At 44.2% G+C, this 115,343-nt stretch carries 102 protein-coding genes and 1 tRNA gene (1 of these 103 running past the window's edge); 66 read left to right on the forward strand and 37 right to left on the reverse strand.

The genetic code is table 11. The annotated features are described in order from the left end of the window. The coding region (locus ATB74_RS19735; protein WP_279626309.1) for a flagellin at positions 1 to 461 on the forward strand (461 nt) is incomplete at its 5' end. A 606-nt stretch (positions 462 to 1,067) separates the two neighbouring features. Here the strand turns inward: ATB74_RS19735 and crr are convergent. The 5 genes from crr to cysZ form a co-directional block, all read right to left on the reverse strand. Further along, positions 1,068 to 1,577: a PTS glucose transporter subunit IIA gene (gene crr / locus ATB74_RS19745; protein WP_004737851.1), complete on the reverse strand. Its 510-nt coding sequence runs from the start codon at positions 1,575 to 1,577 to the stop codon at positions 1,068 to 1,070. 106 nt (positions 1,578 to 1,683) lie between these two features. Beyond that, positions 1,684 to 3,408 carry a phosphoenolpyruvate-protein phosphotransferase PtsI gene (gene ptsI / locus ATB74_RS19750; RefSeq protein WP_017061935.1) on the reverse strand — a complete coding sequence of 575 codons (1,725 nt, stop codon included), beginning with the start codon at positions 3,406 to 3,408 and terminating at the stop codon, positions 1,684 to 1,686. 136 nt (positions 3,409 to 3,544) lie between these two features. Then, positions 3,545 to 3,802: an HPr family phosphocarrier protein gene (locus ATB74_RS19755; protein WP_004734263.1), complete on the reverse strand. Its 258-nt coding sequence runs from the start codon at positions 3,800 to 3,802 to the stop codon at positions 3,545 to 3,547. Positions 3,803 to 4,104: 302 nt separating this feature from the next. Next, on the reverse strand, positions 4,105 to 5,073 hold the full coding sequence (cysK, locus tag ATB74_RS19760) for a cysteine synthase A (protein ID WP_060982183.1): 969 nt from the start codon (positions 5,071 to 5,073) through the stop codon (positions 4,105 to 4,107). A gap of 218 nt (positions 5,074 to 5,291) precedes the next feature. After that, the gene (cysZ, locus tag ATB74_RS19765; RefSeq protein ID WP_060982184.1) at positions 5,292 to 6,047 is read right to left on the reverse strand and encodes a sulfate transporter CysZ; all 756 of its coding nucleotides are present in this window, start codon (positions 6,045 to 6,047) and stop codon (positions 5,292 to 5,294) included. Between the two features lie 229 nt (positions 6,048 to 6,276). On the opposite strand from cysZ, the gene zipA reads away from it, so the two are divergent. The 5 genes from zipA to cueR all read left to right on the forward strand — a co-directional run bounded on the left by zipA (position 6,277) and on the right by cueR (position 12,478). Then, positions 6,277 to 7,320 carry a cell division protein ZipA gene (zipA, locus tag ATB74_RS19770; protein WP_061019520.1) on the forward strand — a complete coding sequence of 348 codons (1,044 nt, stop codon included), beginning with the start codon at positions 6,277 to 6,279 and terminating at the stop codon, positions 7,318 to 7,320. A gap of 92 nt (positions 7,321 to 7,412) precedes the next feature. Continuing rightward, positions 7,413 to 9,425 (forward strand): NAD-dependent DNA ligase LigA, encoded by a 2,013-nt coding sequence (gene ligA / locus ATB74_RS19775; protein ID WP_061019521.1) that lies wholly within the window; start codon positions 7,413 to 7,415, stop codon positions 9,423 to 9,425. 525 nt (positions 9,426 to 9,950) lie between these two features. Continuing rightward, on the forward strand, positions 9,951 to 11,090 hold the full coding sequence (locus tag ATB74_RS19780) for a porin (protein ID WP_048660875.1): 1,140 nt from the start codon (positions 9,951 to 9,953) through the stop codon (positions 11,088 to 11,090). A gap of 98 nt (positions 11,091 to 11,188) precedes the next feature. Continuing rightward, entirely contained in the window at positions 11,189 to 11,992 is an 804-nt protein-coding gene (locus ATB74_RS19785; protein WP_048660874.1) for a DUF2057 family protein, read from the forward strand. Between the two features lie 93 nt (positions 11,993 to 12,085). Continuing rightward, positions 12,086 to 12,478: a Cu(I)-responsive transcriptional regulator gene (gene cueR, locus ATB74_RS19790; RefSeq protein ID WP_061019522.1), complete on the forward strand. Its 393-nt coding sequence runs from the start codon at positions 12,086 to 12,088 to the stop codon at positions 12,476 to 12,478. 61 nt (positions 12,479 to 12,539) lie between these two features. Here cueR and ATB74_RS24315 read toward each other — a convergent pair whose 3' ends face one another. The 6 genes from ATB74_RS24315 to ATB74_RS19815 form a co-directional block, all read right to left on the reverse strand. Then, positions 12,540 to 12,719, reverse strand: coding sequence for a hypothetical protein (locus tag ATB74_RS24315; RefSeq protein ID WP_081090150.1), 180 nt, complete (start codon positions 12,717 to 12,719; stop codon positions 12,540 to 12,542). A gap of 319 nt (positions 12,720 to 13,038) precedes the next feature. Beyond that, positions 13,039 to 13,488 (reverse strand): NfeD family protein, encoded by a 450-nt coding sequence (locus ATB74_RS19795; protein ID WP_061019523.1) that lies wholly within the window; start codon positions 13,486 to 13,488, stop codon positions 13,039 to 13,041. A 3-nt stretch (positions 13,489 to 13,491) separates the two neighbouring features. Further along, a complete protein-coding gene (locus ATB74_RS19800; protein WP_060982191.1) occupies positions 13,492 to 14,421 on the reverse strand; it encodes an SPFH domain-containing protein in 930 nt (309 codons plus the stop codon). Positions 14,422 to 14,633: 212 nt separating this feature from the next. Continuing rightward, entirely contained in the window at positions 14,634 to 15,488 is an 855-nt protein-coding gene (locus ATB74_RS19805) for a co-chaperone YbbN (RefSeq protein WP_061019524.1), read from the reverse strand. Between the two features lie 396 nt (positions 15,489 to 15,884). Then, positions 15,885 to 16,712: an SDR family oxidoreductase gene (locus ATB74_RS19810; RefSeq protein WP_060982193.1), complete on the reverse strand. Its 828-nt coding sequence runs from the start codon at positions 16,710 to 16,712 to the stop codon at positions 15,885 to 15,887. A gap of 43 nt (positions 16,713 to 16,755) precedes the next feature. Continuing rightward, positions 16,756 to 17,670, reverse strand: a complete 915-nt coding sequence (locus ATB74_RS19815; protein ID WP_060982194.1) for a TIGR01777 family oxidoreductase — start codon at positions 17,668 to 17,670, stop codon at positions 16,756 to 16,758. A gap of 289 nt (positions 17,671 to 17,959) precedes the next feature. Here ATB74_RS19815 and ATB74_RS19820 point away from each other — a divergent pair, with 289 nt between their 5' ends. The 5 genes from ATB74_RS19820 to yfcE are packed head-to-tail and all read left to right on the forward strand — an operon-like array spanning position 17,960 to position 20,822. Further along, a complete protein-coding gene (locus tag ATB74_RS19820; RefSeq protein ID WP_060982195.1) occupies positions 17,960 to 18,694 on the forward strand; it encodes a DUF1538 domain-containing protein in 735 nt (244 codons plus the stop codon). Continuing rightward, positions 18,691 to 19,485: a DUF1538 domain-containing protein gene (locus ATB74_RS19825; RefSeq protein ID WP_061019525.1), complete on the forward strand. Its 795-nt coding sequence runs from the start codon at positions 18,691 to 18,693 to the stop codon at positions 19,483 to 19,485. The genes ATB74_RS19820 and ATB74_RS19825 overlap by 4 nt, the downstream gene beginning before the upstream one ends. Beyond that, positions 19,475 to 19,825, forward strand: coding sequence for a P-II family nitrogen regulator (locus tag ATB74_RS19830; protein WP_061019526.1), 351 nt, complete (start codon positions 19,475 to 19,477; stop codon positions 19,823 to 19,825). Before ATB74_RS19825 ends, ATB74_RS19830 begins: the two co-directional genes overlap by 11 nt. Further along, positions 19,822 to 20,229 (forward strand): CBS domain-containing protein, encoded by a 408-nt coding sequence (locus tag ATB74_RS19835; protein ID WP_060982197.1) that lies wholly within the window; start codon positions 19,822 to 19,824, stop codon positions 20,227 to 20,229. Before ATB74_RS19830 ends, ATB74_RS19835 begins: the two co-directional genes overlap by 4 nt. A gap of 47 nt (positions 20,230 to 20,276) precedes the next feature. Continuing rightward, complete coding sequence (yfcE, locus tag ATB74_RS19840) at positions 20,277 to 20,822, forward strand: phosphodiesterase (RefSeq protein ID WP_061019527.1); 546 nt, start codon at positions 20,277 to 20,279, stop codon at positions 20,820 to 20,822. A 287-nt stretch (positions 20,823 to 21,109) separates the two neighbouring features. Here the strand turns inward: yfcE and ATB74_RS19845 are convergent, their stop codons facing one another. Together ATB74_RS19845 and ATB74_RS19850 are read right to left on the reverse strand one after the other, a co-directional pair. Continuing rightward, entirely contained in the window at positions 21,110 to 21,625 is a 516-nt protein-coding gene (locus tag ATB74_RS19845; RefSeq protein ID WP_061019528.1) for a regulatory protein ToxS, read from the reverse strand. Position 21,626: 1 nt separating this feature from the next. Further along, positions 21,627 to 22,538 (reverse strand): winged helix-turn-helix domain-containing protein, encoded by a 912-nt coding sequence (locus ATB74_RS19850; RefSeq protein WP_061019529.1) that lies wholly within the window; start codon positions 22,536 to 22,538, stop codon positions 21,627 to 21,629. 270 nt (positions 22,539 to 22,808) lie between these two features. Between ATB74_RS19850 and htpG the strand changes: the two genes are divergently transcribed. From htpG to hemH, 3 genes are all read left to right on the forward strand, one after another. Next, positions 22,809 to 24,713 carry a molecular chaperone HtpG gene (htpG, locus tag ATB74_RS19855; RefSeq protein ID WP_061019530.1) on the forward strand — a complete coding sequence of 635 codons (1,905 nt, stop codon included), beginning with the start codon at positions 22,809 to 22,811 and terminating at the stop codon, positions 24,711 to 24,713. Between the two features lie 388 nt (positions 24,714 to 25,101). Beyond that, positions 25,102 to 25,746 (forward strand): adenylate kinase, encoded by a 645-nt coding sequence (gene adk, locus ATB74_RS19860; protein ID WP_060982203.1) that lies wholly within the window; start codon positions 25,102 to 25,104, stop codon positions 25,744 to 25,746. Positions 25,747 to 26,023: 277 nt separating this feature from the next. Next, positions 26,024 to 26,986: a ferrochelatase gene (hemH, locus tag ATB74_RS19865; RefSeq protein ID WP_061019531.1), complete on the forward strand. Its 963-nt coding sequence runs from the start codon at positions 26,024 to 26,026 to the stop codon at positions 26,984 to 26,986. 123 nt (positions 26,987 to 27,109) lie between these two features. Here the strand turns inward: hemH and ATB74_RS19870 are convergent, their stop codons facing one another. Continuing rightward, positions 27,110 to 28,507, reverse strand: coding sequence for a peptide MFS transporter (locus tag ATB74_RS19870; RefSeq protein ID WP_060982205.1), 1,398 nt, complete (start codon positions 28,505 to 28,507; stop codon positions 27,110 to 27,112). Between the two features lie 502 nt (positions 28,508 to 29,009). On the opposite strand from ATB74_RS19870, the gene rfaH reads away from it, so the two are divergent. Beyond that, complete coding sequence (gene rfaH / locus ATB74_RS19875; protein ID WP_061019532.1) at positions 29,010 to 29,516, forward strand: transcription/translation regulatory transformer protein RfaH; 507 nt, start codon at positions 29,010 to 29,012, stop codon at positions 29,514 to 29,516. A gap of 79 nt (positions 29,517 to 29,595) precedes the next feature. Here the strand turns inward: rfaH and asnB are convergent, their stop codons facing one another. The 4 genes from asnB to nagA all read right to left on the reverse strand — a co-directional run bounded on the left by asnB (position 29,596) and on the right by nagA (position 35,525). After that, complete coding sequence (gene asnB, locus ATB74_RS19880; protein WP_017062196.1) at positions 29,596 to 31,266, reverse strand: asparagine synthase B; 1,671 nt, start codon at positions 31,264 to 31,266, stop codon at positions 29,596 to 29,598. Positions 31,267 to 31,500: 234 nt separating this feature from the next. Next, entirely contained in the window at positions 31,501 to 33,087 is a 1,587-nt protein-coding gene (locus ATB74_RS19885; protein WP_061019533.1) for a cation:proton antiporter family protein, read from the reverse strand. An 84-nt stretch (positions 33,088 to 33,171) separates the two neighbouring features. Continuing rightward, on the reverse strand, positions 33,172 to 34,386 hold the full coding sequence (nagC, locus tag ATB74_RS19890; protein ID WP_061019534.1) for a DNA-binding transcriptional regulator NagC: 1,215 nt from the start codon (positions 34,384 to 34,386) through the stop codon (positions 33,172 to 33,174). 2 nt (positions 34,387 to 34,388) lie between these two features. Next, positions 34,389 to 35,525, reverse strand: coding sequence for an N-acetylglucosamine-6-phosphate deacetylase (gene nagA, locus ATB74_RS19895; RefSeq protein WP_060982209.1), 1,137 nt, complete (start codon positions 35,523 to 35,525; stop codon positions 34,389 to 34,391). 475 nt (positions 35,526 to 36,000) lie between these two features. Here nagA and nagE point away from each other — a divergent pair, with 475 nt between their 5' ends. Next, the gene (gene nagE, locus ATB74_RS19900; RefSeq protein WP_048612171.1) at positions 36,001 to 37,560 is read left to right on the forward strand and encodes an N-acetylglucosamine-specific PTS transporter subunit IIBC; all 1,560 of its coding nucleotides are present in this window, start codon (positions 36,001 to 36,003) and stop codon (positions 37,558 to 37,560) included. Positions 37,561 to 37,862: 302 nt separating this feature from the next. Continuing rightward, positions 37,863 to 39,530 (forward strand): glutamine--tRNA ligase, encoded by a 1,668-nt coding sequence (gene glnS / locus ATB74_RS19905; protein WP_061019535.1) that lies wholly within the window; start codon positions 37,863 to 37,865, stop codon positions 39,528 to 39,530. Between the two features lie 150 nt (positions 39,531 to 39,680). On the opposite strand, the gene fcrX is transcribed toward glnS, so the two are convergent. After that, positions 39,681 to 40,130: a ferric iron uptake transcriptional regulator FcrX gene (fcrX, locus tag ATB74_RS19910; RefSeq protein ID WP_048606469.1), complete on the reverse strand. Its 450-nt coding sequence runs from the start codon at positions 40,128 to 40,130 to the stop codon at positions 39,681 to 39,683. A gap of 207 nt (positions 40,131 to 40,337) precedes the next feature. Between fcrX and ATB74_RS19915 the strand changes: the two genes are divergently transcribed. After that, positions 40,338 to 40,844, forward strand: a complete 507-nt coding sequence (locus ATB74_RS19915; protein WP_060982212.1) for a DUF4442 domain-containing protein — start codon at positions 40,338 to 40,340, stop codon at positions 40,842 to 40,844. A 96-nt stretch (positions 40,845 to 40,940) separates the two neighbouring features. Here ATB74_RS19915 and fldA read toward each other — a convergent pair whose 3' ends face one another. The 3 genes from fldA to ATB74_RS19930 all read right to left on the reverse strand — a co-directional run bounded on the left by fldA (position 40,941) and on the right by ATB74_RS19930 (position 42,620). Continuing rightward, complete coding sequence (gene fldA / locus ATB74_RS19920; RefSeq protein ID WP_010436745.1) at positions 40,941 to 41,474, reverse strand: flavodoxin FldA; 534 nt, start codon at positions 41,472 to 41,474, stop codon at positions 40,941 to 40,943. Positions 41,475 to 41,532: 58 nt separating this feature from the next. After that, positions 41,533 to 41,751, reverse strand: a complete 219-nt coding sequence (locus tag ATB74_RS19925; RefSeq protein ID WP_009847328.1) for a DUF2788 domain-containing protein — start codon at positions 41,749 to 41,751, stop codon at positions 41,533 to 41,535. Positions 41,752 to 41,858: 107 nt separating this feature from the next. After that, the gene (locus tag ATB74_RS19930; protein ID WP_061019536.1) at positions 41,859 to 42,620 is read right to left on the reverse strand and encodes an alpha/beta fold hydrolase; all 762 of its coding nucleotides are present in this window, start codon (positions 42,618 to 42,620) and stop codon (positions 41,859 to 41,861) included. Between the two features lie 93 nt (positions 42,621 to 42,713). Between ATB74_RS19930 and seqA the strand changes: the two genes are divergently transcribed. Both seqA and pgm read left to right on the forward strand, forming a co-directional pair. Further along, complete coding sequence (gene seqA, locus ATB74_RS19935; RefSeq protein ID WP_017061953.1) at positions 42,714 to 43,253, forward strand: replication initiation negative regulator SeqA; 540 nt, start codon at positions 42,714 to 42,716, stop codon at positions 43,251 to 43,253. 92 nt (positions 43,254 to 43,345) lie between these two features. Next, positions 43,346 to 44,992, forward strand: a complete 1,647-nt coding sequence (gene pgm, locus ATB74_RS19940) for a phosphoglucomutase (alpha-D-glucose-1,6-bisphosphate-dependent) (protein ID WP_061019537.1) — start codon at positions 43,346 to 43,348, stop codon at positions 44,990 to 44,992. 121 nt (positions 44,993 to 45,113) lie between these two features. Here the strand turns inward: pgm and ATB74_RS19945 are convergent, their stop codons facing one another. Then, on the reverse strand, positions 45,114 to 45,872 hold the full coding sequence (locus tag ATB74_RS19945) for a DUF1853 family protein (protein ID WP_050620939.1): 759 nt from the start codon (positions 45,870 to 45,872) through the stop codon (positions 45,114 to 45,116). A 90-nt stretch (positions 45,873 to 45,962) separates the two neighbouring features. Here ATB74_RS19945 and ATB74_RS19950 point away from each other — a divergent pair, with 90 nt between their 5' ends. Next, positions 45,963 to 46,721: a Nif3-like dinuclear metal center hexameric protein gene (locus ATB74_RS19950; protein ID WP_061019538.1), complete on the forward strand. Its 759-nt coding sequence runs from the start codon at positions 45,963 to 45,965 to the stop codon at positions 46,719 to 46,721. A 395-nt stretch (positions 46,722 to 47,116) separates the two neighbouring features. Here the strand turns inward: ATB74_RS19950 and ATB74_RS19955 are convergent, their stop codons facing one another. After that, positions 47,117 to 48,406 (reverse strand): citrate synthase, encoded by a 1,290-nt coding sequence (locus ATB74_RS19955; protein ID WP_017630646.1) that lies wholly within the window; start codon positions 48,404 to 48,406, stop codon positions 47,117 to 47,119. A gap of 417 nt (positions 48,407 to 48,823) precedes the next feature. On the opposite strand from ATB74_RS19955, the gene sdhC reads away from it, so the two are divergent. The 8 genes from sdhC (at position 48,824) to sucD (ending at position 58,439) form a co-directional block, all read left to right on the forward strand. Then, positions 48,824 to 49,216 (forward strand): succinate dehydrogenase cytochrome b556 subunit, encoded by a 393-nt coding sequence (gene sdhC / locus ATB74_RS19960; RefSeq protein WP_019820486.1) that lies wholly within the window; start codon positions 48,824 to 48,826, stop codon positions 49,214 to 49,216. Next, positions 49,210 to 49,557 carry a succinate dehydrogenase, hydrophobic membrane anchor protein gene (sdhD, locus tag ATB74_RS19965; protein WP_010436768.1) on the forward strand — a complete coding sequence of 116 codons (348 nt, stop codon included), beginning with the start codon at positions 49,210 to 49,212 and terminating at the stop codon, positions 49,555 to 49,557. Before sdhC ends, sdhD begins: the two co-directional genes overlap by 7 nt. Next, positions 49,558 to 51,324 (forward strand): succinate dehydrogenase flavoprotein subunit, encoded by a 1,767-nt coding sequence (sdhA, locus tag ATB74_RS19970; protein ID WP_048606450.1) that lies wholly within the window; start codon positions 49,558 to 49,560, stop codon positions 51,322 to 51,324. It abuts the gene before it with no gap. A 12-nt stretch (positions 51,325 to 51,336) separates the two neighbouring features. After that, complete coding sequence (locus ATB74_RS19975) at positions 51,337 to 52,050, forward strand: succinate dehydrogenase iron-sulfur subunit (RefSeq protein WP_010436773.1); 714 nt, start codon at positions 51,337 to 51,339, stop codon at positions 52,048 to 52,050. A 97-nt stretch (positions 52,051 to 52,147) separates the two neighbouring features. Next, entirely contained in the window at positions 52,148 to 54,964 is a 2,817-nt protein-coding gene (sucA, locus tag ATB74_RS19980) for a 2-oxoglutarate dehydrogenase E1 component (protein ID WP_061019539.1), read from the forward strand. 21 nt (positions 54,965 to 54,985) lie between these two features. After that, positions 54,986 to 56,194: a 2-oxoglutarate dehydrogenase complex dihydrolipoyllysine-residue succinyltransferase gene (odhB, locus tag ATB74_RS19985; RefSeq protein WP_009847318.1), complete on the forward strand. Its 1,209-nt coding sequence runs from the start codon at positions 54,986 to 54,988 to the stop codon at positions 56,192 to 56,194. A 206-nt stretch (positions 56,195 to 56,400) separates the two neighbouring features. Further along, on the forward strand, positions 56,401 to 57,567 hold the full coding sequence (gene sucC / locus ATB74_RS19990; RefSeq protein WP_010436793.1) for an ADP-forming succinate--CoA ligase subunit beta: 1,167 nt from the start codon (positions 56,401 to 56,403) through the stop codon (positions 57,565 to 57,567). Continuing rightward, a complete protein-coding gene (gene sucD / locus ATB74_RS19995) occupies positions 57,567 to 58,439 on the forward strand; it encodes a succinate--CoA ligase subunit alpha (protein WP_004734209.1) in 873 nt (290 codons plus the stop codon). The genes sucC and sucD overlap by 1 nt, the downstream gene beginning before the upstream one ends. 115 nt (positions 58,440 to 58,554) lie before the next feature. Here the strand turns inward: sucD and znuB are convergent, their stop codons facing one another. Beyond that, a complete protein-coding gene (znuB, locus tag ATB74_RS20000; protein WP_060982218.1) occupies positions 58,555 to 59,340 on the reverse strand; it encodes a zinc ABC transporter permease subunit ZnuB in 786 nt (261 codons plus the stop codon). Further along, positions 59,340 to 60,119 carry a zinc ABC transporter ATP-binding protein ZnuC gene (gene znuC, locus ATB74_RS20005; RefSeq protein WP_061019540.1) on the reverse strand — a complete coding sequence of 260 codons (780 nt, stop codon included), beginning with the start codon at positions 60,117 to 60,119 and terminating at the stop codon, positions 59,340 to 59,342. Before znuC ends, znuB begins: the two co-directional genes overlap by 1 nt. An 83-nt stretch (positions 60,120 to 60,202) precedes the next feature. On the opposite strand from znuC, the gene znuA reads away from it, so the two are divergent. The 5 genes from znuA to ATB74_RS20030 all read left to right on the forward strand — a co-directional run bounded on the left by znuA (position 60,203) and on the right by ATB74_RS20030 (position 68,085). Continuing rightward, a complete protein-coding gene (gene znuA / locus ATB74_RS20010; RefSeq protein WP_061019541.1) occupies positions 60,203 to 61,087 on the forward strand; it encodes a zinc ABC transporter substrate-binding protein ZnuA in 885 nt (294 codons plus the stop codon). A gap of 247 nt (positions 61,088 to 61,334) precedes the next feature. Beyond that, positions 61,335 to 64,718 carry a helix-turn-helix domain-containing protein gene (locus ATB74_RS20015; RefSeq protein ID WP_061019566.1) on the forward strand — a complete coding sequence of 1,128 codons (3,384 nt, stop codon included), beginning with the start codon at positions 61,335 to 61,337 and terminating at the stop codon, positions 64,716 to 64,718. Between the two features lie 644 nt (positions 64,719 to 65,362). Beyond that, the gene (locus tag ATB74_RS20020; protein WP_060982221.1) at positions 65,363 to 65,584 is read left to right on the forward strand and encodes a FeoA family protein; all 222 of its coding nucleotides are present in this window, start codon (positions 65,363 to 65,365) and stop codon (positions 65,582 to 65,584) included. Continuing rightward, positions 65,585 to 67,858, forward strand: a complete 2,274-nt coding sequence (gene feoB / locus ATB74_RS20025; RefSeq protein ID WP_060982222.1) for a Fe(2+) transporter permease subunit FeoB — start codon at positions 65,585 to 65,587, stop codon at positions 67,856 to 67,858. Further along, positions 67,855 to 68,085 carry a FeoC-like transcriptional regulator gene (locus ATB74_RS20030; RefSeq protein ID WP_061019542.1) on the forward strand — a complete coding sequence of 77 codons (231 nt, stop codon included), beginning with the start codon at positions 67,855 to 67,857 and terminating at the stop codon, positions 68,083 to 68,085. Before feoB ends, ATB74_RS20030 begins: the two co-directional genes overlap by 4 nt. A 66-nt stretch (positions 68,086 to 68,151) precedes the next feature. Here the strand turns inward: ATB74_RS20030 and ATB74_RS20035 are convergent, their stop codons facing one another. The 3 genes from ATB74_RS20035 to argS all read right to left on the reverse strand — a co-directional run bounded on the left by ATB74_RS20035 (position 68,152) and on the right by argS (position 71,372). Further along, complete coding sequence (locus ATB74_RS20035; RefSeq protein ID WP_060982224.1) at positions 68,152 to 68,679, reverse strand: YqhA family protein; 528 nt, start codon at positions 68,677 to 68,679, stop codon at positions 68,152 to 68,154. A 137-nt stretch (positions 68,680 to 68,816) separates the two neighbouring features. Continuing rightward, a complete protein-coding gene (locus tag ATB74_RS20040) occupies positions 68,817 to 69,245 on the reverse strand; it encodes an HIT family protein (RefSeq protein WP_060982225.1) in 429 nt (142 codons plus the stop codon). 393 nt (positions 69,246 to 69,638) lie between these two features. Further along, positions 69,639 to 71,372 carry an arginine--tRNA ligase gene (gene argS, locus ATB74_RS20045; protein WP_060982226.1) on the reverse strand — a complete coding sequence of 578 codons (1,734 nt, stop codon included), beginning with the start codon at positions 71,370 to 71,372 and terminating at the stop codon, positions 69,639 to 69,641. Between the two features lie 347 nt (positions 71,373 to 71,719). Here argS and ATB74_RS20050 point away from each other — a divergent pair, with 347 nt between their 5' ends. Then, positions 71,720 to 72,316 (forward strand): VOC family protein, encoded by a 597-nt coding sequence (locus ATB74_RS20050; protein ID WP_061019543.1) that lies wholly within the window; start codon positions 71,720 to 71,722, stop codon positions 72,314 to 72,316. A gap of 485 nt (positions 72,317 to 72,801) precedes the next feature. Here the strand turns inward: ATB74_RS20050 and purU are convergent, their stop codons facing one another. Continuing rightward, positions 72,802 to 73,635: a formyltetrahydrofolate deformylase gene (gene purU / locus ATB74_RS20055; RefSeq protein ID WP_060982490.1), complete on the reverse strand. Its 834-nt coding sequence runs from the start codon at positions 73,633 to 73,635 to the stop codon at positions 72,802 to 72,804. 282 nt (positions 73,636 to 73,917) lie between these two features. Here purU and ATB74_RS20060 point away from each other — a divergent pair, with 282 nt between their 5' ends. From ATB74_RS20060 to rnd, 8 genes are all read left to right on the forward strand, one after another. Continuing rightward, positions 73,918 to 74,118, forward strand: coding sequence for a hypothetical protein (locus tag ATB74_RS20060; protein ID WP_060982228.1), 201 nt, complete (start codon positions 73,918 to 73,920; stop codon positions 74,116 to 74,118). A 160-nt stretch (positions 74,119 to 74,278) separates the two neighbouring features. Beyond that, on the forward strand, positions 74,279 to 76,207 hold the full coding sequence (locus tag ATB74_RS20065) for an ATP-dependent DNA helicase (RefSeq protein ID WP_061019544.1): 1,929 nt from the start codon (positions 74,279 to 74,281) through the stop codon (positions 76,205 to 76,207). Positions 76,208 to 76,266: 59 nt separating this feature from the next. Beyond that, positions 76,267 to 76,968: a tRNA (adenosine(37)-N6)-threonylcarbamoyltransferase complex dimerization subunit type 1 TsaB gene (gene tsaB, locus ATB74_RS20070; protein ID WP_061019545.1), complete on the forward strand. Its 702-nt coding sequence runs from the start codon at positions 76,267 to 76,269 to the stop codon at positions 76,966 to 76,968. 72 nt (positions 76,969 to 77,040) lie between these two features. Then, positions 77,041 to 77,346 carry a hypothetical protein gene (locus tag ATB74_RS20075; protein WP_017062378.1) on the forward strand — a complete coding sequence of 102 codons (306 nt, stop codon included), beginning with the start codon at positions 77,041 to 77,043 and terminating at the stop codon, positions 77,344 to 77,346. A gap of 35 nt (positions 77,347 to 77,381) precedes the next feature. Next, a complete protein-coding gene (locus ATB74_RS20080; RefSeq protein ID WP_050052398.1) occupies positions 77,382 to 77,942 on the forward strand; it encodes a Slp family lipoprotein in 561 nt (186 codons plus the stop codon). A gap of 48 nt (positions 77,943 to 77,990) precedes the next feature. Further along, positions 77,991 to 78,842 (forward strand): alpha/beta fold hydrolase, encoded by an 852-nt coding sequence (locus ATB74_RS20085; protein WP_061019546.1) that lies wholly within the window; start codon positions 77,991 to 77,993, stop codon positions 78,840 to 78,842. 106 nt (positions 78,843 to 78,948) lie between these two features. Further along, positions 78,949 to 80,643, forward strand: a complete 1,695-nt coding sequence (gene fadD / locus ATB74_RS20090; RefSeq protein WP_017062375.1) for a long-chain-fatty-acid--CoA ligase FadD — start codon at positions 78,949 to 78,951, stop codon at positions 80,641 to 80,643. 143 nt (positions 80,644 to 80,786) lie between these two features. Beyond that, entirely contained in the window at positions 80,787 to 81,905 is a 1,119-nt protein-coding gene (rnd, locus tag ATB74_RS20095) for a ribonuclease D (protein ID WP_050620928.1), read from the forward strand. A gap of 129 nt (positions 81,906 to 82,034) precedes the next feature. Here the strand turns inward: rnd and minE are convergent, their stop codons facing one another. The 3 genes from minE to minC are packed head-to-tail and all read right to left on the reverse strand — an operon-like array spanning position 82,035 to position 83,801. Then, positions 82,035 to 82,298: a cell division topological specificity factor MinE gene (gene minE, locus ATB74_RS20100; protein ID WP_050711744.1), complete on the reverse strand. Its 264-nt coding sequence runs from the start codon at positions 82,296 to 82,298 to the stop codon at positions 82,035 to 82,037. A gap of 6 nt (positions 82,299 to 82,304) precedes the next feature. Then, positions 82,305 to 83,117 (reverse strand): septum site-determining protein MinD, encoded by an 813-nt coding sequence (gene minD / locus ATB74_RS20105; protein WP_009848498.1) that lies wholly within the window; start codon positions 83,115 to 83,117, stop codon positions 82,305 to 82,307. 21 nt (positions 83,118 to 83,138) lie between these two features. After that, a complete protein-coding gene (gene minC, locus ATB74_RS20110; RefSeq protein WP_017063419.1) occupies positions 83,139 to 83,801 on the reverse strand; it encodes a septum site-determining protein MinC in 663 nt (220 codons plus the stop codon). 219 nt (positions 83,802 to 84,020) lie between these two features. On the opposite strand from minC, the gene ATB74_RS20115 reads away from it, so the two are divergent. The 5 genes from ATB74_RS20115 to ATB74_RS20135 all read left to right on the forward strand — a co-directional run bounded on the left by ATB74_RS20115 (position 84,021) and on the right by ATB74_RS20135 (position 89,780). Continuing rightward, positions 84,021 to 84,311, forward strand: a complete 291-nt coding sequence (locus ATB74_RS20115) for a YcgL domain-containing protein (RefSeq protein ID WP_017062372.1) — start codon at positions 84,021 to 84,023, stop codon at positions 84,309 to 84,311. A gap of 30 nt (positions 84,312 to 84,341) precedes the next feature. Further along, the gene (locus ATB74_RS20120; protein ID WP_061019547.1) at positions 84,342 to 85,340 is read left to right on the forward strand and encodes a lytic murein transglycosylase; all 999 of its coding nucleotides are present in this window, start codon (positions 84,342 to 84,344) and stop codon (positions 85,338 to 85,340) included. A gap of 135 nt (positions 85,341 to 85,475) precedes the next feature. Continuing rightward, positions 85,476 to 86,396 (forward strand): LysR family transcriptional regulator, encoded by a 921-nt coding sequence (locus tag ATB74_RS20125; RefSeq protein ID WP_081090151.1) that lies wholly within the window; start codon positions 85,476 to 85,478, stop codon positions 86,394 to 86,396. Between the two features lie 205 nt (positions 86,397 to 86,601). After that, a complete protein-coding gene (locus ATB74_RS20130; protein ID WP_019826134.1) occupies positions 86,602 to 87,801 on the forward strand; it encodes a NupC/NupG family nucleoside CNT transporter in 1,200 nt (399 codons plus the stop codon). A 164-nt stretch (positions 87,802 to 87,965) separates the two neighbouring features. Beyond that, positions 87,966 to 89,780, forward strand: a complete 1,815-nt coding sequence (locus ATB74_RS20135) for a cation:proton antiporter (RefSeq protein ID WP_061019548.1) — start codon at positions 87,966 to 87,968, stop codon at positions 89,778 to 89,780. Between the two features lie 117 nt (positions 89,781 to 89,897). Here ATB74_RS20135 and folD read toward each other — a convergent pair whose 3' ends face one another. Then, positions 89,898 to 90,755, reverse strand: coding sequence for a bifunctional methylenetetrahydrofolate dehydrogenase/methenyltetrahydrofolate cyclohydrolase FolD (gene folD, locus ATB74_RS20140; protein ID WP_017629535.1), 858 nt, complete (start codon positions 90,753 to 90,755; stop codon positions 89,898 to 89,900). A 211-nt stretch (positions 90,756 to 90,966) separates the two neighbouring features. Here folD and ATB74_RS20145 point away from each other — a divergent pair. Further along, positions 90,967 to 91,043: transfer RNA gene (locus tag ATB74_RS20145), tRNA-Arg, on the forward strand. 270 nt (positions 91,044 to 91,313) lie between these two features. Continuing rightward, positions 91,314 to 92,399 (forward strand): chorismate synthase, encoded by a 1,086-nt coding sequence (aroC, locus tag ATB74_RS20150; RefSeq protein WP_060982239.1) that lies wholly within the window; start codon positions 91,314 to 91,316, stop codon positions 92,397 to 92,399. Positions 92,400 to 92,511: 112 nt separating this feature from the next. Here the strand turns inward: aroC and ATB74_RS20155 are convergent, their stop codons facing one another. Next, the gene (locus ATB74_RS20155; RefSeq protein WP_004734183.1) at positions 92,512 to 93,135 is read right to left on the reverse strand and encodes a trimeric intracellular cation channel family protein; all 624 of its coding nucleotides are present in this window, start codon (positions 93,133 to 93,135) and stop codon (positions 92,512 to 92,514) included. Between the two features lie 299 nt (positions 93,136 to 93,434). Between ATB74_RS20155 and ATB74_RS20160 the strand changes: the two genes are divergently transcribed. From ATB74_RS20160 to ATB74_RS20170, 3 genes are all read left to right on the forward strand, one after another. Beyond that, the gene (locus ATB74_RS20160) at positions 93,435 to 93,965 is read left to right on the forward strand and encodes an elongation factor P hydroxylase (protein WP_060982240.1); all 531 of its coding nucleotides are present in this window, start codon (positions 93,435 to 93,437) and stop codon (positions 93,963 to 93,965) included. A 9-nt stretch (positions 93,966 to 93,974) separates the two neighbouring features. Further along, on the forward strand, positions 93,975 to 94,238 hold the full coding sequence (locus ATB74_RS20165; protein WP_017632537.1) for a YfcL family protein: 264 nt from the start codon (positions 93,975 to 93,977) through the stop codon (positions 94,236 to 94,238). Between the two features lie 337 nt (positions 94,239 to 94,575). Next, complete coding sequence (locus tag ATB74_RS20170) at positions 94,576 to 95,097, forward strand: NADPH-dependent FMN reductase (protein WP_060982241.1); 522 nt, start codon at positions 94,576 to 94,578, stop codon at positions 95,095 to 95,097. A gap of 147 nt (positions 95,098 to 95,244) precedes the next feature. On the opposite strand, the gene mnmC is transcribed toward ATB74_RS20170, so the two are convergent. Beyond that, on the reverse strand, positions 95,245 to 97,323 hold the full coding sequence (gene mnmC, locus ATB74_RS20175; RefSeq protein ID WP_061019549.1) for a bifunctional tRNA (5-methylaminomethyl-2-thiouridine)(34)-methyltransferase MnmD/FAD-dependent 5-carboxymethylaminomethyl-2-thiouridine(34) oxidoreductase MnmC: 2,079 nt from the start codon (positions 97,321 to 97,323) through the stop codon (positions 95,245 to 95,247). Positions 97,324 to 97,451: 128 nt separating this feature from the next. On the opposite strand from mnmC, the gene fabB reads away from it, so the two are divergent. The 10 genes from fabB to purF all read left to right on the forward strand — a co-directional run bounded on the left by fabB (position 97,452) and on the right by purF (position 112,359). Beyond that, positions 97,452 to 98,663, forward strand: a complete 1,212-nt coding sequence (fabB, locus tag ATB74_RS20180) for a beta-ketoacyl-ACP synthase I (protein WP_048660829.1) — start codon at positions 97,452 to 97,454, stop codon at positions 98,661 to 98,663. A gap of 499 nt (positions 98,664 to 99,162) precedes the next feature. Then, positions 99,163 to 100,296, forward strand: coding sequence for a 4-phosphoerythronate dehydrogenase (locus ATB74_RS20190; RefSeq protein WP_061019550.1), 1,134 nt, complete (start codon positions 99,163 to 99,165; stop codon positions 100,294 to 100,296). A gap of 12 nt (positions 100,297 to 100,308) precedes the next feature. Continuing rightward, entirely contained in the window at positions 100,309 to 101,322 is a 1,014-nt protein-coding gene (locus tag ATB74_RS20195) for an aspartate-semialdehyde dehydrogenase (protein ID WP_017062350.1), read from the forward strand. 207 nt (positions 101,323 to 101,529) lie between these two features. After that, positions 101,530 to 106,284, forward strand: coding sequence for a FimV/HubP family polar landmark protein (locus ATB74_RS20200; protein WP_061019551.1), 4,755 nt, complete (start codon positions 101,530 to 101,532; stop codon positions 106,282 to 106,284). A gap of 194 nt (positions 106,285 to 106,478) precedes the next feature. Next, a complete protein-coding gene (gene truA, locus ATB74_RS20205; RefSeq protein ID WP_004734161.1) occupies positions 106,479 to 107,273 on the forward strand; it encodes a tRNA pseudouridine(38-40) synthase TruA in 795 nt (264 codons plus the stop codon). Positions 107,274 to 107,449: 176 nt separating this feature from the next. Further along, on the forward strand, positions 107,450 to 108,376 hold the full coding sequence (accD, locus tag ATB74_RS20210) for an acetyl-CoA carboxylase, carboxyltransferase subunit beta (protein ID WP_017062348.1): 927 nt from the start codon (positions 107,450 to 107,452) through the stop codon (positions 108,374 to 108,376). Between the two features lie 42 nt (positions 108,377 to 108,418). Further along, a complete protein-coding gene (gene folC, locus ATB74_RS20215) occupies positions 108,419 to 109,681 on the forward strand; it encodes a bifunctional tetrahydrofolate synthase/dihydrofolate synthase (RefSeq protein ID WP_060982246.1) in 1,263 nt (420 codons plus the stop codon). Further along, positions 109,682 to 110,257 (forward strand): SPOR domain-containing protein, encoded by a 576-nt coding sequence (locus tag ATB74_RS20220; RefSeq protein ID WP_052878957.1) that lies wholly within the window; start codon positions 109,682 to 109,684, stop codon positions 110,255 to 110,257. A gap of 61 nt (positions 110,258 to 110,318) precedes the next feature. Next, a complete protein-coding gene (locus ATB74_RS20225) occupies positions 110,319 to 110,810 on the forward strand; it encodes a CvpA family protein (RefSeq protein ID WP_009848678.1) in 492 nt (163 codons plus the stop codon). 34 nt (positions 110,811 to 110,844) lie between these two features. Continuing rightward, positions 110,845 to 112,359, forward strand: coding sequence for an amidophosphoribosyltransferase (gene purF / locus ATB74_RS20230; protein ID WP_060982247.1), 1,515 nt, complete (start codon positions 110,845 to 110,847; stop codon positions 112,357 to 112,359). Between the two features lie 101 nt (positions 112,360 to 112,460). Here the strand turns inward: purF and ATB74_RS20235 are convergent, their stop codons facing one another. Next, positions 112,461 to 113,336 (reverse strand): LysR family transcriptional regulator, encoded by an 876-nt coding sequence (locus ATB74_RS20235; RefSeq protein WP_060982248.1) that lies wholly within the window; start codon positions 113,334 to 113,336, stop codon positions 112,461 to 112,463. 228 nt (positions 113,337 to 113,564) lie between these two features. Between ATB74_RS20235 and ATB74_RS20240 the strand changes: the two genes are divergently transcribed. The 3 genes from ATB74_RS20240 to ATB74_RS20245 all read left to right on the forward strand — a co-directional run. Next, positions 113,565 to 114,668, forward strand: a complete 1,104-nt coding sequence (locus tag ATB74_RS20240) for a response regulator (RefSeq protein ID WP_060982249.1) — start codon at positions 113,565 to 113,567, stop codon at positions 114,666 to 114,668. A gap of 148 nt (positions 114,669 to 114,816) precedes the next feature. Then, positions 114,817 to 114,954, forward strand: a complete 138-nt coding sequence (locus ATB74_RS24320; protein WP_017067606.1) for a hypothetical protein — start codon at positions 114,817 to 114,819, stop codon at positions 114,952 to 114,954. A 74-nt stretch (positions 114,955 to 115,028) separates the two neighbouring features. Further along, on the forward strand, positions 115,029 to 115,343 hold the 5' portion of the coding sequence (locus ATB74_RS20245; protein WP_060982250.1) for a YbaN family protein. Its footprint extends 57 nt past the window's final position; the window shows 315 of its 372 coding nt (coding positions 1-315); it begins with the start codon at positions 115,029 to 115,031; the stop codon falls past the right edge of the window.

Consider the following 115,343-nt stretch of genomic DNA (forward strand, 5'->3'; position numbering starts at 1 on the left):
ACATCAACGGTCAACAAGACTCTGTGAAAGCGTCTGTAACTGAAGATGGTAAGCTACAAATGTTTACTGGTAACAACAAAGTTGAAGGCGAAGTGGCATTCTCTGGCAGCCTTGCTGGCGAACTAGGTATGCAACCTGGCAAAGACGTAACGGTTGATACTATCGACGTAACATCAGTTGGTGGCGCACAAGAGTCTGTAGCCGTTATCGATGCGGCACTTAAGTATGTAGACAGCCACCGTGCTGAGCTAGGTGCTTTCCAAAACCGTTTCGACCATGCTATCAGCAACTTAGACAACATTAACGAGAACGTTAACGCATCTAAGAGCCGTATTAAAGATACCGATTTCGCGAAAGAAACGACTCAGATGACTAAGTCTCAGATCCTTTCTCAAGCTTCAAGCTCGATCCTTGCTCAAGCGAAGCAAGCTCCGAACTCGGCACTTAGCCTACTAGGTTAATCGATTGAAAAGCCACGTTGACTATAAGCATGGTTGATCATAAGCGCGTTAACGTTAGGCTTCCACAAATTAGCTCGTGGTGAGAGATGAGCGCTAAACAGACCCAGCTTCGGCTGGGTTTTTTATTGCCTGCGATTTGGCGAAGGTGTATTTGGAAAAGTTCAATGTTGGTAAGCGGGAGAAAAAACGAGATTCCCTATCACTTTCGTTCCTCACTGTAGGGAATGACGGGAATTGGGAAATGATGATTTCCTCGCTTACTCCATCGAAGCAGTCTTTCGTCATTCCAGAACAGAGTAGAACGAGGTATCAGGAATCTGCTTTTGAGCGAGAAGTAAGTCAGATGTTAGGGTTCTTGTTGTGGTCGAAAGACATACTGCGTGATCTAACGTGTGGGACCTGCGCCAAGGGTGGCGTTTTGTGTGGTTCAATAACAAAGTAGGGTTAATTTAGAATTGGGTATTACTGTGGTTTATTGAGGGATTGTTTACAGCGAGGTGAGGAGTAGTAATCAGAACTGTTGTTTGAGGAACTCGAGCCATATAACAGGCACAAAAAACGCCACCCTTAGGTAGCGTTTTAATTAAAGCAGATAAGTAATCGAGATTACTTAGTTACTTTAAGAACTGGAGTTTCGCCAACAGTTACAGAACCAGAAAGCTTGTTCAGCTCCTTGATTTCGTCCATGTTAGAGATAACAACTGGAGTAAGCGTAGATTTCGCTTTCTCTTCTAGAAGCGCTAGGTCAAAAGTGATGATAGTGTCACCAGCTTTAACAGATTGACCTTCTTCAGCTACGCGAGTGAAGCCTTCGCCTTTAAGTTCAACAGTATCGATACCGAAGTGAACGAAAAGCTCAACACCGTCGTCAGACTCGATAGAGAATGCGTGGTTAGTTTCGAAGATCTTACCGATAGTACCGTTAACTGGAGCTACCATTTTGTCGCCAGCTGGTTTGATAGCGATGCCGTCACCAACGATTTTTTCAGCGAAAACTACATCTGGCACGTCTTCGATGTTTACGATTTCACCAGAAAGAGGTGCGATGATTTCGATTGCACCAGCATCAGCGCTGTCATCAGATACAAGCTTTTTCAGTTTGTCAAACAGACCCATTGTGTCATGCTCCTAACGTTTAGTTTTATTCTGTAGAATATACTATACCAATCTAACAAATTAGACGACTATTTTTAGCCGTCTAACTTTATTAAGCATTTGGCGATTACTGAGTTTTCTCAGCGATGAATTTTTCTACGCAAGCTTCAATTTCTGCAGCTGTAGGTAGAGATAGTGCTTCGTCAGCCATAGCTTTAACTTCAGCGAAGTTAGAGTTACGGATTACTTTCTTAACTTTAGGGATAGAGATGCCGCTCATAGAGAACTCATCTAGACCCATACCAAGAAGAAGTAGCGTTGCACGTTCATCACCAGCAAGCTCACCACACATACCAGTCCACTTACCTTCAGCGTGTGATGCGTCGATCACTTGCTTGATTACTGTAAGAACAGCAGGAGATAGTGGGTTGTATAGGTGAGAAATCATTTCGTTACCACGGTCTACCGCAAGAGTGTATTGCGTTAGGTCGTTAGTACCGATAGAGAAGAAAGATACTTCTTTCGCTAGGTGGTGTGCGATTGCAGCTGCTGCTGGAGTCTCAACCATTACGCCGATTTCGATTTCTTCATCGAAAGCTAGGCCTTCAGCGCGAAGTTCAACTTTGTACTCTTCGATTGCTTTTTTCAGTTCACGGATCTCTTCAACAGAAATGATCATTGGGAACATGATACGTAGTTTACCGTGTGCAGATGCACGTAGGATGCCACGTAGTTGGTCACGTAGGATTTCACGACGATCCAAGCTGATACGTACTGCACGCCAGCCTAGGAAAGGGTTCATCTCTTGTGGAAGGTCCATGTATGGTAGGTCTTTATCGCCACCGATATCCATAGTACGGATAATCACTGACTCGCCTTCCATTGCTTCTGCTACTTCTTTGTAAGCAACGTATTGCTCTTCTTCAGTAGGAAGCGCGTCACGGTCCATAAATAGGAATTCAGTACGGTACAGACCAACGCCTTCACCGCCGTTACGCAGGATACCGTCACAGTCTTTTACTGTACCGATGTTGCCGCAAACTTCTACACGGTGACCGTCTAGAGTTTCAGCATGTAAATCTTTTAGTTTTGCTAGTTCAACCGCTTCTGCTTCGAAATCTTCTTTGATTTTTTTAGCTTCTGCTAATTCAGCATCTGAAGGGTTGATGATGATCTTGTTGTTCATCGCGTCTAGCACAAGCATGTCACCGTTCTTAACTTGCTTAGTGATATCGTTAGTACCAACGATAGCTGGAAGCTCTAGAGAACGTGCCATGATTGAAGTATGAGATGTACGACCGCCGATGTCACAAGCGAAACCAAGAACGTAGTCTAGGTTGATTTGTGCTGTTTCAGATGGCGTTAGGTCGTAAGCTACTAGGATAACTTCTTCATTGATATCTGCTAGAGATACAATGTTGATGCCTAGAGCATTTTTAACGAAACGAGTACCGATATCACGGATATCAGTTGCACGTTCTTTTAGGTACTCATCATCAAGAGACTCTAGTGCAACAGCTTGCTCTTCGATCACAGTGTGGATCGCGTTGTCTGCGTGCATTTTGTCTTTCTTGATGAGTGCTAAAATCTCTTCTTCTAGCTCTTCATCTTCAAGCAGCATGATGTGGCCTTCAAAGATTGCTTCTTTTTCTTCGCCAAAAGTTTCAAGTGCTTTTTGCTTAACAACTTCAAGTTGCTGAGAAGATTTGTTACGAGCGTCAAAGAAACGCTGTACTTCTGCTTCAACTTGGTCGTCAGAGATAGATTGAGTGTTTAGGACAATTTCATCTTCTTGAAGTAGTAGTGCTTTACCGAAAGCAATACCAGGAGATGCTAGGATGCCTGAAATCATAGCCTTACCTTAGTTGTTCAACTGTAAACGGGAGAGTGTGTGACTTTAAGTCGTCGACTAATGTCGCGCTTATTCCTATCTATTTCGAACAAAGCCACTTTGCTATGCAAAATGGCTTTGAAAGAAGGAGACCGTATTAGTGTAGTTGATCCATAAGAGCAACTAGGTGGTCAACTGCTTGCTGAGCTTGAGGACCTTCAGCTGAAATAGTAACGTTAGTACCTTTTACTAGGCCTAAAGTTTGTAGTTTGAACAGGCTTTTCGCGCTAGCGCTTTTGCCGTTAGAAGTCACTGTGATGTCAGCGTCGAAAGATTTTGCTTCTTTAACGAACTGTGCAGCTGGACGAGTGTGAAGACCGTTTTCTGCTGTGATTTCTACTTGCTTCTCGTACATTTTATATACCCCAATTAATTTATTTTTTGTAAGTTTGTAACCAGATTAGCTTAACTGCTTTAGCCCAAATGCGCTAGAGGCTAGTACGCCATGTTCGTGTTAGAACTTAGACTGGTTATAAATTTTTATCCAGCCATGGTCGTCTTTTACTGAGTACTCATGACTTTCAGAATTTGTTTATTGCTTCTTTTATTTTGAAGCGAAAAATAAAACAGACCCGATATTACCAAAGGTGGGGCAGGGATCAACAAAAAAGCCCCTAAACGGGGCTTTTTTGGACGAAAAATTGATTTGACCACATATTATTGTTGGTTCTCTTTTTCCGTAAAGATGCCAGCAAATAGGGCTGTACTTAGGTAACGCTCACCAGAGCTTGGTAGTACGGTAACGATAGTTTTTCCTGCAAATTCAGGTAGTTCTGCGATTCTGTTCGCTGCTACAACTGCCGCGCCAGATGAGATGCCTGCAAGAATACCTTCTTCTTTCATTAGGCGTTGAGCCATCTCAATCGCTTCTTCAGAAGTTACCGATTCAACACGGTCAATAATCTCTAAATCTAGGTTTCCAGGGATGAAACCTGCACCTATACCTTGAATTTTGTGTGGAGCTGGCTTGATTTCTTCGCCTGCAAGCGCTTGTGCAATTACTGGAGACTCAGCCGGTTCAACTGCTACTGAAGTAATAGCTTTGCCTTTTTCACCTTTAATGTAACGACTTGTACCAGTGATAGTACCGCCCGTACCAACACCCGCTACAAACACGTCGATTTCGCCGTCTGTTGCTTCCCAAATTTCAGGTCCAGTCGTCTGCTCGTGAATCTGTGGGTTTGCTGGGTTATTGAATTGTTGTAGTAGTAGGTATTTACTTGGATCTGAAGCAACAATCTCTTCTGCTTTAGCAATCGCGCCGTTCATGCCTTTTGGTGCTTCAGTTAGCACTAGGTTTGCGCCAAGCGCTTTAAGCAGCTTACGACGTTCTAGGCTCATTGACTCAGGCATCGTTAGCGTTAGCTTGTAACCACGCGCTGCAGCTACGAATGCGAGTGCAACACCTGTATTACCACTGGTTGGTTCAACAAGCTCGATGCCTGGCTTAAGGGTACCTGCTTTCTCTGCTTCCCAGATCATGTTCGAACCGATACGACACTTAACACTGAAGCTTGGGTTACGAGCTTCGATCTTAGCTAGGACGTTACCTTTGCTTACTTTGTTTAGGCGGACTAGAGGTGTATTACCAATCGTTAGGGTGTTGTCTTCGTAGATCTTGCTCATGCGATATTCCTTCATTTAATGACAGAACTAAACGTAGTATATCAATCACTTTACCGTCTAGTGTCTTTCGATGTTTGTTCAGCTTGAATTTAGATTAAACAAGTTGAAAAAAAGGTAAAAGGATTAAAAAGTTATATCATATAGATATGTAGCAGAATTCACGCCTATCTTTGTTGAAATCAGAACCTCAAAAAGATAGGCGAATATAGAAGAGAAGACTAGCGAGAGCGCAGAGCTTGGTCTTTAAACTCAGCAACCCACATTGCCGTCGCGCCGCAAACGGCAACGGGCATCACGATCAGGTTTAGAATAGGAATGGTAGTGAAAACAGAAACAAGTGCGCCGAAGCTGTAGCTCTTACCTTGTTTTTGTTTCAAACTGTTTCTCATGTCATCAAACTTGATTTTATGGTTATCGAATGGGTAGTCGGCGTATTGAATCGCTAACATCCATGCTGTGAAAATGAACCATAAAAACGGTGCAACGGTTTGCCCTAGTGCTGGAATTAACAAAAGTAGGAATAAACCTATCGCTTTTGGCAGAACGTAGACAAGCTTGCGCCATTCTCTCGCTAAAATACGTGGTGTATCTTTGAGTACATCCAGTAAACCATCGTCATTGACTTTTTTGCCACTGAGTAGCTCTTCTACCTTTTCAGCGAGCAATCCATTGAAAGGCGCGGCAATGAAGTTCGCGAGGGTGCTAAAGAAATACGAGAAAGTGGCCAATACGGTTAACACAAGTAATGGCCATAAAATGTATGACAACCACGATAAGAAGCTTGGTAATGCACCAATCCAACCCTCAATCCAAGTGTTTAGATTCGAGAAGATATAAAACAAAGCACCACCAACGAGTAACACGTTCGCGATAAGTGGCATGAGTACAAACTTACGAATGCTCGGCGACAAGGCGATTTTTATTCCGAAAATAAAATAGCCAAAGCCGGAGCGGGGAACAGATTCAATAGTCATATTTAAATTGGGTCACATGTGAATTTGATTAAATAGCAAACATGTCTAGTGTACTCGACCGAAATTAAGAAAAAAAGCGTGGTGAAAATCACACCATGTAAGGAACTAATTGTATTAAGTTGTTCTAAAACAGTGGCTACTTTTGATAGAGTAGTGAGATTAGCCAAATTAACCCAACTTAGTGACAGCGTGTTTATAGCTAGTTGACTAAGAAAGCTGAGAGCGAAAAATGCAGGAATTGCGATTTGTACTCATTATTGTTGGCGCATTAGCTATCGCCGCATTATTGTTCCATGGTCTATGGACGAGTAAAAAAGAAGGGAAAGCAAAGTTTGGAGATAAGCCGCTTGGTAAGCTTGATAACGACAGCTTAGATCAAGCAGAAACAATCCCAAACCGTTCATTCGCCCCAGAAGATGATTTTGAGATAATCCGAAAAGAGCGTAAAGAGCCGGATTTTGCTGTTTCACCATCGGCGACTGATCCGCTGATTGACTCTGATCCACTAACAGCGCCAGTAATGAAAGAAGCTCACGAAGACGAAATCGAATTGAATGATCTTCCTTCTTTCAGTGTAGAAGACCCAATTAAGGTTGAAAGTGAACCTGAAGTGATTGAGGAAGAGAAGGTTGTTGAGCCTGAAGTTCCAAGCTTTGAGTTGACTGACGAGCAAAAAGAAAACCATGCAGGCTTTAAAGAGCAGTACGGTTCGTTTGAAGAATCTTCTGAGGCGGTTGATGAGCCACTCGTTCCAAATGAAACGTTCATTCAAAGAGAGCCAGTTGTTGCGAAAGAAGTCGTTACTCCGCAAAGTGCATCTGTTGAAGATGCAAAACCAGATGAAGAACTTGGCTTAGAAGTTATCGTTCTTAACGTTCACTGTGCTGGAGAGATCCCATTTGTGGGTACAGAACTTTTCCGTAGCATGGAGAACAACGGCTTAACTTATGGTGAGATGTCTATCTACCACTGCTTTGCACAATCTAGTGACGAGCCAAAAGTTATCTTCAGTGTCGCAAACATGATGCAGCCAGGAACGCTAGAACATGATGATCCTGCTGACTTCACGACTAAAGGTATTTCGTTCTTTATGACGTTACCTTGTTACGGTCAAGCTGATCAAAACTTCAATGTGATGTTGAGTGCGGCGCAGAAAATTGCCGACGATATGGGCGGAAACGTATTGGATGAGTCACGTAACTTAATGACACCAAACCGTTTATCTGACTACCGCAAGCAAATCAGAGACTTTATGACGGCATCGAATGCCTAGCCGTATTGTTTAGCCTTGTAAATAATCTATATTTATAGAAAAGGGCTCCTAAGGGAGCCCTTTTTGATATTTCAATCACGACAGAGAATGATATGAAAGAATCGATTCAAGTTACCTTAGAGCAGTTAAGAGAAACTCTGCATTATCACGCCGTTCGTTATTACGTAGAAGATAGCCCTGAGATCCCTGATGTCGAGTACGATCGATTAATGCAGCAATTGCTAAAGATCGAAGAAGAGAACCCAGAGCTTGTGACGGTAGATTCGCCAAGCCAACGTGTTGGCGGTCAGCCTTTAGATGGCTTCACTCAAGTGACTCATGAGATCCCAATGCTTTCTCTGGACAATGCTTTCTCTGATGAAGATTTGGATGCGTTCAATAAGCGAATGTCTGATAGAGCGCCAACCGAAAATCTCAAGACTTTCTGTTGTGAACCTAAGCTTGATGGCCTTGCCGTTAGCTTGCTCTATGTGAATGGTACCCTAGTTCAGGCTGCTACACGTGGTGACGGTGCGACGGGTGAAAATATCACTGAAAACGTGCGTACGATCAGCTCTATCCCACTTAAGTTGCAAGGTGAAGGCTGGCCGGAGCGTATAGAAGTTCGTGGTGAAGTGTTTATGCCGAAAGCGGGTTTCGATAAGTTGAATGAGATGGCGTTGAAGAAAGGCGAGAAAGTCTTTGTTAACCCACGTAATGCCGCCGCAGGTAGCCTGCGTCAGCTTGATTCTCGTATTACAGCGAAACGTCCGCTGGCCTTCTACGCATACAGTGTCGGTGTTGTACAAGGCGCTGAGCTATCAAATAGTCACTACCAACGCTTTTTACAGCTTAAAGGTTGGGGCTTACCTATGTGTCCTGAAACTAAGCAACTAAGCTCTCTTGAAGACGTGAAAGCCTATTACCAAAATATTATGACTCGTCGTGATGCTCTGGCTTACGAGATTGATGGCGTTGTTATCAAAGTCGACGACATTGCGGCTCAAGAAGTGCTTGGCTTTGTTGCACGAGCACCGCGTTGGGCGATTGCTTATAAGTTCCCGGCTCAAGAAGAGATTACCCTGCTCAATGACGTTGAGTTTCAGGTAGGCCGTACCGGCGCTATTACGCCTGTGGCTAAACTGGAACCTATCTTTGTGGGTGGTGTGACGGTGAGTAATGCAACGCTACACAACGCTGATGAGATTGCTCGTTTGGGTGTCAAGGTAGGCGACAGCGTTATTATTCGCCGTGCAGGTGATGTTATTCCGCAAATTGTGGCTGTTGTACAAGATCGTCGCCCTGAAACGGCTAAAGACATTGTATTCCCGGACGCCTGCCCTGTATGTAATTCTGCAGTTGAGCGCGTAGAGGGCGAAGCTGTAGCGCGTTGTACTGGTGGTTTGGTATGTCAGGCGCAGCGTAAAGAAGCGCTTAAGCACTTTGTATCGAGAAAGGCTTTGGATGTTGATGGTCTTGGCGTAAAGGTGATAGAGCAGCTTGTAGATCGTGAAATGGTAGAAACGCCAGCTGACCTGTTTAAGCTCAGCGCGGGCGTGATCACGGTTCTTGACCGCATGGGGCCAAAATCGGCACAGAATGTAGTGAGCGCACTTAACAAGGCTAAAGATACGACACTAGCGCGTTTCCTTTATTCACTTGGTATTCGTGAAGTGGGTGAAGCGACAGCGATGAACTTAGCGCAACACTTTAAGACGCTGGAACTGGTTCAAGCAGCTACTCATGAACAATTAGTTGAAGTGTCAGATATTGGTGACATCGTTGCTAGCCATATCACCAGTTTCTTCTCACAAGAGAAAAACAGAGCGGTCGTCGATCAGCTGATAGAGCTAGGTGTGAATTGGCCAATCATCGAAGAAGCTGCCGATGACCAAGAGCTACCATTAGAAGGTAAAGTCGTTGTGTTAACAGGCTCATTGTCGCAATTAGGTCGAAGTGAAGCTAAAGCTGCGTTACAAGCATTAGGTGCGAAAGTGACGGGTAGCGTATCGAAGAAAACGGACATCTTGTTTGCCGGTGAAGCTGCGGGTTCTAAATTAACTAAAGCACAAGATTTAGGTATCGAAATAAGAACAGAAGAAGATCTAATAGCCCTTATTTCGTAAGTAAATACAGATAAAAAAAGCTCAAAGGCACTCCTTTCAAGGGAGTGCCTTTTTTGTTTCTGATATAAAAATGAGGGCTTTTTAATTGTTGAGAATTTTGTTCCTATACGAACTCTAAAATCAGGACAGTGACGCTGCTCAACATTAATGAAATACCATTGTAGTTGTATCAAAAATGCGAGTCACTTCTATTTTTATAAGAGCGAACTACATTCAAGTGGTTGATATTTATTGTTTTTATTGTTTTTGGTTGTGAGCTTTACAATTTATCGATCTGGATCACTAAGTACCTACTAAATTTGCACCAACTCATATTTTTTTAGATGAAAATTAAGTTCTCATTGATCTTTTTGAGGGCGAAGTTAGTCTTAATGCCATGGATGCACACGATGTGTATAACCAGAAAGGAAATAGAGAATTCAGAGTTTAGGGTTCTCAAACAAGAAAAGGTATTTCTCTCTACGGCGGCCAACTTTAGGCGGGGAATATTCAAACAGCTATATCCATTTTTAGGAGTTTTATTCCATGGAAAACAAAATTTTCAAACGTACTCTACTAGGTGCATCTGTTGCACTTTTATCGACAGGCGTAATGGCGAAAGAAGTTGGTATCAACTCTGACTTCAACGTTGACGTTTACGGTGTTGCAGCTATCTCTCTAGTGAACTACAACACAACTGACAACAATGACTCTAGCTCTGGTTACGCAGTAGAGAACGAATCTCGTATCGGCTTCCGTGCTCACAAAGATATGTTTGAAGACGTTACTATCACAATGCAGATCGAATCTGGCTACGTAGATAGCACAGACTGGTCTCACGGTGGCGTTTCAGGTGGTGTTCTAGGTTTCCGTGATACGTTCGTTGGTGCTTCTGGCTCTTGGGGTAACCTTCGTGTGGGTCGTGTTCTTACACCACTATACGAAATCGTCGACTGGCCATTCTCTAACCCTGGTTTAGGTTCTGTATTCGATTGGGGCGGCATCAACGGTCACTACGATCGTCAATCTAACCAAGTACGTTACGATTCAGCTAAATTTGGTGGTTTCTCTTTTGCAGCTTCTGTTGGTCGTGATGATAACGACAACGGTGGCGGTGCAGCGACTCGTGATGCAAACTTTGTTGGTGCAAGTGCTAAGTACAGCTTCGAAAAAGTAACATTCATGGGTGCGGTTGAATCTGGTACTCGTGTAGTAGCGGAGACTGGTGGTGAGTATGTTGTAGCTCAAGAAGACATTAAAGATGCAAACGGCAACGTAACTACGCCTAAAGGTGAAATTTACCTAACTGATACTGTAGCTGGTTACGATGACGATACATTCGCATACATCGTAGGTTTTGAAGCTAGCCTACCAGCTGGTTTCGGTATCGCAGCAGCATATAAAGGCGAAGAGCTAGATAACGGAATCCGTAAAGTGACTCAAGATTCTTACTCAATCATTGGTCAATACTGGAATGGTCCAATCGGTTTCAAACTAGGTTACGCAGCTAACCTTGAGTCTGAAACAAATGGTTCTAAAGATGCTAACTCAGACAGCAACACTATTTCTGGTCAGCTAATGGCTGTTCATAACGGTTTCGTACCTTACCTACGTGTAGCGGGTCGTACTGTTGGTGACGCTGATACAGATATCGTAACTCGCGTTGGTCTTGAGTACGGTTTCTAAGCTAGAATCTTTAGCTTAAACAGTTAGATAAAAATCAAAACGCTGGTAAATTTTGTTTGCCAGCGTTTTTCCATAGTGAACATAAGGAATTAGTCATAATGAATAAAGTTAGTGTAGTTGTATTATCATTATTTTTGGGAGCTTGTAGTTCACTCGATTCACAAAGTAATTTTGCAGACTCAGTTGCAGATGTACAGCCAAAAGGTGGTTACATTCAAGTGACTGGACAATCTTATGTAGCGGAAAGTAAAGCGAACGTCGGTGCTGATATCCTGAAATCGTCACTTTACTTTACATACAACAAAGAAGTAACACAGAACTCGGCTCCAGAATCTTCAATTATCATGGATGTGAGTTACTTCCAGAGCTATAAAGAATACGAAACCGTAAGCTTTTTTGGAAAGACGATAGACCTTGAAGAGAGACAGGTTCCAAGAGAGAGCTGCAGCGAACACTGCACAAAGACTCAATATATTGAATTTCCATTGAGCGAAGCTGACATTCAGCAAGCAAGAGAAAAGAACTTAGAATTTACACTTGATGGACAAAACTCAGTAATGAGTACAACTTTCATTGTGCCGAAAGCGTATATCGACACAATCTATAATGGCGCAAATAATCATACAGCTATCGCTGTTGCTCCAGTAGCGGTGCCTGTTGCGGCTGTAGTTGCTGAAGAGCCAAAAGCATCACAAGCACAAGAGATGGTGAATTACTGGTATGGTGAAGCAACCAAAGAAGAGCAAGCTGCAGTGACAGATTGGGCATTCAAGAATCGTAAGAACGCGAACCCAGCACCACTAGAAGGCTCAAAAGAGATCGAAATGGTTTCATACTGGTTCAACAAGCTAGATAGTGAAGAAAAATCTCAAACTATTATTTGGTTGTTAGAGCAAGAGTAAGCCTTTAACGTTACGCCCTAACTATGTTTTTCAACCGCAGTATTGTATAACAGCAGTACTGCGGTTTTTCATTTTAGGCTTACAGGTAAGATTGTGAATATTGGTGAAGTAGCGAAGCGTGTTGGTACAACAGCGAAATCCATTCGTTTTTACGAAAGTAAAGGCATGATGAGTCCTCCACATCGTTCAGAAAACGGCTATAGGCAATACGGCGAGATTCACATCGAACAGTTGGAGTTTGTACTAAGAGCTAAAATGGTTGGATTTACCCTTGATGAGTGTAAAGCGCTTGTTGAACTGGCAATGAACCCCAACAGACAAAGCTACGAAGTAAAAAAGAAAGCCACGCAGAAGCTAGATGAAATAGAGTTTAAGCTTGCTGAATTAAATAAGATGAAAGCTCAACTGCAATCTTGGGTTCATGACTGCCCTGGTGATGCTTCAACGGAATGTCCTATTTTAAACAACCTTGCTGGCCGCAGTTAGTTTCGAATGTAAATAATAGTCAGGCTGCAAATAGTATTACGAGCCTGACTTTAATTACCAATCACAGTACTGTTCCGCCGTAATGTTTGCAGATTAGAATTGGTACATGAGTGACTGCGTTGCCATCTGAGCACTTAACGATAGGCCCCATGTTTCCATTGCCTGGAGACTGACTGCTCGCTAGAGCGCTTCCGAATGATAAGCTGAAAATAGCCGTTAGAATTATCAAAAAATGTCTCATACAAACTCCATTAGGTTTATCTCTGATTGAGATAAATGAAAGTATGGACAAGGAAAAGAAAATTTCAAAAATCTGACGGACTTAACATTTTTAATAATTATAATTAAGCGAGAGCCAGGCTAATTATTCATAAATATCTTGGGTAAGAAATCTGGCTTTCTTATACCTTTTCAGCTTAATCAAAATTTTTAGCTTTACGAAATAAGAACTTATTTTTTTTTCAATTCAATCTATCGCAATGATAATTCTAATATTATTAAGGTTCAAAAATAGAAAAAGCCTGCATTTATTGAAAATGCAGGCTTCATATAGCTCTTGTTTATAAAGGCTCTATTATTAGAACTATTCCGTCTAAAGCGACAATCCTAATTTCGGTGCCAGATGGGATATCTTGACTAGCCTTTGCTGACCAAGAAGAGTCACCGAACTTAATACGACAGCTACCTTTCTTTACGTCTTCACTAAGGATTAGGGTTTGACCTACAAGCTGCTTTTCTCTTTGGTTGAGTTCTCTATTGGAATCTGACTGCTTATCACTAGATAGTTGTCTTCTCCACCATAACCAAGTGGTGATGAGGGAGAAGCTAGCAAAGGACAGCCATTGCATCTGCCAACCGATTGGTAGCGCGCCTAATAGAGCACCGACCAACATGGCTGATATGCCGATCCATAAAAAGTAACCAGCGGTCCCAATTAGCTCAAGCGCTAACAATGCGAGACCAAACGCTAACCAATGCCAATGGTTTACTTGTTCTAGTAATTCGACCATAAGTTAGTCCTTACCACCTTTGTCATTCTTATGTGCAAACATCTCTGCGATACCTGCGACAGAACCCATAAGGCCGGTTGCTTCGAGTGGTAGCATGATGATCTTGCCGTTTTCAGCTTGGCCTATAGATTTCAATGCGTCGGTGTAACCTTGTGCAATAAAGTAATTGACCGCTTGCATGTCACCTTGAGCAATCGCCGTTGATACCATTTCTGTTGCTTTAGCTTCTGCTTCTGCAGCACGCTCACGGGCTTCTGCTTGCAATATTGCTGCTTGCTTCTCACCTTCTGCTTTCAGGATTTCTGATTGCTTATGGCCTTCTGCTTTTAATATCTCAGCTTGTCTTACACCTTCGGCCTCTAGGATATCAGCACGTTTATTACGCTCGGCTTTCATCTGAGCATTCATCGCAGCAGTAAGGTCTGCTGGTGGCTGTACATCTTTGATTTCGATACGTGTAACCTTCACGCCCCACGGGTTAGTTGCTTCATCAACGATATTTAGGAGCTTAGTATTGATCATGTCACGCTGGCTAAGCATCTCATCCAGCTCCATCGAGCCTAGTACAGTACGGATATTGGTGAGGGTTAAGTTACGGATCGCATGTTCAAGGTCATTCACTTCATAAGCCGCCTTAGGTGCATCGATCACTTGAACAAAACACACCGCATCAATAACTACATTCGCGTTATCTTTGGAGATGACTTCTTGTGCCGGGATATCGAGAACACGCTCCATCATACTGATGCGTTGTCCGATTTTATCGATAAATGGAATGATCAGGTTTAGACCTGGTTTGAGGGTTTGTGTATAACGGCCAAAGCGTTCTACGGTCCAGTTATTGCCTTGCGGAACCGTTTTTACTCCGGCGAAAATAAACAGTAGTGCGACGGCAGTAAAGACGCCAATAGTAATCAGGGTATCAATAGGCATACAAAGTCCTTTGCAAGTTTAAGTTTTTGAATGTTTATTACTCATACTGGCGCATATTTAAAGGCGGGGCAAATTTATAAATGAGAAATGGGCCATAAAACATTGATTTTATGGCCCATTATGAGTTTTGTATTCAAAAACCTAATAGGTAGATTCGCTGAATTTAGATTTGATAGCTAACTGGCTTAAGACTCAGCAGTTACAGAACCTGACTAGTAAAGCAGAGAGTACAGTTGTCGACGGTACTTACTGGCAACTGGGTTACCTTGTCCAAGCGCACTCAAGATGTCCATGAACTCTTTTTTCATGTCACCATCGAGAGCATTAAGATCTTTGGCTAGGAAAGACCACAATAGATCCATTGCTTCTTCACTGCGGTTCACTTGGTGATATTGCAATGCTAATTCAGATGCCGTTTTAGCGTCGCTTGGATTTTGCTGAAGCGCCGCTTCTAATGCTTGGATTTCTGGGCTATCGGCCGCTTGCTTATGAAGTTCAAGCTTTGCAACTAAGCCTTTGTAGTAGTTGTCTTGGTACTCAAGAGGGATGGTTGTTAGCTGGAATTCAGCAAGGTCAAATTGTTGCGTTTCTAACAAACACTCTGCGATCGCCAGTTTTACTTCACCTTTATTCGTCAGCTCTGCTGGGAGTTGCTGCATTGCTGCTAGTGCTTGTGTGTGCTCGCCAGCTTGCATTTGCTCAAGAGCTTGACGCAAAGCAAGTTCATCTTGGCTAGGAAGGTGATTGCTTAGCATCTCTACAATCGCGTCTAAGCTTTGAGGACCACCCAGTCCATCGACAGGTTGACCGTTAACAAACAGTGCAATCGTAGGCAGTGCTTGAACACCAAACTGGCTAGCAATCGCTTGTTCTTGCTCGCAATTCAGTAGGGCCAAAGTAAAAGCACCGTTGTATTGCTGAGTTAATGTTTGAAGTTCAGGAATGACTTGGGCGCTCTCTTGGCTCATTGGTGCCCAAAAATGGATGAGTACAGGGGTCTGCATCGAACCTTCTAATACTTGACGAAAGTTCTGCTCATTAAGTTCAACAATATGCGGAGATTGCATTTACGTTCCTTGAGGTTTGTTTTGTGGATACGTTGCAAATATGGGGGGATTAGTCGGTAACTTCAAGATCTAACTCGGTTATCTCGGATAAAAAGAACCAAAAATAGAAAAACGCTATGCTTCGATGTTGATAGAGTTGTTATCTCAACATGGAAGGCATAGCGTTATCATCGAGGTAGTCAGTGAGGCGTTGCGTGAGATACTCAAAACAGAATAAACAACGTAATAGCCAGACCCACACCTACCCAATTAAGTCGGTTTAAAGTCATGAGATTTCCAGAGTAGAACCATCAATTGGGAATAACTGATGGGATAGGATAAGCATGACATCTTATTGTTACGGAAAAATTACATCGTTACATTAAAGTTTGCGACTCTGCATTCAAAGTTAGTAATTTATGCAGCTTTTCTCAAAATAGGGTCTAGCAAGCGACTCGGTAGGATCCTTTTCAATACCGCGAACACTTTAGTCGGGGTCGTAACTCGGTATCTTAGCTTGGGTTTGTCGGCGGTGAGAGCATGGAATACCGGCTCAATACAACTTTCTGGAGGCAGAACAAAAGCGTTATTCGATGATTCTTTTTCGAGTCGCTCTTTTTGTTGTTGGTAAGCGTCTTGGTGGGCGCTGCCAGAAATGTTGATCCATTTATTGAAAGCTTTCAAGGCATTGGTTCTAAATTGAGTCTCAATTGGCCCAGGTTGCAGTAATGAGACCTGTATGCCACTGCCATGCAGTTCTAATCGCAAGGTATCTGTCCAACCCTCAATCGCGAATTTAGAAGCATTATAAGCGCCACGATATTTCATGGCTGCAAAACCTAATACGGAACTGTTCTGTACGATTCGTCCTTCGCCACGTTCACGCATGTGCGGGAGGATCTGACAAACGAGATGGTGCCAGCCGAAGAAGTTGGTTTCGAATTGCTCTCTGAGTCCTTGAGTTGGTAAGTCTTCTAGTGCACCTGCTTGGCCGTAAGCGCCGTTGTTGAACAATCCATATAAACCATTAGGTGCGAGGTCAATCGCAAGCTTGGCGCCATGCTCAATACTTTCTTGGTTGGAAAGATCTAATTGAATACAGGTGAGGCCTTCATCTTGAAGGCGTTGAACATCTTGTGGATCACGACAAGATGCAATGACATGAAAACCACGCTTTTGAAGTGCATGAGCACATGTATAGCCAATACCTGTTGAGCAACCGGTAATCAGAATCGACTTGTTCACACTTAATCCTTTATTAGAGTCTCTATTGCTCTAGGGTAAAGAATTAGTCTTGATGTTGTAACAAGTTTTTTAGTGCTGGCTCGATTCTTGAGTAACTAAAGATGAATCCCATCTCAGTGAGTTTCTTCGGCTTGGAGCGAATGCTGTCAAATAGCAAACAAGATGATTCCCCCATGAGAATCGACATTGCCCATTTCGGCGTGAATAAGAAATGCGGTCGGCCTAATTGTTTCGCTAACGTACTGCTGAACAGTTTGTTGGTCACAGGGTGAGGGGCACACATATTGAATTCCCCTTGAGCGTGCGGCATAGACAACAAGTGGTTGATGGCTCTCACCATATCGAGAATGTGAATCCATGGCATGTACTGCTCACCTGAACCTAGTGGGCCTCCGACGCCGAGTTTATAGGGCAATAACATCTTCTTGAGTGCGCCGCCATTCTCGCCAAGTACTACCCCCGTTCGTAGTAGTATCACGCGTGTGCTTTCTGATTGCGCTCTTTTGGCTATCTCTTCCCAGTGGGCACAGACTTTATGAGGAAAGCTTTCATCTTCTACTTGCAACGACTCGTCAAACGGATGCTGTTGTTGATCGCCATAGTAGCCGACGGCTGAACCGCTAATAAAAGCGTGTGGTGGGTTGCTACTGGCATGAATTAATTCGACCAGCTTTTCAGTGATGTGCCAGCGACTGTTACAGATCCTCTCTTTTTGCTCTGTACTCCAACGCTTATCGGCAATCGGCTCACCTGCAAGGTTTACCACCACATCAAAGTCATTGAGATCACTAAGTTCATCAAGGGATTGAATGTAATGAAGGTTGTTCTGGTTGAGGTGATTTAGGTTTTGCTTCGCATTTTCAGGACTCCGCGTCAGCAATGTCACGTCGTCAGTGTTCCAACTCTTGACCAATTCAGAGCCAATAAATCCTGTACCACCCGTTAACAATATCTTCATACCAATCTCCCTATTAAACATAATTATAGACATGGCTTGTTTTTAGTCGCCAATCAATACGAAAAAATCACTATAACGATCATAAGGTTTCAATCGTGTGATGCCCAAATTACGCCTTTTTCAATTTACAAAGGAGTGAAATTAAATTCATCAAGTCAGGATGCGTACCGTTATCACACTTATGCACTTTACTCGGATATGTTACCAACTGCGTAATATTTGTCACATAAGCAATGATAAGGATTTGCCATGATTATTGTTAATTCATAATCAACGACAAGGAATTGCGATGACGGCGGTGCTTGCTTTGTTTCGGTCCATGTTAGGTAGCCTTAGGGATCTATTGCCAATCGTAGCGGTAATCGCTTTCTTCCAGCTTGCTGTTCTGCAAGAGCCACTCCCTCATCTGTTGTCTATTTTGACAGGCTTAGTGCTGGTGGTCTTTGGTCTGACTTTCTTCATCTTTGGCCTTGAAATGGGGTTGTTCCCGATTGGCGAATCGATGGCTCAAGCATTTGCGCGAAAGGGCAGTGTGTTCTGGTTATTGACCTTCGCTTTCTGTTTAGGATTCGGCACCACCATTGCCGAGCCCGCGTTAACCGCAGTGGCGGCCGAAGCTGCAGAAGTGGCCGCCGAGGGAGGAGTCATTCCTAATTCCTTAGATGAAATGGAGCAGTATGCCGATGGCCTGCGCTTTACTGTGGCGTTGTCGGTTGGCATTGCTATTTTACTCGGCGTGTTACGAATCTTAAAAGGTTGGCCAATTCAGTACATGATCATTGGTGGTTATATTGGTGTGGTGGTGCTCACTGCTTTTGCTCCTGAAAATATTATTGGGATTGCTTACGACTCTGGGGGGGTTACAACATCGACGATCACCGTTCCTTTGGTAACAGCGTTGGGCGTTGGTTTGGCCTCGGCAATTAAAGGACGCAATCCGATGATTGATGGGTTTGGATTGATCGCGTTTGCTTCGTTGCTGCCGATGATGTTTGTCATGGTGTACGGGATGGTGGTGACATGATCAGTGCTCAACAATTTATCGACACCTTTTTAGGCACTGTGATGGATGTGATCCCGATTGCGGTCATCATCTTTGGTTTTCAGTTAGCAGTGCTGCGTAAGCCAGTCAATAACCTAGCCAAAGTACTCATCGGTTTCTTTTACGTCATTCTTGGCTTATCATTTTTTTTGATGGGCTTGGAGCTCGCGTTGTTCCCTCTAGGGGAAACGATGGCAATGCAACTCACTGAACCAAGCTTTTTGACTGAGTTTAAGATCAGCTCTGGTCTTACATTGACTTGGTTTGATTATTACTGGGTTTACCTCTTTGCGTTTTGTATTGGTTTCAGCACCACGATAGCTGAGCCTTCTTTGATCGCTGTGGCGATTAAGGCAAACCAAGTTTCCGGTGGTAGTATCAGCGTCAATGGGCTGAGGATCGCCGTGGCATTGGGCGTTGCTATCGGTATCTCACTGGGCAGCTACCGTATCGTTGCGGGTGACCCGATCCACTACTACATCATTTTTGGTTATGTAGTAGTGGTCATTCAAACCTTTTACGCCCCAAAACTCATTATTCCATTGGCCTACGACTCGGGCGGTGTAACCACGTCAACGGTGACAGTCCCTTTAGTAACGGCGCTCGGGCTTGGGCTCGCTTCAACCGTACCAGGACGAAACCCTGTCATTGATGGTTTTGGATTGATCGCTTTTGCCAGCTTATTTCCCATTATATCGGTGATGAGTTACGCCCAAATAACTCAATGGTTAAACCGTTTACACACCTCTAAGGAGAGCAAAGATGCGCTTTAAATTGATCGTAGCGTTTGTAGAAGAGAGCAAGACCGACACCGTGCTCGATGCCGCGCGTGATGCGGGCGCAACCGGAGCAACGGTGATTAACAATGCCAGGGGGCAGGGGTTAAACCAAAAGCGCACCTTCTTTGGGTTAACCTTAGAGGTGCAAAAAGATGTATTGCTGTTTGTTGTCGAAGAGCATCTAGCAAGGCATATCCTTGAAAGGATCAGTGAAGTGGGTGAGTTTGACCAAGAGTCAGGGCAAGGTATAGCAGTGCAGATCGACGTCGAAGATGCCGTCGGGGTAGCGCATCAAGTCGAAACATTAACTAAGGTTGTGGAGGATGAACTATGAATACCAATGACAAGATTCGTGTGAGTGACGTAATGGCCAATACCTATGTGATTATTGATGGGCTAACCACGGTGTTGGAAGCGATAGAGATGGCGAAGAAGCATAAAGTAAAAGCCATCATTGTCGATAAACGCCACGCAGACGACGAGTACGGTATTGTATTGATGAATGACATTGCAAAGAAAGTCCTGGCTAAGAACCGTTCTCCCAAGCGTACTAATGTTTATGAGATCATGACCAAGCCAGCGCTAAGCGTGTCTGCTGAGATGAACGTAAAGTATTGTGCTCGCCTGTTTGAGCGCTTTGGTATCAGTCGTGCGCCAGTAGTGCGTGACAACAAGATAGTCGGTATGGTTAGTTACAATAATATCGTGATCAACGGCATGGCGAGAGATGACGTGTAGCATTTAGATACGTACAATAGGCTCATAAATTTTATGGAGAAGTACGTGTGAAATTATTTTTTGCTTCAGACCTACACGGTTCGCTGCCCGCAACAGAAAAAGTATTAGAGCTATACCGAACGTCTGGTGCGCAATATTTAGTGTTATTGGGTGACATTCTGAATCATGGACCAAGAAACCCGATTCCAGAAGGATACAATCCGCCGGTGGTTGCAGAAAAGTTGAATGCGTTTTCTCAAGAGATCATTGCCGTTCGTGGTAATTGTGACAGTGAAGTGGATCAGATGCTGTTGTCTTTTCCAATGATGATGGATTATTCGTGGGTACTATTAGAATCAGGTCAGCGTATTTTCCTAACTCACGGTCATTTGTACAACACCAACAAACGTCCAACGCTGAAAGCGGGTGATATTATTGCCCATGGCCATACCCATGTTCCAGTTGCAGAATATCAAGATGATATTTTTATCTTTAACCCTAGTTCGGTGACATTCCCACGAGATGGCCACGCGGCGAGCTACGGTATATATGAAAACAATACGTTCAAAGTTATTAGTCTTGAAGGTGATGAGCTTGTGAGCGGCCAGCTATAAGCTCTCGTAGCCAGTTCCATCAACATTTAATAGGGTGACGGAACTTGAATCTGTCACTGCTATAAAAAGGCTTATTTTGAGTCTACGTGGCCGAGGTCGCTGTTTGATTGGATCCTGTTCTCATGGATGTTCCTTTAAACGGCATAATAGTAATGTCATACTGGTATCATTGCTCCAATGACGAGATGGGGCACGGATAGCAAAGAAGGGGCGTCATGCCCCTTTTCTTGTTGGTTTACCGTTTCATGGTATTTAGCCATTGGAATGCAGTAAATAGCTTTCCAATCTTAGTTTGAAAACAATACGGTAGAACCATGATTTAAGCTAGTCAGTAACAGTGCCTTCGGGTTAACAATGTCAATGCGACGGCTTTGCTCAGCGTCCATCTTAATGACTTGAGTGATAAGCTCTAGTTGTTCTTCAGAAAAGTCTTGGCGCTGAGCCGAAGTCACATCTTTAAACTCTGTTGGTGAAACCAGTAAGTAGTTATCGTTAATATCCCACTGACCTGTTTCAGAGATGTTGATAACATTCGCAGGTGCCGTTTGAGTGCCGTACAGTCTAACCACAGACATTCTCAGGTACGTACCATTGGGTAGGTACTTTGCATTCGATGACAGTTCAACTTTACGAAGTGGGCCAATTGAATCAGCTTGTTTGTTATCGCTAATTAGAGTCACCATTTTCGATTGCCATTCATGCTGAGTAAGTAAGCGCTCTACTTTTGCATCACTGCCCCAATGTAGCCAACCACTTAAAAACGCAGATAGAACCAGTAAAATAATTGATACTTTTAATTTCATGTTACTGTCCACCGTTACAAATGTCGTTTACATCCGACTGGTTTGCGTAAATTCTTAGGGTTACATTTTCGCTTGAGTACTCTTGCGGGTGAATGTAGTTGAGGGCAAGGTTGTTGGTTTGTCCACCTGTTGCAATCACTTCAGTCGGCTTTAGCATACCAGTGTGATTAGTGTTGTAACGCAATACACACTTCTCTATCGCTGGCAGCCAACTACTGAGATCTGGGTGATTAATCGGTGATTGAACTTTTACACCATCCACTTCAGCCAATGTTTTGAACTTAGACTCTGCCGGGTTAGTAAACGTTAATACCAAAATTGGCATGATGAAAGCAGCAAGCAGTAACAAAAACGTTAACCACTTATCGGTGCGTTTTGCCGGAGTCGCAACAGGAGGTGTTGCTAGTTCTGCTTCAACCTTAGTTTCTTGAACGTTCGCAATAGGTTCAGGTTCAACCGTTTCAGTGATCGCTTCTTCAGCCGCTGTCGGTGTTGCAAACGTTAGGATAGGTTCTACGTCATTTTCTGCAATTTCGGCCGCTACTGGCTGATCATTTGATGAAAATGGAGCAGAGCGCTCGACCGTTGCAATAAATTGGTAACCGCGCTTAGGCACTGTTTTTACGAATTCTGGAGACTTGGTCGAGTCTTTGAGCATCTTTCTCAGGGTCGATACTGCTTGCGTCAAGCTTGAGTCATCAACCTCAAAGCCTTGGTCTCGCCAAACATACTCATGTAATTCATTGCGAGTGATAACTTCATTGGGTCTTTCTGACAGCATCAGGAGAATGCGGCTTTCATTGCTGCCTAGACGTACGACTTCGCCGTCGCTCAGTTGGTCAACAAGTGAGTTGCTGTTTGGATCGAATACGAACCGCTGTGCGAGAATAAACTTTGTGCCGATATTGCTCATTGAATTCTTCTATTTTGGATGATTTTGGGTGCGAAATAGACAAATCTCAGGTGAAGTTCCGTTAATTCTTCACCAAATCATGGCTTCTTTTATGTTCTTTTATATTTATCAGACTCAAGGATAATAAAAACAGATCAAAAAAACAGTGTTTTTATGATTTTTGACCTTGAATTTACATTTGTCATCCTCATGTTAATGAACAGAAGAGTGGCATCAAGTGTTACGCCCCTATGATTATTCAACATAAAGTATAGATGTTTTGGAGTAAAAATGAGCGAAACGGCAACGCAAAATAAAGAGACTCGTGGCTTTCAATCTGAAGTAAAACAACTACTTCATCTAATGATTCACTCACTGTATTCAAATAAAGAAATCTTTTTACGTGAGCTGATCTCTAACGCATCTGACGCGGCTGATAAGCTTCGTTTTCAAGCTCTATCGAACGGTGACCTTTACCAAGGTGATGCAGATCTAGGTGTAAAACTTTCATTCAACGCTGAGGCAAATACGTTAACGATTTCTGATAACGGTATCGGTATGAGCCGTGACAACGTTATTGAGCATTTAGGCACAATCGCTAAATCAGGTACTGCAGACTTTTTCTCAAAGCTATCTGAAGACCAAAGCAAAGACTCTCAATTGATTGGTCAATTTGGTGTTGGTTTCTACTCTGCATTCATCGTTGCTGACGCCGTAACGGTTCGCACACGTGCCGCAGGTCTTGCAAGCAATGAAGCGGTGCAATGGCACTCTGCTGGTGAAGGCGACTACACCATTGAAGACATCACGAAAGAGTCTCGTGGTACTGACATCATTCTTCATATGCGTGAAGACGGTAAAGAGTTCTTAAATGAATGGCGTCTGCGTGAAGTGATTGGTAAATATTCTGACCACATCGGCATTCCAGTTTCTATCTTCACAGCTGTGAAAGATGATGAAGGTAAAGACACCGAAGAGAAGCACTGGGAACAGATCAACAAGGCGCAAGCGCTTTGGACTCGTAACAAGTCTGATATCGAGAAAGAAGAGTACCAAGAGTTTTACAAGCACGTATCTCACGACTTTGCTGATCCACTAACCTGGAGCCACAACAAAGTTGAAGGTAAGAACGACTACACAAGTTTGCTTTACATCCCAGCAAAAGCGCCTTGGGACATGATGAACCGTGACCACAAGAGCGGCTTAAAACTTTATGTACAGCGTGTATTCATCATGGATGATGCTGAGCAGTTCATGCCATCTTACATGCGTTTTGTGCGAGGCTTGATTGACTCAAACGATCTGCCACTGAACGTGTCTCGTGAAATTCTGCAAGATAACAAGGTAACTCAGTCTCTTCGTGGCGCATGTACTAAGCGTGTACTGACTATGCTTGAGCGCATGGCGAAAAATGACAACGAAAAGTACCTAGAGTTCTGGAAAGAGTTTGGCCTAGTAATGAAAGAAGGCCCAGCGGAAGATATGGCGAACAAAGAGAAGATCGCTAGCTTGCTTCGTTTCTCATCAACGGAAGTGGACTCGGCTGAACAAACCATCAGCTTGGCGTCTTACGTAGAGCGCATGAAAGAAGGCCAAGATAAAATTTACTACCTAACAGCAGATAGCTACGCTGCTGCCAAGAACAGCCCACACTTGGAGCAGTTCAAAGCAAAAGGTATCGAAGTGGTTCTAATGTACGATCGCATCGACGAGTACGTAATGAACTATCTGACTGACTTTGACGGCAAACAGTTCCAATCGATCACTAAAGCGGGCTTAGATCTAAGCAAGTTCGAAGGTGAAGAAGAGAAAGAGAAGCAAAAAGAGACAGAAGAAGAGTTCAAGTCTGTTGTTGAGCGCACTCAATCTTACCTAGGTGGTCGTGTTAAAGAAGTTCGTACGACCTTCAAGCTAGCAACAACACCTGCGGTTGTTGTCACTGACGACTTCGAAATGGGCACGCAAATGGCTAAGCTTCTTGAAGCTGCGGGTCAAGCGGCACCAGAAGTTAAGTATATCTTTGAGATTAACCCTGAACACGCACTTGTGAAACAGATGGCTGATGAAGCTGATGAGCAAGCGTTTGGCCGTTGGGTTGAGTTACTCCTTGGCCAAGCTATGCTAGCTGAAAAAGGCTCAATGGAAGATCCGTCACAATTCTTGGGTGCAATCAACGAGCTACTAACAAAGCGTTAGTCTTTCGACTTTAGGTTAAGTCAATAATTGTAATAAAAAGCTCGCAAATGCGGGCTTTTTTTATGAACGTCGTTGAAAATTGACCTAACGTGGTCAACGTCACCGTTATCGTCACAACAAATGTTGTCGATGCATTCTTTAGTCGTAAATTCAGCCAAATTGAATATTAATGTGATAGAATGCTCGACCTAATCAGCTGGGGCTAGGAAGCTACTATCTCCAGTTGTATGATTTTTAAACGTTATACCGAAACTTACCGTTTTGCTTCTGTTCACAGTTTTGCTTAGCCTCAATGGTTACTTAACTCTTTCTGTTCATCCTAAAAATGAGCAAGAATGGAGGGATAGTGAGCTTCGGTATAAATCATAATTTTATAAGAGGATTAAACATGCGCATCATTCTTCTAGGTGCTCCTGGCGCGGGTAAAGGTACTCAAGCTAACTTCATCATGAACAAATTTGGTATCCCTCAAATTTCAACTGGTGACATGCTACGTGCTGCTATCAAAGCGGGTACTGAGCTTGGTAAGCAAGCAAAATCAGTAATCGACGCTGGTCAGCTAGTTTCTGATGAAATTATCCTTGGTCTTATCAAAGAGCGTATCGCTCAAGATGACTGTGAGAAAGGTTTCCTACTAGACGGTTTCCCACGTACAATCCCACAAGCTGATGGCCTAAAAGAAATGGGCATCGCTGTTGATTACGTTGTTGAATTCGACGTAGCTGACGATGTGATTGTTGAGCGTATGGCTGGTCGTCGTGCTCACCTTCCTTCTGGTCGTACATACCACAATGTGTACAACCCACCTAAAGAAGAAGGTAAAGATGACGTAACTGGCGAAGAGCTAGTTGTACGTGATGACGACAAAGAAGAAACAGTTCGTGCACGTCTAGGCGTATACCACGATCAAACAGCTCCGCTAATCTCTTACTACGGTAAAGAAGCTGAAGCCGGTAACACTCAGTACCTTAAGTTTGACGGTACTAAGCAAGTTGCTGAAGTTAGTGCAGAACTTGAGAAAGCACTAGCATAATTGGCTAACAGCCAGTTTTAGAATTTGATATATTGGAAGCGACCTTAAGGGTCGCTTTTTTTGTTTCAATTTTTAGTACGATACCAATCTAGATAATTTGATTGCACATGATTCAGAACGGTTCAGGCCCGATGGTAGTGGCTAGCAATTGAGAGTGGATGTTGTGTATCTCATATGAAGAATGATTATTCAGACTTTCATTGAGGCGCAATGATCTTAAACTTATGCAGATTAGTATATTACTTTCCAGAAATTCACATATTGGTCTCAGGTATCTATGGAAAATAATAAAAAGCAGGGCGTTTTACTGGTGAACTTAGGCACACCAGATTCAGCGACCCCAGCTGGCGTTCGTCGATTTTTGAGTGAATTCTTACATGACAAGCGAGTCGTAAATCTAACGCGTTGGCTTTGGTGTCCAATCTTGCACGGGGTGATTTTGCCGATTCGCTCCCCTAAAGTGGCTAAGTTGTATCAGTCTGTTTGGATGGATGATGGCTCACCGCTGCTTGTTTACTCTCAAAGACAAGCTGAAAAGCTTCAGAAGAAATTAGAGATGCCTGTTGCGTTGGGTATGACCTATGGTAACCCAAGCTTAAAGACTGGTGTTGAGCAACTGATGGAGCAGGGCGTTGAAGACATCATCGTACTGCCTTTATACCCTCAGTACTCTGGGACAACCACAGCGGCTGTTTCTGATGGTTTAACCAAAGCCTTTAAACAGATGCCAGTTATTCCGAGCTATCGCTTTATTCGCGACTATTACGCTCACCCAAGCTACGTAAGGGCATTGGCTGAAAGTGTCCGTAGTCATTGGGACAAAAATGGCAGAGCCGATCATCTCGTTTGTTCTTTCCACGGTATTCCGAAGCGATTGGCTGATGAGGGCGATATCTATCCTCAACATTGTGAAGCGACGACAAAACTGCTTGCTATTGAATTAGGCTTATCAGCGGACGATATCACCATGACATACCAGTCTCGATTTGGTCGGGAGGAGTGGTTGAAGCCTTACACGGACGAGACACTTGAATCGCTGCCGAGCAAAGGCATCAAGAAGATCGATATCATGGCGCCTGCATTTTCGGTTGACTGTTTGGAAACACTAGAAGAGATTTCAGAACAGTGTAAAGAGACTTTCATTGATGCTGGTGGGTCGGACTTTAGCTACATTATGTGTCTGAACGATAGAGACTCCCACATCGATATGATGGCAGAGTTAGTAGCGCTATATCGCTAATAGTTGTTGAGCGTCGATTACGGTTTATCGTTAACAGTAAGGCGTATCATACAAATAACAAAAGGGCTGCTCATTGAGCAGCCCTTTTGACTAGGATATTTCGTGTTGAAACGGCTTTAGAGTTTAAGCAACAGATGTTTCTGTAGCTTGTTCAGTTTTTGGCTCTGCTTCAAGCGTCATATTAGTTTCTACGCCATGCATCCATGACACTAGCTTACCTGCACAAAGAAGCAATAATATGCCACTAACCGTTGCAGTGATTGCAATACCACTGAAGATAGACATTGCACCAAGTTCGCCAACGTGAGAACCAACTAGACCTGCTACGTAGTTTGCAATTGCATTGAAGCCAAACCATGCACCCATCATTAATGATGCTAGGCGAAGCGGAGCTAACTTAGTGACCAACGACAGGCCAATAGGCGATAGACAAAGCTCACCAAGGGTATGGAAGAAGAAAGCACCGACTAGCCATAGCATTGATGTTTTCACTGTTAGGTCGCCGCCTTGCTCCATTACCGCACCCATCATGCACACAAAGCCAAGTGCCAAGAAGAACAATGCCATTGCAAACTTAACAGGAGAGTTTGGTTCACGTTTACCTAGTTTCACCCAGAACGCAGCAATGATTGGAGCAAGTGTAATGATGAAGAATGGGTTCAAAGATTGGAACCAAGCAGCAGGAACTTCAAAGCCACCAATCATACGGTCAGTATATTGTTGAGTATAGATGTTCATTAGGCCGCCAGCTTGTTCAAAGCCCGCCCAGAAAACAATCACGAACAGACCCATGATAAGAATTACTTTTAGTCTGTCGAACTCTTCTTTGGTCAGTGGCGCTTTTTCTTTAGATTTGTTCAGTGCTTTCGCTCGTGCAGCCGCAGGCACAGAACCGATGTTGCCTAACCAAGACTGAGCCATTGTCATTTGCATGATCAAGCTAATAACCATACCAATACCAGCGGCTAGGAAACCAGCCTTCCAACCGAATGAATCAACTGCAGCGCCTGAAATTAAGCCACCCAGTAGTGCACCTAAGTTGATGCCCATGTAGAAAATGGTGAAAGCACCGTCACGGCGGTTATCGCCCTCTTGGTATAGATCGCCAACCATGGTTGAGATGTTTGGCTTAAACATACCGTTACCACTGATTAGCAGTGCTAAACCAAGGTACAGAGCGTTCACTTGGTCTAAACCGATGAAGCCGTTAGGCAGAGCCAGTGTAAATTGGCCAAGTGCCATTAATACACCGCCAATCAGAATTGATTTACGCTGTCCTAAGTAGTTATCGGCAATCCATCCACCAATTAATGGTGTGATGTAGACTAAGCCGGTGTAAATACCATAGAGATCGAGTGCGTCTTTCGTTGACCAACCAAGTCCACCGTTGAGGGTAGTGTCAGTCAAAAATAAGACAAGGATGGCACGCATCGCATAGTAAGAGAAACGTTCCCATAGCTCTGTGCTAAAAAGTAGAAATAGGCCTCTAGGGTGGCCAAAGATGTTGTGGTTGCTTGGCATAAGTTTTACTAATTTTAGGTATTAAAAGATTTTATAGTCATTCATGTATACACAGTGGGATAAAAGTCTGCAATAGACGTATTTTATGGTCACGATAACTTGGTTTGGTTAAGGTGTTGATATTAAATAACTTTACTTTTAATGTTGCCCATTTTAGGTGTGCTGCAAACTAATTTTCCAGATTTGAGCTGGTTGGTAAACAACCGTTTTAAATGATCTATCAAATAGAAATGTTTAGATGTATTTGTATATTGTATCATTTGGAGTTTAAATGGAATGTCGTTCTAATTTGGGTACGGCATACATATGCTTACAACAATGAGTCTTTTGATCTCTAAATGATCCCTGTACAATGCTTAACCACTTTCGATACCTATAACTTTTGTTGATAAGTTGGTCTGTTACGCATAATTTCTTGTTTATCAGTCTTCATTTTATTAACGGCGATTAAACCGTTTTAGGCTTGTGGTAAAATGTTTAAAAATAGAAAATGGCTAGTAAAATGAAACGTTGGTATTTGCTCTACTGTAAGCGTGGTGATCAAAAACGCGCTCAACAGCACCTAGAAAATCAGGGGGTAGAGTGCTTTTACCCTCAAATAGAAGTCGAAAAGGTGGTTAGAGGGAAAGAAAAGCAGGTCAAAGAACCGCTGTTTCCGTCTTACATCTTTGTTCGCTTTGACTATGAACAAGGTCCTAGCTTCACGACCGTTCGTTCAACACGTGGCGTTGTGGACTTTATTAAGTTCGGTGCTCGGCCGCACGAAGTCCAAGGAGACTTAGTGTTTGAGCTCAAAGAGTTCGAGAAGTGCTGCAGCATAGAAACTGAAGATTGTTGTGTTGAGTTTGAATCTGGGCAGGTAGTTAAGATTCAGAGTGGTCAGTTTGCTGGGGTTGAAGCTATTTTCGATCAGAAAGACGGTGAGGCTCGATCGATTATGCTGGTGAAAATGATCAGCCAAGTGGTTCCAATCAGTATTGAGAACGAAGCACTACAAGCTCGCGCATAACGGCAGTAATAAAAAATAGGCTTAAAACAAAAGGCGCATAACGCGCCTTTTTTAGTCTTTAGGATTTGTTCAAAACGCTCTAAGCGTTGTAAGCATCGTTGTGAACGGCTTGTACTGCACGTCCAGATGGGTCGACACAGTTTTTGAATGACTCATCCCACTCAATCGCTTTCGCTGATGAACAAGCAACTGAAGGACCACCAGGTACACATTCTGCCGCTGATTCTAGAGGGAATAGCTCCTCAAAGATTTCACGGTAAGCATAACCTTCTTTGGTTGTCGGCGTGTTGTAAGGGAAACGGAACTTAGCAGCTTCCATTTGTTGATCCGTTACTTTTGCTTCAGCCGTTGCTTTCAATGTATCAATCCAATCGTAGCCAACACCATCAGAGAACTGCTCTTTTTGACGCCATGCGATTGAATCTGGTAGGTAGTCTTCAAAACACTCACGCAGGATGTGCTTCTCCATCTTACCGTTACCACACATCTTATCTTCAGGGTTCAGACGCATTGCGACATCGATGAACTCTTTATCCAAGAATGGTACACGGCCTTCAACACCCCATGCCGCTAGCGATTTGTTTGCACGAGCACAGTCGAACATGCTTAGAGCAAGCAGCTTACGTACTGTCTCTTCGTGGAACTCTTTCGCGTTTGGCGCTTTATGGAAGTAAAGGTAGCCACCAAAGATTTCATCAGCACCTTCACCAGACAGTACCATTTTGATGCCCATTGCTTTGATCTTACGAGCAAGCAAGTACATTGGCGTTGATGCACGAATCGTTGTTACATCGTAAGTCTCGATATGGTAGATAACATCACGGATGGCATCTAAGCCTTCCTGAATAGTGTAAGTCATCTCGTGGTGAACAGTACCGATCTTGTCTGCAACTTCACGAGCAGCGATAAGATCTGGTGCGCCTTCAAGGCCAACAGCGAATGAGTGCAGTTGTGGCCACCAAGCTTCAGATTGCTCGTCATCTTCGATACGCATCGCAGCAAAGCGTTTAGCAACGGCAGAAGTAATTGATGAATCAAGGCCACCAGATAAAAGTACACCGTAAGGAACGTCAGTCATTAGTTGACGTTTAACAGCTGCTTCTAGCGCCTCAGTCAGTTCTTCTTTGCTTGTGCTGTTACCTTGTACTGCGGCGTACTCGTTCCAATCGCGGATGTAGTAGCGTTGAGGTTCTGCATCTTTCGAAGAGTAGAAGCTACCAGGAGGGAATTCACTGATCGTTTTACATACTTCAACCAATGCTTTCATCTCTGAAGCAACGTAGTAGTTGCCGTGCTCATCGTAACCTTGGTAAAGCGGGATAATACCAATATGGTCGCGGCCCACTAGGTACTCGTCTTTCTCTTCGTCGTATAAAACGAATGCGAAAATACCGTTAAGTTCTTCTAGAAGGTCTGCACCCATCTCTTGGTAAAGCGCTAGGATAACTTCACAGTCAGAATCAGTCTGGAACTGGTACTTATCTTCATAGCGTGCGCGAAGTTCTTTGTGGTTATAAATTTCACCGTTCACTGCAAGAATGTGCTTTTTGTCTTGGCTGTATAGTGGTTGAGCACCACTGTTCAAGCCAACAATAGCAAGACGTTCATGAGCAAGGATTGCTTTTTCACCTGCATAGATACCAGACCAGTCTGGACCACGGTGACGAAGCTTTTTAGACATTTCTAAAGCAATAGGGCGAAGTGCTGCGGCATCACTTTTAATGTCGAGAATGCCAAATACTGAACACATAGAACTTCCTTTTAAATAATTTCCAAATCAACTGCATTCAATTTGCCATTCTGGCTAAAAAAAGCAACCGGATGTGAGCAAAAAAATAATATAAAGGGTGTTCTGTTAGAAAATATCTAATTTTTACGTGATTTTGGTGTGTGGTGTTTAATTGCGGTTGTTTTTTTAAACAAAAACCTCTCAAAAGTGCAAAAAGCAGGCAGTTTTGAGAGGTTGAGTAGAACGCGTCTAATACTAGATTTTATTGATATTTGGGTTTAACTGTTCACAAACGTGACGAGCAAAACCACTACCTGCTTCGCTGTAAATGTTAAATGCTGCATCAACGCCATTCTCTTTCAATGTTTCGAGCTGGTCTGGATATTCCGCGATTGCCGCAATTTGGCCTTTGAAATTACGTGACTTCAGTTGTTCTAAGGCGGTTTGATTACCTTGGTGGTGAGGCATCGCCAAGATTACCAGCTTTACGTTTGCTGTATCTAAGATTCGTTCCCAGAAGTCCGGGTCAGTTGCGTCCCCAGAGATCACGTTTCTTCCATGGCTTCTGTGGTTGTGTGCTGCTTCTTCACGAACTTCAACACCTAAGCTGACTTTACCGTAGCGTGAACGCAATTCATCGTAGGCCCCGGTGCCAATACGTCCCATACCAAGAATAAGTACTTGAGCACGACCTGGATCAATTCGTTTATCGCGTTGATGAAGCTTCTCCGCCGCATGTTCTTTTAACCAACGACCTGATTGTTGATAGAGTTTGTGACCTGCTTTATTGAGAGGTGCAGCGATTAAGAAGGATAGTGAAACTGCAATCGCCACAGCTACCAAAATGTCACCAGACATCCAGCCCATCTTAAAGGCAATGCCGCCGACAATAAGGCCAAATTCACTGTAGTTAAACAGTGATAGAGAGGTGAGAAGGGAAGTTCGAACGCGGAACTTGAATCGGTTGAGCACCAAGAAGTAAAGAACGCCTTTCACCGGCAGTAACAATAAGAACAAGACTGCAAGCATAAAGCCCTGAATAGTTGGCTGTTCTGATAAGCCAATATTCAAGAAGAAGCAGACGAGGAAAAGCTCTTTGAGATTAAACAGAGACTTCGAGAGCTCCGAAGCCTTTGGGTGGCCTGCTAGCAACATACCTAGGATAAGTGCACCTAAGTCTGGTTTTACGCCTACAAACTGGAACAAACCAGCACCAACAACTAGTGCGAAGAAGATGCCGAATAGCACCAACATTTCACCGTGACCAACCCAATCTAGGACTTTGTAGAACAATGGACGAAAGAAGGGTAAAGCGAACAGTGCGATGGCATACCACTCTGGAATTTTTCCTGTTGATGCCGTTAAGAAGATTACGGCAAAGATATCCTGCATTACCAGAATGCCAATCGCTAGGGTGCCATAGGTTGCATTCATTTCTCCTTTCTCTTGCAGAGATTTAACCGCGAATACGGTACTAGAGAATGAAAGGGCAAAGCCGAGTAGAACGATCTGCTCGACTGACATAGCTGCCAGCGATGAAATCCCAAGGAACTTAAAACCAAACAGGGCGACGGCAAAAAACAGAGTTGATAAAAGGTTATGTATTGTCGCACCAGCCCAGATCTCTTTAGAGAGCAGGGTTTTGATGTCTAGCTTCAAGCCAATGGTGAATAGAAGGAGGGTGACACCAAGATCAGCCAAGGTAATGATGGTGTCATTGGTTTCAAAGCCTAGGGCAAAGAGCCCGAAACCTGCGACCAAAAAACCAACTAATGGGGGAAGGTGACACTTTAAAGCAATAAATCCTGCGATAAACGCAGTGGATATTAATATAAGTTCCATAACTTGTTGTTGTAGTTCCCTAGCTTAAAAAAACGGGCCGTGTTCATACAAACACGGCCCGCGGAAAATCAGAATTGTTTTTCTTTAGTCTTCGAGAAGCTTTTGAAGCAACACACCGTTGAGCATAGCGCGCTTGATCATTGCAAAAGCTCCCATCGTAGGATGTTTATCGATCTGTGATGCTACAATAGGCAGGCCGCTATGGAAAGTCGTTAACGACTGATTCTCTACATTGCGCTTAATTGCAGGGAAAACAATCTCTTGTGCCTTGGTAATATCACCGGCAATGATAACTTTCTGAGGGTTAAATAAGTTAATCGTCATCGCGATAGCTTTACCTAACTGGTTTCCTACTCGAACTAAGCTTTGTTTGGCTAGTTCGTCACCATTGATCGCGTGATCACAAACATCTTGAATCGTAATACGTTCAAGTTCAGTTAAAGAAGACTCGTAGCCTTGCTTAATGAGCTTCTGCACTCGCTCAACGATAGCTGGGTTTGCGGCTACCGTTTCAAGACAGCCGAAGTTACCACATTGGCACTGCTCGCCTAGCGGATCAATTTGGATGTGACCAATTTCACCGACGTTACGGTTATGGCCTAAGAAAACCTGACCATTAACGATAATACCTGCACCTGTACCACGGTGAACACTGACCAAAATAGAATCTTGACTGTCTTTACTTGCTCCGAAGTAGTGCTCAGCAAGCGCCATTCCTCGAACATCATTCCCAACAAAACAAGCGACATGGAATGTGTCGCGAATAATGTCGCTTAATGCGAGGTTATCGATGTCTGTGTTTGGCATGTACTCAACGACACCTGTCGTCGGGTTAACCAAGCCTGGAAGAGTGACACCAATGGCAATCAATTGGTCGATCTTTGGTTGATGTTCAGCAATGAAAGCCTTCAAGTTATTGACCAAGCCTTGAGTAAGGTCTGATTGGTCGGAATAATTCAGGTCTTGCTGTTGGAAAGCCAGCTCACGACCACCAAGGTCATGCAGGCTTATTTGAATATAGTCTCGGCCTAAGCGCACAGCGACAGAATGAAAAGGCTCTACTTCTGTGGTCAGGGAGATAGCGCGTCTACCGCCAGTAGACGCTTGCTGCGCGACCTCTTTAATTAGGCCGCGCTCTAAAAGTTGGCGGGTAATTTTTGTAACACTTGCCGGTGCGAGTTGGCTTACATCAGCCACTTGTATACGACTGATAGGCCCTTGTTGGTCTATTAGTCGGTATACCGCCGCACTGTTTAGTTGTTTAACTAAGTCTACGTTACCTATTTGTCCGCCATTCATACTTAATTGTGCTCGTATTGTCCGTTAACAACAGTCGCTTTAACGTTAAAATCTCGGTCAAATACAGCTAGGTTTGCAACCATGCCTTTTTTGATTCGACCTAGCTTGGTTTCTACACCGATAGCCGTAGCTGGGTATAGCGTAGCCATGCGAAGAGCTTCGTCTAAAGCGATACCAGCGTGCTCAACTGTATTCTGAACTGCTTCAATCATAGTCAGAGCCGAGCCGCCCAGTGTGCCGTTTTCATCAACACACTTACCATCTCGGTAATATACTTTCTTACCGACAAAAATAAAGTATTCCATGTCAGCACCTGCAGGAGCTGTGGCATCCGTCACTAATACCAACTTTTCTCCCTTGATTTTATGCGCAATTCTGATGTTTGCGTAATCAACGTGGAAACCGTCGGCAATGATGCCTGCGTAAACTTCTGGTGTGTCGTAAATCGCGCCAACAACACCAGGTTCGCGACCGACCATCGGAGTCATTGCATTGAATAGATGCGTTGCAAACGTGATTCCCGATTCAAAACCTTGACGCGCTTCTGCGTAAGTTGCGTTGGTGTGACCGATAGAGACCACAACACCAGCTTTGTGTAGGCGTTCGATGTGTTCTGGGTCGTTAAGCTCCGGAGCCAATGTTACTTTTGCAACAAGGTCACTGTTGTCACAGATAAGCTCAATCATTTCGTTGTCAGACTTACGAATGTGATCGACGCTGTGAATGCCTTTTTTCGCAACGTTTAGGTACGGGCCTTCAAGGTGCAAACCTAGAGATTGGTTTTGGTATTGGTTGTGGTATTCACGAGCTGCAGTAATAACCGCACGCATATCTTCGTCTGAAGAGGTGATTAGCGTCGGCAAGAAGCTAGTACAGCCAGATTTAAGGTTTGCTTCGTGCATGATCTGCATTGTTTCTGCGGTGATCTCATCATTAAGCATTACACCGCCACAACCATTCAGTTGTAGATCAATGAAACCCGGGCTTAGGTTTGCTCCGTCTAGGTCGCGAACCTCGATTCCTTCTGGCAATTCAGAGATAGGACAGACTTTTTTGATCAGTTCGTTTTCAATTACAACAGCATGATCGGTTAGAACATCACTACCAGTGTAAATTTTACAGTTACTTAGCGCGTACATAGTCAGCTAATCCTTATTTCTTGAGATCTTTTAAATTCGTTCGTTACCTAAATGTGGACTTAGTTTGCGAGCATCATTTACGTAACGATTTATCTTTTATGGGCAAACGGCTCCAAAGTGGGAGTCTATTTAAGTTGTTGAAAAACAAATGAACAATCGATCTTTATTATACATTTAGGTTCATTGTTAATGGTTATTCATACGGCAATACAAGCCCTGAGATACCATCTTTTTGCCTAATGAGTAGATTTGGATTTTATCTATAAATGTTCATTTTTTTGAATGATAAAATAAGTTTTATGATCTCGCTAGCAAAAACCTCTGGATTTGGTGAAAACTGGTGATTACGATCACAAATGGTAAGGTTTTAATTTGCGGAGCAAAATTAATTGAATACACTGAATAGGACTAAATTGAGCGACTAAAATAAGTTTCTCAAACGAATTCTAAAAAATCCTATAGGGGGAAACAACTGGTGAATATTCTAGGATATGCACAGAAGCTTGGTAAGGCGTTAATGCTACCAATCGCAACGCTTCCGATTGCGGCGCTTCTTTTACGTTTAGGTCAAGGCGATCTACTTGATATTCCATTCATGGCGCAAGCTGGTGGTGCTATCTTCGGTAACCTACCATTGCTATTTGGTCTAGGTATCGCGATTGGTCTTTCTAAAGACGGTAACGGCGCAGCAGGTCTTGCTGGTGCAGTTGCTTACTTCGTACTAACAGCGACAGCAACGACTATTAACGCAGACGTTAACATGTCATTCTTCGGCGGTATCTTCGCAGGTATCATCGCAGGTCACTCTTACAACGCTTTCCACGCGACACGCCTTCCAGAGTGGCTGGCTTTCTTCGCGGGTAAACGTTTAGTACCTATCATGGCTGGTCTATTTGCACTTGTTGCAGGTGCTGTGTCTGGTGTGGTTTGGCCTGGTGTTCAATCTGGTCTAGACGCACTTGCTCACGCAGTATCAACGTCTGGCGCTATCGGCCAATTCGTTTACGGTACTCTTAACCGTGCACTTATCCCTGTAGGTCTACACCATGTATTGAACTCATACTTCTGGTTCGGTATGGGTACATGTCAAGAAATCATCGTTGCTGGTCAAGGCGCATTCGCTAACATCACTCAACTTTGTGTTGACCCAGCACTGGCTAAAACTCTAGTTGTTGGCCAAGAGCACACATTCACATTCGCTAACTCTGTAACTCCAGAAATCACTACTGTAGTTAAAGAAGTGACTGAAACTGTTAAATCTGGTGACCTACACCGTTTCTTCGGCGGCGATAAAGGCGCTGGCGTATTCATGAACGGTTTCTTCCCAGTAATGATGTTCGGTCTACCAGGTGCTGCACTTGCAATGTACCTAGCTGCTCCTGCTGAAAAACGTAGCCAAGTTGGTGGCGCACTGTTCTCAGTTGCATTCTGTTCATTCCTAACAGGTATCACAGAGCCGCTAGAATTCATGTTCGTATTCCTAGCTCCTGCTCTATACGCAATGCACGCTGTATTTACAGGTCTGTCTCTAGTAGTTGCTAACATGTTTGGTACTCTGCACGGTTTCGGTTTCTCTGCTGGTCTTATCGACTTCGTATTGAACTGGGGTCTAGCAACTAAACCATTCGTACTACTACTAATCGGTCTTGGCTTCGGTGCTCTATACTTCTTCACTTTCTCTTTCGCAATCCGCGCTTTCAACTTGAAATCGCCAGGTCGTGAAGATGATGACGAAGCTGTTGCAGCTCCTGCTGGCGACGCACCAAAAGGCGACCTTGCACGTCAATACCTGAAAGCTCTAGGTGGTCACGACAACCTAACTTCAATCGACGCTTGTATCACTCGTCTACGTCTAACTCTTAAAGACCGCTCTGTTGCTGATGAAGTTGTTCTTAAGAAACTAGGTGCTAAAGGTGTGGTAAAACTAGGTGAAAACAACCTACAGGTTATCCTAGGCCCACTAGCTGAAATCGTAGCTGGCGAAATGAAAGCTATCGGTGCAGGTGAAGACCTATCTGATGTAAAACTTCCATAGTCAGGGAAGTACTTAACTGAGCTGTAATTAATACTCTCAAGTAAGTGTCAAATTGAAAGCCTCCCACATGGGAGGCTTTTTTGTGCCTACGATCTAAGAGTAACGAACGCGGTTCGTTCTATTCTTCATCGAATAGCAGAAATAATCGCAATTAAGGGACGGTTCTTATTGTGCAAAGGCAAAGAATTGTGGATGATTAGCAACAATGATCTTTCTATCTTTGACCGGTGCTCTAACCGACCGTTTCTTTGAGATGAAAGGTAACTTTCTCTGACAATACTAAATACATAGAGGTGCTATAGATGAGTGAAGCTGAGGCTCGTCCATCGAATTTCATTCGCCAAATTATTGATAAAGATTTAGCGGATGGTACACACAGTAGCGTGCATACTCGTTTCCCGCCGGAGCCAAATGGCTACCTGCATATTGGTCACGCTAAATCTATTTGCTTGAACTTTGGTATTGCTCAGGACTACCAGGGACAATGTAATCTTCGTTTCGATGATACAAACCCTGAAAAAGAAGACGTTGAGTACGTTGAGTCAATTAAGAATGATGTAAGCTGGTTAGGCTTCGAATGGTCTGGTGATATTTGTTACTCATCAAACTACTTCGATACGCTTTACGCTTATGCTGTGGAATTAATTAATAAAGGCTTAGCGTATGTTGACGAGCTAAGTCCTGATCAAATCCGTGAGTACCGTGGCACGCTAAAAGAGCCAGGTAAAGCGAGCCCATACCGTGATCGTAGCCCTGAAGAAAACCTAGCGTTATTTGAAAAAATGCGTGACGGTGGCTTTGAAGAAGGTAAAGCGTGTCTGCGTGCTAAGATCGACATGAGTTCTTCATTCATGGTTATGCGCGATCCTGTTATCTATCGTGTTCGTTTTGCTCACCATCATCAAACTGCTGACAAGTGGTGCATTTACCCAATGTACGACTTTACTCACTGTATCTCTGATGCGCTGGAAGGTATTACGCACTCTATCTGTACGCTTGAATTCCAAGATAACCGTCGTTTGTACGATTGGGTTCTAGATAACATCACGATTGATTGCCAACCTCGTCAGTACGAGTTTAGCCGCCTGAATCTTGAATACACAGTGATGTCTAAGCGTAAGCTGAACCAACTTGTGGTTGAAAACCTAGTTCAAGGTTGGGATGACCCACGTATGCCTACTATTTCTGGCCTGCGTCGTCGTGGTTTTACTTCAAGCTCGATTCGTGAATTCTGTAAGCGTATTGGCGTGACTAAGCAAGAGAACATGATTGAATTCGGTTCACTTGAATCTTGCATCCGTGATGACCTGAACGAAAATGCACCTCGTGCAATGGCTGTTCTGGATCCAATTAAGATCGTTATTGAAAACTACGAAGCCGATGCAGTAGAAACGCTAACTGTTGCAAACCACCCAAACAAGCCAGAAATGGGCACTCGTGAAGTACCATTTACACGTGAAGTTTGGATTGAGCGTGATGACTTCCGTGAAGAAGCAAACAAGAAGTACAAGCGTTTGGTTCTAGGTAAAGAAGTTCGTCTACGTGGCGCTTACGTGATCAAAGCTGAACGTATCGAAAAAGATGCAGAAGGCAACATTACCACTATCTTCTGTTCTTACGATAACGAAACACTGGGTAAGAACCCTGCAGATGGCCGTAAAGTGAAAGGCGTTATCCACTGGGTATCTGCTGATAAAGCGCTACCTGCTGAGATTCGTTTGTACGATCGTCTATTCACAGTGGCAAACCCAGCCGCTGCTGATGACTTCGCTGCAACGCTAAACCCTGAATCACTTGTTACGCTAAATGGTTTTGTTGAACCTAGCCTAGCAGAAGGTGTTGCAGAGCAAGCGTACCAGTTTGAACGTACAGGTTACTTCTGTGTGGATTCGAAAGATTCTAAAGCAGATGCACTAGTCTTCAACCGTACGGTTGGCCTACGTGATACTTGGGGTAAAACTGAAGCTTAATGCTTGAGTACTTAGTTTGTTAAAAGCGACCCAATAAAAAACCGGCTTAGAGCCGGTTTTTTTGTGTCTGAATAATGCGTGGATCTAAAGAACAATCTAGCTGACTTTCAGCCCTATATAAAAAACGCCGGCCTAAGCCAGCGTTCTGTATTACTTTTTCGCTTTATGTGCGTCTGGATTGCCTTTGCAATCTCCGCTAATGCTTTTACCGTATAAGTATAAACTGTGGTTTGTCAGTTGCACGTTGTAACGCTGAGCAATCTCTTTTTGTCTTTCTTCGATGATGTCATCAGAGAATTCGATCACTTCACCACAGTCTAAACACACAAGGTGGTCGTGGTGGTGCTGTGTAGAAAGTTCAAATACAGACTTGCCGCCTTCGAAGTGGTGGCGAGTTACAATACCAGCGTCGTCGAATTGGTTAAGTACTCGATAAACGGTTGCAAGACCGATTTCTTCACCTAGGTCAATCAGCTTCTTATATAAATCTTCAGCACTAATATGTTGGCAGTCTGGCTGTTGTAATACTTCTAAAATTTTGAGCCGTGGAAGGGTCACTTTAAGACCTGCATCTTTTAGCGCTTGATTATTGTCTGACATATACTTTCCTGTTGATGATCTGCAGCAATTAACAGAATTCAATATTAATACCATTATAGTTTAGTCAGACATAACAATAAACCACGAACTTCAAAGGGTTACTTACTGACATCACAATCTGTTTTGTAAATTGGAAGTATCTCACTTATAGTGGAGGTACGACCAGTCAAGGTGACGGTGTTTCTGATATGAACATGGAATGTTGTTATGAATAAGCAACTCGCAAAAATATATAAACCCAACATTGTAAAATTTGCTCTCAATATCTGGCCTCCTTTTTGGGGCTCGGGAATTCGAATAGCCCACATTAGCGCTGACTTTAGGGTTGTTAAGACGGTACTTAAGCTACGTTGGTGGAATAAGAACGCCAATCGTACTCAATATGGCGGTAGTATCTTCTCTCTTACTGATCCCGTTTACTCTTTGATGTTAATGGGAATTTTAGGGGAGCGGTATTATGTTTGGGATAAAGAGGCGAGTATTAACTTTATCAAGCCGGGCCAATCCGACTTGTATGCAGATTTTGAGATAAGCCAGGGGCAACTTGATGATATTTATCGTCAGACGCAGCTTGGTGAAAAGTGTTTCCCTGAGTTTATTATCCACGTGAAAGATAAGCAGGGGAATGTGGTTTCAGAAATTCAGCGTACCCTCTATGTAAGAAAGAAGCCGCAATTTAGAGATGATGACGAAGCATTAGAAGCTGAGTGTTAATGAATAGATTTTAAATAGCAAAAAACCTCCGATAAGGAGGTTTTTTCATATTTATATAATGGTTATTAATTGTAACAATTAACAACCACCAGAGAATTAGTCTTCTAGCTCTGCTAGGCACATTTCTTCATGGATTTGTTTAACCCAATTAGATACGCGCTCATCAGTTAGCTCAGGTTGACGGTCTTCGTCGATACATAGACCAACAAATTGGCTGTCATCACCTTCAACTAAGCCTTTCGATGCTTCGAATTCGTAGCCTTCAGTTGATGTGTGACCTAGGATAGTACCGCCTTTCGCTTCAACGATGTCACGGATAGTACCCATAGCATCACAGAAGTATTCTGCGTAATCTTCTTGGTCGCCACAACCAAAGATTGCAACAAGCTTAGTTGAGAAATCAATAGCTTCTAGCTCTGGGAAAAAGTCATCCCAATCACATTGTGCTTCGCCGTAGTACCACGTAGGGATACCAAGCAGCAGTAGATCGAAGTTATCGATATCTTCTTTGCTGCTTTTTGCAATGTCTTGAACGTGAACGAGCTGTTTGCTCAATTGCTTTTGAATCATCTTAGCAACAGCTTCAGTGTTACCTGTATCGCTACCAAAGAAGAGACCTACACTTGCCATAGAATCATTACCTTTCATTTTGTCTGTTGTCGGTGTAATAAAGTTCGGAAGAGAATCGTTAGATCCCAGTTCCTTCCCAGCTTAGTTGGATTATCCCTTTGGCGATAAAACCCGCACAGCCAAGGAAAAGTACTAACCACACAATGCGACGACCAAATGCAGGAACATTTCCCTGCTTGAGAACGTCCTTAATTGCCATACCGATTAAAAAGAAAATCGCGGCAAACAGGAGATCTAAACCAACAGATTCGATGATGTTCATGTAGTCGTAAAGCATGGGAACCTTATATACCAATTTTGCTTGGGCGCACTATATCACTGTTGTGAGATAAAGTTAATCTGCAGTAATTACACAGCTCTCATTTATCTGCACGAAAAGAGTCGCTAAGCGATGAATTTTCTAATTGCTCTAAGCACTTCTGCTGGTTTTTCAGCATGCAGCCAGTGACCCGTATTGGCAATGACATGTGCCTTTGCGTTAGAAAATTGCTGCTGAACGGCCGTTTGATGTTCAGCTGTGAGGTAATCTGAGTCACCACCCTTTATTAGCAAGGTTTTGACCGAGGTTTTATCAATCGGTTCCCAACCAATAATTTGTGGGTAGTTGTTGAATAGCGAGGCAACGTTGAAACGCCATTCCATGATGCCTTGTTCTGATTTGAACAAAGATTTAGTTAAGAACTGGCGAACGCCATCAATCTCGATGTGTCTTGCGAGGATCTTGAGCGCATCTGTGCGTGAGGTTGGCTTTTCTTCAATCACGGCTTGTAGGCCTGCGAATACGTTGTCGTGTCGGCTTTGAGTGTACGCGACCGGCGCCATATCCAAGACAATCAATTTGTGCAGCGCAAGATGTTGTGTTAGTGCCATCGCAACTTTGCCACCCATAGAGTGACCAATCACGGTGACATCTTCTAAATCAAGATCATTCAGCAGTTGAGCTACATCTTGTGCCATTGCTTGATAATTATGAGAGTCGCAATGGAAGGATTGACCGTGGTTGCGTAGATCGATACTCAGCACTTTATGATCGGCTTTTAGATCCCTAGCGAGTAAGCCAAGGTTGTCCAGATTACCGAATAATCCATGGATCAAAACAATGGTGTGACCCTCACCTTCAATTTTATAGTTGAGCTGTACTGACATTTTTATCTTATTCATGGTGGGTTTGACGTAGAGTATCCGCGCGGATCTCGCTATAATCCCCCAGAGTTTAAACATTGAGATTGTGAAAAGCGAATGAAAACAATTGAGGTTGATGAGGACCTATACCGTTTTATTGCGGGTCAGACAGAACGTATTGGCGAAAGCGCTTCAGATATTCTGCGCCGCTTGTTACAGGTTGATAGCCAAGGTATGGCTCCGATCGAAGAGATCGTTGAGCCTAAAGGTATCGTTGTTAGCAAAGAGGTAGGCTTTACTCCAGAGAAGTTCGATGGCGTTAAAGAAATGCGCTCACTACTAATATCAGATGAGTTTGCATCACTAAAGAAAGCCATTGATCGCTTCATGCTTGTGTTATCAACACTGCATAAAATCGACCCTTTAAGCTTTTCAGAAGCAACTCAAGTAAAAGGCCGTAAGCGCGTTTACTTTGCAGACAATGAGGCTACGTTGCTAGCAAACGGCAACACGACTAAGCCTAAAGCTATTCCACAAAGTCCTTTTTGGGTTATTACTAATAACAATACAAGCCGAAAAAGACAGATGGTTGAGCAGCTTATGAGCCGCATGAATTTCCAAGCAGAATTGATAGAAAAAGTAACAGGTTCAATTTAACGAAATCTGATTTAAACCTCATAATATCCATGGATAAGAAGATATTATGAGGTTTTTTTGTTTTTAAATTTTATATATAAGGATGTCGAAAAATGGCTATGCACCCTCGTGCTGGGCAGAAAGCTCAGCAGGAAGATCTTCATAATATCCCGGCTTTAGTTGCGAACTATTTCTTACAGCAACCGGATGCTACTAACCCAGATCACAAAGTACTTTTCGGTACTTCAGGTCACCGCGGTACAGCAGACAAATCAACATTTAACGAAAACCACATTCTAGCGATTGCACAAGCGGTTGCTGAGGTTCGTGCCGAACAAGGTACAACTGGCCCTCTTTTTTTAGGTAAAGATACTCACGCGCTGTCTGAGCCTGCATTCTCTACGGTTATCGAAGTGCTTGTAGCGAACGGTGTTGAAGTTATTATTCAAGAAAACAATGGCTTTACTCCAACACCTGGTATCTCGCACGCGATTCTTACTCACAACCTAGTGAATGACAAAAAAGCCGACGGCATTGTTATCACGCCTTCGCATAACCCACCTCAAGACGGCGGTATCAAATACAACCCGACGCACGGTGGCCCGGCTGAAGCTGAACTTACTCAAGCGATTGAAGACCGTGCGAACGTGATTATTGCTGAGCAAATGCAAGGTGTTAAGCGTACTCCTATCGCACAAGCTAAACAGTCTGATCTAGTAAAAGAAGTCGACTTAGTTGCGCCATACGTCGCTGATTTGGTTAACGTCGTGGATATGGAAGCGATCCAGAAAGCAAACATCAAAATTGGTGTGGATCCACTAGGCGGAAGCGGTATCGATTACTGGCGTCAAATTGGTAAAGCGTACAACCTAGATCTTACTTTGGTAAGTGAAGCGGTTGACCCTTCATTCCAATTCATGTCTCTAGATAAAGATGGTGTGGTTCGTATGGACTGTTCTTCTCCATACGCAATGGCAGGCTTATTGGCGCTTAAAGACGAGTACGCTTTAGCATTTGGTAACGACCCAGATTACGATCGCCACGGTATCGTGACACCTAAAGGCTTGATGAATCCAAACCACTTCTTAGCGGTTTGTATTGATTACCTATACCGTAACCGTGAAGGTTGGGGTAAAGACGTTGCAGTTGGTAAGACACTGGTATCAAGCGCATTGATTGACCGTGTTGTTGCTGACTTAGGTCGCGAACTTTGTGAAGTGCCAGTTGGTTTCAAATGGTTCGTTGATGGTCTATACAACGGCCAGTTTGGTTTTGGTGGTGAAGAGAGTGCAGGTGCTTCTTTCTTACGTAAAGACGGTACGCCTTGGTCAACAGATAAAGATGGCCTGATTCTTTGCCTACTTGCGGCTGAGATCACTGCTGTGACAGGTAAGAACCCACAAGAATACTACGAAGAACTTGCCGCTAAACACGGTGAATCTAAGTACAATCGTATTCAAGCGGTAGCAAATGGCGCACAAAAAGACGTGCTTAAAAAGCTATCTCCAGAGATGGTTTCTGCTGAGACGCTGGCTGGTGATGCAATTACTGCACGCCTAACACACGCTCCAGGTAATGGCGCTGCGATTGGTGGCCTGAAAGTGACAACTGAAAACGGTTGGTTTGCTGCGCGTCCATCAGGTACTGAAGACATCTACAAGATCTACTGTGAAAGCTTTAAAGGTGAAGAGCACCTGAAAGCAATTGAAGCAGAAGCTCAAGAGATTGTTAACCAAGTATTTGCAGCCGCTGGCCTATAATCAAATCTCGATTACTAGAGTTGCTAGGTAAATAGAAGAAGGGTTGATGTGAAAGCATCAACCCTTTTTATTTGTGCTGGTTTCGTATAATTGGGAAAGGTAACTGAGTTAGCTCAGACGACTAACCGTGTGGCCAGCTTTGTGGCATCACAAACCAGAATTGCCCCGACTTTGTTTGCCCATGGACGAAGCGATCACCGAATTCGGTGATAGGTTCACAGGTGAAGTCATCAGTGCCAGCTGCCCATTGCTCTTTGGTGAGTGGATACAGTGGTTCACTGATTAAATGAGCCTGATCTTGATAGCACCAAAAGCCGCTTACTTGGCTTGGGTTAATGTCGTAGCCCAAGCATTTTGTCGGTACGTTTTGCTCTAAAAATGGGTTGGTATATAGACGACCTTGCATCAGTAAGTGCTTTGAGTCGACATCGATCTCTGGATATTGATCAACAAAGGCGGCCGAAGAGGACATTTCGAGCTGGTGGCTGAGCATCCTGTCGAGTTTCTTATCCAATTGGTCGTGAGAGTTGGGTCCAAACCATGTTTGTTCGTGGAGCAGATAAAACTTAATCGCCACTTCCCAATGTTCTAGCTTTTGGCTGCTCTCTTCTTCAAGAATAAAGTCGATTGCACCGAGAGTTCTGCCTTCCACATTGATCTGAATCTCGTCGTGCTTTATCGAGTAATTCGGTGAGGCAGTGATCACTTGTTCACATAGATGTTGGTAGAGGAAACCTAATCTAGGATTACCATCATAAGTATGTGATGAGTCGATGGCATGGTGGCTAGAGAATGCACTGAGATCCGAAATCGGTGGCTTGATTTCTAGTAATGGCGGTGAGTCGATGACCCATTGGTAAAAACGTTGCAGTGCTGTCATCTCTTCCTCATAAACTCATCGTGGGGCTTTCGACATTCTACCCGTAAATTGATATAACGACGTTATTATAAAGGTAAGCTGGAAAGAAAAATGAATAACTTACAATTAGAAAAGCTACTTAACGAAAAACTGCAGCCACAGCAGATTAAAGATTACTGTCCTAATGGCCTTCAAGTTGAAGGTGCAACAGAAGTGAAGCGAATTGTTACTGGTGTAACAGCTTCTCAAGCCTTGATTGATAGAGCGGTAGAGCTGAACGCAGACGCTTTGTTAGTCCATCACGGCTTTTTCTGGAAAGGCGAGTCAGAAGCGATTCGTGGCATGAAGGGCAAGCGTATTCGTACCCTGATTAAAAATGACATCAACCTGTTAGGTTATCACTTGCCGCTTGATATCCACCCTGAACTTGGTAACAACGCAAAATTGGCGGAGTTACTTGAGATAGAAGTCGAAGGCGGTTTGGAAGGGCACCCACAATCGGTTGCTATGTTTGGTAAATTAAAAGCGCCAATGACAGGTACTGAATTTGCAGCAAAAATCGATCAAGTTCTGAATCGTAAACCACTGCATATCGCTCCAGAAAACCAAGACAAAATGATTACGACTGTCGGTTGGTGTACCGGTGGCGGCCAAGATTACATTGAGTTAGCGGCTTCTCAAGGTATTGATGCATTTATCTCTGGTGAAATTTCAGAACGCACTACTTACTCAGCACGTGAGCAAGACATTCATTATTTTGCTGCTGGCCACCATGCGACTGAGCGATACGGTGTAAAAGCGCTAGGTGAATGGTTAGCGAAAGAGCATGGTTTGGATGTTGAGTTTATTGATATCGATAATCCGGTATAAGAACAGATGCCAGATAAGGGATACGAGTCGAGAGTATGCATCATTTTCTAGAATTGAGCAGGTAACCTGTATAGTTGATCTGCTCGCTTAAGAAGATCCCCAACTCACTCGTCCCTCGCTCTTGGGGATGACGAGTAACTATAAATTTGTATCCTTTGATGAGGCGGGCTAATTAGAGCTCTAATGGACTCTACTTAGAGAGTTCATAAGTAATTCGTCATTTCCTAGACTGACGGAGGAAAGAGTAGGGAATCCCTGAAAGCTTGTCGATGCAATTAATGAGATCCCCAACTCGCTCGTCCCTCACTCTTGAGGATGACGGAGTTAAGGGCATATAAAAGAAAAGGGGTTGATGTTCTCACATCAACCCCTTTTAACATTATGATTTATTGCAACTATTCACGTTCGTGAAGTGCTTTAAAGTCACGTTGTTCTTCACCAGTATACAGCTGACGAGGACGACCAATACGGTTCGTCGGATCGCTGTGCATTTCGTTCCAGTGAGCAATCCAACCGATGGTACGAGACATCGCGAAGATTACTGTAAACATAGATACTGGAATACCGATTGCTTTCAGAATGATACCTGAGTAGAAATCTACGTTCGGGTATAGCTTCTTAGAAACAAAGTACTCATCAGAAAGAGCGATACGCTCAAGTTCCATTGCTACGTCTAGTAGTGGATCTTGGATGTTTAGCTCTTTAAGTACTTCGTGACACGCTTCGCGCATTACTGTTGCACGTGGATCGTAGTTCTTGTAAACACGGTGACCGAAGCCCATCAAACGGAATGGGTCATCTTTGTCTTTTGCTTTCGCAACGTATTCTTCAATGTTATCTACGCTACCGATCTCTTCAAGCATGCGCAGACAAGCTTCGTTTGCACCGCCGTGAGCTGGGCCCCAAAGTGATGCGATACCTGCTGCGATACACGCAAACGGGTTAGCACCAGATGAACCAGCAAGACGCACTGTAGACGTAGAAGCGTTCTGTTCGTGGTCAGCGTGTAGAGTAAAGATTTTATCCATTGCACGAGCAACGATAGGGTTCACTTCATACTCTTCACATGGGTTTGCAAACATCATGTGTAAGAAGTTTTCTGCGTAGCCTAGGTCGTTACGTGGGTAGATAAACGGCTGACCGATTGAATATTTGTAACACATTGCAGCCAGTGTTGGCATTTTTGAAATCAGGCGGTATGCCGCAATTTCACGGTGTGTATCGTTGTTGATATCAAGTGAGTCGTGGTAGAACGCCGCTAAAGCGCCTACAACACCACACATTACAGCCATAGGGTGAGCGTCACGACGGAAGCCGTGGAAGAAACTAGCGATTTGCTCATGCACCATAGTGTGACGTGTCACGGTAGTCTTGAACTTTTCGTACTCAGCTCGAGATGGGGCTTCACCGTAAAGAAGTATGTAACATACTTCTAAGTAATCAGCGTTATTGGCAAGTTGGTCAATTGGATAACCACGATGTAAAAGGATACCTTTTCCACCGTCAATAAAAGTGATTTGAGACTCACAGGATGCAGTGGCAAGAAAACCAGGGTCAAAAGTGAAAAAACCATTAGAACCTAGTGTACGAACATCGATCACTGGAGTACCAAGTACACCTTCTGTAATCGGCAGCTCGATTGGCGCTTGACCTTCAATGTGAAGGGTAGCTTTCTTATCCGCCATAACAATCTCCTTTGTTTATTATTTAATCCGTCCAGGATGTTTATGTGCCATTTTTTTACTGGTCTTACGTGGGAAAGTCAATTTTTCTGAAGCTTTGTGTGCACTTGTTAGTGTTTTTTACATTAAATTCGTTAAAAATCTGGTCTGTGTAGCATTATTTGTTACATCAATTGTATTAGAATGTTGCCAGCCGTATAGTGGCGCTGAAAAGTTTGGTTAAAACCTTATAAATGCAAGGCTAAGAAGAAATGTGAGGTGTCTTTCTTAATCGAGCAGTTAACAATTATTTTACAATTATCTAAGGCTCAACTTCAGTTATTTGTTAAGTTAATGTTAAATTTTGAAGGTTTGCAATCAAATTTTGTCCATAACAATATCATAAGGTTATTTAATGACCATAATGCTCAATGGAGCTGAGTGAGCAAGCCCGTGAAAGAAAGAAAGACAAGACCTGTTAATTTAGATTTACAGACCATCCACTTTCCAATCACAGCAATAGCTTCCATCCTACACCGTGTGTCTGGGGTGATAACTTTTGTCGCGATTGGAATTTTGCTTTGGTTACTATCCATTTCCCTCTCATCCCCAGTAGGCTTTATGGAAGCTAGCGACATTGTCGATGGTTTCTTCGTGAAGTTTATTCTGTGGGGCATTTTAACCGCTTTGGCTTACCACATTGCTGGTGGTATTCGTCACCTTCTTATGGACCTTGGTCACTTTGAAGAGCTGGAATCTGGCGCTAAGAGCGCTAAGGTTGCATTCGCAGCAACAGCGGTATTGTCTCTACTAGCGGGGATCTTAGTATGGTAAACAACGTTTCTACTTTTGGTCGTAATGGTGTTCATGATTATTTACTGATTCGTGCAACTGCCATCATTATGACGCTTTACACTATCTACCTAGTGAGCTTCTGTGCTTTCTCTGGTGATATCTCTTACGCATCTTGGACGCAATTCTTTGGTGGAACCTTCACTAAAGTCTTCACCATGTTAGCGCTTACTTCTGTTTTGGTTCACGCGTGGATCGGCCTATGGCAAGTACTAACTGACTACATCAAATGCGCAAAACTGCGTGTTGGTCTTCAAGTCGGTGTTGTTGCAGTTCTTCTTGGATATTTCTTCTCTGGTCTGTTTATTTTGTGGGGTGCGTAAGTGACTATTCCTGTTCGTGAGTTTGATGCCGTAGTTATCGGCGCTGGTGGTGCAGGTATGCGTGCCGCACTGCAAATTTCTGAGCAAGGCCTTTCTTGTGCATTGCTTTCTAAAGTTTTCCCTACTCGTTCTCATACGGTTTCAGCGCAAGGCGGCATCACTGTTGCTCTTGGTAACGCGCATGAAGACCATTGGGAACAACATATGTATGACACAGTAAAAGGTTCTGATTACATCGGTGACCAAGACGCTATCGAATACATGTGTAAAAACGGTCCTGAGTCGGTAATCGAACTTGAAAAAATGGGCCTACCTTTCTCTCGTTTTGAGAACGGTACTATTTACCAGCGTCCTTTCGGTGGTCAATCTAAAAACTTTGGTGGTGAGCAAGCGGCTCGTACCGCAGCTGCAGCCGACCGTACTGGTCACGCACTGCTTCATACGCTTTACCAACAAAACATTAAACACAAAACGACCGTTTTCTCTGAGTGGTATGCACTGGATCTTGTGAAGAACGAAGATGGTGCAATCTTAGGTACAACCGCGCTTTGTATGGAAACTGGCGAAGTTTGCTACTTCAAAGCGAAGGCAACAATCCTTGCTACTGGTGGTGCTGGTCGTATCTACGCTTCGACAACTAACGCACACATTAACACTGGTGACGGTGTTGGTATGGCGATTCGTGCTGGCGTTCCTATGCAAGATATCGAAATGTGGCAGTTCCACCCAACGGGTATTGCTGGCGCAGGTGTTCTTGTAACAGAAGGTTGTCGTGGTGAAGGTGGTTACCTTCTCAATAAAGACGGCGAACGCTTCATGGAACGTTACGCACCAAACGCTAAAGACTTAGCGGGTCGTGATGTTGTCGCTCGTTCAATGATGGTTGAAATCCGTGAAGGTCGCGGCTGCGATGGTCCTTGGGGTCCACACATTAAGCTTAAGCTTGATCACCTAGGTAAAGAGACACTTGAATCTCGTCTTCCTGGTGTATGTGAACTTTCTCGTACCTTTGCTCACGTTGATCCAGTGAAAGAGCCAATCCCAGTAATCCCAACATGTCACTACATGATGGGTGGTGTTCCAACACAAGTTTCTGGTCAAGCTATTAAGCAAACGGAAGACGGCAGCGATGTTGAAATCCAAGGTCTATTTGCTTGTGGTGAAATCGCATCAGTTTCAGTACATGGTGCCAATCGTCTAGGTGGTAACTCACTGCTTGATTTGGTGGTATTTGGTCGTGCGACAGGTCTACACCTAGGTGAGACACTGAAGAAGCAAGACGAAGCTAAGCCTGCAACTGAAGCTGACATTGAGCGTTCACTAGAGCGTTACAACCGTTGGGAAAACAGCACAGACGGCGAAGATCCAGCGCAAATCCGTAAAGATCTTCAGCAATGTATGCAGAACAACTTCTCAGTATTCCGCGAAGGCAAAGCAATGGCTGAAGGCCTAGAAGAGCTTAAAGCAATTCGCGAGCGTCTGAAGAATGCACACCTATCTGATAAGTCTACAGAGTTCAACACTCAACGTATCGAGTGTCTAGAGCTCGAAAACTTGATGGAAACGGCATTCGCAACGGCTGTTGCTGCAAACTTCCGTACAGAGAGCCGTGGCGCACACGCTCGATTCGATTTCCCTGACCGTGATGATGAGCAATGGCTATGCCACTCACTTTACAACCCAGAGTCAGAGAGCATGACTAAGCGTGGTGTAAACATGGAACCTATCCATCGTGAAGCGTTCCCACCAAAAGCACGTACGTACTAAGGAGATATGACCATGAAACTGAATTTCTCTTTATACCGTTACAATCCAGATGTCGACCAGAAGCCTTATATGAAGGAATACACTCTAGAAGTGGATGAAGGTTCAGACATGATGCTTTTGGATGCGCTGATTCTGTTGAAAGAGCAAGATCCAACAATCTCGTTCCGTCGCTCATGCCGTGAAGGTGTATGTGGCTCGGATGGTTTGAACATGAACGGTAAGAATGGCCTAGCGTGTATCACGCCATTGTCTGCGCTTTCGGGCCAAGACAAGATTGTGATTCGCCCACTGCCTGGCTTACCTGTTGTTCGTGACCTGATTGTAGACATGACTCAGTTCTACGATAACTACGAAAAAGTGAAGCCATTTTTAGTGTCTGATGGCAATGTGCCACCGGCTCGTGAAAACTTACAAAGCCCTGATGAGCGTGCTCATTTAGATGGATTGTACGAATGTATCATGTGTGCATGTTGTACAACGTCATGCCCATCGTTCTGGTGGAACCCTGACAAATTCATCGGACCAGCAGGCCTGCTTGCAGCGTACCGTTGGCTAATTGATAGCCGAGATACAGCGACAGACGAACGTTTGTCCGATCTTGATGATGCATTTAGCGTTTTTCGTTGCCATGGCATCATGAATTGTGTAAGTGTTTGTCCTAAGGGATTAAATCCGACGAAAGCAATTGGTCATATTAAGACCATGCTAGTGAATCGTTCGGTTTAAGTTATATAAAAATTGCCGCCCTAGAAGTTTTGGGGCGGCCTTTTAATAGCTCGGCATAGACCGCAGCAAACGTGAAAACTACTGGTTAAGGGAAAATATGCACAACGGCGTGATGAAGGCATGGCTCGAGTCTTCACACTTGGCTGGCGCCAATGCAACGTACGTAGAAGAACTCTATGAACTGTATCTAAGTGACCCCGATTCGGTAAGTGACGAATGGAGAAGTGTTTTTGAAGAACTGCCTGTGCAAGCTTCAGAGACAGTGGAACAACCACACTCTCGTGTTCGTGAATACTTCCGTCGACTCGCTCAAGAAACAAAGCATTACAGTGTCCAAGTTAGTGATCCAGATGTCGATGCGAAACAAGTAAAGGTTCTGCAACTTATTAATGCCTATCGATTCCGAGGGCATCAAGCAGCAAATTTAGACCCCCTAGGTTTATGGAAAAGAGCGACAGTCGATGAACTGGAGCCTTCTTTCCACACTCTTACCGAAGATGACCTCAATGAGACGTTTAACGTCGGCTCTTATGCGATTGGCCAAGAGACGATGGTGCTTAAAGATCTCTACAAATCTCTAAAGCAAACTTATTGTGGCTCTATTGGTGCTGAATACATGCACATGACAAATACAGAGCAAAAACGTTGGATTCAACAACGTTTAGAGTCTGTATCTGGTCAACCTTCTTTCAATAAAGAAGAAAAGCAAGCTTTCCTAGAAGAGCTAACTGCTGCTGAAGGCCTTGAGCGCTATCTTGGTGCGAAATTCCCGGGCGCAAAACGCTTCTCACTGGAAGGTGGTGATGCACTTATCCCAATGACGAAAGAGATCATTCGTCATGCTGGTGGACAAGGCATGCGTGAAGTTGTTGTTGGTATGGCTCACCGTGGTCGTCTAAACATGTTGGTCAACGTGCTTGGTAAAAAGCCACAAGACCTGTTTGATGAGTTTGCGGGCAAACACGATGACACGTGGGGTACGGGTGATGTGAAATACCACCAAGGTTTCTCTGCGGATTTCGCAACGCCAGGCGGCAACGTTCACTTAGCATTAGCATTTAACCCATCTCACTTAGAAATCGTAAACCCGGTAGTTATCGGCTCAGTACGTGCACGTCAAGATCGCCTTGGTGATAATGACGGTAGCCGTGTACTTCCAATTACTATCCACGGTGACTCAGCTATCGCTGGTCAGGGTGTAGTACAAGAGACGTTTAACATGTCTCAAGCGCGTGGTTTCTGTGTTGGTGGTACGGTTCGTATCGTTGTAAACAACCAAGTTGGTTTTACAACGTCTAACCCTCGCGATACACGCTCTACGATGTACTGTACCGATATCGCGAAGATGGTTCAGGCTCCGATTTTCCACGTTAACTCTGATGATCCAGAAGCGGTTGCGTTCGTTGCGCGTCTTGCATTGGATTACCGTAATACGTTTAAGCGTGATGTTGTTATTGATTTGGTTTGTTACCGTCGCCACGGTCACAATGAAGCCGATGAGCCGAATGCAACACAGCCTTTGATGTACCAAAAAATCAAGAAGCACCCAACGCCACGTAAGCTTTATGCTGACGTGCTAATGGAGCGCGGTGAGTTTGGTATTGATACGGCAACTCAACTCGTTAACGAATATCGTGATGCACTTGATCACGGTGAAGTTGTAGTTAAAGAGTGGCGTCCAATGGCACTTCACTCAGTAGACTGGTCTCCTTACCTAGGTCACGACTGGAACATCGAGTGGGATAACAAGATTGATATCGAGCGCCTCAAAGAGCTTGGTACCAAACTTTGCCAATACCCAGACAGCCACAAGCTGCAAAGCCGAGTAAATAAACTGTACAACGATCGTACTGCCATGGTGAATGGTGAGAAACAAGTCGATTGGGGTATGGCTGAAACTCTGGCATACGCAACACTTGTTGACGACGGTAAGCGTATTCGTATCTCTGGCCAAGATTCAGGTCGTGGTACGTTCTTCCACCGTCACTCAGTACTGCACAATCAATCAGATGCAAGCACGTATGTTCCTCTTGCGAACATTCACGATAAACAAGGGCCATTCCAAGTGTTTGACTCTGTGTTATCTGAAGAAGCGGTACTCGCATTTGAGTATGGTTATGCAACAGCAGAGCCAAGCGGTCTAACCCTTTGGGAAGCACAATTTGGTGACTTCGCAAACGGTGCACAAGTTGTTATCGACCAATTCATTTCATCAGGTGAGCAAAAGTGGGCACGTCTATGTGGTCTAACTATGCTGCTTCCTCACGGTTATGAAGGTCAAGGCCCAGAGCACTCTTCTGCACGTCTTGAGCGTTACCTTCAGTTATGTGCTGAACAAAATATGCAGGTTGTTGTTCCTTCAACACCGGCACAGGTTTACCACATGATTCGCCGTCAGGTTGTTCGACCAATGCGTCGTCCTCTGATCGTAATGTCACCTAAGTCATTGCTTCGTCACCCTCTGTGTACTTCTTCTCTTGAAGATTTGGCAGAAGGCACGTTCCAACCAGCTATCGCAGAAATTGATGATCTGGCACCAGAGAACGTAAAACGCGTCGTGTTCTGTTCAGGTAAGGTTTACTTTGACCTGCTTGACCAACGACGTAAGAACGAGCAAGACGATGTCGCTATTGTACGTATTGAACAACTCTACCCGTTCCCTTATGAGGACGTGAGAGCTGCCATCGCACAGTACACAAATGTAGTCGATTACGTTTGGTGTCAAGAAGAGCCACAAAACCAAGGTGCTTGGTACAGTAGCCAACATAATTTCCGAGCTGCTATCCCAGTAGGTGCTGATATTCAATACGCAGGTCGCCCTGCATCAGCATCACCAGCTGTTGGCTATATGTCAGTACACTTGAAACAACAAAAAGCGTTAGTTGACGACGCTTTGACCCTACTTAAGAACTAGAAGTAAAAGGAAAATACGCACATGACAATTGAAATTCTGGTTCCAGATTTACCTGAATCTGTGGCTGATGCAACAGTTGCTACTTGGCACAAAAAACCGGGCGAAGCGGTTGCACGTGATGAAGTCATTGTAGATATCGAAACAGATAAAGTAGTTCTAGAAGTACCGGCTCCTGAAGCGGGTGTTCTGGAAGCTATCATCGAAGAAGAGGGTGCTACGGTACTTTCTAAACAGCTTCTGGCTAAAATCAAGCCGGGTGCTGTCGCTGGTGAACCAACGAAAGATACCACTGAAGATACAGAAGCATCTCCTGATAAGCGCCATAAAGCAGCGCTAACAGAAGAGAGCAACGACGCACTGAGCCCTGCTGTTCGTCGTCTACTTGCTGAGCACAACCTACAACCAGCTGATGTTAAAGGCACTGGTGTTGGTGGTCGTATTACTCGTGAAGACATCGACGCACACCTAGCAGCAGCGAAAGCGGCTCCGGCAGCAGCATCAGCACCAGCAGTTGAAGCGCCAGCAGCGGCTCGTAGCCAAAAACGCGTGCCTATGACTCGCCTACGTAAGACAGTTGCAAACCGTCTTCTTGAAGCGAAAAACAGCACAGCAATGCTGACTACTTTCAACGAAGTGAACATGAAGCCAATCATGGATCTTCGTAAGCAGTACAAAGACCAATTCGAGAAGCGTCACGATACGCGTCTTGGTTTCATGTCTTTCTACGTGAAAGCAGTAACAGAAGCACTGAAGCGCTTCCCAGAAGTGAACGCTTCTATCGATGGTACAGATATCGTTTACCACAACTACTTCGACATCAGCATGGCGGTATCTACGCCACGTGGTCTAGTGACTCCAGTACTGAAAGACTGTGACACACTAGGTTTCGCTGATATCGAAAAAGGCATCAAAGAGCTAGCAATCAAAGGCCGTGATGGCAAGCTAACTGTTGACGAACTGATGGGCGGCAACTTCACTATCACAAACGGTGGCGTATTTGGTTCTCTAATGTCTACGCCAATCATCAACCCGCCTCAAGCGGCAATTTTGGGTATGCACAAAATCCAAGACCGTCCAATGGCCGTTGATGGCAAGGTAGAGATTCTGCCAATGATGTACCTAGCGCTTTCTTACGACCACCGTCTAATCGACGGCCGTGAATCAGTTGGCTTCCTAGTGACCATCAAAGAGCTTCTAGAAGATCCTGCACGTCTGCTATTAGACGTTTAGTATCGCTAAAACGTCTAGTTAACCCAGTTAGCTAGACGTAAAAAGTTTCAAAGGCTAGGCTGCTCAACGTCTGGCCTTCACTTGAACTGTAAAGCCATTAGAAAATGGACAGCAGTTGATTTGAGAAGACCCTACAGACGTAACACAGGAAACTGTGTCGTTATGGAAATAATAATCCCTTAAGGGAAAATAAACGGAATATCAAAATGAATTTGCATGAATACCAAGCCAAACAGCTGTTTGCAGAATTCGGTTTGCCTGTACCAGAAGGTTTCGCATGTGATACTGCACAAGAAGCTTTCGAAGCTGCAGGTCGTATCAGTACAGCCAAGAAAGTTGTTAAGTGTCAAGTGCACGCTGGTGGCCGCGGTAAAGCGGGCGGCGTAGAACTACATGACACCAAAGAAGGCGTTAAAGAGTTTGCACAAAAGTGGCTAGGTAAAAACCTAGTGACTTACCAAACAGACGCTAATGGTCAGCCTGTAACAAAGATCCTAGTTGAAGAAGCATCAAACATTGCTAACGAACTTTATCTAGGTGCTGTTGTTGACCGCGCAACGCGTAAAATTGTATTCATGGCGTCAACTGAAGGCGGTGTGGACATTGAGAAAATCGCTGAAGAAACTCCAGAGTTGATTCACCAATCAGCGATCGACCCTCTAGTCGGCCCTCAAGCTTACCAAGGCCGTGAACTTGCGTTCAAACTTGGTCTAGTTGGCGATCAAATTAAACAGTTCGTTAAGATCTTCATGGGTCTTGGCCAAATGTTCTCTCAGTACGACCTAGCGCTACTAGAAATCAACCCGCTTGTAATTACTGGCGAAGGCAACCTGCTTTGTCTTGACGGCAAGATCAACATTGACTCAAACGCAATGTACCGTCAGCCAAAGCTTCGTGAAATGCACGATCCTTCACAAGAAGACGAGCGCGAAGCACACGCAGCACAGTGGGAACTGAACTACGTAGCACTAGATGGTAACGTTGGCTGTATGGTTAACGGTGCAGGCCTTGCTATGGGTACGATGGATATCGTAAACCTACACGGCGGCAAGCCAGCAAACTTCCTTGATGTAGGCGGCGGCGCGACCAAAGAGCGTGTAGCTGAAGCATTCAAGATCATCCTTTCTGATGACAATGTTAAAGCAGTACTAGTAAACATTTTCGGTGGCATCGTTCGTTGTGACATGATCGCTGAAGGTATTATCGGTGCAGTTAAAGAAGTCGGCGTAACAGTTCCTGTAGTTGTTCGTCTAGAAGGTACCAACGCAGACCTAGGTCGCGAAGTACTTGCTAATTCTGATGTTGATATCATTGCAGCTGAATCTCTAACAGATGCTGCTCAGAAAGTTGTTGCTGCTGCGGAGGCTAAATAATGTCTGTATTAATTAACAAAGACACTAAAGTAATCTGTCAGGGTTTCACTGGCGGTCAAGGTACATTCCACTCAGACCAAGCGATCGCATACGGTACGCAAATGGTTGGTGGTGTTTCACCTGGTAAAGGTGGTCAAACTCACCTAGGCCTTCCAGTATTCAACACAGTACGTGAAGCAGTAGAAGTAACTGGCGCAACTGCAACAGTTATCTACGTACCAGCTCCTTTCTGTAAAGATGCAATCCTAGAAGCGATTGATGCAGGTATCGAACTGATCGTAACGATCACTGAAGGTATCCCTACAACAGATATGATCGACGTTAAAGTGAAGCTAGAAGAAACTGGCGTTCGCATGATCGGTCCTAACTGTCCGGGTCTTATCACTCCAGACGAGTGTAAGATTGGTATCATGCCTGGTCACATTCACAAGAAGGGTAAAGTAGGTATCGTATCTCGTTCAGGTACCCTGACGTACGAAGCAGTTAAGCAAACAACAGATGAAGGCTTTGGTCAGTCTACATGTGTTGGTATCGGTGGTGACCCTATCCCAGGTTCAAACTTCATTGATATCCTAAAACTTTTCCAAGAAGACCCAGAAACTGAAGCAATCGTAATGATTGGTGAAATCGGTGGTACTGCGGAAGAAGAAGCGGCTGAGTTCATCAAAGCAAATGTAACTAAGCCAGTTGTATCTTACATCGCTGGTGTTACTGCTCCTCCGGGCAAACGTATGGGCCACGCAGGCGCAATCATCTCTGGCGGTAAAGGTACTGCTGAAGATAAATTCGCAGCACTAGAAGCAGCAGGCGTTAAGACTGTTAAGTCTCTTGCTGACATCGGTAAAGGCCTACGTGAAATCACGGGTTGGTAATCAGCTGGCTTTTATCGATTGAGATAGATGTTAACTGAACGATATTAAAAAGGCTTGGTCACTGACCAAGCCTTTTTTGTATGTATTCAATGATACGAGATCGTACTGCTAAGTGCTAAGCTCGGCTTCTAACCATTTGAGATAGCATAAACATTGCTGTAGCACTAATCACAACCGATGGACCAGCGGGTGTGTCATAGAACCAAGACAAGCTTAGCCCTCCGAACACTGCGATAGAGCCAATAATTGATGCAAGGAAGGCCATCTGCTCAGGTGTGCTCGAGAACTTCCTTGCCGTTGCTGCAGGAATAATCAGTAGCGATGTCATGATTAACGCACCCACAAATTTCATACCGACAGCAATCACGATACCGACAAGCAGCATCAAAATCAGACGCATTAAATCAATGTTGATGCCGTCAACCGCCGCGAGATCTTCATTAACCGTCGTTGAAAGCAGCGGTCGCCAAAAGATAGCAAGCACTAATCCAATCACAGCCGCACCCGCATAGATGAACACTAAATCAGTCGGTGATACTGCAAGTAAGTCGCCAAATAAATAGCTCATTAGGTCGACACGAACATTGTCCAAGAAGCTAACGGCTACAAGACCCAAAGATAGTGCGCTGTGTGCCAAAATACCGAGTAGGGTATCGGTAGCGACTAGCTTTTGTTTTTGTAACGTCACGAGCAACACGGCCAGCATCAAACAACAAATCAGCAGTGCGAAATACAAGTTGATGTTAAACAGAAAGCCAAGCGCTAAGCCCATCAAAGAGGCATGAGCAAGCGTATCGCCAAAGTAGGCCATCTTTCGCCACACCACAAAAGAGCCTAATGGCCCCGCGATAAGAGCAATGCCCAAGCCAGCTAAAATAGAGGGAAGAAGAAACTCAAGCATTAGTGATGTCCGTGTTTATGATTTGAACACTCATGAGCACCGCCTTTTACTGGTTGGCCTGCCAGATCATGATGATGATGTTCATGTTGGTGATGATAAAACGCTAGTGTCTCTTGAGTCGCGGTACCGAAGAGCGCAATATACGACGGATGATGTTTGATGTCTGCAGGTGCGCCTGAGCAACAGATATGATGATGCAAACAGATAACATCGTCTGTTTTGGCCATCACCAGATGCAGATCATGTGAAACCATAAACACCGCACAACCAAAACGGTGACGAATGGTGTCAATGAGATCATAAAGGTCTATTTGCCCTTGCACGTCAACGCCTTGAGCCGGTTCATCAAGAACCAGTAGGTCTGGTCTTCTTAGTAATGAACGGGCAATCAGTACGCGCTGGTTTTCACCACCAGACAGCTGGTGCATGTTGCTCTTTTGCAGATGTTCAGCACCCACGAGCTTCAATGCCTCAAGGATCTCTTGCTGACTGAACTTGCCAGTGAGCTTTAGAAAACGCTCTACATTGAGCGGTAGTGAATCGTTGAGCTTTAATTTTTGTGGTACATAGCCAATTTTCAGTTTTTTAGCTTTTGTTATTGTGCCTGAAAATTTGGTTTGTAAACCCAGTACTACTTTTACTAATGTCGACTTTCCTGCACCGTTTGGCCCAATGAGGGTGGTGATCCTGCCGCGCTCTAAATTTAGAGAGATGTTGTCTAGAACTTTTCGACCGTCAAATTCGACGCTCACAGAATCTAGTTGGATTAAGTTATCCATGAATAGAACTCATTTGCAATTCGCTAATGTTATAATGTAACATTTACCTCAAGCCTAAGCTACTTTTCTATTATCGAGGGATTATGTCACGTTCATCTTTTATACTTGCTACTTTGCTTTTAGCGCCAAGTGTCGCAAGTGCCAATACTATTCTAACAAGCTTTAAACCGATTCAAATGATTGTGACAGAATTAACGCAAGGCGTTAGTGAGCCGGATGTGCTAATGAACAGTAATGCTTCGCCGCACGATTATGCGCTTAAGCCATCGGATGTCAAAAAAGTTCATAGTGCCGATATGGTTATCTGGTTTGGTCCTGACCTAGAAGCCTTTTTGACTAAGGTGATTGGTTCAAAAGAAAACGTTATCAAGATCAGTGAGATTCCAGGAATTAACTTGCGAGAGTTTGGCCATGAAGACCACGATGCTCATGAAGGGCACCATCATGGTAGCCATGATCCACACTTTTGGTTGGGAATCGATCAGGTTGAAGTCGCTGCGAAATATATTTCAGCTAAGCTGACTGAAACTGATCCAGATAATGCAATGGCGTATCAAGAAAACCTAGATTCATTCTTGATTGCTCTGAATGAAAAGAAGCAATCAATCAATGAACAGCTTGCGCCAGTAAAAGACAAAGGTTACTACGTTTTCCATGACGCCTATGGTTACTACGAACAAGAATTTGGTCTGAACAATTTAGGCTATTTCACTGTGAGCCCAGATCGCAAACCGGGTGCAAAAAGCCTGATTGCGATTAAGAAAACGATCGTGCGAGAAAATGTTCAGTGTGTGTTTTCTGAGCCTCAGTTTACACCTGCTGTGATTGAATCTGTGACTCGTGGAAGTAGTGCTAAGCAAGGCCAATTAGACCCTGTTGGTTCTAGTGTTGAAGTGAAGAGCGGAAGTTATTTCGAATTTCTTCAGCAACTTACTGATAGCTACACAAGCTGTTTGAGTGCGAAGTAATTAATAACCAGTATTCCTTACGACACTTTCCTCTCGTTAATTTCTGAATGATGCCGCTTTTTGCGGCATTTTCGTGACCGCTAAGATAAAACCTTCCAACAAATAGCAAACCTCCTTTCTCCTTTGATAATTTCAGCTAAAATAGAAAGATAATAATAAGCACAAAAAAACTCAATTTTTGGTTAAGCTGTGATAAGACGTTGTGGATACCAAAATTTCATGTGTTGTTGCTGTTCAGGATGAAAAGTTGTATCGAATTATCTTCAAAATGTTCATCTTAATGAGCATTTCATTTAGCGTTCTAGCGGTAAATACCTCACCCTCCGTTTTTTATCCTTTGCCCGTTCAAGCGCAAGGGAATTTCCTTGCGGCTAAAAACTTGTACTTGGGTGCCGGAGGCGGGCTTTGGGTTCATGATGTGCATGGAAAAGTACTCTTTTACGACGGCCGAACTCTATTCCCTCGCAAGGGTAGCTTGCTGCAATTTTCTTCTGAAAGCGTCGCGTTTCTTAACGATGAGTTTTGGACCTTTTTCGATAATGAGGTGTACCGACATAGCCCTGGTATTGGCAACGAATTGGCGTTTAGTTTAAGTCCCGGTGCTGAGATTGCGAATATTGGCGCATCCGGTGATTATATTTGGGTGACCGATGGCAGTAATTTTTATACCTATAATACTCAATCTTTAGAGTTCAACACTTACTCTTTACTCAAACTGTACCGTTACAACAATAGCAGTGACATTGCGATAAATGACGCTGAGTGGGTTTTGTCAAAGTGGGTATTGGCGACCAGTTCAGGCGTTTATCTTTCAGATAATCAAGAGTTTACTCATGTCAGTGCATCAGAAAAAAATCATATAGAGACCGTTTATTTTTCGAATGCTCGACGTGAGTTAGTGATTGGCACTTTAAATGGTGCTGTGATTGTCAATCTCGCGAATCCAGATAAAGAGACTATCGTCAGAGGGTCACATGTTCTTTCGCTTACCGAAACTTCGGATCAGTATTGGATCGGCACAGAGCATGGCCTTATTAGCTACAACTTTATTACGGGCCAAATTACTCGATTTGAACAAGCCTCTAATCAAGACTTCTCGTTACCGGGAGAGAAAATATACTCGTTGATCAACGACCATGCTGGTGGGATGTGGATCGCGACAAACAACGGTATCCGATATTTCTCACTGTTCAGTAAGACTTTCTCGAGAACGCCATTAACGGGGATGGGCATGCATTCGAGTAGTGTGGTGATCAACAAAGTACTGCCTGTCAATGAACAGTTATCTTGGGTTGCATCCTCAACGGGTCTCTATTTAGTTGACTCTCAAAGTGAAGATAACCCAATCCGTGTTTACTCCAACCCTGTTAAGGATTTTGAGATCTTTGGCACTTCAATTTGGTTGGCTACCGAAGAAGGCATTATTAGTTTTAATACTAATACGTTAGAGCCTGAAATTCTCGACTTACCTAGACCGATTGAAGGGGTACATGTTGAGAATTTTGCGCTTCAGGCTGATAACGTTCTTTGGATGACCTCAGGGCAGAGTCTCTATTCGTTATCAATCGAAGCCATGAAGTTGACGGGGTATGGTACTGACTGGTTAGTCGACAAATTTTTGCCTGCGAAGATCACCGATCTCAATATAGGCTTACAAGGTCGTATTTACATAGGAACAGACCACGGTTTCTATTCGTTTATTGATAAGCGAATTAGTTTTAGTCGCTCAAGCGAACGTTTTGGTAAAGTCGTCGATATTGAAAAAGCGAAAGATGGATCTCAATGGTTTGCGAGCAGTTATGGTGTGTATCGAATCCCTTTTGACGGCTCCGCGATTCAAGAGATCCCACTTGTTGAAGACAATATCAGCCCGAACTGCCTGGTAAGTGATGACAATGGTGTGTGGTTAGGTTCCTCAAAAGGTATCAGTTATTACGGATTGGATGGTCAGCTGCATAAACATATAGGTTCACCATTTGGCTTGATCACCAATGAACTTGCGGCAGGTGCATGTGCTCTGTTTTACAATGAAGAGAGCCAATCTTCGAGGCTTATTTTCGGCTCAAAGTATGGTGTAGTCAGTGCGTTGTCTAACGAGTTACTGGTATCAACAACACCTCATAGTCGTGCTTTGCTGAGTAAGATAAGTGTCGATCAACATACTGTATCACTTGGCGGGAAAACGGCAGATTTGAGTGAGATTCCTTATGGTTCATCGATAGGATTTAAGCTAGGCATCTTACCGGCGACATTCGCGCCTGCGATGGAGTACCGGCTGAACGACAATGAGCCTTGGAGTGAGTTTGAAGGGGGCCTATTAACACTCGATCACTTGCTTCCAGGGGATTACACGCTTGAGGTTGAGCCGGTTAAAGACTCTCATTATCGCTTTGTGTCAACAAGCCAAAGCTTTTCGATTGCGGAACCTTGGTATCTCACTAATTGGGCTGCAGCAAGTTCTCTGATACTACTGATTGGTGTCGTGACTATCTTGGTCTTTTGGCGTTCGCGTTATGTCACTTTTGCCAACAGGCACTTAAAAGCGCAAGTTGCATTGAAGACGGACCAATTGAGGCACCAAAGCCGGATACTACTTGCGACCAATCAACAGCTTAAAAAGCAGCTATCGGTTAAGAATGCACTTGTGTCTCACACTGCAAATGAACTTTCTTCTGAAGTTAATCATATTGCAGCGATGCTCCCTAATTGGAATGATGAACAAGGGAAGTATCCAATCTTAACGTTGAAAAATGGTTTGGCTCAATTGAGTAATAGCCCTCAAGGAGAGGGGCTGGTTTGTTACGATATAATTTTAATCTTAGAAGCGGTACTCAAAGCTTGGCAGGATGATTTAGCCAAAGCTGGCATTGAACTGGATATTAAAGTCGAAACAAAACAACGATATGTAAGCTTGCCGTATTTTAATCTCGATATTATTTTCAACAGCTTAGTCGCGAGCATCATCAAGAGAAACTTTAAATCACAAAGTATGGTGGTTCTGGTTGAAGAAGTGAAAGAACACCTTGTAGTTACGATTCGAGATCATGGGATGCCTTTTCCTAAATTAGTTTCAAGTATGAGCGACAACACTGGTAAGTCGACTGATCTAAACATCGAGAAATTACCTCTATTGATGAATCAGAGCGGGGGGGAGTTGAACGCCTTTGTTTCTGACTCTCAAAATAAGGTTCAGCTTTCGTGGCCGATTGAATATCAAGTGTTCGACAATCTTGAAGCATGCACAATCGAGCAGATTGAAACCATTAAGCTTGCTACCTCGACGCAAGAGCAACAAAGGCTTAGTGCTGAACAGGAGTGGAAAAATAAGGTGTCGCAGCTTGTGAGTGAACACTACGCTGATGCTGAGTTTAGTACTGCATCAGTTGCTAAGTGCTTGTTCATGTCGGAGAGAAGTCTTCAGAGACGCTTTAAATTGGCTTATAACAAGACCTTTAAAGAGCATTTGAATGAAGTGCGCCTAGAGCATGCTTGCGAACGATTACTTGCTGGGGAGAAGATCTCAGATGTCGCGTTTGACTCGGGCTTCAATGACCCGTCTTACTTCAGTCAAAGGTTTAAACACCACTTTGGCATGTCTCCATCCAAGTTTGCTGAAAACAACGAAGAGTAGCGCGCAGCAGATATTCTGCTAGAACATAGATAAATATACTTTAGCCTCGACATTCGTGTCGGGGCTTTTTTATGCTTCTACGAGATACGAGATACGAGATACGAGATACGAGATACGAGATACGAGATACGAGATACGAGATACGAGATACGAGATATAACGATAGTAGGAGGAGTTTAAAAAGGTTTGTGGGGTATAACAAAAGGAAGAAAAAAAATATCGTGGCATAGCCGGGGGGACTATACCACGGGTGTCAATGACACCTTCGCTTGCTGCCGGAGTGATATGGCGAGCCACATCACCTCTGGAATAAAATTAAAGAGAAGGAATTTCTCTTCGATGGAGTAACTATACGTTCAGGTACTTATTTTACTTATAAAATTAACGACAGATGCCTATGAGAAAACCGACATTATCTTAAGTGATTGATAAGTAATGATTTATTGTTGGCTGGGTGGTTTTGTACTAGTGAGGTAGTTCTCGTGGGTTGTTGAAAGTAACGTTTTTGACGTAAACGTTTTTAACGAAATTTACGAGTGTGTATTTTCGAAAACATTGATTTCACACAATAGAATTGTGGGCATGTATGTGTATCATAGCGTTAATAACAATCTTTCTCATTATCAGTCACGAATTGGGTACTTATGAAACTCTCACAACTAGAGCAAGGAAAGCAGGCTTCTATTGTTGCATTAACAGGTTTAACACCTGACGTAAGAAAAAAACTTATGGTCATGGGTATGTTGCCAAAAACCGAGGTGACGCTTATCCGCCGCGCGCCGATGGGTGATCCGCTTCAAGTTGAAGTGAGAGGTGTTTCTATCGCCATTCGTGAAAGCATTGCAGAACAAATCGAGGTTATCTAAATGGATTATCAAGTTCTTACCGTTGGTAACCCGAATAGTGGTAAAACAACACTGTTCAATGCACTGACTGGTGCCAAGCAGCATGTTGGTAACTGGGTTGGTGTAACCGTAGAAAAGAAAACGGGTTTGTACTCACACGCAGGTGACCAGTTTCAGCTAACGGATTTACCGGGTATCTACGCACTAGACAGTGGTAATGATGCGAACAGCATCGATGAATCTATCGCGTCTCGCGCTGTTCTAACTCATCCAGCAGATGTGATCATCAATGTTGTCGACGCAAGCTGTTTAGAGCGAAGCTTGTACATGACATTACAGCTACGTGAATTGGGTCGCCCAATGATCGTTGTGTTGAACAAAATGGATGTATTAAAGCGTGAGCGTCAGGTGATTAACCTTAAAGCGCTAGAGAAAGAGCTAGGTTGTCCAGTTCTAAGCTTGTCTGCAAACGACAAAGGTCAAGTGGTTCGCTTTAAAGAGCGTCTGCATAAACTGCTTGTTCAAGGTGTGAGCCTTGACCCTATCTCAATTGATTACGATGCCGCGTTAGAAGCGCTTATCCCTTCTGTTGAGTCACAATTTGATGATGCTGACGTATCTCATCGAGCGCTAGCGATTCGTGCTTTAGAAAATGATTACTTGGTATTGAATGGACTGGCTCCACAAACTCGCACTCAAATTGACAGTGTGCGCCTTGGTGCCGATTTCGATATTGACCTTGCTGTTGCTGACGCTAAATACACTTTCTTACATGACCTTTGTAAACGTGTTCGTCGCAGCGAAGGCAAACTAAGCCGTAACTTTACCGAGAAAGCAGATCAGTTCATTTTGAACAAATGGGTCGGTATTCCTTTCTTCTTCGTCATTATGTACTTAATGTTCATGTTCTCTATTAATATCGGTAGTGCGTTTATCGACTTCTTTGATATTGGTGTTGGTGCAATATTAGTCGATGGTGGACACCACTTATTAGATGGTCATTTACCCGTTTGGCTTGTAACCATACTTGCAGATGGTATCGGCGGTGGTATTCAAACGGTTGCGACCTTTATTCCGGTTATTGCAGCGCTTTACCTATTCTTGGCGGTGCTAGAAAGCTCGGGCTACATGGCTCGTGCTGCATTTGTTCTGGATAAAGTGATGCAGAAGATTGGCTTACCAGGCAAAGCGTTTGTACCACTGGTACTTGGTTTTGGCTGTAACGTGCCTTCAATCATGGCGACCCGCACTCTTGACCAAGAGCGTGAGCGTAAGTTGGCTGCATCCATGGCGCCGTTTATGTCATGTGGTGCTCGTTTACCGGTATACGCACTGTTCGCAGCGGCGTTCTTCCCAGGTGCAGGACAAAACGTAGTATTCGCTCTGTACATCATGGGTATCGTTGCTTCTGTATTTACAGGTCTGTTCCTGAAAAACACGATCTACCCAGGGAGCAGTGATAGCTTAGTGATGGAAATGCCAGATTACGAGTTGCCGACAGTGCAAAACGTAATGCTGAAAACTTGGCAGAAGCTGAAGCGTTTCGTACTTGGCGCAGGTAAAACAATCGTGATGGTTGTGGCTATTCTTAGCTTCCTAAACTCTCTAGGTATGGACGGTAGCTTTGGTAACGAAGACAGCGAAAATTCAGTACTTTCTAAGGCAGCTCAAGTTGTGACTCCTGTATTCCAACCAATTGGTATAACAGAAGAAAACTGGCCAGCAACGGTAGGTATCATTACTGGTATCTTCGCGAAAGAAGCGGTAGTAGGTACGTTGAATAGCCTTTACACAACACCTTCTGATGAAGAAGCTGCTGAGTTTGATTTAGCAGCTAGCTTACAAGAAGCGGTGATGACGATCCCTGAAAACCTATCAGGCTTGAGTTACTCGGATCCCCTAGGTATTGAAGTTGGTGACTTAAGCGATTCTGGTGCCGTTGCTGAAGAGCAAGAGGTTGATTCATCTATCTTTGGTAACCTGAAAGACAAATTCGTTTCTGGTCATGCTGCATTTGCTTACTTAATCCTTATCCTACTTTACACGCCTTGTGTGGCAGCGATGGGTGCTTACGTTCGTGAATTTGGTCAAATGTTTGCACGCTTTATTGCGGTTTGGACAATGGCGCTTGGCTACTTTGGTGCGACTTTCTATTACCAAGCTGCAAACTTTGCAGCACACCCTGTGACAAGTTCAGTGTGGATGGTAGTGATTGCTGGTGGCTTTGTGATCACCTACCGTGTGTTCAAGAAAGTTGGCAGTAAGCAAAAAGCATTAGAGGTACAAGTCGTATGATTTTAACCGAACTTCATCAGTACATTGACAGCCACGGTGTTGCGGCTCGTAAAAAGATTGCAGCGAAATTTGGTATGAGTGAAGATGGCGTGGATGCGATGTTGAGTGTATGGGTCAAGAAGGGCAAAGTATCTCGCTTGGTCGATACTAACAAACATGGTCATACGACACGTGTTCGCTACACCATCAGTAAACAAGATGGTTTATCGCTGAATGTGATGATGTAGTTTGGAAAATATCTAATAAAAAACCGCAGCTTATGAGCTGCGGTTTTTTTGTTTGTGCTTATCTATTTAGGACTCTTTGGTTCCGCCTAGGCCGAGAACTTTAAGACCGATACTAAGTAACAGTATTGATACAGGCAGGACAAGTATGTCCCATCCGATACTGTCGAAGTTGACGAGTACGAGCTCCAAAAACTTCACGAATAGAATGATGATAATCACTTCAGCCAAAATGTTTTTCAGATGGCCAATGTTGGGTGTTTTTATCCAGTTAAGCACTTTGTTCTTTTTTAGCTGTTCATCATTTTTTGCCGCGTCACTTTTGTTTGAGATGAATAAAGTGAATACACCGTGAGAAAAGATGAAAAGCACAAAAGCAATCAGAAATGTATCTAGGGACTTAATTAAGTATGAGATCGCGATGTCTGTGGTGTCTAGATGTGCCAGTGATTCTGGCGGTACCTGGTTGAGCATAAAGATCGCAAAAGCAGAGTAGGTTTTGGTTGCTCCCATAAAAAACAAAAGCAGTGAAGCAAGCATAGAACAGATGATGGCGATCCAGCTGATATGACGAAATAAGTTGAAGGTTTGTTTCATGGTGCTCTCTCTATGTTGTGTGCAAGAGAGTATACGCAGGAGTGTGCGTTGTGATAATCGGGTGTTTTTGTTAATTATTATTACACATTGGTAATAATGGTAATGCCTAGAGACTAGGCATTACCGAAACCAGAAAACTAAGCTTTCTTGAAGATTGAGCTTAGTGACAGAACATTCTGAATGCGACTTAAGATAGCAGCTTGGTCTTCTTCACTACGCTGTTCGCCTTTGGTATTGCCCCATACTGGGCCAGGCCATGCGATGTCGTTTTTAAAGCGTGCAATATGGTGGATGTGCAGTTGTGGCACCATGTTACCCAATGCGCCTAGGTTCAATTTGTCTGGTTGGAACGTGGCTTCTAGTGCTTGGCTTACCGCCTGAGATTCATGTAGGAACTGCTGTTGTTCTTTCATTGGTAAGTGGTGTAACTCTTTCAGGTTGGCACGTTTTGGTACTAAGATAACCCAAGGCACAGCACTGTCTTTGCTTAGTAGTGCTAGGCTCAGTGGAAATTCGCCAATAATAGTGGTGTCTTTTGCCAATTGAGGATGAAGTTCGAAGCTCATGATCTTTCCAATTAATTGTTTTACATGAGTATAAGGGCGGAGTTTGAATGTGGCTAGAGCTTACGTTCTCAATAAGCAGATTCCCTATCACGTTCGTGCCTCACTGTAGGGAATGACGTTTGGGGAAAGTAATAACGATTTGGTGTGGCTTGATGGCGCATCATTGATGCTGTTTTGGGTCCACAACACCTATTCTCGTCATCTCCTAGAGCGATGAAGGAGCGTAATAGGAGATCTCTTGCTGTGTAGGTTAGCTAATCACATAGATAGTCGATTAAATAAACTTTTAGATAAAACAAAAGGTTGGCGCTTTCACGTCAACCTTTCTAATTTTCTCGAATCTCGAATCTCGAATCTCGAATCTCGAATCTCGAATCTCGAATCTCGAATCGCTTACATGCGTTCTAGAGTATCGATACCTAGAAGCGATAGACCTTGCTTGATAGTCTTCGCTGTTAGTGCAGCAAGTTTCAGACGGCTCTGCTTAACAGCTTCGTCTTCTGCTACTAGGATAGGGCATGCTTCGTAGAAGCTAGAGAACTGACCTGCTAGTTCGAATAGGTAGCTACACATGATGTGTGGTTGACCTTCACGAGCAACAGACTGTACTGCTTCTTCGAATTGTAGAAGTTTCGCGATAAGCGCTTTCTCTTTCTCTTCAGTGATTTTGATTTCACCTTCAAGAGAGTCCATAGAAATGCCAGCTTTAGCAAATACAGAAGCAACACGAGTGTATGCGTACTGCATGTAAGGTGCTGTGTTACCTTCGAACGCAAGCATGTTGTCCCAATCGAACACGTAGTCAGTCGTACGGTGCTTAGAAAGGTCTGCGTACTTAACCGCTGCCATTGCAACAGTGTTCGCGATCGCTTTTTTCTCGTCTTCTGCAAGTTCTGGGTTCTTAGATTCGATTAGCTGCGCTGCACGAACTTCTGCTTCATCAAGAAGATCAGCAAGACGAACAGTACCACCCGCACGAGTCTTGAATGGCTTGCCGTCTTTACCTAGCATCATGCCGAATGCGTGGTGCTCAAGAGAAACAGATTCTGGGATGTAACCTGCTTTACGAACGATAGTCCAAGCTTGCATTAGGTGTTGGTGCTGACGTGAGTCGATGAAGTAAAGTACGCGGTCTGCGCCTAACTCTTCAAAACGATATTTTGCACAAGCAATATCAGTTGTTGTGTAAAGGAAACCGCCGTCGCGCTTCTGGATGATAACGCCCATTGGGTCGCCATCTTTGTTTTTGTATTCGTCTAGGAATACAACTTGTGCGCCGTCATCTTCTTTAGCAAGACCTTGTTCTTTTAGGTCTGCTACGATGGTAGGAAGCATGTGGTTGTACATGCTCTCGCCCATTACGTCATCACGAGTTAGTGATACGTTTAGACGATCGTAGTTGCGTTGGTTTTGAATCATTGTTACGTCAACAAGCTTCTTCCACATCTCAGCGCAGAACTCGTCGCCGCTTTGCAGTTTAACAACGTAGCCACGTGCTTTAAGTGCAAACTCTTCGTCTTCGTCGTAAAGCTTTTTAGATTCACGGTAGAAGCCTTCAAGATCAGCAAGTTCCATCGAAACTTCGCCAGACTCAGCTTGAACGCGCTCAAGGTTTGCGATAAGCATACCGAATTGAGTACCCCAGTCACCGATGTGGTTAGCACGGATAACGTTATGGCCTAGGAATTCAAGAGTACGAACAACCGCATCACCGATGATCGTTGAACGTAGGTGACCAACGTGCATCTCTTTCGCAACGTTTGGTGCAGAGTAATCCGCAACAATTGTTTGTGTTTCTGCAACGGCTACACCAAGGCGAGAATCAGCTAATGCTGCGTCTGCTTGTTGTGCTAGGAAAGCTTCATCTAGGAAGATGTTAAGGAAACCTGGGCCTGCGATTTCAACTTTAGAAGCGATACCGTCTAGGTTTAGAACGTCCAATACTTTTTGAGCAAACTCTCGAGGATTAGTGCCTAGTCGCTTAGCAACGCCCATAACGCCGTTTGCTTGGTAGTCACCAAATTGTGGTTTTGCAGATTGGCGAACAGCGGCAGGAGAGCCTGCAGGTGCGCCAGCGGCTTCTAGAGCCTGAGATACTTTGTCATTAATAAGTGCTTGGATATTCACACGCGTTTCCTTCAATTCAAGGATGATAAGAGTGGCCGTTATTTCGAGGTCATTAAATTGGTTAATTATGCGTCTAGTTAACGATTTAATGCCGAAATGAACAACAGACACTGTTTAAGTTCACAAAAATGGCGTTAATCATACCAATTTTGTAGGGTTTCTTATAGGTCGAATTGATAGAAAATTAACATTTCCTGAGTGGTTTTTGACAATCGACTTTTACCAAGACACGTTTGCATGTTTAAGGATCGGAAAGAACATACTTATTGAGTCTTTTTTGTAAAAGCAACGCTTGTTGCAAAAGGCAAAACTGATAACATGCAGCCATTATTTGGAGAACGCAGACAATGATGATGAGCCTGAAGCAAGCTGAACTAGAACCACAACAAATGATCGCCCGCCTTGATACCTTTATGGCAAAAATCGAGAACCTAGGAAATACATTAGGTTTGGATTTAAGCTTTGCTCAAGCGGATCATATTGCGCTGCGAATCAATGACACTGAGTTGGCCAAATCTGCGCATCAAGCATGGTCTGAGTACGGCTCTACAATTTCAGAGGCGATGATCAATGGTCGTCCAATTGTGGTGTTGGCTTTCGATGAACCCTTGCAAAGCCTTGGCTGGAAAATTGAATGCTTGGAGTTGCCATATCCAGCAGAAGGTAAGATTTATCCAAGCCAAGATTGGGAACATGTCGAGTTTGTGATTCCTTCTCACGCCCAAACGGCTGATGAGTACTTAGCGGATCTTAAAGAAACTTACCCGCAGTTCGCTGCTAACTTTGAAACGTTGACTGAGCAAGGCGTTAAGATCAAACTCTCTAGCCCGAAAGGCGAGGGTGAACGTCTGAATAACCCAACGGTTGCATTCAAGCATCAAGGAATTTGCATCAAGCTGCATCCACACTCTTTGAAGAAAATTGTGGAATCAGAACAGGCTTAAGAGTTGCTGACAATAGATTCCTGATCTCGCCTAGGCTCGTCGGAATGACGGGGTGTTCGAGGGCGTATGTTGGAGTCTATAGCTAGAAGGCTCATCATCGACTTCGTCATTCCCGATAGCGACGAAGGAGCGTAGTCGGGAATCTCGTAAAGCGAACTGATGACCAATAGTTTCGGTTTGTAGTTTGTTGGAAAGAGATTCGTGATTTCGCTCTGGCTCGTCGGAATGACGGGGTGTTCGATGGTGTTTGCCAGAGTCTATCTTTGGGTACTGACAGACTGAGTGTTCTAGGACGTATGTTAGAGCCTATAGCTAGAAGATTCATCACCGAGTTCGTCATTCCCGATAGCGACGAAGGAGTGTAGTCGGGAATCTCTTAAAGTTGGTCTGATCATCAGATACAAAAAACGCGCAATGGGTAAACCCTATTGCGCGTTTTTTATTGGGTGCTAACTGGAAGTCTTACCGGAAATCGAATCCCCGACTTACAGAATCACAGTCTTGTTGCCGTAAACAAAGACGTGATCATTGATCACCTTGTTTAGCGCCTTACTCAATACGTTCTTCTCAACGTCACGACCGGCTTGTGCCATGTCTTTCGCGCTGAAGTTGTGATCCACAGGGATAACATCTTGCTTAATGATTGGGCCTTCATCCAAATCATTAGTCACAAAGTGCGCTGTAGCACCAATGATTTTTACGCCGCGCTCATACGCTTGTTGATATGGCTTCGCGCCAATAAATGCTGGCAAAAAGCTGTGGTGGATATTGATGATCTTGTGGTTGTATTTTTCAACAAACCCTGGAGTCAGCACTCGCATGTACTTAGCCAAAACAAGGTAATCAGCCTCGTATTGGTCAATCACTTCTAGCATCTTCTTCTCATGTTCTTCACGGTTTAGCCCTTCGTGAGAAACATGATGGTAAGGGATGTCAAAACGTTCAGTTAGGCTTTGCAGAATGTCGTAGTTACCGACAACCGCCGCGATTTCAACGTCTAAACTGCCATCGAAGTTCTTCATTAGAATGTCGCCAAGGCAGTGTGCTTCTTTGGTCACGAGTATCACAACACGCTTGCGAGATGAATCAACAAGCTTACGTTTCGTGTTTTGTGGCAGGGCTTGGTCTAAATCGGCAAGCAAGGTTTCATCATTGAAATACCCTTCAAGCTCGGTGCGCATAAAGAAGTGGCCACTTGTGTTATCTACGAACTCATTGTTGTGAATAATATTGAGTTGGTGCTTATAACAAATGTTGGTGATCTTAGAGATGAGGCCCGGGGCATCAGTACAATGTGTTAGTAAAGTTTTTCTTTCCATTTGCATCTTACTTCCATGAAATATTTTTATTCTTCAAATTAAATGCAGGCCGTCGAACGGTGAACTGAGCCGCAATATCACCGTTATAATTAATCTATTATCAAGTTGGTTTCAACAAATTCTGCTGCTGATTTATCGCTTTGATAAATTGTTTGATATAGAAATATCAGTTTTTAGATAGAAAAACAGGCAGAAGCTTCATTTTTTAAAGTTTTGACCGTAGTACGCATTTGAACTTCAACCGAGGCATTTACGCCTTGGCCAAAAATAGAGGTGATACTTATGGATAAAGAGTTATTAGCCAAAAAACTGTACTGCAAGCGAGTGAATTCATTGGCGGGTGGCACTGCGTTAGATGGTAATGTTCTAGATGAAATGTGGGAAAGCAAGACCTCGCCAACAGATGCAGTGAAGGCCATGCAACCTTGTGATAACCATTTTGAAGGCGCCTCTTGGTTGTCACGTTATCTAAGTCGAAAATAAAAACGATTCTCTGATTCTTACTTCTTCAGTTCTTACCTTTAAGGTAACTCAAGTTACGTCAAACCAAACCAAACACCTCCGGTGCGAAGTCATTCTTGATTCGCGCCGGCTCACTAAACCTGCCATAATTCGTCTTCTATTTTTCTAAACTTCGTACTCTATGATATCTAAAACGTTTTCTGCTGATGGTGCTCTGGGTAAAGCGATCCCAGGGTTTCAACCACGACAAGCTCAACTAGACATGGCTGAAGCGGTTTCACAAGCTATTGAGCAACAGAGCCAATTAGTTGTTGAAGCGGGAACGGGTACCGGTAAGACCTTTGCTTACTTAGTGCCAGCGCTGCTGAGTGGCAAGAAAACCATCATTAGTACGGGGTCTAAAAACCTTCAAGAACAGCTGTTTCACCGAGATTTACCATTGATGGTCGATGCGCTTGGCTTTTATGGTCAGGTTGCGTTACTCAAAGGGCGTTCAAACTATTTGTGTTTGGACAGGCTCAGCCGTCAAATGATCGAGAGTCATGGCGCTCATACCGATCCAACACTGCTGGCTCAGTTAGTGAAAGTTCGTAGTTGGTCATCATCAACACAAACAGGTGATTTGGGCGATTGTGATGATATCGCTGAAGACAGCCCGGTTATCCCAACTATTACCTCGACCAATGACAACTGCTTGGGCAAAGAGTGCCCAAGTTATACCGATTGCTTCGTGCTTAAAGCGCGTAAAAAAGCGATGGATTCTGATGTCGTTGTAGTGAACCACCACTTGTTCTTAGCGGATTTAGCGATTAAAGAGACCGGATTTGGTGAGCTGATTCCTGAAGCCGATGTGTTTATTTTCGATGAAGCGCATCAACTTCCCGATATTGCCAGCCAGTACTTCGGACAATCGGTTTCCAGTCGACAGATCCAAGAGTTAGCCAAAGACATTGAAATCGCTTACCGAACTGAAGCCAAAGACATGCGTCAGCTACAGAAAGTAGGGGATAGGCTCGTTCAATCGTCAGCCGACCTGCGCATTGTGCTTGGTGATACTGGCTTTCGTGGTAACTGGCGCGAAGCCTTGAAATCAGAGTCGATCGCTAGAGAGTTAGTTCGCTTGCAAGATGCGCTGCAACTGGCCGTCGATGTATTGAAGTTAGCATTGGGGCGAAGCCAACTGTTAGATACCGCTTTCGAACGCGCAAACATGATTAAGTCGCGTATCGAACGTGTGTGCGATGTGTCGATCACTGGCTATTCGTATTGGTATGACACTACACCGCGCCACTTTGCTTTGCACATCACACCGCTTTCAGTCGCCGATAAATTCCACGAGCAGATTGAGCTTAAACCGGGCGCGTGGGTATTTACCTCAGCAACCTTGGCGGTATCGGACGATTTCGACCATTTCACTTCTCGATTAGGGTTAAAACCGTCGGCACAGTTTTCACTGCCGAGCCCGTTTGATTACCCAAATCAGGCGCGCTTGTGTGTACCTCGTTATCTTCCTGAACCAAATAGCCCTGGTCTCGCGGACAAACTAGTAAGAATGCTGACCCCGGTGATTGAGCAAAACCAAGGTCGCTGTTTCTTCTTGTGTACTTCACACAGCATGATGAAAGAGTTGGGGGAGCGATTTCGTGAAACCCTTTCGGTTCCAGTTCTGCTGCAAGGTGAGACAAGTAAGCAAAAAACCTTAGCCGAATTCATGGAATTAGGTAACGCATTGCTGGTGGCTACAGGTGCTTTCTGGGAGGGGATAGATGTTAGGGGCGACGCATTAAGCTGTGTTATCATCGACAAATTGCCCTTTACGGCCCCTGATGACCCTTTACTTAAGGCTCGAATCGAGGACTGTAAGCTAAAAGGGGGTGATCCTTTTGCACAGGTACAGTTGCCAGATGCTGTGATTACCTTGAAACAAGGTGTCGGCCGATTGATACGTGACAAGCGCGATAATGGCGCTTTGATTATTTGCGATAACCGATTGGTGACTCGCGATTACGGTGGCATATTTTTGGCGAGTTTACCGCCTATCCCACGTACCCGTGACTTAGGGGTCATTAAAGAATTCTTAGCTAAAGACCATTCAACCGCTGCTGATTAATTGGCATTGTTGAGTTTAGCCATTATTTTTAGATTAGATAACAGATATTTGAGACACAAATGAGCGCGAAAATTCTTGCAGTAGATACCGCAACTGAAAACTGTTCAGTTGCATTAGTAATGGGTGACCAGGTGTTCGCACGTAGCGAAGAGGCTCCTCGAGACCATACGAAAAAAATTCTACCTATGGTGGATGAAGTACTGAAAGAAGCGAATGTCGCTTTAACCGATATCGATGCTATCGCGTTTGGCCAAGGCCCAGGCAGTTTCACGGGTGTGCGTATTGGTATTGGTATTGCTCAAGGCTTAGCTTTTGGTGCTGATTTACCGATGATCGGTGTCTCAACACTGGCAGCGATGGCGCAAGGCAGCTACCGTAAATTTGGTGAAATTCACGTTGCGACAGCGATTGATGCGCGCATGAGTGAAGTATACTGGGCTCGTTACAGCCGTGAACAAGATGGTCGTTGGACTGCGGTTGATGCCGAATGTGTAACGCCACCAAGTGAATTGGCTGCGCAGTTAGAAGCAGATTCTGAAACATGGGCGAAAGTCGGTACCGGTTGGGCAGCTTACGCAGAGCATATGGACACATTAGCGATCAACACTAAAGCGTGTGAAGTGCTATTCCCAGAAGCTCAAGATATGGCGTTCCTTGCTCAATTCGCTTATGCAGAAGGTAAAGCGGTTGCAGCAGAAGAGTCTGAGCCAGTTTATCTTCGTGACAAAGTGACTTGGAAGAAACTGCCAGGTCGCGAATAATTTTTACAAGGTTCTGATGCAAATTAGGTCTAAATACGTATTATTTAGATTTGAGAGGGCAGATATTTAGTCATGGTATCAATTAACAACTTACCTCCTTCTTCGATAGGCAGCACGTCTAAGCCGAATCGAATAAAAAAGAAGGAGCAGGCAAAAAAATCTGATGCTAGCACTGCGGTTGGGCAACCGACTAAGGTGGCTAATGCTGTTTCTCACTCTATTCGTCAAGTTAAAGAGTCTGAACTGCACAAGGCTCAAATCCAGTATGATCTTCCAGAAGGCCGAGGACGTAAGGCTATGGAAGAGTATATGGATGTAATGAATCAGGCGAAGAAAGAAGAACTTGCAAAGCTTATCGGTGTCGATATCTACATCTAGAGCTTCTTATTAATGCCTGTTTAAGGACCAGAACCATGTCAAATTATCTCTCTAAATTACGCTTAATAGCCTTTTCTCTTGGTGTCTTGGTACTTGCCGGGTGTTCATCACTTCCTAGCGAGCTTGAAGCAAAATCAGAGCCTGTGATTAGCGATTACCAACAGTGGGTCGACCAACTACCGGATGCGAAAAGTGTTCGATTAGGTGGCGTTATCTCTAAAGTGACCAACTTGAAAGATAAGACTCGAATCGAAGTCGCTAATATGCCGATTTCGAGTAGCGGTAAGCCAGATCTAGACGCAGAGCCAAGCGGACGTTTTGTTGGTTATATTGAAGGGTACGTTGAGCCTCTAAGCTTTGCAGAAGGTCGTCTGATTACTTTGGTTGGTCAGTCAAGTGGGAGTGAAGATGGAAAAATAGGGGAATACCCTTACACCTTCCCTGTAATGAAAGTGGACAACCAACGACTGTGGAACATTACTGAGCGCGTTGTTGTTAATGATTTTGCACCAACCTACTACTCGTGCAGAAGTTTACATTGTCGCAGTTTTCAAACGATGCCAAGACAAGGTCGAGTGATACAGGACGTAGAGTAATTAACTTTTTAGACGTTGATTGCGCAAACAGATGGAACTAAGTGTTTGATGATTGAAAAGTCATACTCCCTCGCGAGCGGGACGCTTGCAACACAACAGATTGGCAACCCACAAACGACCGCAACGACGGTCGTTTTTATTCATGGGTGGTTGGACAATTCGTCCAGTTTTAACCAGGTTATGCAGCAAGTCGCCAAGTTTGCGCCCAATGCTCACCTTATTGCTATCGACCTTTTCGGACACGGCTTCTCGTCGCACAAATCGGGAAGTTACTACCCATTTCATGATTATATTGATGACTTGCATCAGTTGGTGACTAAATTATCGCCAAACAGACTGGTACTAGTAGGACATTCACTTGGTGCATTGATAGCAAGTTGCTATAGTGCCGCCTTTCCTGAAAAGGTGTCAGGATTAATTCAAATTGAAGGTCACGGACCTCTTTCTGAAGCTCCCCACGAAACAGTCTCTCGCTTGAGGGATGGGGTACTCAGTCGTCTTCGACAGCGAAGAAAGCCTTCACGTCCTCTGGCAAGCCTTGAGGATGCTATTAAGCTGAGAGCTCACGCCAACCAAATTAATGCTGAATTAATCGCTCCTATTGTTGAGCGAGGTATTGTCGAGTTCGAGAACTCTTGGCAATGGCGATGCGACCCTAATCTAAAATGTGACTCGTTATATCGAATGTCACAGGCGCACGCTGAAGCGATTATGGCGGCTATTGAATGTCCTCAATTAATAATCCTAGGGAATGATGGATTCCGACATTTGCAGCATAATCGCTACAAATCAGTGCATAGTCCTCTGCATATAGAGACTGTTCCTGGTGGACATCATTGTCATTTAGAGAGCCCAGAGCTAGTTTCAGAGCTAATTCTTGGTGTAGTTAACAAAATTTAAACAAGTGTTTGAGCCTTTTAGTGCTCATGCACTAAAGCTGTGCTGTAATACCGCAATGATAAAAAGCGGCGAAGCAGTCGTCAGCTGATAAACGAGGAGTAACATCGTGGATAAACCTTGGCTTTCACGTTATCCAAGTGACGTACCAGAAACGATCAACCCAGATCAGTACCCATCTCTTGTAGAAATGTTTGAACAGTCGGTACAGAAGTACGCGGACCAACCTGCATTCGAGAACATGGGCTCGATTATGACATTCCGTAAGCTTGAAGAGCGCAGCCGTGCTTTTGCCGCTTACCTACAGAATGACTTGAAACTGAAGAAGGGCGATCGCGTCGCGCTAATGATGCCAAACCTACTGCAATACCCAATTGCACTATTTGGTGTATTGCGTGCCGGTATGATTGCAGTGAACGTCAACCCACTGTACACACCTCGTGAGCTTGAACATCAACTGAACGATTCTGGTGCAAAGGCGATTGTTATCGTATCTAACTTTGCGAGCACGCTAGAGAAAGTCGTTGATAACACACCGGTTAAACACGTTGTTCTAACCAGCCTAGGGCAAATGCTGCCACGCGCGAAAGGGACAATTGTCGACTTCGTAGTGAAATACGTAAAAGGCATGGTGCCTAAGTATGATCTACCGGGTGCTATCTCATTCAGAAAAGCGCTGCACAAAGGTCGTCGTCTTCAATATGTGAAGCCGTTCATGGCGGGTGATGACATAGCGTTCCTACAGTACACAGGTGGTACTACGGGTGTAGCGAAGGGTGCAATCCTAACGCACCGTAATATGATCGCGAACGTACTGCAAGCGAAAGGGGCTTACGGTCCTGTTCTGCAAGAAGGTCGCGAGTTGGTTGTAACGGCATTACCGCTTTACCACGTATTTGCACTGACGGTGAACTGCTTACTGTTTGTAGAGATGGGTGGTCGTAACCTTCTAATTACTAACCCTCGTGACATTCCTGGCTTTATTAAAGAGCTGCAAAAGGTTCCGTTTACCGCAATTACCGGCGTAAACACCTTGTTTAACGCGCTAGTTAATAACGAAGATTTCCACGAGTTGGATTTCAGTAACCTACGCCTATCTGTTGGCGGCGGCATGGCGGTTCAACGCGCTGTTGCTGAGCAATGGAAGAAAGCGACAGGCATTCACCTATTGGAAGGCTATGGCTTAACCGAGTGTTCTCCATTGGTAACAGGTAACCCATACGACCTTAAAGACTACACAGGTGCTATTGGCCTACCTGTACCATCGACAGAAGTTCGTATTGTTGATGATGAAGGCAAGGTTATTGCTAATGACCAAGTAGGCGAACTACAAGTTCGTGGTCCTCAAGTGATGCAAGGTTACTGGCAGCGCCCTGAAGCGACTAAAGAAGTGATCGATCAAGACGGTTGGTTATCGACAGGTGACATCGTTAAGTTTGATGACGAAGGCTTGTTGTACATCGTAGACCGTAAGAAAGACATGATTCTTGTGTCTGGATTCAACGTTTACCCGAACGAGATTGAAGACGTAGTGGCTCTGCACGGTAAAGTGTTAGAAGTAGCAGCTATCGGCCAGCCCCATGAAGTGTCTGGTGAGTTAGTTAAGATCTACGTGGTTAAGCGTGACCCTAGCCTGACCAAAGAAGACATTATCGCGCACTGTCGTGAGCACTTAACGGGTTACAAGATCCCTAAATTAGTCGAGTTCAGAGATGATCTTCCAAAGACTAACGTAGGTAAGATCTTACGCCGCGTACTGCGTGAAGAAAACGATGCAGAACTTGCGAAACGCGCTAGCGAATAATTAGCCCGTTTACGCGAAAGTACTGCACCATAACCATAGAGGCGCTTAATCTAAGCGAGCGCTGAAAAATGGTGTTAGAATGCCGACAGTTAATGTCGGCATTTTTGTATCCGGCGATCAAATAGAAACCTGTGAGAGTTTTTGTGGATTATCAAATCATTACCCAATTGAAAGACCTTGAGCGAGTTTGCCAACAAGCACGTGAAGCCGATGTCGTTATGCTTGATACGGAGTTTGTTCGTACAAGAACCTATTACCCTCAATTAGGCTTAATTCAGTTATTTGATGGTGAAACGCTGTCACTGATTGACCCTATTGCTCTTGGTGAAATGACACCATTTGTTGGATTGTTGAAAGACGCTTCTGTTCTGAAAGTGTTGCACGCTTGCGGTGAAGATTTGGAAGTGTTCCAAAACGCATTTGGCTGCACACCAACCCCAATGGTTGATACCCAGATCATGGCAGCTTTCTTAGGTCATGGTTTATCAACGGGCTTTGCTGCTCTGGTTTCAGAGTTTGTTGGTGTTGATCTCGATAAGAGTGAATCGCGCACTGATTGGCTAGCGCGTCCGCTTTCTCAAAAGCAGTTAGACTATGCTGCGGCAGACGTGCATTACCTAATGCCAATGTACAACAAGCTTCTTGAAAAAGTGATGGAAGCAGGCTGGTGGGAAGCGGCTCAACAAGAGTCTGATTTACAAGTTGCCAAGCGTATTCGTAAAGTAAACCCAGATACAGCCTACCTTGATATTAAAGGGGCGTGGCAGCTTAAACCTAAGCAATTAGCGATCTTACGACCTTTAGCAACTTGGCGTCTAAAAGAAGCAATCAAGCGCGATTTGGCGCTGAACTTTGTCTTCAAGGAACAAGACCTATGGGCTGTGGCGCGTTTTGCGATGAAAGATCCTAAGCACATGGAGCAAGAAGGTTTCGATTACCGCTCTGTGCGTCGCCATGGTGCGAAGATCAGCTCAATTGTTAAGTTAGCTGAACATACACCAGAAGAAGAGTACCCAGCACCAGTAGAACGTCTAATGGACTTCCCTGGCTACAAGCAACTGTTCAAAGTGTTGAAAGATGAAGTGAAAACGGCATCACAGCACAGTGGTTTGGCGACGGAATTCTTGGCATCGAAGAAGCAACTTAACCAAGTGTTAAGCTGGGTGTGGAAGCACGATCGTAACCCAGAGAAGCTGCCTGATGTTATGCAAGGCTGGCGTTTAGATGTGGTTGGCGAAAAGCTGAGTAAAGCGATCAAATAACCGTTTGCTGCTTTAAAGCCTAACTTAGTTACAGCTATAAACTGCACATATAAAAAAGAGAGCCTAGGCTCTCTTTTTTATTCAATCAATACAAGCAAGTGTATTACCTGCCGATCTTGTACAGAAAGATTATCGCTCTTCTTCTGGAAGCTTAACATTCAGCTCTAGCACTGAGATGTCGTCATCTTTGTGTTCAAAAGTCAGATCAACCATTGATGGATCAACCTCAACGTACTTGGCTATACACTTCAAGATGTCTTCTTTTAGTTGCGGCAGGTAAGACGGCGCTGGGTCGTCATGGCTGCGTCGTTCGGCAACAATGATCTGCAAACGTTCTTTGGCTAGATTTGCGGTTGTCTTTTTCTGTGGTCTAAAAAACTCTAATAATGACATTGTGCATTAGCCCCCGAACAGTCGTTTGAAGATGCCTTTCTTCTGTTCCGTTAAGAAGCGGAAGTCAACTTGGCTACCCAGTAGTCGCTCTACAGTATCATTGTAAGCCATACCTGCGTCGGTTGCTTCGTCAAAGATAACTGGAACGCCCTTGTTCGATGCATTGAGTACCGCTTGGCTCTCTGGAATTACACCCAGTAGAGAGATGTGCAGGATTTCTTCAACGTCTTCAACACTGAGCATCTCACCTTGAGTAACACGTGCTGGGTTGTAGCGAGTCAATAGAAGGTGTGTTTTCACTGGTTCTAAGCCATCTTCTGAACGACGAGACTTAGAGTCAAGAATACCTAGAATACGGTCTGAATCGCGTACTGAAGAGACTTCTGGGTTCGTGGTTACAATCGCTTCATCAGCGAAGTACAACGCCATCAGAGCGCCTTGTTCGATACCTGCAGGAGAATCACAGATGATAAAATCAAAGCCCATTTCATCCAGTTCATCAAAAACACGACGAACACCATCTTTTGTTAGTGCGTCTTTATCACGAGTTTGAGAAGCAGGAAGAATGAACAGGTTCTCTGTGCGCTTGTCTTTGATCATCGCTTGGTTCAGCGTCGCTTCACCATTGATAACGTTAACGAAGTCGTATACAACACGACGCTCACAACCCATAATTAAATCTAGGTTACGCAGACCGATATCAAAGTCGATAACTGCGGTTTTCTTTCCTTTTAAAGCCAGACCCGAGGCAATAGCTGCACTGGAGGTCGTTTTGCCTACCCCGCCTTTACCTGACGTTACAACGATAATGCGTGCCATTCTGTTTTCCTTTTATTTCTCTTATATTGCGAGGACATCAACGTGTAATACATCGTTTGCCATACTGAACATGGTTTTCTTCTGCCAGTACTCGCTTTCAATTTGATCGCTGAGCCAGTAATTTCCAGCAATGGAAACCAGCTCGGCTTGTAAGTCATTACAAATTATTTTTGCTTCAGTTTGACCACTTGCACCCGCAATCGCACGGCCGCGTAAAGTGCCATGAATATGGATGCTGCCATCGGCAATGACTTCTGCGCCCGCGCTTACGTGGCTAAGAATCAGCAAATCACCGTCTTTGGCATACACTTGCTGACCAGAACGAATAGGGGTTCTAATCACTTTGATTGGTGCCATCTTCGCTGGAGCTTGAGATGGTGACTTGCTTGCCGTCATCACCGCAAAACCGGCTTCTTTGGCGAGATTTTGCATTCGCTTATCAGAACAGCCAGCCACACCAACCGGGATCATGCCCGCTTGAGATATACCATTTTTAAGTTGCACAAAATCGATATCGCCCGCGACTTTGCTGATGTTGATAACAACAGGTGCGGCAGCGAAAAACGTAGGTGCTTGGTCTACTTTCTCTTGAAGAAAAGAGACTGCATTTTCGACTTGATCATCGGATAAGTGCAAAACAGATAGCGTAAAGCTGCTACCTTTTAGATCTGGGTTACTAGACATCGAAAAACTACAGGACCTCAATAGCGGATTGGTACAATTTCTTTATCAATAAAATAAAGGGCATTGCCTGAAACTAGGTTTATCATGTTATATTCCCAAACCAAGCACAGCAAGTAATCTTGTTGTCAAATGGACGTTTTGTTCCCAATATTTCCCTAACATAAACTATTGATCTCGCAAGTGAGAGTTTTGTAGTCATAATCAATTAAAAGGTTTGTCATGCTGTGTTCTATATATAAAAGCTCAAAGAAAGAAGGAACATACCTTTATATCCCTAAGAAGGATGATTTTTCACAAGTTCCTGACGCATTGATGCAAATGTTTGGTAAACCTAGTTTTGTAATGGTAATTAAAATGGATGGCCGTAAACTGGCTCAAGTAAACATCGAAAAAGTGAAAGAATCACTGAATACCGATGGTTTCTTTTTGCAGGTTCCGCCACCACCAGTTAACGAACTTGAGCTTCATAAAGAGCGTAAAGCTCAACAGAAATCTCAAGACGAAGAGTGATAGCCACCTCAATTCAGGGAGGAGTGATCGTTGAGTAAATTTTCGAAAACCATATTGGCTGTGTCGGCATTACTATTGGGTAACAGCCTGACCATAAGTTCAGTACAAGCTGAACAACTGAGCTTCGAGCAATATGTAGAAAAACTAAAGCAACAAGGCCGTGAAGAAGGCATCTCTGAAGCGATCATTGATGAAGCCTTTGATGGTGTAACGTTTAAGCCACGAGCGGTGAAAGCCGACAAAAACCAACCTGAGAAAAAACTGACTCTGGATGAATACATTCCACGAGCGGTTCCTGATTGGAAAGTGAAGCAGGCAAGGTCACTTTATAAGGAACACTACACCGCGTTAAAGCGTATTGGTGATGAATATGGTGTGCAACCAAGATTCATTGTCGCGCTATGGGGCGTTGAGAGTAATTTTGGTAAGTTTACGGGCAATTACAGCGTTATCGACGCCCTAACGACCATGGCTTATGAAGGACGCCGAGAAGCTTTCTTCCGTAGTGAAGCGATGGCGGCATTGAAGATTCTTGATCAAGGCCATATTGCACCAAAAGAGATGAAAGGCTCTTGGGCTGGTGCGATGGGTCAGCCTCAGTTTATGCCAAGCTCATTCTTAGCTTACGCCGCTGATGGCAGTGGCGATGGTAAGAAAGACATTTGGGGCACTGAAGAAGACGTATTTGCTTCAGCGGCCAATTATCTTAGCCAATCAGGATGGGATGACAAATATACTTGGGGCCGTCAGGTTCATGTTCCGTCAACTGTGTCGATCGATTTACAAGGTCGAGACGAAGACAAAGCGAAATACTTAAAAGAGTGGTCTGAACTCGGTATTAAGCGTTATGACGATCGCCCACTGCCAACACTTGATGAAGACATTAAAGCTTGGTTAATCATGCCGGATGATGAAACCGGACGTTCGTACCTCATTTATAACAACTACAATGTGTTAATGAAGTGGAATCGTTCTTACTACTTTGCTTTGGCAGTAAGCCACCTAGCCGACAGAATTAAGTTTGATTAACAGACCTAAGTCGCTTTGAATAGCATTTGGCCTATCATAGGCAGAACGAACTAAAGGACTCTTCGGAGTCCTTTTTGATTTTATATTTCAGAGATTTAATAAGGTGATCTTGTGCTAACAGATAGAGCTGCACAGATGGTGATATTTCATGCGCTGATTAAGCACGAAGGTTTTACCAGTGCTGCAAAGAGCTTAAATGTTTCGGTGTCTCATATCAGTAAGCAAGTCGCTTTGCTTGAAGACTCAATCGGCATCAAGCTGGTGCAACGAACCACACGAAGCCTCACGCTGACTGAAGCGGGAGACGTGTTCTATCAACATTGTGAGCAGTTGTTTAACACGGTGAAAGCAGCTCAAATGGATATGGACAGCCAGCGTGATGATATCTCTGGGATATTCCGTATAGGCTTGTCTCAGTCATTTGGCACACTGCATATCATTCCGGCGATTGATCAACTCAGGCAGCTTTATCCTCAGTTGAGAATCGAGGTCCACTTGTTCGACTATAAGGTGGACATGATTGAAGAGCGCTTGGATCTCTGGATCACCAACAATGAAGACCTGCCTGAAGGTTACATTGCGCAGCGATTAGCCGACAGTCAGTTTGTGGTGGCTGCGTCACCGGATTATCTGATTAAGGCTGGGACGCCACATGTACCTTCCGATTTGATTGACCATAACTGTCTTATCTATCGCAGCCGTGAACGAGATTACACATCATGGGCGTTTGACAACGGGCAAGAAAACCTCAGCGTCAAAGTCGCGGGCGATTACTCAGTTGATTTGGCTGAGGCAGTACGAGACGCGGCAGTATCAGGGTGGGGCGTTGCTTATCTGGCGACTTACTTAGTGAAAGAAGAGTTTAGAACGGGAAAATTGATTCAAGTATTACCAGAGTGGAGAGCCAGTCAGCTAATGCCATTCTATGCTGTTTATCCAAGCCGAAAGAACATGCCGAAGAAGCTTTCAGCGGTGATTGAGTTCATTAAAGATCATATCGGGTCGCCGACATATTGGGACAAAAACCTTAAAACCTGCGTTGAACTGCATCGTTAACTGTTTCCTAATCTATAAATATAATTTCCACATGGAAAAAGTACGCTTTTTAATCAAAGTTAATTATTAAAATTCAATAACTTAATTATACTCATAGTTATATCGTGATTACCCCAACATCACGTTAACAACCTCAGCTTGCCGCAAACGATTTCCTCTATAGAATGCGTCGCCTTTCCTATCTACAACTTTTAGGTTGACGCACATGGCTTCCCTACTTGGAATTATCACTATTTTAGTTGCCGCTTGGTTACTATCTACGGACAGAAAAAATATTCCACTAAGAACAGTCTCTTTGGCTTTCTTATTACAAATCTCATTCGCGCTATTGGTTCTGTATGTACCAATGGGTAAAGAAGCGTTGAATGCAGCCACAGGTGCGGTATCTAGCTTGATCAACTACGGTCAAGAGGGGATTAACTTCCTATTTGGTGGCCTAACGAATAACGGATTTGTTTTCGCGATTAATGTTCTTGGCATCATTATCTTTTTCTCTGCACTGATTTCAGGTTTGTACCACATTGGCTTTATGCCAAAGGTGATCAACCTTATTGGTGGTGCGCTACAGAAATTCTTGGGCACAGGTCGTGCGGAATCACTGTCTGCGACTGCCAATATTTTTGTCGGCATGATTGAAGCGCCATTGGTGGTTAAACCTTACTTAAAACACATGACAGATTCACAACTGTTCGCAGTGATGGTGTGTGGTTTGGCATCTGTAGCTGGTGGTACGTTAGTGGGTTATGCATCGCTTGGCGTTGACCTAAACTTCCTGATCGCTGCGGCATTCATGTCTGCACCAGCCGGTCTATTGATGGCTAAAATCTTAGTACCTGGCAGCCCAGATGACGCTCAAGAAAATATTGAGTCTGATGTAGAAATTCCACGAGCAACAAACGTCGTTGAGGCAATGGCAGATGGGGCTATGTCTGGACTTCGTATTGCCGTTGCAGTGGGTGCAACACTTCTTGCCTTTATCAGTGTGATTGCAATGCTAAATGGCTTGTTAGGTATCGTTGGCGGCTGGTTTGGCGTAAACCTAAGCTTCGAACTTATCCTAGGTTATGTGTTTGCACCCGTTGCATGGCTAATCGGTGTACCGTGGTCTGAGGCTGTGGTTGCAGGTTCATTGATCGGTAACAAGATTGTCGTGAACGAGTTCGTGGCTTTCATCCAACTAATGGATGCTAAAGAGGCACTGAGTGAGCACTCTCAAGCGATCGTAACTTTTGCTCTATGTGGCTTTGCTAACATCTCTACCATGGCAATTTTGATCGGTGGTTTGGGTAGCTTAGTTCCAGAGCGTCGCTCTTTCATCTCACAATATGGCTTCAAAGCAATTTGTGCGGGTGTGTTTGCTAACTTGATGAGTGCAGCGATTGCTGGTGTTGTACTTTCTCTGTAGCTAACTGATCATGACTTTACTCTCCCTATAGTAAAGTGACTGATTAATCACAATAATATTCGGTTAGCGTGAAAAAGAGAGCCTATAGTGTAAGAACGTAGGCTTTCTTATTTCATTGAATAGTTTGTGCCACAGGGTGTGGTGCAAACCTATTAGGGGCACAAATGGATTTGTCGATTACTTCTTCTTTGGCGTTAATTGGACTCTTGTCTTTAGCTTGTCAGCTGCTCGGTTGGCGTTTACGTCTTCCCGCGATTCTTCCTCTCCTTATCGTCGGCCTATTGTTAGGTCCTGGCTTGAATATCTTAAATCCCGATGCCATTTTTGGTGATGTGTTGTTTCCTATGATTTCATTAGGGGTTGCCATCATCCTGTTTGAAGGGGCATTAACCCTAAATTTTAAAGAAATCAGAGGCCATGGTCGGATGGTGACTCACCTCGTGAGTTTCGGTATGTTGATTACCTGGGCCTGTATCGTGGTGGGTGCTTACTACTTTGTGGACTTTAGTTGGCCGTTAGCCGCATTGTTTGGTGCATTAGTCGTGGTAACTGGCCCAACGGTGATCGTACCCATGCTTCGCAGTATTCAGCCTAAATCTTCTCTAGGCAGTATCTTGCGATGGGAGGGGATAGTGATTGATCCCATTGGCGCTCTGTTTGCTGTTCTGGTTTATGAATACATCGTCTCTTCGGCCGACCCTACAGGACATGTACTTTCAGCTCTGGGACTAACCTTAGCCATTGGTTTAGGTTTAGGGATCATCGGTGGCTATTTGATTGCCAAGATGCTGCAAGGGCATTGGGTACCGCACTATTTACGTAATGTGGCTGTATTGACGCTAATGCTCGCTGCGTTCTCTTTCTCGAATGACTTGAGTGAAGAATCGGGTTTATTAACCGTGACCATCATGGGGATCTGGCTTGCCAACGTGAAAGGCTTGGATATCGAAGACATCATCGAATTCAAAGAAACCCTGACCGTATTACTCATTTCAGCGTTGTTTATTCTGTTAGCGAGTAGACTCGATTTAGGAACCTTCCTTTCGATAGGTTGGGGTGGGGTTGGTCTGTTAGCGGTAGTGATGCTCGTGGCTCGCCCGTTAAGTGTGTGGATCAGCGGGATCGGCACGGATCTTACCTCTGCGGATAAATGGTTTTTGAGCTGGATGGCGCCGCGCGGGATCGTTGCAGCCGCGGTTTCTTCTCTGTTTGCAATCAAGCTTCAAGAAAAACAATTAATAGAAGGCGCAGACCTGCTGGTACCAATGGTGTTCTTGATCATCATCGGTACAGTTGTGATTCAAAGCCTCACCGCGAGTTGGTGGGCAAGAAGGCTAGGTGTGACTCAAGAGAAGGCACAAGGCGTTATCTTCTTTGGTGCGACTCAGTTTTCACGCCAGTTTGCCAAAGTATTGGCGACACACAACATCAATAGTGTGCTTGCCGATACCAACTGGGAAAGCATTCGCTTAGCACGCATGGATAACTTGAATGTCTACTTTGGTAACCCAGCTTCGAGTCACGCTGAAAATAATCTGGAATTGGATGGAGTAGGGCGTGCGATGATCGTCTCGCCTTATCGTCAAACCAACCCATTAGTTAGCATGCACTATCAAGACGAGTTTGGTGAAAATAAGGTGTTTGAGCTTGAGTCATCAGAGAATAAACATGAAAGGCATCAGGTGAGCCGCGATGGCAACAGAAGCTTGTTTTCGGAAGGAGTTACCTATTCCAAGCTTAACTCGTTGATGGCTCAGGGTAGCCAAATTAAAAGTACAGGTTTGACCGAGGCATTTGATTTAAACGAGTTTAACGCGCTGTACCCTAAAGCCATTCCTCTTGGGGTGATTACTGGCGGTGATTTCCGTTTAATTACACAAGGATCTGAGTTGGAAAAACTCATATCAACGGAGTGTGAGCTTATTAGTTTATTACCGCCTTCTGAACAGACGGAAAAAGTCGAGAATCCAGATAAGTAGCGAATAGCAGTGCATCAAAAGCTAGTCGCCCTGTTTCAAAACGAATGTCTAAGTATCAAAAAAGCCGCAGCGTTCATCACGTTGCGGCTTTCTAATTTTATTTATATGCGCTGCGGATTACTTCGAGTGAAATTGCTCACAAGCGATCATGGTGTTCTCGATTAGGCTCGCCACCGTCATTGGACCAACACCACCCGGTACAGGCGTTATGAAGCTTGCGCTTTCTTTCGCTACGTCGTATTCAACGTCACCCACTAGTTTGCCAGATTCCAAACGGTTGATACCCACATCGACCACAACAGCGCCTTTCTTGATCCAAGCACCTGGAATGAAGTTTGGCTTACCTACTGCAACTACAACAACGTCTGCTTGACGCACGTGGCCTTCAAGGTCTTTGGTGAAGCGGTGACATGTTGTCGTTGTACAACCTGCTAGAAGGAGCTCTAGCGTCATTGGGCGACCTACGATGTTTGATGCGCCAACGACAACCGCGTGCTTACCACGTAAATCGATGTTGTAACGGTCAAGCAGCGTGATGATGCCTTTTGGCGTACAAGAGCGAAGCTTAGGCATACGCTGAGCCAAACGGCCGACATTGTATGGGTGGAAGCCATCAACGTCTTTTTCTGGCGTGATACGCTCAAGAACGTGAGTGCTATCAATACCAGCAGGTAGAGGTAGTTGAACCAGAATACCGTCGATCTCTGGGTCTTGGTTCAGTTGGTCTACCAGTGTTAACAATTCGTCTTCTGTCGCAGTGGCTGGCAAGTCGTAAGATTTAGACACGAAGCCAACTTCTTCACACGCTTTACGCTTACTTCCAACGTAAACCTGAGAAGCAGGGTCTTCACCCACTAAAACAACCGCTAGGCCCGGAGCGCGTAATCCAGCTTCAGTACGAGCTTTTACACGTGCAGCAACTTCGGAGCGAACCGTTTGAGAAATTAGCTTTCCATCAATATTTTGAGCAGTCATGAATTTCCTTAGTATTGATATTCAAGTTAGTGGCTGATGTTTTTGGCGCATTATTCCAGAAAATCTTTTTGATTACCATCAAGCAAACGTTTGCTTTGTTCTATTTTCCAACACTTATATGTTTGTTGCCCTTTTTTTACTCACTTAGATCAGAATGTTACATAAAGCCGTTGCTTTACTGATTCGAATTCGTATAATTCGTTCCTGTAGCGCGCCCTTAGCTCAGCTGGATAGAGCACCTCCCTTCTAAGGAGGTGGTCGAAGGTTCGAATCCTTCAGGGCGTGCCATTATTTAAAGAAACCCGATAACTCTCCGAGTTGTCGGGTTTTTTGCTTTCTTACCATAATAAAAATACTCTTCTCAAAGCGCCACTCATTTCCCCGCGTTATTCATTTCATTCGGCTCATGTAATAGAAAGTTAAAATTGTTCGTTTTTTGGGGTTTACATCATTTGGTAATAAAGCCACTATGAATTCACGAAGAATAGACAAGTAAAGCTGTTAGCCAGTCGGTTTCGGAATCAAACCTTCTGCTCAATAGCTGATTTAGAGGAAGTAATGGCAGGAAACAGTATCGGACAACATTTCCGCGTGACCACGTTCGGAGAAAGTCACGGTATCGCACTAGGATGTATCGTAGATGGGTGCCCACCAGGATTAGAAATTACCGAAGCAGACCTTCAAAGAGATTTGGATCGTCGTCGCCCTGGTACTTCTCGTTATACAACGGCTCGCCGTGAAGCGGATGAAGTGAAAATCTTATCAGGTGTATTTGAAGGCCAAACTACGGGCACTTCTATTGGTCTATTGATTGAAAATACAGACCAACGCTCTAAAGACTATTCCGAAATTAAAGACAAGTTCCGCCCTGGACACGCTGACTATACGTATCATCAAAAGTACGGTGTGCGTGATTACCGTGGTGGTGGTCGTTCTTCAGCTCGTGAAACTGCAATGCGTGTTGCGGCAGGTGCGATTGCAAAGAAATACCTTAAGCAAGAATTTGGTGTTGAAATCCAAGCTTATCTTTCTCAAATGGGTGATATTTCAATTGATAAAGTGGATTGGAGCGAGATCGAAAACAACGCTTTCTTCTGCCCAGATGCCGACAAAGTACCGGAATTTGACCAACTGATCCGTGACTTGCTAAAAGAAGGCAACTCGATCGGTGCGAAGATTCAAGTGGTTGCGACTAAAGTGCCTGTAGGCCTTGGTGAGCCAATCTTTGATCGTTTAGATGCTGACATTGCTCACGCTCTAATGAGCATCAATGCGGTGAAAGGTGTTGAGATTGGTGATGGCTTTGATGTCGTTAATCAACGCGGTAGTGAACACCGTGACCCATTAACTCCAGAAGGTTTCAGCAGCAACCACGCTGGCGGTATCTTAGGTGGTATTTCGACTGGCCAAGATATTGTGGCAAGTATCGCGCTTAAGCCTACATCAAGCATTACCGTTCCGGGTGATACGATCACTAAAGACGGTGAAGCAACGCAGCTAATCACGAAAGGTCGTCATGATCCATGTGTGGGTATTCGTGCTGTACCGATCGCAGAAGCGATGTTAGCGATTGTATTGCTTGATCACTTGCTACGTCACCGTGGTCAAAACTTTGGTGTGACAACTGAAACGCCAAAAATCTAGTTCTGCTTCGTTTAATTCAGAACAGATTTGAAACTGATTTGATAAAAACAAAAAGGGTTGCTTCGTAATGAAGCAACCCTTTTTATATTGCGCGTAATTGAGAATATATTATCTAATGTACCGAGCTTTCCGGATCAAGCTGGAACGAAGGTAAACGCCACTTGAATCGTACGGCTGCCATACGCAGCAAGTAACCAACCACAAGCGTAACAATCGTCGCGGTTACGTCGTTTATGCCTAGTTCAAGTAAACCTAGGTATAAACCTGAAGCGACAAGTGCGACAGACGCATACAGCTCTTCATGCAATACCAATGGTGTTTGACGACAGATAAGATCGCGCAGCAAACCGCCAAAGACACCGGTGACGAGCGCAGACACCATGCAGATCATTGGGTGAAGACCCATGGTCATCGCTACCTTAGTACCAATGATACTGAACACGATAAGCCCTAGAGCATCTAAACGAATGAATAAGCCTTTTAGCTTGATTACCCATTTAGCCAGCCCCGTTGTAATAACACCCGCGATACAGGTGATTGCCAGATACTGCGGGTTTTCAACCCAACCTAAAGGGTAATGGCCGAGTAAGATATCTCGTACTGTGCCACCGCCAATTGCTGTTGCACTCGCAACCAACATTACACCAAACCAATCCATTTTTTGTTTGCCAGCACTGAGAGCGCCGGTCATGGCTTCTGCCGTGATGCCAATGATATACAAAACACTTAGTAGCATTGCTGTAGCTCTATAATATAGGTCTATAAATTGGAGTCTTATAGGCCTTAGGGATATAAAAATGAAGCGCGAGTGTAGTAGTAAAAACGCTGATTGACGAATGAATATTTGTACCGTGAATCGGCATTTCAGATTAGCTAAACTAATCATTCACCTCAAAGTAGTGTAATCTGGGATCAGCAATCGATTGTCACGGTAAAATATTGGGGTCAACCTAATGCCATTGCCCGTGATAGGGCTTTACCGAACGCTTAAAAAAACGCAAAATGCCCCAGTTCTTTTTACTTAAATTTGATTTTATGACGCACCAATACTCAGACATCATCGATATTTTCAATCAAACCTTTTTCGAGAGCTACAATACCAAGCTCGAACTGGGTGCAGACGAGCCTATTTACCTGCCAGCCGATGAACAGGTTTCTCACCACCGTATCGTATTTGCTCGAGGCTTTTATGCGTCTGCACTTCACGAAATAGCACACTGGTGTGTCGCTGGTCCTGAACGTCGTTTGTTGGAAGATTTTGGCTATTGGTATGAGCCTGATGGTCGAACTGAGGCGGTTCAAGCTGAGTTTGAAAAAGTAGAAATTCGCCCACAAGCGTATGAATGGATCATTGCGATGAGTGCGGGCTTTCCTTTTAATGTCAGCTGTGACAATCTACACGGCGATTTTGAGCCAGATCGTTTGGCCTTTATGAGTAAAGTACACAGTGAAGTCATGGGAATCTTTGAAGCTGGTCTTCCGCCTCGTGTGAAAATGCTCTCTGAAGCATTACGCAGCTTCTACGATGTAGAACCTTTATGTACTAGCCAATTTATTGTGAAATAAGAGAATATTATGATTATCGAATTTGAAGAAAAACTACTTGAAGTAATTGATGCTCGCATTGAAAACGCATCAGACGATGAACTGTTTGCTGGTGGTTACTTACGTGGTCATATTTCTCTTTCTGTGGCTTCATGTGAAGAAGAAGGCATTGAAGATGTGGCTGAAGTAAAAGCTCGCATTGAAAAGAGCCTAGACGACGCTCGCTCTGAACTCACGCCAGCAGACCGCACTATCGTTAATGACCTTTGGGTTGAGCTACAAAACCAAGCTTAATCTAAGTGCATTGAGACTATCCGCTCAGTCCCTTCCTTTCTATTTTTCTGAGCGAATAGTTATACCAATCGTAGTAAATAACAGGTCACCCTGGCTGGTTAAAATTCTCGATAACTACGTTAGAATTTTTGATTGTAGAATAACTACTTATCGAAAAAACCTTCTTTGTTCTCAAGCCTTTTCCCTGCGTTATTTTTGATCACTTACTTACTGTGATTTGTATTATTTGAAACTCGTTCGAAATTTTTGAATGAGTCCGTTCATTCCTTGTGATGGTTCCATTTTCTGACTACGTTATTCTAATCCCACTTAACGGAATTACAGAAAAGGTCACATCATGAAAGTTATCGCATTTGGCGCAAGCACCAGCTCAACCTCTATCAATAAAGCATTAGCAACTTACGCAGCAAACTTGATTGAAGGTGCTGAAGTAAAAGTCTTAAATATTACTGATTACAACGTTCCTATGTTCAGTGAAGACACTGAAAAAGAGATAGGCCAAGCAGAAGGCGCGCAAGCATTTTTACGTGACCTAGCAGAAGCTGACGCATTTGTTATCTCTTTTGCAGAACATAACGGTCACTACCCAGCAGCGTACAAAAATCTATTTGATTGGGCGACACGCATTGAACGTTCAGTGTTTGGCGAGAAGCCTGCAGTTTACCTAGCAACTTCACCTGGCCCAGGTGGTGCACAAACGGTACTGGGCGCAGCGACAGGTTCTGCACCTTACTTTGGTGGCAACGTGCAAGCGTCAGTTTCAGTACCAAGCTTCTACGATAACTTTGATTTTGAATCTGGTTCTATCAGCAACGAAGAGATCGCTCTACAGATTAAAGATGCGGTTGCTAAGCTGTAGATACAGCTTCGTTGAGAACATCAGTTTAGAGCAACACGAATAACAAAAAGCCCGAGCGACACAATGTCGCTCGGGCTTTTTAGCTTTTTAACTTTTTAGTTTCAGATATTCAGAAATTTCAGATGTTCAGAATAGCTGAACGAGAAACTACGGATTTGATTTAGCATGCTTGTCCGCAACCCATCCAGCCGTTAATGCTTTTCCTTTACGCAGTCTGCGTACCCACATTCGACTTGGGTGAATCGCCTCAAGTACATCAACAGGCAAGGGAAGTGGATCGCCACAGATTTGTGATGCTAATACTTCAGCCAATAATGGAGCCGAGCTTAGCCCTCGCGAACCTAAACCGATAAAACAGTATAGGTTAGGGAAGCTTGTTACCGTTTCAACATCCTCAACCGAGTCACGCTGAGGGTTGAAGTTGTGCAGGTCTTGGTATTGCTCTTTGATTGATTCGAAATTGCCGACATTGCCGACAAAGGGTAAGTGGTCACGGCTTACGCTTCGAATCCCTTGGCGCGCTAAGTTGTCACTGGTGTCGACATCTTTTGTCCATGCTTGGTCTGGTAGCGACCGATGCAGGCGCTCGCCATTGTGCTTCTGAACCTCAACATCAAATTCTTGGTCGATATTGGTCTTGTCGTAGTTCGCACCAATACAGTGATGGCCATTGTTTGGATTCTGCGGCGTTAGATAGCCATCAAAACACAATACGGTTTTTAGCTTACTGAGATTTTCCGTGGTCGGAATATGGCTCACTTGGCCTTTAACCGGCGTTAGCGGTACTGGCTGAGTTTGTTCAAACTGGGTGAACTTGTGTCCGTTCGCGATAACCACTTGATCGTGCTTGGTTTGAATCTCACCTTGAGGTGTCTCAATTGTCAGTAACCATTGTTGTTCAGCTTCGAGCCACTCAAGTTGAGTTACTTGATGTTGATAAAGTGCGCTGACTTGGTTGGTCTCTTCTAACTTAGCAATCAAACCTTGAGTCAGTTGAAGAGGGCTTAACCAGCCACCCAGTGGAAAGTAAACACTCTCTTTATCGACCGGTAAGCCAATCTCTTCGTTGGCTTGGTCTGGCGTTAAACGCTGAATCAGGTCGGTGTGAAAGTTGCCTTCCAACATGCGGTTGAGCTTTTTAGTGGAGCCTTCGTCCCACATCAAAATGTTTACGCCGCACCAGCTGTGATCAAATTGGACAGACTGCGCCGCTTGATTAATAAATTGACGAGCAAACAGTAACCCTGGGCCAAATATGCGAGACACGTTCGAGGTTGCTTCACTTAACAACGGGTAAATCGCACCTTGATTGTTACCTGAGGCATTGCCCGCAGCTTGTGGGTGTTCACAATAAAGGGTGATGTTTTTACCACGGCGGCTTAGTGTTTTGGCTAATGCAGCACTGGCTACGCCACCACCAATAATCGCAATGTCTTGTGATTCTCTGTGTTGAGCGAGGCCATACCAAGGTTTGATGTTGGTGTGAGCATGCTTCTCGCCAAGTCGGCCTGCAATCATTTCGCGCTTGGTACCAAAGCCTTTAACCTTCTTCATCTCAAAGCCAGCTTCAATCAAACCGCGACGCACAAAGCCAGCGGCGGTGAAAGTGGCGCAGCTACAATCTTGCTTGGCCAGCTTTGCCATGCCATTGAATAGGTTTTGGTTCCACATCTCTGGGTTTTTGCTTGGGGCGAATCCGTCTAAGAACCAAGCATCAACTAAACCTTCACGTGGGGTAGGCACATTTGGCATACAATCTTTAATATCACCAAACCATAAATCAAGCGTGATCGCGCCATCACCCAGCACAATACGGTGACATTCAGGTAGGGCGATAGGGTAGTGTTCTTGGAGTTGCGTCGCATACTCTGCCAATTCTGGCCACGCTTGATGCGCTTTGATGAGATCCTCTTTATTTAAAGGATATTTTTCAAAACTGATGAAATGTAACTCTTTGGTCATCGCTTGTGGGTTATCTTTAATAAAAGCATCGAACCATTGCCAGACTGCAAGAAAGTTCAAACCAGTACCAAAGCCGGTTTCAGCGATCACAAAACGGCGTTGTTCATGTTCAAGCCAACGCTCTGGAAGGTGGTTTTGCTTTAAAAAGACGTAGCGAGTTTCTTCTAAACCGTTAACATTGGAGAAGTAAACGTCGTCAAATTGGTCTGAAACTGGCGTGCCAGACTCATTCCATTCCAGTTCTGCATTAGTAATTGAAGTCATAAAATCTATCATTTTGTGATTTGAAGCGATATGTTGGTAGGGATTGTACGAATTTCTAGGAAAGCTGACCACTTTTGTTAGGCTTCTTAGTTATCATCTAGCTGAATTTAGAATTATAGGAATGTCACATGAAACGAGTCGTAATCACCGGTATGGGTATTGTTTCAAGTATCGGTAACAACGTCGAAGAAGTTTTAGCATCACTGAAAGAGGGTAAATCTGGTATTACCGCTTCAGAGCAGTTCAAGGAAAATGGCTTGCGCTCTCAAGTATGGGGTAACCTAAAAATGAACCCTGCTGACCATATCGACCGCAAAAAAATGCGCTTTATGGGTGATGCAGCGGCATTCGCTTATCTTTCAATGGAGCAAGCAATTGCTGATTCTGGTTTAACTGAAGATCAAGTATCTAATGACCGCACCGGTATCGTTGCGGGTTCAGGTGGTGCTTCATCTCTAAACCAAGTAAACGCGGTAGACATCATCCGTGAGAAAGGCGTGAAGCGCGTTGGTCCATACATGGTGCCACGTACAATGGCTTCTACGGTTTCTGCTTGTCTAGCTACTCCTTTCAAAATCCGTGGTGTGAACTACTCTATGAGCTCTGCATGTGCAACATCGGCACACTGTATTGGTCACGCAATGGAGCTTATCCAACTTGGTAAGCAAGACGTTGTATTCGCTGGTGGCGGTGAAGAACTTGATTGGTCTCTGACTATGATGTTCGACGCAATGGGCGCACTTTCTACTAAGTACAACGACACGCCAGAACTGGCTTCTCGTACCTACGATGCAGACCGTGATGGTTTCGTTATCTCTGGTGGCGGCGGCATGCTAGTTATCGAAGAACTTGAGCACGCTGTTGCTCGTGGCGCGAAAATTTACGGCGAGATCGTAGGTTACGGCGCAACTTCAGATGGCTACGACATGGTTGCTCCTTCTGGTGAAGGTGCGGTTCGTTGTATGAAGATGGCAATGCAAAACGTTGATGGCGTTGACTACGTGAACACTCACGGTACTTCAACTCCAGTTGGCGACGTGAAAGAGCTAGGTGCTATCCAAGAAGTATTTGGTGGCAACAGCCCAGCAATTTCTGCAACTAAAGCGATGACAGGTCACGCTCTAGGTGCTGCTGGTGTACACGAAGCAATTTACTCAACGCTAATGCTAGACAATGGCTTTATTGCTCCAAGCATTAACGTTTCTAACCTAGACGAAGCTGCTGCTGGCCTAGATATTGTAACTGAAGCTCGTGAGCAAGAGCTAACAACGGTTATGTCTAACAGCTTTGGTTTCGGCGGTACGAACGCAACGCTAGTAATCAAAAAGTACCAAGCTTAATTTAGGCTTGAGTTAGAGAGACAAGGTTAATCGTTAAAGGGTTGCGCTAGTGCCGATTCAACACGCACAGGTCACCCAGTAATAATGACCATCAGAACAAAGTTTTTAGACGTAGGTTTGTAAACGTGTTTTTTAAACATAGTTTTTAGATCTGGGTCTAGAAATTGAAAGGTTTCCAGAGCTTGACCAGTACTGACCTTGGTTAGTACTGGTTGAACAGACGCAAGACTCTGTCTCCTGGAGAGCGAGATAGGATCCTTTTGTTCTGGATGTTTGCCCGATTGTTTATTCAATCGGGCATTTTTCGTTTTAGTCTTCTGACTTTAGTTTTCTAATTTCAGGTAGTCGTTCTTATTACTGCTTTTGCTTGTGCAGACTAGGCGATTCAACCCTTTATTTATAATGTATTCCAATTGCTACTCGACACCGTGTGTGGAATTTTGCACAATCATTTCAATTCACATTTAGGTCGATAGACCCCAACAAAAGTACTCGCCAAATGAAAATCTTAATCGACGAAAATATGCCTTACGCTGAAGCGCTTTTTAGCCAGTTAGGTGAAGTGACAATGAAGTCTGGTCGCACATTAACGGCCGACGACCTAGTTGACGTAGACGCATTGATGATTCGCTCTGTTACCAAGGTAAACGAGTCATTGATCAGCAAAGCCAATAAGCTGAAGTTTGTCGGTACTGCGACGGCTGGTATGGATCACGTCGACCAAGAGTTGATGAAAGAGCGGGGGATTTTCTTTACCGCGGCACCAGGCTGTAACAAGGTAGGTGTTGCTGAGTATGTGTTCAGTTCAATGATGGTGCTTGCGCAGCAACAAGGCTTCTCGGTTTTTGACAAAACGGTCGGTATTATCGGTTGTGGTCAAGTGGGCAGCTACCTAGCGAAATGCCTAGAAGGTATTGGTATTAAAGTTCTGCTGAACGATCCTCTAAAACAGCAAGAAGGTGATACTCGCGAATTTACGGAACTTGAGACTCTACTTGAGCAATCTGACGTTATCACGCTGCATACACCAATCACTAAGACGGGTGAGTTCCCAACCCATCATTTGATCAACGAGCAAGTGCTGAACAACTTACGTGCTGATCAAATCTTGATTAATGCAGCTCGCGGTCCTGTGGTTGATAACCAAGCGCTAAAAGCTCGCCTGCAAAAAGCCGATGGTTTTACCGCAGTTCTTGATGTGTTTGAGTTTGAACCTGAAGTCGACTTCGAGCTTCTTCCGTTACTCGCTTTTGCAACTCCTCACGTAGCGGGCTACGGTTTGGAGGGTAAAGCGCGTGGTACCACGATGATCTTCAACAGTTATTGCGAGTTTTTAGGTACTGAACAGCGTGCGTATGCAAGCGACTTATTGCCGACAGCGCCTGTACCTCAAATGAAATTAGATAGAGCTTGGGATGAAGCAACACTGCACAATTTGACTCAGTTGATCTATGATGTGCGCAAAGACGACGCCTTATTCCGTCGCAATATCGCTACGCCGGGTTCTTTTGACAAGATGCGTAAAGAATATTGGGACCGCAGAGAGTACAGTGCAGTCGAGTTAACGGGCGACGAATCTTGTAATTTAACGCCGTTATCTAAACTCGGTTTTATGGTAAAGCCAACTTTATAAAAGAGAGAAACAATGAGCCAAGAATTTAATATTGCTATTTTAGGTGCGACTGGTGCGGTTGGTGAAACCATTCTTGAAGTACTTAAAGAGCGTAAATTCCCTGTCGGTGAAATGCACTTACTAGCAAGTGAACGTAGTGAAGGCAAAACTTCCCGTTTTAACGGCAAAACAATACAAGTACAAAACGTAGAAGACTTCGATTGGTCTCAAGTACATATTGCGTTTTTCTCTGCAGGTAGCGAGCTTTCAGAGCGTTGGGCTCCAATTGCGGCTGATGAAGGTGTTGTTGTTATCGATAACACATCACGCTTCCGTTACGAATACGATGTTCCTCTGGTTGTGCCTGAAGTGAACCCTGAAGCAATTGCTGAGTTCCGTAACCGTAACATCATCGCGAACCCTAACTGCTCGACTATCCAAATGGTAGTAGCGCTAAAACCAATTCACGATGAAGTGGGCCTTGAGCGTATTAACGTTTCAACTTACCAATCTGTGTCTGGTGCAGGTAAGCCAGGTATCGATGAGCTAGCGGGTCAAACGGCTAAGCTTCTTAATGGTATGCCAGCTGAAAATTCAGCGTTCTCACAGCAGATCGCGTTCAACTGTATTCCTCAAATCGATGAATTTACAGAGAACGGCTACACGCGTGAAGAGATGAAGATGGTTTGGGAAACTCAAAAAATCTTTGCTGACTCTTCAATCACAGTGAACCCGACTTGTGTTCGCGTACCAGTATTCTATGGTCACGCAGAATCTCTGCACATTGAAACTCGCGCGCCAATCGGTGCAGAACAAGTGGTTCAGCTTCTAGAGAACACAGAAGGTGTTGAAGTATTCCAAGCGCTTGACTTCCCAACTCAAGTTCGTGATGCAGGTGGTAAAGACCACGTAATGGTTGGTCGTATTCGTAACGACATCAGCCATCACAGCGGCGTGAACATGTGGGTTGTCGCTGATAACGTTCGTAAAGGTGCAGCAACAAACGCAGTTCAAATCGCTGAAGTTCTGATTCGCGATTACTTCTAAGCTTTATTGCTTTGATAAATAAGCCTCACTCTTTAGTGGGGCTTTTTTAATCGATTAAAAATATTGTTAGTCAAATTGTGTGAAATTGCTGCGAATATTGTTGCTGCAACACATTTTTTGTTTTCATCTCTATAGTTTTACGTCATTTATCCGATATATTTAATAGATCATCACTTTTCCGAATTTAAGCACCTAGCTGAGCCTTTTATGTTTCAAATTTTCAAGCCGTGGTTAATGCCTTTTGCCTTTATCATTGCGACTCAGATTTCCGTTGTTCGTGCAGATTCCATTCGAGTTGTAGGGCCTAATGGTCAGATACAATCAGCGCCTACGTTTTCAGAACCTCTTCAAAGAGCGCAATCGAATAGCGCTGAGCCTTCACGTTTCTATGGTCCAACTCGCGGCTCAGAAACATTGTGGTCAATTGCTTCAAAGTTACGCCCTGATAACTCCGTGTCAGTCCAACAAACCCTGTTGGCTATTTATCGCTTAAACCCACAAGCGTTTGAAAACCAGAATATCCATAGCCTGCTGCCTGCCAGTAATTTACGTGTGCCTTCTTTACAGCAAACACGTGCAAGTTCGACGCAGCAAGCTATCAACATCATGAACTCACACCTTGCTAAGCTTGATGCGCCTGCGACCAAGCCTACAGCTTCAAAGCCAAAAGAAGTTCAAACCTCAAATCAATCGAATACTGGCTCAAAAACTACCACGCCTACAAAACAAGCCAGCTCAACTGAAGACGCTAAGAAACCTGCCTCGCTTGTTCCATCATCTCCAGCGAAAGAGATGAATAAGCTTGAGAAGCAGCTAGAGCTTTCAGAAACTGAACTACTGTCACTTGAAGAGAAGAACCATCAACTTCGTTTGATGTTGTCGAATGTTCAATCGGAAGTCGATGAGTTAAAAACAGAGCTCAGTGATGAAGACCGCATTCGTAGCGAAGTGGAAAAGCTGCTTGATGAAGAGCGCAGAAAGAACGCCGAAATTGAAAAAATGGCACCAAGTGCACTGGACGAACTGTTATCGAATGGTTGGTTAGTGGCGGCTCTTGCGATTATTCCAGGTTTACTACTTGGTTTGATCATTGTGATGCTGTTAGGCCGTCGCTCTAAAAATGCTGAGCAACAGCAAATCACTCAAGATCAACCTATTCAGCCACAACCAAGCAGCGTTGCGCCTATTGCATTGGGCGATGAAATGGATGACCTGAACGAACTGTCTTTAGACGATGACTTGTTTGGCTCAGAAGATGATGCCAACAAGTTGTTTGACGACCAAGCACTGGTTGAAGAAGACGATGTATTTGCTGGCTTAGATGAATCTGATCTTGATTTCAATCTGGATGGTGAAGACGATGACCCGTTTGCCAGCATTGGTGAAAATGGTGATTTAGATACTAACTTCGACGATCTAGATTTAGACAGCAGCAACGGTATCAGTGTTAATAGCGAAGACAAAGCGCTTGGTCTTGAGGAGATGGAGCGTGCGTTAGACAAAACAGCGGAAAGCGCACTCGATAGTGATGATGTTGACTTTGACCTTTCTGATGATAACGCAATGTCTGCTGATGACATTGAAGCCTTGTTATCTCAAGAGGGTGAAACTGAAGATCTAGGTTCCAACGAACTAGACCAGTCTCTGTTAGATGATCTGTTTGCTCTTGATGATGAAGATGACGACAGCTTCGACATTGATGCGTTGATTTCTGAAGAGCAAAGTGATTCGCCGTCTAACACTGAAACACCAGCAAGTGATGATTTTGACATTGATGCGCTTATCTCAGAGCAACAGAGTGATACTGCTCCTGAGAATGTAAGCAACGACGAATTTGATATCGATGCTCTTATCTCGGAACAGCAATCCCCTCAACCTTCGGCTTCTAGCGTAGAAGATGATATTGACGATATCTTTGCTCAGGTTGCTGCTCAGAACGATCAAGCGAATGATCCTTTTAACCTCGATAGCGACGATGAGATTGCTACTAACTTAAACAGTGGTTTGGCGTCTGATGATGATATCGAGAACATTCTATCTCAGTTCGATAAGCCAATCGTAGATGAAGAACCTCAAGACAGCGTTGACCTTCTTGATGAGCAATTGGCAGGGGATGACGTTGATCTAAGTAACTCGACAGACCTTCTTGATGAAATGTTGGAAGATGAATCGGGTGTTGAGTCTGAAAGTGAGCCTTTAGGTTTTGACTCCCTATCAGAACTTGAAGAGCTTTCTGGTTTATCGACGGATGATGACCTCAACATCGCAGAAGACAGCACGGAAACCTTGGATGAATTGATAGGCGATTCTGACGATGATGATTTCGAACTTGATGCCGAAAGTACCGACTTACTGGATGATTTTCTTGATAGTGAATTGTCAGGTGATGAGCTTTCAGCGGATGCACAAGAATCAGAATCTTTAGACCCGTTTGATGACTTACTGACAAGTGGCATTGAAGATGAGCTTGAGTCTGAAGAGAAGGCTTTTGATAAAGAGCTAGATGCAGCCTTTGGTTTTAACAACGTCAACGAGGAGCCGGAAAAGGACTCAGACGTTGATCTTACTCCGTTAGCCTCAGAAACACCTGACGTTGAGCCTGAGCAAGCGTCGGACGTTAGAGAAATAACACAGCCTGAAGTTGTTAGTGATGAATCGTTAGGTTCGGAACTTATCCAAGAAAGTGCTGACGTTAAGCCAGACAATGATGAAGACTTTAATCGTGATGACTTTATCGATGATTTGTTCGGTGTTGCACCGGCAACGGATGCTTTGCTTGATGACTCGCTAGAAACAACAGACGAAGCGTTGATTGATGAGTTAATGACTTCTGATGACAATGATTCGCTGCAAGCGACAGAAGAGCCTGTTGAACCCTCAATTGAAAATACGGTTGAACCAGAGCAAGCGTCTCTTTCAGACAACAACCAAACATCAGCGGACGAAGCTGCATCATCGGTTGAAGATGACGAACTGGATATCGACTCGCTGTTATCTGAGAATTCTGATTTTGACAAACCAGCTTTTGAAGAGCGAGTTCAAGAAGAAACCGCACAACAAGAGCCAGAGCCGAAAGAAGCCGACATACAAGAGCAAGCTTCGCCATCCTCTTTAAATGACATCTCTGAAGGTGATGAAGAGACGGTTGAAGACTGGTTAGCTGAAGCCATCGACGATGTAGAGTCGCCAGCGAATGTTACCTCTGATTTTGACTTTGAACCGAAAATCCAAGGTAGCGAACAATTTGAAGATGTCGTTGAATCCTTGCCAGAGCCAGAGCCAGAGCCAGAGCCAGAGCCAGAGCCAGAGCCAGAGCCAGAGCCAGTTCGTGCTGCAAATATGCCAGAGATCATTCCGAATGAATTTGGTGTGCCGCAAGACGATGATTGGCTGATTGAAGACGAGACGTCTGCACCAGAAGTATTAGCAGAAACTGATGTAACACCAGAACCAGTAACACCTGTTGTTGAACCTCAGTTAGACGCTAATCCGCAAGTTGAAGCTACACCACAAGCGGAAGCTGATGCTGAATCAACACCAGAACCAGTAACGCCTGCTGTTGAGTCTCAATTAGATGTTGAACCTCGAACAGACGCTCAGGGTCAAGACGACGAAGAGTTCTCGTTTGATGACTTTGAGCTACCAGAGTTCGGTGAAGAAGACGCACTAGCAGAAGCTGATGCTGAATCAACACCAGAACCAGTAACGCCTGCTATTGATTCTCAACCAAGTGTTGAATCGCAACTAACCGCTGAGCCTCAACTAGATGCAGAACCAAAGGCTGAAACTGCTAGACCAGAAAGCGAAGAAGAGTTCTCGTTTGATGATTTTGAGCTGCCAGAATTCGGTGAAGAAGATGCATTAGCTGAAGCTGTGAGTGAGCCGGATGAAGCTCAATTAGAACAAGACCTATCTGACGGTACAGAGAAGTTCGAGTTCAATGACCTTGATCTTCCAGAGTACGATGAAGAAAGCGCAAAAGCGGACTCTGTTTTAGATGATATTGAGCAAAGCAGTGCTGAGCCAGTAGCAGAAGATGAAGGCGTAGAGTTCGATGAACTTGATTTACCGGAATACGGTGAAGATGAAGCCATCTCAGACGCGTTTGCAGAGAAATCGACACCACTGACTTCTTTCAGCCCACAAGGCGAAGAGCAAGATGCATTGCATGATTTGTTCTCAAACCCGCAGAGCTTTAGTCACGCTGAAGATTTCTCGAATGCACAAGACTCTGAGTTGGCTGGTTTTACACAGCCAGAAGAATCACTGAGCACAGCTTCTGAGCTAAACTCAACGCCTACAGCGGTTCAAGATGAACCACTAGAAGGCTTTGATGACTTTGATGAGACAGCATTAGCTGAGCTGCTTTCTGAAGATGTTCAAGACTCTGTCGACAACATGTTTAATAAGCCATTGGATGCAACATCGATTGATAGCGCAGGGCTAGATATTGACGCCATGCTTGAAGTTGGCGGCGAAGACTGGAAAGGTTTTAACCTAGCGCCAGAGCAACAATCGAGCATGCATCATGATGTGCCTGATGACCAACAAGAGATTTGGGCGTCGGCTGAACAGCAAGCTGAACCGAAGATCAAAGAAGAGAATTGGGCTCAACAAGACAACCTAACCGAATCAGGCAGCAGTCGTGATAAGCAATACATGACGATTGATGAGCTGATGGCTCAAGTCGAGCAAGAGGGGGAAGAAGTCATTAATCCAGACGATGAAGAGCTTAAACTGGATGTTGGTCTAAACGAATTCCCTGATGTTATCGGTGATATTGGCAATTATGATGTCGACAGCAATGCAGAAGCTGCGGGTAAGCTTGATTTGGCCAAAATCTACATCGAGATGAGTGACTCGCAAGGGGCAATTAAGCTTCTAGAAGAGGCAATTGTTGATGGCAGCGATGATATTCGTCGAGAGGCAAAAAATCTTATCGATACGTTAAACGGTCGATAAATTAAAAAACCATAAAGGGTAGCGTTGGCTACCCTTTATTTTAAGGCGATACAGAGCGCTATTGTTTGATTTGGTTTTTCAAAAGCATCGTATCGGTCGATGCTGATTGTTTATTGAAGTTTTAGCCCCATCCTATTTGGGCTAGCACTGATTTCCGTATATACTTCTCGCCCATTTTCAAAGAGAACAAGAACATGAAAATTGCTTTAGGTATTGAATATAACGGTACCCACTACTTTGGTTGGCAGCGCCAACGAGACGTGAAAAGTGTCCAAGAAGAATTGGAAAAGGCTCTTTCAGTTGTCGCGAATCACCCTGTAGAAGTTATGTGCGCAGGTCGTACAGATGCCGGTGTTCACGGTACGGGACAAGTCGTTCACTTTGAAACTAATGTCGATCGTAAAATGGTGGCATGGACAATGGGCGCGAATGCCAACATGCCAAAAGATATTGCAGTTCGTTGGGCGACAGAAGTGAATGAGGATTTCCATGCTCGTTTCTCTGCTACTGCACGCCGTTATCGCTACATTATCTTTAACCATGCACTTCGCCCAGGTATTTTGAATTCAGGTGTGAGCCATTATCATGGTCATCTTGATGAGAAAAAAATGCATGAAGCGGGTCAGTACTTACTTGGTGAGAATGACTTCACTTCGTTCAGGGCAACACACTGTCAATCTCGTAGCCCATGGAGAAACATGATTCACTTGAACGTGACTCGTCATGGACACTACATTGTGATCGATATTAAAGCGAATGCGTTTGTTCACCACATGGTGAGGAATATTACTGGCAGCCTTATTGCCGTAGGTAAAGGTGAGCAGAAACCAGAGTGGATCCAGTGGCTTTTAGAAGCTAAAGATCGAAAAGTAGCCGGCGCAACTGCAAAAGCGGAAGGTTTGTATCTGGTGGATGTTGATTATCCTGAACATTTTGAGCTACCACGAGAGCCAATTGGTCCTCTATTTTTGCCGGATAATTTGAACTAAATGTGAGACTTAGGTTCAAAAATTATTACGGTTTAGTGCGTAAGATAGTCCCAGAAAATAGGTACAACCAGTTTTTTATCTACAGTCGCTGTTTTATGTGCTTTAATTCCCACGCATAATTCCCAAATTTATTTCTTTCGCAATCAAGCGGAAGAATCGAAACAAAAAGGTCTTCCATGAGTTGGCTTGAAAAGATTTTAGAAAAAAGCAACATCGTAACATCTCGTAAAGCGTCTATCCCTGAGGGTGTTTGGACTAAATGTACTTCTTGTGAGCAGGTTCTGTATCATGCTGAACTAGAGCGTAACCTAGAAGTATGTCCAAAATGTGACCATCACATGCGCATGAAAGCACGTCGTCGTCTGGATACATTCCTAGACAAAGGTGAGCGTGTTGAACTAGGTGCTGATCTTGAGCCACAAGACAAGCTGAAGTTTAAAGACTCTAAGCGTTACAAAGAACGTATCTCTGCTGCTCAAAAGAACAGTGGTGAAACAGACGCATTAGTTGCAATGAAAGGCGAACTACTGGGTTTACCTATCGTAGCGTGTGCTTTTGAATTCTCATTCATGGGCGGCTCAATGGGTTCTGTTGTTGGTGCTCGTTTCGTGAAAGCGGTAGATGCTGCTATCGAGAACAACTGTGGTTTAGTTTGTTTCTCTGCAAGTGGTGGTGCTCGTATGCAAGAGGCATTGATGTCTCTAATGCAAATGGCGAAAACCAGTGCGGCTCTAGAACGCTTATCTGCGAAAGGCCTACCGTTTGTTTCAGTAATGACTGATCCAACAATGGGTGGTGTTTCTGCAAGTTTGGCAATGCTTGGCGATATCAACATTGGTGAGCCAAAAGCACTGATTGGTTTTGCTGGACGTCGTGTAATCGAACAAACGGTACGTGAAGACCTTCCTGAAGGTTTCCAACGCAGTGAGTTCCTACTAGACCACGGTGCTATCGACATGATCGTTGATCGTCGTGAGATGCGTCAGCGCGTTGCAAGCCTTGTTGCTAAAATGACCAACCAGCCTTCACCATTAGTAGTTTCTGTGAACGATTCACCGAATGAAGCTACTTATGAAGTACCAGAAGCGCCAGAAAAAGGGTAAAGTACCTTCTAACAAACCAACTTAATTATGGTTATGAGTTAGATGAGTCAACAACCTATTCCTCAAGCCACATCCTCTTTGGAGATGTGGCTTGATTATTTATCAAACATCCACACAACCGCTATTGATCTTGGATTAGACCGAGTTCAGGCCGTCGCCTCTAAGGCAAACCTTACCAAACCTGCTCAACATGTTATTACTGTTGCCGGAACCAATGGCAAAGGCTCTACATGTGCACTGATGGAAGCGATTCTATTGGACGCTGGTTACTCAGTTGGTGTCTACAGCTCCCCCCACTTAATTCGCTATAACGAACGTGTTCGTATCAACGGCCAAGATCTATCTGATGAAAAGATGGTTCAGTCTTTCGATTTCATTGAGAAAGAGCGTGGCGAAATTAGCCTGAGCTTTTTTGAATATGGCACTTTAGCGGCGTTACGTGCGTTTCAAACTGAAGCGGTTGATGTTGTGCTGCTAGAAGTTGGTTTAGGCGGACGTTTAGACGCGACCAATATCGTTGAGCATGATGTTTCTGTGATTACTAGTTTGGCTGTCGACCATGTTGACTGGCTTGGTGATGACATCAATGTAATTGGTTTTGAGAAAGCGGGCATTTATCGTAGCGGTAAACCAGCTATTTGTGGTCAACCTAAACCACCGGCAACGGTTGCGGCACACGCTGATGACATTAAGGCTGAGTTCTACCAAGTTGGTATCCAATACACCTATGATGTTGACGGTGATACGTGGAACTGGCGCAGTGGCGCATTTCAACTGGAATCGCTACCTATTCCAAGCCTGCCGTTACCTAACGCTGCAACAGCGTTGATGGCATTGGGCACATCAGAGCTTAGTATTAGTGACGTGAACGTTGTTAACGGCATGAAGAATGCGCAGCTTCCAGGGCGTATGCAGCAAATTAGCGAACAACCCGTGATTGTGCTTGATGTGGCGCACAACCCTCATTCTGCTGAATATTTTGCGCAGCAAGTTACGAAGAAGTATGCAGGTAAAAATTTACACGTTGTAGTCGCCATGCTTCATGACAAAGATATCCCAGCGACATTGGAAGTTTTAGCACCAATCGCAACTCATTGGTATCCAGCTTCATTGCAAGGGCCACGCGCAGCGACAGCCGCTGAATTGTGTCAAAGCCTACCTGACGGCGTAGAGCAGCATTCAAACCCTGTCGCAGCGTTTGAAGTGGCTTTAGCAGCTGCTAAAGGTGACGATGTTGTGTTGGTTGTCGGTTCTTTCCATACCGTGGGTGAAGTGTTGGAGCATTGGCAGAAAAAAGGAAACTAAATGGCAAGTAAATTCCAAAGCCGATTAGTCGGCACCATCATTTTAGTGGCCATTGGCGTGATCGTATTGCCCGATGTGCTAGATGGTAAGAAGCTCCACTATAAAGAAGAGTTTGCAAGCATTCCGATTAAGCCTGAGCTTGATAGTAATGTTGAAGTGTTTGAAGTACTCGATCCCGTTGAAGATCAGATAGCGCTACCGGATTCTCCTGTTGAGCAAGTGGTTGAAAGTGGTCGTACTGACAATTCAAACACGCAAACCGCGTCTTCTTCCAATAATAAAGAAGCAGACAAAGTGGCAGTTGTGGTTAAGCCAGTACCGGAAAAAAATGAATACCAAGACAGTGCTTGGATTATTCAATTGATGGCTTTGAAGAATGCTGACAACGCAAAAAACGTTGTTAAGGATCTGCAAAAGCGCGGTTATCAGGCTCACACCAAGCAAGAAAAAACTTTTACGCGAGTAATTATTGGCCCGGATGTCTCTAAATCCAAACTTGAGCGACAAATTAAGGAATTAGAAAAAATTACGGGTTCAAAAGGCCAATTGCTCAAATTTAAACCGTTAAATCCATAAGAAAACGTTTGCGTCAGCATTTTTTCTGTTAAAATGCGCGCCAACTTAAGATGAAGAATTCATGAATTGGTTAGATTTTGTCATTTTAGGCGTGATCGGCTTCTCTGCCGTGATCAGTTTAGTTCGTGGTTTCGCTAAAGAAGCCTTGTCACTCGTAATTTGGTTTGGAGCATTTTTTATTGCTAGCCAGTACTACGCTAAATTAGCGATGTACTTCACCAATATCGAAGATGAGATGTTTCGAAACGGAACTGCGATAGCAGCATTGTTTGTTGCAACGTTAGTTGTGGGTGCCTTAGTTAACTATGTCATCGGTCAGCTAGTTCAGAAAACAGGCCTGTCAGGTACAGACAGAATCCTCGGTGTCGTCTTTGGTGGCTTACGTGGTGTTTTGATTGTTTCTGCAGTGTTGTTTTTCATGGATGCGTTTACTGCATTCCCAAGTTCTGAGTGGTGGAAGAATTCGCAATTGGTTCCGGAATTTAGTCGAATCATTGCGCCGTTCTTCGAGCATTTACAAGCAACATCTAGTTTCTTATCTGGCGCGCTCTAGCGCCAGTTAATGTCGAAAAATCGAGGATTAGGACATGTGTGGTATTGTTGGAATCGTGGGTTCAACACCTGTAAACCAGTCTATTTATGACGCTTTAACGGTATTGCAGCATCGTGGCCAAGATGCCGCTGGTATTTGTACCATAGAAAGCAATCGTTTCCGTCTGCGTAAGGCGAACGGTTTAGTAAAAGATGTTTTTGAAGCAAAACACATGCAGCGCCTACAAGGTGAAGTTGGTATTGGCCATGTTCGTTATCCTACAGCGGGTAGTTCAAGTGCGTCTGAAGCTCAGCCTTTCTACGTAAACTCTCCTTTTGGCATTACGTTGGCACACAACGGTAACTTGACGAACGCAAACGAAGTTCGTGAAAAGTTGTTCGAAAAAGACCGTCGTCATGTAAACACAACCTCTGACTCTGAAGTTCTACTGAACGTGTTAGCTCATGAGATCGATACCGTTAAAGGTAACGTGACTTCAGATGACGTTTTCCGCGCTGTTGCAAATGTGCACCGTACAATTCGTGGTGCTTACGCCGTAACTGCGATGATCATCGGCCACGGTATGATCGCATTCCGTGACCCACACGGTATTCGTCCACTGTGCCTTGGTAAGCGTGAAGTTCAAGGTAAAACAGAGTACATGGTAGCGTCTGAATCGGTAGCACTGGATGCTGTTGGTTTTGACTTCATGCGTGACGTAGCACCAGGTGAAGCTATCTACGCAACGTTCGACGGTGAGCTTTTCACTAAGCAATGCGCAGACAACCCACAACTAAACCCATGTATCTTTGAGTTTGTATACTTTGCACGCCCAGATTCATTCATCGACAAAATTTCGGTTTACAGCGCACGCGTTGAGATGGGTGAGATGCTTGGTAAGCGTATTAAAGAAGAGTATGCAGACTTAGATATTGATGTGGTTATCCCAATCCCTGAAACATCGAATGATATTGCGCTACGAATTGCTCAAGCGATCAATAAGCCATACCGTCAAGGTTTCGTGAAAAACCGCTATGTTGGCCGCACGTTCATTATGCCTGGTCAGCAACAACGTAAGAAGTCGGTTCGCCGTAAGCTCAACGCAATCCGCTCTGAGTTTAAAGGTAAGAACGTTCTTCTGGTTGACGATTCTATCGTTCGTGGTACAACATCAGAGCAAATCATTGAGATGGCTCGTGATTCTGGCGCAAACAAGGTCTTCATGGTATCAGCAGCTCCAGAGGTTCGCTTCCCTAACGTTTACGGCATTGATATGCCGAGCGCGACAGAGCTGATTGCTCATGGTCGTGATAACGAAACGATTTGTAAGCAGATTGGCGCAGATGCTCTGATTTTCCAAACACTACCAGATTTGATTTCTGCAGTAGGCATGGGCAATCAAGACATCGCACGCTTCGATACATCAGTATTCAACGGTGAGTATGTAACGGGCGATATCGACCAAGCGTATCTAGATTTCCTAGACTCTTTGCGTAATGACGACTCAAAGGTTCAGCGCGAGATTCAACAAGATCTTGCTAACTTAGAGTTACACAACGAAGGCGCTTAATTAGCGTTTCGTTAGCAATGATTCGTTAGTGCTAGCGATACAGAAAATAAAAAACCAGAGCATGGCTCTGGTTTTTTTGTTTGTGGAGAAGGGGATTGACCTTAATGAATGTGGTATGCGATCACAAAATCAATAAACAATCTAACTTTCTCTGGTAGATGGTCTTTGTGGTTATAAAGCATGTAAATATCACGAGGGTTAGCGCTCCAGTCTTCTAAGACTTGCACTAAGCTGCCATCTTCAATGTATTCACGAATCATCACGTCAGGCATTAGGGTGATACCTAGGCCTTCAGAGCACGCTTGCCTCACCACATTAAGCGCATTGGCGTTGAAACGGCCTTTTTCGCTATTTACCACCGTCTCTTCATTCGAATTACTCAGTTGCCACTTAATCAGCGGGTAGCCTTTGAGTAGCGAATGGTTCGCAAGTTCTTCAGCATGGCTTGGAGCTGGGTTCTTTGCTAAGTACTCAGGGCTCGCGATAAGAATATCTTTTACTTCACTGATTTTTCGGGCAATTAGGCTTGAATCACGCTGTGGGCCAACACGGAAAATCACGTCCCATTCAGTTGGATCCAACTGATCCGCTTGGTTGTTCATCATCAGCTCAATATTGATATCAGGGTATTGAGTCATGAAATCGCTGAACATTGGCATCATCATGCGCTTAGTCAGGTTGGAGGGGGCCGTAATACGAATCTTACCGGAAGCTCCTTTGCACACGTCAGTCAGCTCTTCTGCAGTAGAAGAGAGACGTTGCAATAGTGGAGAGCATTCATTAAAGAAACGTTCGCCGGCCTCTGTTAAAGAAAGTTTACGCGCGTGTCTATTGAGAAGCCTAAGATTCAAAGAATCTTCTAAGGCTTGGATGCGTCGTGTGATGGTCGCAACCGGAATCATAGTCTTACGCGATGTTGCGGTGTAGCTCCCATTTTCAACGACGAGTCGAAAGAGGTTTAAATCATCTAATTTCATAAATCCAGACACATTTGTTTACAATCTCATCTAATTTATACGTAACAGTGAGATCAATGTTTGCGTTACGTCAACTCGTTGCACTATTTACAAGTATTCCAACCCTCGTCACGAATTACCAGTAAAGAGTGCAAATTTGTGTATTTAGCATTTTATTACTAAGTTTTATATTAGTTCTTAGAACAGATAACAATAATAATTCGACTTAGTTTTGTGAGGTTATAGATTATGTACAAAACTCACAGTCAGCCAGTAATGACCTCGGCTCAGGAAGTAATTAACCAGAAATGCGTGATGTTGGTTGATGATGATCCTATTTTTCGCCGTATAACCAGCGCGTACCTAGACAAGGTCGGTTATAAAGTGGTTGAGGCTGAAAATGGACTGGACGCTCTGCAAAAGCTTAGAGACTCAGCGCCAGATTTAATTGTGTGTGACTTATCAATGCCGATACTTGATGGCATCGAGCTTGTGGAAGAGCTCAGTTTAGAGTACCCGTCACTGCCTATGATCGTGGTGTCTGGCACTGATGATATGTCTGATGTGGCGAAAGCATTACGATTTGGCATTAAAGACTTTCTAGCGAAACCGTTAGAGGATCACGGTCACCTAGGAAGTGCGATTGCGAATACATTGACAGATTCATTCGACAACATTTCAGACCAACGAGATTTTTCGAGCCAATGGTTCTGTGTGGATGACGGGGGAGAGATCCCTGAAGACCAAGAACTGCATTGGCATCTGAATTACCTTCAAGAAAATCCAAGCGCAGCAAAAGACTTACTGCATGCGCTGCTTCCAGAGAAAGATACGCAACAAGGCTCATGGCGTTGCAGTTACCGTTTACTGCAGTCAACAGAGATGATGCCACTTGTGTTTGATTATGCGTGGATGATGAACGGGCAGTTTGCTTTTTACCTCGTCGATTCATCGTCTTCTGATAATGGTGGCTCCGCGACAACACTGTTGGTGAGAGCGCTGTTCCACGATTACATAAGAAACAGAAAAGATTTTAATGTTGATCTCAAAGATATTGCTGAGATCTTAGAGAAGGGGATTCGTTGCTCTAAATGTTCAACCCCAGTGAATGCACTGTTTGGTGTTGCTGATCTCGCAGAGGGAACCATTTCTATTTTACCTGCGGGTTTAGATGGGCAATGGTCAAATGGTGAATTGAATCAACATATTGCAGCAGGTGAGCGCTTGGGCGAGAACTGTAAGAAGAACTTTATTACAAGGGATCTACCGATCGAACAGGGCTGCCAACTTTCGTTGAGTCTACTTGGATCGGCAAGTTTTAGCTTAGACATACACCAAGGGTCTACTGATTAACCCTATATTTCCTCGGTTTTTGTGAATAATTGATTAAGGTATAGTTGCGCAAATGGTGTGGCTATGCCTTTTTTGTTAAATGTCGATTTAGCAAAGCGGGTTTGGTTCGCCGGATAATCACCTTTACTAACAAAAACAAGAAGCAATCATGGCAGATAACAAAGACTTTCAAGACCCGTTTAATGTATTCTACTTTTTAGGATTTTTAGCCGCATTTTTAATGATTCCATTACTACCTGCAACGCTTACGTTGATCCGTGTATTCAATGGTTACGCAACATTCTAGTTAAGCTGTCGTCGCTGATTAACGATAGCTAACTCAAGGAGGCCACAATTAGCGTTCGAGTTTTAAGCCTCAATATTGCTGGTGGCCTTTGTATATTTCTCGCAGTTCTAGGGATAGTTTTGCCCGTTCTGCCAACCACTCCTTTTCTCCTTCTTGCCAGCGCATGCTTCATGCGAAGCAATCCGAAAGTTCACAAGTGGATGCACGAGCATAAAACGCTGGGTCCTTTGTTGAACAATTGGCATCAATACGGTGCGGTCACCAAACAAGTTAAAACGCGCGGCGTACTCTTTATCTTGTTGAGTTTTGCGTTATCCATCTACTTTGCCCCTATCATTTGGGTCAAGGTTTTCCTAATTTGCGTACTTGTTATTCTTCTCACATGGTTT

It is taken from the genome of Vibrio splendidus, assembly GCF_001557875.1.
In the GTDB taxonomy this organism is placed as follows: Bacteria; Pseudomonadota; Gammaproteobacteria; order Enterobacterales; family Vibrionaceae; genus Vibrio; species Vibrio splendidus_F.

Bases quoted from the DNA above. Each gene is read 5' to 3' on its own strand.
- crr (WP_004737851.1), bottom strand. From the start codon at position 1,577: ATGGGTCTGTTTGACAAACTGAAAAAGCTTGTATCTGATGACAGCGCT.
- ptsI (WP_017061935.1), bottom strand. From the start codon at position 3,408: ATGATTTCAGGCATCCTAGCATCTCCTGGTATTGCTTTCGGTAAAGCA.
- ATB74_RS19755 (WP_004734263.1), bottom strand. From the start codon at position 3,802: ATGTACGAGAAGCAAGTAGAAATCACAGCAGAAAACGGTCTTCACACT.
- cysK (WP_060982183.1), bottom strand. From the start codon at position 5,073: ATGAGCAAGATCTACGAAGACAACACCCTAACGATTGGTAATACACCT.
- cysZ (WP_060982184.1), bottom strand. From the start codon at position 6,047: ATGACTATTGAATCTGTTCCCCGCTCCGGCTTTGGCTATTTTATTTTC.
- zipA (WP_061019520.1), top strand. From the start codon at position 6,277: ATGCAGGAATTGCGATTTGTACTCATTATTGTTGGCGCATTAGCTATC.
- ligA (WP_061019521.1), top strand. From the start codon at position 7,413: ATGAAAGAATCGATTCAAGTTACCTTAGAGCAGTTAAGAGAAACTCTG.
- ATB74_RS19780 (WP_048660875.1), top strand. From the start codon at position 9,951: ATGGAAAACAAAATTTTCAAACGTACTCTACTAGGTGCATCTGTTGCA.
- ATB74_RS19785 (WP_048660874.1), top strand. From the start codon at position 11,189: ATGAATAAAGTTAGTGTAGTTGTATTATCATTATTTTTGGGAGCTTGT.
- ATB74_RS24315 (WP_081090150.1), bottom strand. From the start codon at position 12,719: ATGAGACATTTTTTGATAATTCTAACGGCTATTTTCAGCTTATCATTC.
- ATB74_RS19795 (WP_061019523.1), bottom strand. From the start codon at position 13,488: ATGGTCGAATTACTAGAACAAGTAAACCATTGGCATTGGTTAGCGTTT.
- ATB74_RS19800 (WP_060982191.1), bottom strand. From the start codon at position 14,421: ATGCCTATTGATACCCTGATTACTATTGGCGTCTTTACTGCCGTCGCA.
- ATB74_RS19805 (WP_061019524.1), bottom strand. From the start codon at position 15,488: ATGCAATCTCCGCATATTGTTGAACTTAATGAGCAGAACTTTCGTCAA.
- ATB74_RS19815 (WP_060982194.1), bottom strand. From the start codon at position 17,670: ATGAAGATATTGTTAACGGGTGGTACAGGATTTATTGGCTCTGAATTG.
- ATB74_RS19820 (WP_060982195.1), top strand. From the start codon at position 17,960: ATGACGGCGGTGCTTGCTTTGTTTCGGTCCATGTTAGGTAGCCTTAGG.
- ATB74_RS19825 (WP_061019525.1), top strand. From the start codon at position 18,691: ATGATCAGTGCTCAACAATTTATCGACACCTTTTTAGGCACTGTGATG.
- ATB74_RS19830 (WP_061019526.1), top strand. From the start codon at position 19,475: ATGCGCTTTAAATTGATCGTAGCGTTTGTAGAAGAGAGCAAGACCGAC.
- ATB74_RS19835 (WP_060982197.1), top strand. From the start codon at position 19,822: ATGAATACCAATGACAAGATTCGTGTGAGTGACGTAATGGCCAATACC.
- ATB74_RS19845 (WP_061019528.1), bottom strand. From the start codon at position 21,625: ATGAAATTAAAAGTATCAATTATTTTACTGGTTCTATCTGCGTTTTTA.
- ATB74_RS19850 (WP_061019529.1), bottom strand. From the start codon at position 22,538: ATGAGCAATATCGGCACAAAGTTTATTCTCGCACAGCGGTTCGTATTC.
- htpG (WP_061019530.1), top strand. From the start codon at position 22,809: ATGAGCGAAACGGCAACGCAAAATAAAGAGACTCGTGGCTTTCAATCT.
- adk (WP_060982203.1), top strand. From the start codon at position 25,102: ATGCGCATCATTCTTCTAGGTGCTCCTGGCGCGGGTAAAGGTACTCAA.
- hemH (WP_061019531.1), top strand. From the start codon at position 26,024: ATGGAAAATAATAAAAAGCAGGGCGTTTTACTGGTGAACTTAGGCACA.
- ATB74_RS19870 (WP_060982205.1), bottom strand. From the start codon at position 28,507: ATGCCAAGCAACCACAACATCTTTGGCCACCCTAGAGGCCTATTTCTA.
- rfaH (WP_061019532.1), top strand. From the start codon at position 29,010: ATGAAACGTTGGTATTTGCTCTACTGTAAGCGTGGTGATCAAAAACGC.
- asnB (WP_017062196.1), bottom strand. From the start codon at position 31,266: ATGTGTTCAGTATTTGGCATTCTCGACATTAAAAGTGATGCCGCAGCA.
- ATB74_RS19885 (WP_061019533.1), bottom strand. From the start codon at position 33,087: ATGGAACTTATATTAATATCCACTGCGTTTATCGCAGGATTTATTGCT.
- nagC (WP_061019534.1), bottom strand. From the start codon at position 34,386: ATGAATGGCGGACAAATAGGTAACGTAGACTTAGTTAAACAACTAAAC.
- nagA (WP_060982209.1), bottom strand. From the start codon at position 35,525: ATGTACGCGCTAAGTAACTGTAAAATTTACACTGGTAGTGATGTTCTA.
- glnS (WP_061019535.1), top strand. From the start codon at position 37,863: ATGAGTGAAGCTGAGGCTCGTCCATCGAATTTCATTCGCCAAATTATT.
- fcrX (WP_048606469.1), bottom strand. From the start codon at position 40,130: ATGTCAGACAATAATCAAGCGCTAAAAGATGCAGGTCTTAAAGTGACC.
- ATB74_RS19915 (WP_060982212.1), top strand. From the start codon at position 40,338: ATGAATAAGCAACTCGCAAAAATATATAAACCCAACATTGTAAAATTT.
- fldA (WP_010436745.1), bottom strand. From the start codon at position 41,474: ATGGCAAGTGTAGGTCTCTTCTTTGGTAGCGATACAGGTAACACTGAA.
- ATB74_RS19925 (WP_009847328.1), bottom strand. From the start codon at position 41,751: ATGCTTTACGACTACATGAACATCATCGAATCTGTTGGTTTAGATCTC.
- ATB74_RS19930 (WP_061019536.1), bottom strand. From the start codon at position 42,620: ATGTCAGTACAGCTCAACTATAAAATTGAAGGTGAGGGTCACACCATT.
- seqA (WP_017061953.1), top strand. From the start codon at position 42,714: ATGAAAACAATTGAGGTTGATGAGGACCTATACCGTTTTATTGCGGGT.
- pgm (WP_061019537.1), top strand. From the start codon at position 43,346: ATGGCTATGCACCCTCGTGCTGGGCAGAAAGCTCAGCAGGAAGATCTT.
- ATB74_RS19945 (WP_050620939.1), bottom strand. From the start codon at position 45,872: ATGACAGCACTGCAACGTTTTTACCAATGGGTCATCGACTCACCGCCA.
- ATB74_RS19950 (WP_061019538.1), top strand. From the start codon at position 45,963: ATGAATAACTTACAATTAGAAAAGCTACTTAACGAAAAACTGCAGCCA.
- ATB74_RS19955 (WP_017630646.1), bottom strand. From the start codon at position 48,406: ATGGCGGATAAGAAAGCTACCCTTCACATTGAAGGTCAAGCGCCAATC.
- sdhD (WP_010436768.1), top strand. From the start codon at position 49,210: ATGGTAAACAACGTTTCTACTTTTGGTCGTAATGGTGTTCATGATTAT.
- ATB74_RS19975 (WP_010436773.1), top strand. From the start codon at position 51,337: ATGAAACTGAATTTCTCTTTATACCGTTACAATCCAGATGTCGACCAG.
- sucA (WP_061019539.1), top strand. From the start codon at position 52,148: ATGCACAACGGCGTGATGAAGGCATGGCTCGAGTCTTCACACTTGGCT.
- odhB (WP_009847318.1), top strand. From the start codon at position 54,986: ATGACAATTGAAATTCTGGTTCCAGATTTACCTGAATCTGTGGCTGAT.
- sucC (WP_010436793.1), top strand. From the start codon at position 56,401: ATGAATTTGCATGAATACCAAGCCAAACAGCTGTTTGCAGAATTCGGT.
- sucD (WP_004734209.1), top strand. From the start codon at position 57,567: ATGTCTGTATTAATTAACAAAGACACTAAAGTAATCTGTCAGGGTTTC.
- znuB (WP_060982218.1), bottom strand. From the start codon at position 59,340: ATGCTTGAGTTTCTTCTTCCCTCTATTTTAGCTGGCTTGGGCATTGCT.
- znuC (WP_061019540.1), bottom strand. From the start codon at position 60,119: ATGGATAACTTAATCCAACTAGATTCTGTGAGCGTCGAATTTGACGGT.
- znuA (WP_061019541.1), top strand. From the start codon at position 60,203: ATGTCACGTTCATCTTTTATACTTGCTACTTTGCTTTTAGCGCCAAGT.
- ATB74_RS20020 (WP_060982221.1), top strand. From the start codon at position 65,363: ATGAAACTCTCACAACTAGAGCAAGGAAAGCAGGCTTCTATTGTTGCA.
- feoB (WP_060982222.1), top strand. From the start codon at position 65,585: ATGGATTATCAAGTTCTTACCGTTGGTAACCCGAATAGTGGTAAAACA.
- ATB74_RS20030 (WP_061019542.1), top strand. From the start codon at position 67,855: ATGATTTTAACCGAACTTCATCAGTACATTGACAGCCACGGTGTTGCG.
- ATB74_RS20035 (WP_060982224.1), bottom strand. From the start codon at position 68,679: ATGAAACAAACCTTCAACTTATTTCGTCATATCAGCTGGATCGCCATC.
- ATB74_RS20040 (WP_060982225.1), bottom strand. From the start codon at position 69,245: ATGAGCTTCGAACTTCATCCTCAATTGGCAAAAGACACCACTATTATT.
- ATB74_RS20050 (WP_061019543.1), top strand. From the start codon at position 71,720: ATGATGATGAGCCTGAAGCAAGCTGAACTAGAACCACAACAAATGATC.
- purU (WP_060982490.1), bottom strand. From the start codon at position 73,635: ATGGAAAGAAAAACTTTACTAACACATTGTACTGATGCCCCGGGCCTC.
- ATB74_RS20060 (WP_060982228.1), top strand. From the start codon at position 73,918: ATGGATAAAGAGTTATTAGCCAAAAAACTGTACTGCAAGCGAGTGAAT.
- ATB74_RS20065 (WP_061019544.1), top strand. From the start codon at position 74,279: ATGATATCTAAAACGTTTTCTGCTGATGGTGCTCTGGGTAAAGCGATC.
- tsaB (WP_061019545.1), top strand. From the start codon at position 76,267: ATGAGCGCGAAAATTCTTGCAGTAGATACCGCAACTGAAAACTGTTCA.
- ATB74_RS20075 (WP_017062378.1), top strand. From the start codon at position 77,041: ATGGTATCAATTAACAACTTACCTCCTTCTTCGATAGGCAGCACGTCT.
- ATB74_RS20080 (WP_050052398.1), top strand. From the start codon at position 77,382: ATGTCAAATTATCTCTCTAAATTACGCTTAATAGCCTTTTCTCTTGGT.
- ATB74_RS20085 (WP_061019546.1), top strand. From the start codon at position 77,991: ATGATTGAAAAGTCATACTCCCTCGCGAGCGGGACGCTTGCAACACAA.
- minE (WP_050711744.1), bottom strand. From the start codon at position 82,298: ATGTCATTATTAGAGTTTTTTAGACCACAGAAAAAGACAACCGCAAAT.
- minD (WP_009848498.1), bottom strand. From the start codon at position 83,117: ATGGCACGCATTATCGTTGTAACGTCAGGTAAAGGCGGGGTAGGCAAA.
- minC (WP_017063419.1), bottom strand. From the start codon at position 83,801: ATGTCTAGTAACCCAGATCTAAAAGGTAGCAGCTTTACGCTATCTGTT.
- ATB74_RS20115 (WP_017062372.1), top strand. From the start codon at position 84,021: ATGCTGTGTTCTATATATAAAAGCTCAAAGAAAGAAGGAACATACCTT.
- ATB74_RS20125 (WP_081090151.1), top strand. From the start codon at position 85,476: ATGGTGATATTTCATGCGCTGATTAAGCACGAAGGTTTTACCAGTGCT.
- ATB74_RS20130 (WP_019826134.1), top strand. From the start codon at position 86,602: ATGGCTTCCCTACTTGGAATTATCACTATTTTAGTTGCCGCTTGGTTA.
- ATB74_RS20135 (WP_061019548.1), top strand. From the start codon at position 87,966: ATGGATTTGTCGATTACTTCTTCTTTGGCGTTAATTGGACTCTTGTCT.
- folD (WP_017629535.1), bottom strand. From the start codon at position 90,755: ATGACTGCTCAAAATATTGATGGAAAGCTAATTTCTCAAACGGTTCGC.
- aroC (WP_060982239.1), top strand. From the start codon at position 91,314: ATGGCAGGAAACAGTATCGGACAACATTTCCGCGTGACCACGTTCGGA.
- ATB74_RS20155 (WP_004734183.1), bottom strand. From the start codon at position 93,135: ATGCTACTAAGTGTTTTGTATATCATTGGCATCACGGCAGAAGCCATG.
- ATB74_RS20160 (WP_060982240.1), top strand. From the start codon at position 93,435: ATGACGCACCAATACTCAGACATCATCGATATTTTCAATCAAACCTTT.
- ATB74_RS20165 (WP_017632537.1), top strand. From the start codon at position 93,975: ATGATTATCGAATTTGAAGAAAAACTACTTGAAGTAATTGATGCTCGC.
- ATB74_RS20170 (WP_060982241.1), top strand. From the start codon at position 94,576: ATGAAAGTTATCGCATTTGGCGCAAGCACCAGCTCAACCTCTATCAAT.
- mnmC (WP_061019549.1), bottom strand. From the start codon at position 97,323: ATGACTTCAATTACTAATGCAGAACTGGAATGGAATGAGTCTGGCACG.
- fabB (WP_048660829.1), top strand. From the start codon at position 97,452: ATGAAACGAGTCGTAATCACCGGTATGGGTATTGTTTCAAGTATCGGT.
- ATB74_RS20190 (WP_061019550.1), top strand. From the start codon at position 99,163: ATGAAAATCTTAATCGACGAAAATATGCCTTACGCTGAAGCGCTTTTT.
- ATB74_RS20195 (WP_017062350.1), top strand. From the start codon at position 100,309: ATGAGCCAAGAATTTAATATTGCTATTTTAGGTGCGACTGGTGCGGTT.
- ATB74_RS20200 (WP_061019551.1), top strand. From the start codon at position 101,530: ATGTTTCAAATTTTCAAGCCGTGGTTAATGCCTTTTGCCTTTATCATT.
- truA (WP_004734161.1), top strand. From the start codon at position 106,479: ATGAAAATTGCTTTAGGTATTGAATATAACGGTACCCACTACTTTGGT.
- accD (WP_017062348.1), top strand. From the start codon at position 107,450: ATGAGTTGGCTTGAAAAGATTTTAGAAAAAAGCAACATCGTAACATCT.
- folC (WP_060982246.1), top strand. From the start codon at position 108,419: ATGAGTCAACAACCTATTCCTCAAGCCACATCCTCTTTGGAGATGTGG.
- ATB74_RS20220 (WP_052878957.1), top strand. From the start codon at position 109,682: ATGGCAAGTAAATTCCAAAGCCGATTAGTCGGCACCATCATTTTAGTG.
- ATB74_RS20225 (WP_009848678.1), top strand. From the start codon at position 110,319: ATGAATTGGTTAGATTTTGTCATTTTAGGCGTGATCGGCTTCTCTGCC.
- purF (WP_060982247.1), top strand. From the start codon at position 110,845: ATGTGTGGTATTGTTGGAATCGTGGGTTCAACACCTGTAAACCAGTCT.
- ATB74_RS20235 (WP_060982248.1), bottom strand. From the start codon at position 113,336: ATGAAATTAGATGATTTAAACCTCTTTCGACTCGTCGTTGAAAATGGG.
- ATB74_RS20240 (WP_060982249.1), top strand. From the start codon at position 113,565: ATGTACAAAACTCACAGTCAGCCAGTAATGACCTCGGCTCAGGAAGTA.
- ATB74_RS24320 (WP_017067606.1), top strand. From the start codon at position 114,817: ATGGCAGATAACAAAGACTTTCAAGACCCGTTTAATGTATTCTACTTT.